The 115,343-nt window shown below is 63.8% G+C and carries 96 protein-coding genes, 2 pseudogenes and 1 riboswitch; of the genes and pseudogenes, 47 read left to right on the top strand and 51 right to left on the bottom strand.

Going from position 1 to position 115,343, the window contains the following annotated elements:
- Positions 1-23: 23 nt before the first annotated feature.
- From AC6H0R_RS07590 to AC6H0R_RS07565, 6 genes are all read right to left on the bottom strand, one after another.
- Positions 24-2,000, bottom strand: coding sequence for a TonB-dependent receptor domain-containing protein (locus AC6H0R_RS07590; protein ID WP_497580752.1), 1,977 nt, complete (start codon positions 1,998-2,000; stop codon positions 24-26).
- Between the two features lie 199 nt (positions 2,001-2,199).
- Positions 2,200-2,595, bottom strand: coding sequence for a hypothetical protein (locus AC6H0R_RS07585; RefSeq protein WP_497580751.1), 396 nt, complete (start codon positions 2,593-2,595; stop codon positions 2,200-2,202).
- A gap of 19 nt (positions 2,596-2,614) precedes the next feature.
- Complete coding sequence (locus AC6H0R_RS07580) at positions 2,615-3,019, bottom strand: hypothetical protein (RefSeq protein WP_497580750.1); 405 nt, start codon at positions 3,017-3,019, stop codon at positions 2,615-2,617.
- Between the two features lie 123 nt (positions 3,020-3,142).
- Complete coding sequence (locus tag AC6H0R_RS07575) at positions 3,143-3,910, bottom strand: GntR family transcriptional regulator (protein ID WP_497580749.1); 768 nt, start codon at positions 3,908-3,910, stop codon at positions 3,143-3,145.
- A 50-nt stretch (positions 3,911-3,960) separates the two neighbouring features.
- On the bottom strand, positions 3,961-4,905 hold the full coding sequence (locus AC6H0R_RS07570) for a polysaccharide deacetylase family protein (RefSeq protein WP_497580748.1): 945 nt from the start codon (positions 4,903-4,905) through the stop codon (positions 3,961-3,963).
- A 10-nt stretch (positions 4,906-4,915) separates the two neighbouring features.
- Positions 4,916-5,266 (bottom strand): nuclear transport factor 2-like protein, encoded by a 351-nt coding sequence (locus AC6H0R_RS07565; RefSeq protein ID WP_497580747.1) that lies wholly within the window; start codon positions 5,264-5,266, stop codon positions 4,916-4,918.
- 294 nt (positions 5,267-5,560) lie between these two features.
- On the opposite strand from AC6H0R_RS07565, the gene AC6H0R_RS07560 reads away from it, so the two are divergent.
- Genes AC6H0R_RS07560 through AC6H0R_RS07550 form a run of 3 tightly spaced genes read left to right on the top strand, consistent with a single transcriptional unit; the run spans position 5,561 to position 10,185 of the window.
- Positions 5,561-6,742, top strand: a complete 1,182-nt coding sequence (locus AC6H0R_RS07560) for an ABC transporter substrate-binding protein (RefSeq protein WP_497580746.1) — start codon at positions 5,561-5,563, stop codon at positions 6,740-6,742.
- A 60-nt stretch (positions 6,743-6,802) separates the two neighbouring features.
- Positions 6,803-7,678 carry a branched-chain amino acid ABC transporter permease gene (locus tag AC6H0R_RS07555; RefSeq protein ID WP_497580745.1) on the top strand — a complete coding sequence of 292 codons (876 nt, stop codon included), beginning with the start codon at positions 6,803-6,805 and terminating at the stop codon, positions 7,676-7,678.
- Positions 7,675-10,185 (top strand): branched-chain amino acid ABC transporter ATP-binding protein/permease, encoded by a 2,511-nt coding sequence (locus AC6H0R_RS07550; RefSeq protein ID WP_497580744.1) that lies wholly within the window; start codon positions 7,675-7,677, stop codon positions 10,183-10,185. The genes AC6H0R_RS07555 and AC6H0R_RS07550 overlap by 4 nt, the downstream gene beginning before the upstream one ends.
- A 44-nt stretch (positions 10,186-10,229) precedes the next feature.
- Here the strand turns inward: AC6H0R_RS07550 and AC6H0R_RS07545 are convergent, their stop codons facing one another.
- The 5 genes from AC6H0R_RS07545 to AC6H0R_RS07525 form a co-directional block, all read right to left on the bottom strand.
- Positions 10,230-10,817, bottom strand: a complete 588-nt coding sequence (locus AC6H0R_RS07545; RefSeq protein ID WP_497580743.1) for a mechanosensitive ion channel domain-containing protein — start codon at positions 10,815-10,817, stop codon at positions 10,230-10,232.
- 366 nt (positions 10,818-11,183) lie between these two features.
- Positions 11,184-11,870 (bottom strand): extensin-like domain-containing protein, encoded by a 687-nt coding sequence (locus AC6H0R_RS07540; RefSeq protein WP_497580742.1) that lies wholly within the window; start codon positions 11,868-11,870, stop codon positions 11,184-11,186.
- Between the two features lie 273 nt (positions 11,871-12,143).
- Positions 12,144-12,731, bottom strand: a complete 588-nt coding sequence (locus tag AC6H0R_RS07535; protein WP_497580741.1) for an exopolysaccharide biosynthesis protein — start codon at positions 12,729-12,731, stop codon at positions 12,144-12,146.
- Positions 12,732-13,152: 421 nt separating this feature from the next.
- The gene (locus AC6H0R_RS07530) at positions 13,153-15,036 is read right to left on the bottom strand and encodes a secretin GspD/PilQ domain-containing protein (RefSeq protein WP_497580740.1); all 1,884 of its coding nucleotides are present in this window, start codon (positions 15,034-15,036) and stop codon (positions 13,153-13,155) included.
- Between the two features lie 76 nt (positions 15,037-15,112).
- Positions 15,113-15,388 (bottom strand): BON domain-containing protein, encoded by a 276-nt coding sequence (locus AC6H0R_RS07525; protein WP_497580739.1) that lies wholly within the window; start codon positions 15,386-15,388, stop codon positions 15,113-15,115.
- Positions 15,389-15,916: 528 nt separating this feature from the next.
- Here AC6H0R_RS07525 and AC6H0R_RS07520 point away from each other — a divergent pair.
- The gene (locus AC6H0R_RS07520; RefSeq protein WP_497580738.1) at positions 15,917-16,942 is read left to right on the top strand and encodes a hypothetical protein; all 1,026 of its coding nucleotides are present in this window, start codon (positions 15,917-15,919) and stop codon (positions 16,940-16,942) included.
- 183 nt (positions 16,943-17,125) lie between these two features.
- On the opposite strand, the gene AC6H0R_RS07515 is transcribed toward AC6H0R_RS07520, so the two are convergent.
- On the bottom strand, positions 17,126-17,347 hold the full coding sequence (locus AC6H0R_RS07515; protein ID WP_497580737.1) for a hypothetical protein: 222 nt from the start codon (positions 17,345-17,347) through the stop codon (positions 17,126-17,128).
- Between the two features lie 450 nt (positions 17,348-17,797).
- Here AC6H0R_RS07515 and AC6H0R_RS07510 point away from each other — a divergent pair, with 450 nt between their 5' ends.
- Positions 17,798-18,718: a hypothetical protein gene (locus AC6H0R_RS07510; RefSeq protein WP_497580736.1), complete on the top strand. Its 921-nt coding sequence runs from the start codon at positions 17,798-17,800 to the stop codon at positions 18,716-18,718.
- 296 nt (positions 18,719-19,014) lie between these two features.
- On the opposite strand, the gene glmS is transcribed toward AC6H0R_RS07510, so the two are convergent.
- Positions 19,015-20,835 (bottom strand): glutamine--fructose-6-phosphate transaminase (isomerizing), encoded by a 1,821-nt coding sequence (gene glmS, locus AC6H0R_RS07505; protein WP_497580735.1) that lies wholly within the window; start codon positions 20,833-20,835, stop codon positions 19,015-19,017.
- 16 nt (positions 20,836-20,851) lie between these two features.
- The gene (gene glmU, locus AC6H0R_RS07500; protein WP_497580734.1) at positions 20,852-22,210 is read right to left on the bottom strand and encodes a bifunctional UDP-N-acetylglucosamine diphosphorylase/glucosamine-1-phosphate N-acetyltransferase GlmU; all 1,359 of its coding nucleotides are present in this window, start codon (positions 22,208-22,210) and stop codon (positions 20,852-20,854) included.
- Positions 22,211-22,379: 169 nt separating this feature from the next.
- Here glmU and AC6H0R_RS07495 point away from each other — a divergent pair, with 169 nt between their 5' ends.
- The 7 genes from AC6H0R_RS07495 to AC6H0R_RS07465 all read left to right on the top strand — a co-directional run bounded on the left by AC6H0R_RS07495 (position 22,380) and on the right by AC6H0R_RS07465 (position 31,863).
- Entirely contained in the window at positions 22,380-23,795 is a 1,416-nt protein-coding gene (locus AC6H0R_RS07495; RefSeq protein ID WP_497580733.1) for a bifunctional enoyl-CoA hydratase/phosphate acetyltransferase, read from the top strand.
- Positions 23,792-24,964: an acetate/propionate family kinase gene (locus AC6H0R_RS07490; RefSeq protein WP_497580732.1), complete on the top strand. Its 1,173-nt coding sequence runs from the start codon at positions 23,792-23,794 to the stop codon at positions 24,962-24,964. Before AC6H0R_RS07495 ends, AC6H0R_RS07490 begins: the two co-directional genes overlap by 4 nt.
- Before the next feature lie 102 nt (positions 24,965-25,066).
- Positions 25,067-26,098, top strand: coding sequence for a type I glyceraldehyde-3-phosphate dehydrogenase (locus AC6H0R_RS07485; RefSeq protein WP_497580731.1), 1,032 nt, complete (start codon positions 25,067-25,069; stop codon positions 26,096-26,098).
- A gap of 60 nt (positions 26,099-26,158) precedes the next feature.
- Positions 26,159-27,034, top strand: coding sequence for a glutathione-dependent disulfide-bond oxidoreductase (gene yghU / locus AC6H0R_RS07480; protein WP_497580730.1), 876 nt, complete (start codon positions 26,159-26,161; stop codon positions 27,032-27,034).
- 93 nt (positions 27,035-27,127) lie between these two features.
- Positions 27,128-29,278: a hypothetical protein gene (locus AC6H0R_RS07475; protein WP_497580729.1), complete on the top strand. Its 2,151-nt coding sequence runs from the start codon at positions 27,128-27,130 to the stop codon at positions 29,276-29,278.
- Between the two features lie 145 nt (positions 29,279-29,423).
- A complete protein-coding gene (locus AC6H0R_RS07470) occupies positions 29,424-31,409 on the top strand; it encodes an alkaline phosphatase D family protein (protein ID WP_497580728.1) in 1,986 nt (661 codons plus the stop codon).
- 70 nt (positions 31,410-31,479) lie between these two features.
- Positions 31,480-31,863: a hypothetical protein gene (locus tag AC6H0R_RS07465; protein ID WP_497580727.1), complete on the top strand. Its 384-nt coding sequence runs from the start codon at positions 31,480-31,482 to the stop codon at positions 31,861-31,863.
- Positions 31,864-31,906: 43 nt separating this feature from the next.
- Here AC6H0R_RS07465 and AC6H0R_RS07460 read toward each other — a convergent pair whose 3' ends face one another.
- The 4 genes from AC6H0R_RS07460 to AC6H0R_RS07445 all read right to left on the bottom strand — a co-directional run bounded on the left by AC6H0R_RS07460 (position 31,907) and on the right by AC6H0R_RS07445 (position 35,748).
- Entirely contained in the window at positions 31,907-32,422 is a 516-nt protein-coding gene (locus AC6H0R_RS07460) for an ureidoglycolate lyase (protein WP_497580726.1), read from the bottom strand.
- Positions 32,419-33,387, bottom strand: a complete 969-nt coding sequence (gene puuE, locus AC6H0R_RS07455) for an allantoinase PuuE (protein WP_497580725.1) — start codon at positions 33,385-33,387, stop codon at positions 32,419-32,421. Before puuE ends, AC6H0R_RS07460 begins: the two co-directional genes overlap by 4 nt.
- Positions 33,388-33,450: 63 nt before the next feature.
- Positions 33,451-34,815, bottom strand: a complete 1,365-nt coding sequence (locus AC6H0R_RS07450; protein WP_497580724.1) for an NCS1 family transporter — start codon at positions 34,813-34,815, stop codon at positions 33,451-33,453.
- Between the two features lie 195 nt (positions 34,816-35,010).
- Positions 35,011-35,748 carry an aspartate/glutamate racemase family protein gene (locus AC6H0R_RS07445; RefSeq protein WP_497580723.1) on the bottom strand — a complete coding sequence of 246 codons (738 nt, stop codon included), beginning with the start codon at positions 35,746-35,748 and terminating at the stop codon, positions 35,011-35,013.
- A 209-nt stretch (positions 35,749-35,957) separates the two neighbouring features.
- Here AC6H0R_RS07445 and alc point away from each other — a divergent pair, with 209 nt between their 5' ends.
- Together alc and AC6H0R_RS07435 are read left to right on the top strand one after the other, a co-directional pair.
- Positions 35,958-37,007, top strand: coding sequence for an allantoicase (gene alc / locus AC6H0R_RS07440; RefSeq protein WP_497580722.1), 1,050 nt, complete (start codon positions 35,958-35,960; stop codon positions 37,005-37,007).
- 194 nt (positions 37,008-37,201) lie between these two features.
- On the top strand, positions 37,202-37,939 hold the full coding sequence (locus AC6H0R_RS07435) for a GntR family transcriptional regulator (protein WP_497580721.1): 738 nt from the start codon (positions 37,202-37,204) through the stop codon (positions 37,937-37,939).
- Between the two features lie 153 nt (positions 37,940-38,092).
- Here AC6H0R_RS07435 and cynS read toward each other — a convergent pair whose 3' ends face one another.
- The 5 genes from cynS to AC6H0R_RS07410 are packed head-to-tail and all read right to left on the bottom strand — an operon-like array spanning position 38,093 to position 42,434.
- On the bottom strand, positions 38,093-38,572 hold the full coding sequence (gene cynS / locus AC6H0R_RS07430; protein WP_497580720.1) for a cyanase: 480 nt from the start codon (positions 38,570-38,572) through the stop codon (positions 38,093-38,095).
- Positions 38,573-38,599: 27 nt separating this feature from the next.
- Positions 38,600-39,505 carry an ABC transporter ATP-binding protein gene (locus AC6H0R_RS07425; RefSeq protein ID WP_497580719.1) on the bottom strand — a complete coding sequence of 302 codons (906 nt, stop codon included), beginning with the start codon at positions 39,503-39,505 and terminating at the stop codon, positions 38,600-38,602.
- 4 nt (positions 39,506-39,509) lie between these two features.
- Positions 39,510-40,349 (bottom strand): nitrate ABC transporter permease, encoded by an 840-nt coding sequence (ntrB, locus tag AC6H0R_RS07420; protein WP_497580718.1) that lies wholly within the window; start codon positions 40,347-40,349, stop codon positions 39,510-39,512.
- A gap of 3 nt (positions 40,350-40,352) precedes the next feature.
- A complete protein-coding gene (locus AC6H0R_RS07415; protein WP_497580717.1) occupies positions 40,353-41,717 on the bottom strand; it encodes a CmpA/NrtA family ABC transporter substrate-binding protein in 1,365 nt (454 codons plus the stop codon).
- Positions 41,718-41,750: 33 nt separating this feature from the next.
- Positions 41,751-42,434, bottom strand: a complete 684-nt coding sequence (locus tag AC6H0R_RS07410; RefSeq protein WP_497580716.1) for a DJ-1/PfpI family protein — start codon at positions 42,432-42,434, stop codon at positions 41,751-41,753.
- A 202-nt stretch (positions 42,435-42,636) separates the two neighbouring features.
- Here AC6H0R_RS07410 and AC6H0R_RS07405 point away from each other — a divergent pair, with 202 nt between their 5' ends.
- From AC6H0R_RS07405 to AC6H0R_RS07355, 11 genes are all read left to right on the top strand, one after another.
- A complete protein-coding gene (locus AC6H0R_RS07405) occupies positions 42,637-44,136 on the top strand; it encodes an AMP nucleosidase (protein WP_497580715.1) in 1,500 nt (499 codons plus the stop codon).
- A gap of 94 nt (positions 44,137-44,230) precedes the next feature.
- A complete protein-coding gene (locus AC6H0R_RS07400) occupies positions 44,231-45,244 on the top strand; it encodes a patatin-like phospholipase family protein (protein ID WP_497580714.1) in 1,014 nt (337 codons plus the stop codon).
- Positions 45,245-45,378: 134 nt separating this feature from the next.
- Positions 45,379-46,071: a DsbA family oxidoreductase gene (locus tag AC6H0R_RS07395; protein WP_497580713.1), complete on the top strand. Its 693-nt coding sequence runs from the start codon at positions 45,379-45,381 to the stop codon at positions 46,069-46,071.
- Between the two features lie 335 nt (positions 46,072-46,406).
- Positions 46,407-48,395: an autotransporter domain-containing protein gene (locus tag AC6H0R_RS07390; protein ID WP_497580712.1), complete on the top strand. Its 1,989-nt coding sequence runs from the start codon at positions 46,407-46,409 to the stop codon at positions 48,393-48,395.
- 191 nt (positions 48,396-48,586) lie between these two features.
- Positions 48,587-49,366, top strand: a complete 780-nt coding sequence (locus AC6H0R_RS07385; RefSeq protein WP_497580711.1) for a sterol desaturase family protein — start codon at positions 48,587-48,589, stop codon at positions 49,364-49,366.
- On the top strand, positions 49,341-50,264 hold the full coding sequence (locus AC6H0R_RS07380) for a fatty acid desaturase (RefSeq protein WP_497580710.1): 924 nt from the start codon (positions 49,341-49,343) through the stop codon (positions 50,262-50,264). Before AC6H0R_RS07385 ends, AC6H0R_RS07380 begins: the two co-directional genes overlap by 26 nt.
- The gene (locus tag AC6H0R_RS07375; RefSeq protein WP_497580709.1) at positions 50,248-52,131 is read left to right on the top strand and encodes an iron-containing redox enzyme family protein; all 1,884 of its coding nucleotides are present in this window, start codon (positions 50,248-50,250) and stop codon (positions 52,129-52,131) included. The genes AC6H0R_RS07380 and AC6H0R_RS07375 overlap by 17 nt, the downstream gene beginning before the upstream one ends.
- Positions 52,128-53,006 (top strand): DUF6999 family protein, encoded by an 879-nt coding sequence (locus tag AC6H0R_RS07370; protein ID WP_497580708.1) that lies wholly within the window; start codon positions 52,128-52,130, stop codon positions 53,004-53,006. Before AC6H0R_RS07375 ends, AC6H0R_RS07370 begins: the two co-directional genes overlap by 4 nt.
- Before the next feature lie 67 nt (positions 53,007-53,073).
- Positions 53,074-54,687: an AAA family ATPase gene (locus tag AC6H0R_RS07365; protein WP_497572664.1), complete on the top strand. Its 1,614-nt coding sequence runs from the start codon at positions 53,074-53,076 to the stop codon at positions 54,685-54,687.
- Between the two features lie 153 nt (positions 54,688-54,840).
- On the top strand, positions 54,841-56,172 hold the full coding sequence (locus AC6H0R_RS07360) for an NAD(P)H-dependent oxidoreductase (RefSeq protein WP_497580707.1): 1,332 nt from the start codon (positions 54,841-54,843) through the stop codon (positions 56,170-56,172).
- Between the two features lie 11 nt (positions 56,173-56,183).
- The gene (locus AC6H0R_RS07355) at positions 56,184-56,654 is read left to right on the top strand and encodes a PH domain-containing protein (protein WP_497580706.1); all 471 of its coding nucleotides are present in this window, start codon (positions 56,184-56,186) and stop codon (positions 56,652-56,654) included.
- 9 nt (positions 56,655-56,663) lie between these two features.
- Here AC6H0R_RS07355 and AC6H0R_RS07350 read toward each other — a convergent pair whose 3' ends face one another.
- The 3 genes from AC6H0R_RS07350 to AC6H0R_RS07340 are packed head-to-tail and all read right to left on the bottom strand — an operon-like array spanning position 56,664 to position 60,560.
- The gene (locus AC6H0R_RS07350; protein WP_497580705.1) at positions 56,664-58,034 is read right to left on the bottom strand and encodes an NAD-dependent succinate-semialdehyde dehydrogenase; all 1,371 of its coding nucleotides are present in this window, start codon (positions 58,032-58,034) and stop codon (positions 56,664-56,666) included.
- A 1-nt stretch (position 58,035) separates the two neighbouring features.
- On the bottom strand, positions 58,036-59,271 hold the full coding sequence (gene doeA, locus AC6H0R_RS07345) for an ectoine hydrolase (RefSeq protein ID WP_497580704.1): 1,236 nt from the start codon (positions 59,269-59,271) through the stop codon (positions 58,036-58,038).
- The gene (locus AC6H0R_RS07340) at positions 59,268-60,560 is read right to left on the bottom strand and encodes an aspartate aminotransferase family protein (RefSeq protein WP_497580703.1); all 1,293 of its coding nucleotides are present in this window, start codon (positions 60,558-60,560) and stop codon (positions 59,268-59,270) included. Before AC6H0R_RS07340 ends, doeA begins: the two co-directional genes overlap by 4 nt.
- A 549-nt stretch (positions 60,561-61,109) precedes the next feature.
- On the opposite strand from AC6H0R_RS07340, the gene AC6H0R_RS07335 reads away from it, so the two are divergent.
- Positions 61,110-61,811 carry an alpha/beta hydrolase gene (locus AC6H0R_RS07335; protein ID WP_497580702.1) on the top strand — a complete coding sequence of 234 codons (702 nt, stop codon included), beginning with the start codon at positions 61,110-61,112 and terminating at the stop codon, positions 61,809-61,811.
- Positions 61,812-61,874: 63 nt separating this feature from the next.
- On the opposite strand, the gene AC6H0R_RS07330 is transcribed toward AC6H0R_RS07335, so the two are convergent.
- From AC6H0R_RS07330 to AC6H0R_RS07310, 5 genes are all read right to left on the bottom strand, one after another.
- Positions 61,875-62,510 (bottom strand): response regulator, encoded by a 636-nt coding sequence (locus AC6H0R_RS07330; protein WP_497580701.1) that lies wholly within the window; start codon positions 62,508-62,510, stop codon positions 61,875-61,877.
- Positions 62,507-63,685 carry a PAS domain-containing sensor histidine kinase gene (locus AC6H0R_RS07325; RefSeq protein ID WP_497580700.1) on the bottom strand — a complete coding sequence of 393 codons (1,179 nt, stop codon included), beginning with the start codon at positions 63,683-63,685 and terminating at the stop codon, positions 62,507-62,509. The genes AC6H0R_RS07330 and AC6H0R_RS07325 overlap by 4 nt, the downstream gene beginning before the upstream one ends.
- 172 nt (positions 63,686-63,857) lie before the next feature.
- Positions 63,858-65,117 (bottom strand): HD-GYP domain-containing protein, encoded by a 1,260-nt coding sequence (locus tag AC6H0R_RS07320; RefSeq protein WP_497580699.1) that lies wholly within the window; start codon positions 65,115-65,117, stop codon positions 63,858-63,860.
- Positions 65,118-65,156: 39 nt separating this feature from the next.
- Complete coding sequence (locus tag AC6H0R_RS07315; protein WP_497580698.1) at positions 65,157-65,672, bottom strand: retropepsin-like aspartic protease family protein; 516 nt, start codon at positions 65,670-65,672, stop codon at positions 65,157-65,159.
- 101 nt (positions 65,673-65,773) lie between these two features.
- Complete coding sequence (locus AC6H0R_RS07310) at positions 65,774-67,378, bottom strand: peptide chain release factor 3 (protein WP_497580697.1); 1,605 nt, start codon at positions 67,376-67,378, stop codon at positions 65,774-65,776.
- Positions 67,379-67,716: 338 nt separating this feature from the next.
- Here AC6H0R_RS07310 and AC6H0R_RS07305 point away from each other — a divergent pair, with 338 nt between their 5' ends.
- The 4 genes from AC6H0R_RS07305 (at position 67,717) to AC6H0R_RS07290 (ending at position 72,470) form a co-directional block, all read left to right on the top strand.
- Entirely contained in the window at positions 67,717-69,876 is a 2,160-nt protein-coding gene (locus AC6H0R_RS07305) for a KAP family P-loop NTPase fold protein (RefSeq protein WP_497580696.1), read from the top strand.
- Positions 69,877-69,954: 78 nt separating this feature from the next.
- Positions 69,955-70,686 (top strand): 5-oxoprolinase subunit PxpB, encoded by a 732-nt coding sequence (gene pxpB / locus AC6H0R_RS07300; RefSeq protein WP_497580695.1) that lies wholly within the window; start codon positions 69,955-69,957, stop codon positions 70,684-70,686.
- On the top strand, positions 70,683-71,672 hold the full coding sequence (locus AC6H0R_RS07295; protein WP_497580694.1) for a 5-oxoprolinase subunit C family protein: 990 nt from the start codon (positions 70,683-70,685) through the stop codon (positions 71,670-71,672). The genes pxpB and AC6H0R_RS07295 overlap by 4 nt, the downstream gene beginning before the upstream one ends.
- Before the next feature lie 24 nt (positions 71,673-71,696).
- Positions 71,697-72,470 carry a LamB/YcsF family protein gene (locus tag AC6H0R_RS07290; protein WP_497580693.1) on the top strand — a complete coding sequence of 258 codons (774 nt, stop codon included), beginning with the start codon at positions 71,697-71,699 and terminating at the stop codon, positions 72,468-72,470.
- A 73-nt stretch (positions 72,471-72,543) separates the two neighbouring features.
- On the opposite strand, the gene AC6H0R_RS07285 is transcribed toward AC6H0R_RS07290, so the two are convergent.
- Complete coding sequence (locus tag AC6H0R_RS07285; protein WP_497580692.1) at positions 72,544-72,843, bottom strand: YMGG-like glycine zipper-containing protein; 300 nt, start codon at positions 72,841-72,843, stop codon at positions 72,544-72,546.
- A 61-nt stretch (positions 72,844-72,904) separates the two neighbouring features.
- On the opposite strand from AC6H0R_RS07285, the gene AC6H0R_RS07280 reads away from it, so the two are divergent.
- Positions 72,905-74,116 carry an exo-beta-N-acetylmuramidase NamZ family protein gene (locus AC6H0R_RS07280; protein WP_497580691.1) on the top strand — a complete coding sequence of 404 codons (1,212 nt, stop codon included), beginning with the start codon at positions 72,905-72,907 and terminating at the stop codon, positions 74,114-74,116.
- A 3-nt stretch (positions 74,117-74,119) separates the two neighbouring features.
- Here AC6H0R_RS07280 and AC6H0R_RS07275 read toward each other — a convergent pair whose 3' ends face one another.
- The gene (locus AC6H0R_RS07275) at positions 74,120-74,869 is read right to left on the bottom strand and encodes an SDR family NAD(P)-dependent oxidoreductase (protein ID WP_497580690.1); all 750 of its coding nucleotides are present in this window, start codon (positions 74,867-74,869) and stop codon (positions 74,120-74,122) included.
- Positions 74,870-75,068: 199 nt separating this feature from the next.
- Here AC6H0R_RS07275 and gshA point away from each other — a divergent pair, with 199 nt between their 5' ends.
- The 3 genes from gshA to AC6H0R_RS07260 are packed head-to-tail and all read left to right on the top strand — an operon-like array spanning position 75,069 to position 78,374.
- Positions 75,069-76,364 carry a glutamate--cysteine ligase gene (gshA, locus tag AC6H0R_RS07270; RefSeq protein ID WP_497580689.1) on the top strand — a complete coding sequence of 432 codons (1,296 nt, stop codon included), beginning with the start codon at positions 75,069-75,071 and terminating at the stop codon, positions 76,362-76,364.
- Between the two features lies 1 nt (position 76,365).
- Positions 76,366-77,313, top strand: coding sequence for a glutathione synthase (gshB, locus tag AC6H0R_RS07265; RefSeq protein WP_497580688.1), 948 nt, complete (start codon positions 76,366-76,368; stop codon positions 77,311-77,313).
- Positions 77,310-78,374, top strand: a complete 1,065-nt coding sequence (locus AC6H0R_RS07260) for an FAD:protein FMN transferase (protein ID WP_497580687.1) — start codon at positions 77,310-77,312, stop codon at positions 78,372-78,374. The genes gshB and AC6H0R_RS07260 overlap by 4 nt, the downstream gene beginning before the upstream one ends.
- 33 nt (positions 78,375-78,407) lie before the next feature.
- On the opposite strand, the gene AC6H0R_RS07255 is transcribed toward AC6H0R_RS07260, so the two are convergent.
- The gene (locus tag AC6H0R_RS07255; protein WP_497580686.1) at positions 78,408-79,793 is read right to left on the bottom strand and encodes a hypothetical protein; all 1,386 of its coding nucleotides are present in this window, start codon (positions 79,791-79,793) and stop codon (positions 78,408-78,410) included.
- 110 nt (positions 79,794-79,903) lie between these two features.
- On the opposite strand from AC6H0R_RS07255, the gene AC6H0R_RS07250 reads away from it, so the two are divergent.
- The 3 genes from AC6H0R_RS07250 to thrH all read left to right on the top strand — a co-directional run bounded on the left by AC6H0R_RS07250 (position 79,904) and on the right by thrH (position 83,857).
- Positions 79,904-81,835 (top strand): ATP-binding cassette domain-containing protein, encoded by a 1,932-nt coding sequence (locus tag AC6H0R_RS07250; RefSeq protein ID WP_497580685.1) that lies wholly within the window; start codon positions 79,904-79,906, stop codon positions 81,833-81,835.
- Between the two features lie 69 nt (positions 81,836-81,904).
- A complete protein-coding gene (locus AC6H0R_RS07245) occupies positions 81,905-83,185 on the top strand; it encodes a DUF2254 domain-containing protein (RefSeq protein WP_497580684.1) in 1,281 nt (426 codons plus the stop codon).
- A 60-nt stretch (positions 83,186-83,245) separates the two neighbouring features.
- Entirely contained in the window at positions 83,246-83,857 is a 612-nt protein-coding gene (thrH, locus tag AC6H0R_RS07240) for a bifunctional phosphoserine phosphatase/homoserine phosphotransferase ThrH (protein ID WP_497580683.1), read from the top strand.
- Positions 83,858-84,001: 144 nt separating this feature from the next.
- Here thrH and AC6H0R_RS07235 read toward each other — a convergent pair whose 3' ends face one another.
- From AC6H0R_RS07235 to glnK, 3 genes are all read right to left on the bottom strand, one after another.
- Positions 84,002-84,724 carry a TorF family putative porin gene (locus AC6H0R_RS07235; protein ID WP_497580682.1) on the bottom strand — a complete coding sequence of 241 codons (723 nt, stop codon included), beginning with the start codon at positions 84,722-84,724 and terminating at the stop codon, positions 84,002-84,004.
- 282 nt (positions 84,725-85,006) lie between these two features.
- Positions 85,007-86,365: an ammonium transporter gene (locus AC6H0R_RS07230; protein ID WP_497580681.1), complete on the bottom strand. Its 1,359-nt coding sequence runs from the start codon at positions 86,363-86,365 to the stop codon at positions 85,007-85,009.
- A 16-nt stretch (positions 86,366-86,381) separates the two neighbouring features.
- A complete protein-coding gene (gene glnK, locus AC6H0R_RS07225; RefSeq protein WP_497580972.1) occupies positions 86,382-86,720 on the bottom strand; it encodes a P-II family nitrogen regulator in 339 nt (112 codons plus the stop codon).
- A 302-nt stretch (positions 86,721-87,022) separates the two neighbouring features.
- On the opposite strand from glnK, the gene AC6H0R_RS07220 reads away from it, so the two are divergent.
- Together AC6H0R_RS07220 and AC6H0R_RS07215 are read left to right on the top strand one after the other, a co-directional pair.
- Positions 87,023-87,280: an accessory factor UbiK family protein gene (locus AC6H0R_RS07220; RefSeq protein ID WP_497580680.1), complete on the top strand. Its 258-nt coding sequence runs from the start codon at positions 87,023-87,025 to the stop codon at positions 87,278-87,280.
- A 106-nt stretch (positions 87,281-87,386) separates the two neighbouring features.
- Positions 87,387-87,845 (top strand): DsrE family protein, encoded by a 459-nt coding sequence (locus AC6H0R_RS07215; protein ID WP_497580679.1) that lies wholly within the window; start codon positions 87,387-87,389, stop codon positions 87,843-87,845.
- Positions 87,846-87,865: 20 nt separating this feature from the next.
- Here AC6H0R_RS07215 and AC6H0R_RS07210 read toward each other — a convergent pair whose 3' ends face one another.
- The 7 genes from AC6H0R_RS07210 to AC6H0R_RS07180 form a co-directional block, all read right to left on the bottom strand.
- Entirely contained in the window at positions 87,866-88,546 is a 681-nt protein-coding gene (locus AC6H0R_RS07210) for a TetR family transcriptional regulator (RefSeq protein WP_497580678.1), read from the bottom strand.
- Between the two features lie 34 nt (positions 88,547-88,580).
- Complete coding sequence (locus AC6H0R_RS07205) at positions 88,581-90,191, bottom strand: gamma-glutamyltransferase family protein (RefSeq protein WP_497580677.1); 1,611 nt, start codon at positions 90,189-90,191, stop codon at positions 88,581-88,583.
- A 28-nt stretch (positions 90,192-90,219) separates the two neighbouring features.
- Positions 90,220-91,500 (bottom strand): TRAP transporter large permease, encoded by a 1,281-nt coding sequence (locus AC6H0R_RS07200; protein ID WP_497580676.1) that lies wholly within the window; start codon positions 91,498-91,500, stop codon positions 90,220-90,222.
- Between the two features lie 4 nt (positions 91,501-91,504).
- On the bottom strand, positions 91,505-92,008 hold the full coding sequence (locus AC6H0R_RS07195; protein ID WP_497580675.1) for a TRAP transporter small permease: 504 nt from the start codon (positions 92,006-92,008) through the stop codon (positions 91,505-91,507).
- A gap of 64 nt (positions 92,009-92,072) precedes the next feature.
- Entirely contained in the window at positions 92,073-93,083 is a 1,011-nt protein-coding gene (locus AC6H0R_RS07190; RefSeq protein ID WP_497580674.1) for a TRAP transporter substrate-binding protein, read from the bottom strand.
- A 151-nt stretch (positions 93,084-93,234) separates the two neighbouring features.
- A complete protein-coding gene (locus tag AC6H0R_RS07185; protein ID WP_497580673.1) occupies positions 93,235-94,251 on the bottom strand; it encodes a M48 family metallopeptidase in 1,017 nt (338 codons plus the stop codon).
- Entirely contained in the window at positions 94,251-95,594 is a 1,344-nt protein-coding gene (locus tag AC6H0R_RS07180; protein ID WP_497580672.1) for a YjgN family protein, read from the bottom strand. The genes AC6H0R_RS07185 and AC6H0R_RS07180 overlap by 1 nt, the downstream gene beginning before the upstream one ends.
- Before the next feature lie 162 nt (positions 95,595-95,756).
- On the opposite strand from AC6H0R_RS07180, the pseudogene AC6H0R_RS07175 reads away from it, so the two are divergent.
- A pseudogene (locus tag AC6H0R_RS07175) lies at positions 95,757-96,398 on the top strand (magnesium chelatase domain-containing protein); the annotation flags it as partial.
- A 93-nt stretch (positions 96,399-96,491) separates the two neighbouring features.
- Here the strand turns inward: AC6H0R_RS07175 and AC6H0R_RS07170 are convergent.
- The gene (locus AC6H0R_RS07170) at positions 96,492-97,349 is read right to left on the bottom strand and encodes a Cfr10I/Bse634I family restriction endonuclease (RefSeq protein ID WP_497580671.1); all 858 of its coding nucleotides are present in this window, start codon (positions 97,347-97,349) and stop codon (positions 96,492-96,494) included.
- A gap of 149 nt (positions 97,350-97,498) precedes the next feature.
- On the bottom strand, positions 97,499-97,735 hold the full coding sequence (locus AC6H0R_RS07165; RefSeq protein WP_497580670.1) for a helix-turn-helix domain-containing protein: 237 nt from the start codon (positions 97,733-97,735) through the stop codon (positions 97,499-97,501).
- A gap of 152 nt (positions 97,736-97,887) precedes the next feature.
- Here AC6H0R_RS07165 and AC6H0R_RS07160 point away from each other — a divergent pair, with 152 nt between their 5' ends.
- Together AC6H0R_RS07160 and AC6H0R_RS07155 are read left to right on the top strand one after the other, a co-directional pair.
- Positions 97,888-99,138, top strand: a complete 1,251-nt coding sequence (locus AC6H0R_RS07160) for a DNA cytosine methyltransferase (RefSeq protein ID WP_497580669.1) — start codon at positions 97,888-97,890, stop codon at positions 99,136-99,138.
- A gap of 757 nt (positions 99,139-99,895) precedes the next feature.
- On the top strand, positions 99,896-100,468 hold the full coding sequence (locus tag AC6H0R_RS07155; RefSeq protein WP_497580668.1) for a recombinase family protein: 573 nt from the start codon (positions 99,896-99,898) through the stop codon (positions 100,466-100,468).
- An 887-nt stretch (positions 100,469-101,355) separates the two neighbouring features.
- Here AC6H0R_RS07155 and AC6H0R_RS07150 read toward each other — a convergent pair.
- Positions 101,356-102,903, bottom strand: coding sequence for a recombinase family protein (locus AC6H0R_RS07150; RefSeq protein ID WP_497580667.1), 1,548 nt, complete (start codon positions 102,901-102,903; stop codon positions 101,356-101,358).
- A gap of 32 nt (positions 102,904-102,935) precedes the next feature.
- Here AC6H0R_RS07150 and AC6H0R_RS07145 point away from each other — a divergent pair.
- Positions 102,936-103,805: pseudogene (locus tag AC6H0R_RS07145) on the top strand (YifB family Mg chelatase-like AAA ATPase); the annotation flags it as partial.
- A 144-nt stretch (positions 103,806-103,949) separates the two neighbouring features.
- The gene (locus AC6H0R_RS07140) at positions 103,950-105,134 is read left to right on the top strand and encodes a multidrug effflux MFS transporter (protein ID WP_497580666.1); all 1,185 of its coding nucleotides are present in this window, start codon (positions 103,950-103,952) and stop codon (positions 105,132-105,134) included.
- A gap of 9 nt (positions 105,135-105,143) precedes the next feature.
- Here AC6H0R_RS07140 and AC6H0R_RS07135 read toward each other — a convergent pair whose 3' ends face one another.
- From AC6H0R_RS07135 to phnD, 4 genes are all read right to left on the bottom strand, one after another.
- The gene (locus AC6H0R_RS07135) at positions 105,144-105,536 is read right to left on the bottom strand and encodes a rhodanese-like domain-containing protein (RefSeq protein ID WP_497580665.1); all 393 of its coding nucleotides are present in this window, start codon (positions 105,534-105,536) and stop codon (positions 105,144-105,146) included.
- Between the two features lie 79 nt (positions 105,537-105,615).
- Positions 105,616-107,412 (bottom strand): PhnE/PtxC family ABC transporter permease, encoded by a 1,797-nt coding sequence (locus AC6H0R_RS07130; RefSeq protein ID WP_497580664.1) that lies wholly within the window; start codon positions 107,410-107,412, stop codon positions 105,616-105,618.
- On the bottom strand, positions 107,409-108,203 hold the full coding sequence (locus AC6H0R_RS07125) for a phosphonate ABC transporter ATP-binding protein (protein WP_497580663.1): 795 nt from the start codon (positions 108,201-108,203) through the stop codon (positions 107,409-107,411). Before AC6H0R_RS07125 ends, AC6H0R_RS07130 begins: the two co-directional genes overlap by 4 nt.
- A gap of 130 nt (positions 108,204-108,333) precedes the next feature.
- Positions 108,334-109,248, bottom strand: coding sequence for a phosphate/phosphite/phosphonate ABC transporter substrate-binding protein (phnD, locus tag AC6H0R_RS07120; RefSeq protein WP_497580662.1), 915 nt, complete (start codon positions 109,246-109,248; stop codon positions 108,334-108,336).
- Between the two features lie 267 nt (positions 109,249-109,515).
- Between phnD and pdxH the strand changes: the two genes are divergently transcribed.
- From pdxH to metH, 3 genes are all read left to right on the top strand, one after another.
- Complete coding sequence (gene pdxH / locus AC6H0R_RS07115) at positions 109,516-110,160, top strand: pyridoxamine 5'-phosphate oxidase (protein ID WP_497580661.1); 645 nt, start codon at positions 109,516-109,518, stop codon at positions 110,158-110,160.
- A 51-nt stretch (positions 110,161-110,211) separates the two neighbouring features.
- Complete coding sequence (locus AC6H0R_RS07110) at positions 110,212-110,823, top strand: hypothetical protein (protein ID WP_497580660.1); 612 nt, start codon at positions 110,212-110,214, stop codon at positions 110,821-110,823.
- A gap of 44 nt (positions 110,824-110,867) precedes the next feature.
- A riboswitch (S-adenosyl-L-homocysteine riboswitch) is annotated at positions 110,868-110,952 on the top strand.
- A gap of 76 nt (positions 110,953-111,028) precedes the next feature.
- Entirely contained in the window at positions 111,029-114,730 is a 3,702-nt protein-coding gene (gene metH / locus AC6H0R_RS07105) for a methionine synthase (protein WP_497580659.1), read from the top strand.
- Positions 114,731-115,343: the final 613 nt, after the last annotated feature.

Below are 115,343 nucleotides of genomic sequence, written 5' to 3'. Positions count from 1 at the left end.
GACGGCGCCCGGCCCGGTGCCGATCAGAAGTCGGCCGTCACGCCGACGTAGAGGCGGCGTCCGTCCAGCGTCTTGCCGTAGTCCTCGGTCGTCACGTCCTTGTCGAACAGGTTGTACAGCCCGGCGAAGACCTTCAGGTTCTTCTGGATGCGGTAGGATCCACCGATGTCCACCAGGGTGTAGGCGGGCAGCTGTGAGGTGCCGTCCTCAAGCGTCTTGCTCTTGTAGCGCGCCTTGGCCCACACGTCGCTGCGATCCGTCACCTGCCAATCCACGCCCAGATTGATCATGTGCTTGGGCAGGTTGTTGAGTGGCTGCCCCTTGTCGGGGCCACTGGTGATCTCGCTGTCCGACCAGGTGTAGTTGGCGTTAAAGCGTGCGCCATGCCCAAAAGGCATGCTGAAAGACACTTCCATGCCCTTCAGGTCAGCTTCGTCAACGTTGGTGTACTGGTTGATGCGGTTACGGAAGGTGCCATCCGGCCCCTCGCATTCCTGCGCCGTCGACGTTGAGCTCTCGCAGATCAGCGTGCGGTCGATCTTGTCCTCGAAGTTGGTCTTGTAGAAGGTCACACCGGCGTTGAAGCGCTTCGGATCGGTCCAGTTCATGCCGATCTCGTAGTTGGTGCTGCGTTCCGGCTTGAGGTTGGGGTTGCCGACGTCCCACGCCGCACCGCGCGCGGCGTTCTCGACGATGTTGTCGTCGGTCTGCTTCAGCGTCGGGGTCTTGTAGCCACCGCTCACGCCACCCTTCACCACCAGCTTCGGATTGACGTGATAGACCGCGTACAGGCGCGGCGTGGTTTCGCTGCCGAAACGCTGGTTGCGGTCAAAGCGCAGGCCGCCGGTGATAGCCAAGTCATCGGTCAGGTAATACTCGTCCTCGACGAAGAGCGCGGTCTGCCAGCGTGACAGCTTGAGCGAGGTCGAACCCGGGAAGCGGTCGGCGTCATGATCCACCTCCTCTTCCTTGTACTCCGCGCCAATGGTGATCATCTGGCGATCCAGGCCGATCACGGTCTTGCTGTTGGCCGTGGTGGCGCGATAGGCCGAGAAGTTGGTGCTGTTCTCGATGTCGACCTCTTCGCGCAGCACGAAGGACTTGGTGTTCACGCGAGCACTCCACGCGATGTCGTGCATCACGCTGTAGTGGCGACGCTCGTTGGCCATGTCGCCGGGCGCACCGGTTCTGGCCGTGCGGTCGTTGTCGTGTTCGGCAACACCGGTCTCGAACTCCAGACTCTGACGCTCGCTGATCTTCCAGCGCAGCTTGCCGGTCAGGTCCTCACGCACCTTGCGTGCATAGCCGCCGGTGAAATCGTCTTCATTGCGCTTGTACTTCGAGCCGTACAGCACCAGCGCGAGCTTGTCGTCGATCAGCGGGCCATTGAGGTAGAAGCGCCCCTGATGAGCCGCGCCCGCGTCGCTGTCTTCCTGGATCACGGTATCCAGCGTGACGCTGCCGCCCCAACGGTCTGCGACTTTCTTGGTGATGACGTTGATGACGCCACCCAATGCGCTCGACCCGTACAGCGACGACATCGGTCCGCGCACAACCTCGATACGTTCGATGGCCGACACCGGTGGCAGCCAGCCCACCTGGGCGCCACCGCCGAAGCCGTTGTAATAGGCTTCGGAAGACGCACCCAGCGGCTTGCCATCGACCAGGAAGAGCACGTAGTTCTCGTTCAAACCGCGGATGTTGACCGAGGTGCTCTCGATCTTGCCGCCAGCGCCGCCTTCGATGCTCACGCCGGGGATGTCCTGCAACGCATCCGTGATGTCGCGGTAGTACTTGCCCTCCAGCTGCTCGGAAGTGATGACGGTGATCGTGGCCGGCGCATCGGCAACGGCCTGCTCGAAACCGGAGGCCGTCACGACGACTTCCGACAACTGTTGCTCGGCCACCCCGACCTGCTGAGCGCCAACCGCACCTGACGCAAGTGCGAACAATGCCACCGCGACTGCCTGATGGCAGCGCGTGGTGTGGAACAAATCCATGGAAACTCCCTGATCGACTGCGGCGTGACGTCACGCCGGCTCAGCCGGCGGATCCGCGCGGGTCACGCCGGATTATCCTATAAATGCGAATCATAATCATTTTGTTGCAGCTTCCTGATCGGAAGCTGACGTGACGATCACATTTATAGGATCTGCAGTACCGGGGAGAACAGGGGGCAGGCGGCTAGGTAACCGCCTGTCAGACCGAAACGTTGATCACCGTACCGGTGACCTCGCCTTGGGCGTTGACCACCGGCCGCGGGGCCGGCATGTCAGCAACGGGTGTCGCGGGCGCGACAGCCGGTGAAGGGTTGATTTGCTCACGCAATTCGCCGATCTGCACATCGACCTGCTGCAGAGCACTACTTGCCGCCAAGCCGCTGCGCGCGCGGCCGGCTTCTTCGGTGGCTTGATCGGTTTTGACTTCGAGGGTGCGTGCGCGCTCCTGCGCGCGGTCGGCCTCGGCGTTGGCCTGGCGGGTTTCGGCCTGCAGGCTCCGGGCGCGTTGCTCGGCCTGCTCGGCGCTGCGCTCGGCCTGCTGGCGCTGCAACTGCGCAAACGCCGCCGAAGTGGGCCCCGCAGTGTTCGAAATCATGGCCTGCGCCCCGGGGGCCTCAGTTTCTCAGGAAACTGTTCGGCGACTGATCGTCGAAGGCACGGCCGTTCTGGCCGGACGCGGCAGCGCCATTCGACGGCTCGGCCGGCGGGTTGGCCGCCGGATCATCGCCCCGCTCCGGCGGCGCGGCGTCATTGCGCGGCGGCGGGCTGGCGTTGTTCGCCGGATTCTCCTGCGGCCGGTTGCCTGGGTCGTTGGCCGCGTTCTGTTCCTGCTGCGCGAGTTGCTGCGCCTGCGGGCTGATGCTGGTGATGGTGCTCGGACCTTCGTTCACACGCGGCGCTTCCTGCGGCGGCGGAGCCGGCGGGGTGAGCGGATTCTGCTCGTCCGGGTTGCGGGTCTGCGTCGTGCGATCGTTGGTGAGCAGCGTCGCAGGACTGCTCGTCGGATTCACGCCTTCCATCTTGATGACCTCCCGTATCGGGGTGCATGCCTCGGCCCCGTGTCACCCGGCAAGGACTGAAACGTTCCGGGTCAAGTACTTGAAAACATACGCTCGCTTGCACGGCAGAGCAAGGCCGGACGCTCAGGCCTCGTTGAGCCCGAGCAGGCTGGCCAGCGTCGGGGCCTCTTCACGGCGGTCAAAGCAGATGCTGCGTTCGAGCGCTTCAAGGTGCTCGTGCATCAGCGCGATGGCGGCAGGGGCGTCACCACGTTCGATGCAATCGACAATGTGTTCGTGCTCGTCGTGCTCGCAACTGGCGTTGCCGGGCGGCTCGTACAGCGACACCACCAGCGCGCAACGCGACAGCAGCTCGCTCAGGTAGCCCTCGAGCACGGGATTGCGGGCCAGCGTCGCGACCTGGCGATGAAAGGAACTCGCCAGTCGGGCCCAGGCGGGTTGGTCGAAGCGATGCATGGCCTCGTGCTCGCTGCGCAGATGGGTGCGCAGACGGGCGATGTCGGCCGCGCTGGCGCGTTCGGCGGCTAGTGCCACGAGCGCGGCCTCGACGGCGCGGCGGGCCTCGAACACGGCGCGGATCTCATCCGGCGTGGGCACTGCCACGACCGCACTCTGATTGGGACGCAGGCTCACGACATGGTCGTTGGCCAATGCCTGCAAGACCTTGCGCACCACCGCGCGGCTGACCTTGTAGAGCTTGGCCAGCGCGGCCTCGGGCAGCCGCGTGCCGGGCACCAGACGGCGGTCCATCACCGCGTCGAAGATGGAACCGTAGATACGCCGCTCGACTTCGCCCTTGCCGCGCGAACTGGTCGAAGTGGCGGCGCGCGCCACCGCGCGGCGGGGCGCGGCGGTCGGTTTTACAGCGGGAAGACGTGGCGTGCGTGGCATGGTCGGTCGCGGTGATGATGTAGAAGGCATACGACAAGCCCCGAATCTTATCAATCCGGCCGGGTCTCGGCTTGCGTCTGAACGTCCGCCTCGATGCCGAGGGCGTCGACGTGCCCGCAGATCGCACCGGGCGTGGTCATCCAGATACGGCCGGCATCTCGCAACGCCGCCAGACGTTCGAGCGCGCGACGCATGTGGCGCAGGCGGTGCGGCTGGCCGACAAGATAGGGATGCAGCGCGATTCCCATTACCAGCGGTTGTGCGCGGGACTGGTCGAGCATCTCGTCGAGGTTGTCGAGCACCATGTCGAAGAAAGCCGGCGCCTCCATCTGACGTGCCACCAGCATCGGGATGTCGTTGAGCTCCTGCGGGTAGGGAATCGACCAGATCGATCCGCCGTCGCGGGTGGCCATGCGCACCGGCTGGTCGTCGTGGCACCAGTTGAGGGTGTAGCGGTAGCCGGTCTCGGCAAGCAGGTCGGGCGTGACGCGGCTCTCCGAAATCCACGGCGACAGCCAGCCCTCGGGCGCACAACCGCTCTCGCCCGCGATGCGTTCACGGCAGGCGGCGAGCAAGGCCCGCTCACGCGCCTCGTCGAAATCTCCCTGCCGCTCGGCATTGGTGTGGCCGTGGCCGACCAGTTCGTCCCCGCGCGCGGCAAAGGCCGCCACCAGTTCCGGGCAGTGGTCGTACAGCGCCGTATTGAGGATGGTCGCAGTAGGCAGGCCGAGCGTGTCGAACTGCTCCAGACAGCGCCACGCGCCGACCCGGTTGCCGTACTCGCGCCAGGCGTAATTGAGCACATCGGGCTCGGGCATGGCCGGGCCGATCTTGGCGCCCATGCCCTCGCCGAAAGCGAAGTGCTCGATGTTGAAGCCGAGGTACACGGCCAGCCGCGCACCACCCGGCCAGTCGTACTGCGGCCGGTCGCCAATGGCACGGTAAGGGAATCGCCCGTGCCCCGGCACCGGGGCCAGAACATGCTGCTTGCTCATCTGACGCCCCTCAGGCCTGGATGCCGGCGCGCGTCAGGATCCATTCCGCGCTGTCGTTCCAGACGTCCATCTGCACGATCTTGCCGTCGCGCAGCACGTAGCGGTCGACATAGCGGTTGCCTTCGAAGGGCGTGCCGTCAGGCCATTCACCGAACAAGGTGCCGAGCGAATACACGATGGCTTCCTCCGGGCTCGCACCGGCGACCACCTCATAGCGCTCGTACTTCTTCTGCACCTTGGTGTAGCGCCCCTTGTTGAAGGCCGTGCACTCGGTCGGATCCTTCATCTCGCGGCCGCCGGTGAAGCGGATGCGCATGTCGGGAGAAACGAAGGCGCGTGCCCCGACGGGGTCCGGAATCATGATCGTTCGCAGATAAGTGTCGACAATTTCAACCATCTCTTTTGCGTAATCTGTATCCGCAATGATCGTTAGTGGTGCATTATTCATGGCGATTTCCTCGGTTATGCACTGTTGTGGTGCCGCTTTTGGCCTGGCTAGGATACGCTACACGCTGATGCAAGGAACGCGCCAATGTGTAGACACCTTTAATTTAGCAGTGTTGACACTGAATCGGCAGCCCGGCCAAGCGGCTGGCACGCCGCTTGCAAGAAACGCAGAGCCCGTTGTCCCCCAACTGCAAGGAGCGAAGCGATCATGAAATTCACCCGACGTAGCTTTATCGCCGCAACCGCCGTGGCAGCCAGCCTCGGCATGCTGCCCGCCGCCCACGCCGCCGAGCCGATCCAGATCGGCCTCGTGGCCGCCCTGTCCGGCCAGTCCGCGCTGTCCGGCGAAGCCATCACGCGTGGCATCAGCATCGCCATCGACGAAATCAACGCCGCCGGCGGCCTGCTCGGCGGACGCAAGCTCGAACTGGTGCGCCGTGACGACGAATCCAACCCGGCCAAAGGCGTGATCGCAGCCCGCGAGCTGATCTACCGCCAGAAGGTGGCCGTGATGTTCGGCGGGCTGGATACGCCGGTGTCGCTGGCCATCGTGCCGCTCGCCAACGAACAGAAGGTTCCCTTCATCGGCGCCTGGGCGGCCGGCACGCCGATCACCAAGAACGGCGCCGACCCCAACTTCGTATTCCGCGTCTCGGCGGTGGATGAGATCGTCGACCAGGCCATGCTCGACTACGCGCAGAAGACCTTCGGCGCGAGCAAGTTCGGCATGATCCTGATCAACAACCCGTGGGGCGAATCGAACGAGAAGGGCCTGCGTGCAGCGCTTGAAGCCAAGGGCATGCAGCCGGTTGGCGTCGAGAAGTTCGAGAGCAACGATGTGGACGTCGTGCCGCAACTCACCCGCCTGCGCGACGCCGGCGCCGACGCGCTGTTCATGGTCGGCAACGTCGGCCCCTCGGCGCAGGTCGTGAAGTCGCTCGACCGCATGGGCTGGAAGGTGCCCATCGCCTCGCACTGGGGCCCGGCCGGCGGCCGCTTCACCGAGCTCGCAGGCCCGAGCGCCAAGAACGTGCACTTCGTGCAGACCTACAGCTTCTTCGGCAAGCAGTCGCCGGTGGGTGAGCGCGTGATCGCGGCGATGAAAGCCAAGTACTCCGACGTGAAAGGCCCGGAGAACATCACGCCGGCGGTTGGCGTGGCCAACGCCTACGACGCCATGCACCTCACCGCGCGCGCCATCGCCATTGCCGGCTCCACCGACGGTGACGCGATCCGCCAGGCCTTCTACAAGATCGACAAGCACGAAGGCCTGATCAAGACCTACGAGATGCCGTTCAAGCCCGGCGTGCATGACGCCATCACCAAGGACGACTACGTCTGGGCACAGTTCATCGACAACCGCATCCTGCCGGTCGGCATGGAGCAATAAGCTCCACCCCCTCGCCCGGCGCCACGTGCGCCGGGCTTCACCTGTTTTTCGGAGAACGCCATGCTCACGGCGGCCCTGATCAGCGGCATCGGACTTGGCAGCATGTACGGTCTGATGGCGCTCGGCTTTTATCTGACCTATGCGGTGTCCGGCACCGTCAACTTCGCCCAGGGCAGCTCGATGATGCTCGGCGCGGTGCTCACCTTCACCTTCGCACAGACCTTCGGCTGGCCCATGCTGTCGGCCATCGTGCTGGCGCTGGTGCTGTGTGCGCTGTACGGCCTGGTGGTGGAGTTCGTCGCGGTGCGGCCGTTCGCAAGCCGCGGGTCGGATGCCTGGCTGATGGCCACCGTGGCGCTGGGTATCGTGCTCGACAACCTGGTGATGTTCACCTTCGGCAAGGAGCCGCGCAGCTTGGCTTCGCCGCTGGCCATGACACCGCTGGAAGTCGGCGGCAGCGGCCTGGGCGTGTATCCGCTGCAGGTGCTGATCCCGATCATCGGGCTGGCGCTGGCCGCCCTGCTGCACTTCATTTCACGCCGCACGCGCTGGGGCACCGCCATGCTGGCGGTGACGCAGAACCGCGACGCGGCCCGCCTGATGGGCATTCCGATCCGCCGCACCATTGCGGTGGCCTTCGCGCTGTCCACGCTGCTGGCGGGTATTGCCGGCATCCTGATTGCGCCGCTCTTCAACGTGCATTCCGACATGGGCACGCTGTTCGGCCTGAAGGCCTTTGCGGTGGCGATTCTGGGCGGCATCACCAGCGCCTGGGGTGTCATGATCGCCGGCCTGCTGTTCGGCATCGGTGAGGCACTGATCACCTCCACGCTGGGGTCGAGCTTCACCTACATCATCCTGTTCGGGCTGGTCATCGTGGTCCTTGCCATCCGACCCAACGGCCTGTTCGGCCGCGCCCAGGTGAGGAAGGTATGAAGGCACGCGCACTGCTACCGGGTTCGCCGGCCGCGCTTGCCGCAGTGCTCGCACTGCTGGCTTTCGGTGTGTATCTGGCGCTGACGGTGAATGGCTATTACGTCTTCGTACTGGCCACCGTGGCGCTGCTGGCCATTGTCGGCATCGGGCTCAACGTGTTGCTCGGCCTGTCGGGCCAGATCTCCTTCGGCCATGTCGGCTTCTACGCGCTGGGCGCCTACACCGTGGCCATCCTGACCAGCGCCTCGGGCTGGAGCTTCTGGCTGGCGTGGCCGCTTGGCGCGCTGGTCGCCGCAGTGGTCGGGGGGCTCGTGGCAATGCCGGCCCTGCGAGTGAAGGGCCCGTATCTGGCGATGCTGACGATTGCCTTCGGCTTCATCGTCGAACATTCCATCGTCGAACTACGCGACTTCACCGGCGGGCAAAACGGCATCATGGGCATCGGCTCGCCGTCACTCGGCTTTGCCGACGGCGAACGCGCCGTGGCAGTCATCGCCATCGTCATGGTCGGCCTGCTGATGTGGGTATCCGCGCTGATCTCGCGCGGCACCTGGGGTGCGGCCATGCGCGCGGTGCGCGACAACGAGATTGCCGCCGAATCGGTCGGCATCAACCCGGTCATGGTAAAGACCGCCGCCTTCGTGTTCTCGGCCGCGCTGGCCGGGCTGGCCGGCGGACTGTTCTCGCCGCTGTCAGGCTTCGTCACGCCGCACACCTTCAACTTCTCGATGTCGATCCTGTTCGTGCTGGCCGTGATGATCGGCGGCTCGGGCACCGTCATCGGCCCGGTCATCGGCGCCATCGTGGTCGGCCTGCTGCCCGAATTCCTGTCCAGCCTTGAGGAATACCGCTTGTTGTTCTTCGGCGGCCTGTTGCTGGTGGTGTTGTGGGTTGCCCCCACCGGCGCCGTCGGCATGGCCCGGCAGCTGTGGCAGCGCTTGCGCCCGCACACGGTCACCGCCGCCAGCGACGACTCGCCGCGCGACACGGCCGGCCTCGGCCAGCGCGAACGCGCACCGCTGCAGGCCGACAGCCTGACCATGGTGTTCGGTGGCCTGCGCGCAGCGTCCGGCATCAGCCTGACCGTGCGCCCCGGCGTGCTGACCAGCCTGATCGGCCCCAACGGCGCAGGCAAATCGACCGTCATCAACATGCTCACGGGCTTCTACCGCCCCACCGAGGGCGAGGTCCGCCTAAAGGACGGCCTGCTCAACGGCGCGCCGGCCTGGCGTGTGGCGCGCTCGGGCGTGGCCCGCACCTACCAGACCTCGCTGCTGTTCGGCTCGCTCGGCGTGCTCGACAACGTCGCGCTGGCGATCACCGGCGGCCATCTCGGCGGCTTCCTCGGCGCAAGCCACAACCGACCGGATGCGCGCGCCCGTGCACGGGCGCTGCTCGACTACTGCGGCTACCGCGGCGCCCCGGACACCCCGGCGGCAGACCTGCCGCACGTCGACCGCCGTCTGGTCGAGATCGCCCGCGCACTCGCCACCGACCCGGACGTGCTGCTGCTTGATGAACCGGCCGCGGGCCTGTCGCGCGAAGACAAGGCCCTGCTCGCCACCCTGCTCACCCGCATCGCGCAGGCCGGCATCGGCGTGCTGGTGGTGGAACACGACATGCCGCTGGTGATGGGCATCTCGGATCACATCGTGGTCATCGACGCCGGCCAGCCGCTGGCCGAAGGCACCCCGGCCGAAGTGCAGGCCAACCCGGCCGTGCGCCAGGCCTATCTGGGTGAAGGCGCCGGCTTTGCTGCGCGCAGCGAACCCCGCCAGAGCGATACCGACGGCACCGACGAGCGCCTGGGCATCAACGCGCTGACCACCGGCTACGGCGCCGCGCCGGTACTGCACGGCGTTGATATTCAGGTCCGCCGTGGCGAGCTGGTAGCGCTGCTCGGCGCAAACGGCGCCGGCAAGTCGACGCTGATGCGCGCCCTGGCCGGCCTGCACCGCCCGGTGTCCGGCGGAATCCACCTCGACGGCAATGAACTGGTGAGTTTCAACGCCGAGCGCGTGGTGCAGCGCGGCCTAATCCTGGTGCCCGAAGGCCGGCAGGTGTTCCCCGAACTGTCGGTGCTCGACAACATCCGGCTGGGAGCCTTCCGCTGTCCCGAAGGACGCGAGGCGCGCGTGGAGGAAATGCTCGACCGCTTCCCGCGCCTGCGCGAACGCGCCCACCAGCGTGCCGGCCTGCTGTCCGGCGGTGAGCAGCAGATGCTCGCCATCGCACGCGGCCTGATGGCCAAACCCGAAGTGCTGCTGCTCGATGAACCCTCGCTGGGCCTCGCGCCCAAGGTCATCGAAGACCTGTTCGAAGCCCTCGACCGCCTGCGCCGCGAGAACATGACCATCCTGCTGGTCGACCAGATGGCCTCACTCGCGCTGGCGCTGGCCGACCGCGCCTACGTACTCGAAGGTGGCCGTGTGGTCGCCAGCGGCACAGCTTCGGAGATCGCCGGCAACGGCGCGCTGGCCGAGGCTTACCTGGGCGGGCACGGCTGACGGGGACGGCGGGGGCACGGTTGCGCGCCCCACGTCGTCCCCGACTAGATGCGCGATTCGTCCTCGTTGGTGTCCGGCGCCACCGGCTCGCCACGCCAGCGCCGCACCGCGCGCTGGAAGAACAGACTGTTCGGAATCTGCAGCACGGTGTCGCTGCCGTCCGGCAGCTTCTCCTGCAGCGTGGTGTGGATCAGGTTGATATCCACCACCTTGCCCTTGAGGCCGGGCTTCTCACCGTTCTCCAGCAACTCGATGTGGTCGTACAGGCGGAACGGTCGCGTGGTGAGGATGAGCAGGGTGCAGAAGATGTTCGACAACACGCTCCAAGCCGCAAAGAAAGCCACCGCCGCCACCGCCGCAAAACCCGTGAACGCCGTCCACAACACGGTGCCCGACACCCCGAAGCGGTCGAGCAGCAGCAAAAGCGCAACCGAATAGATGACAAAACCGAACAACCGCCTCGCCACGATCAGCAGCTCGGACGGCAGCTTGTAGTGCTGACCGATGCGGCGCACCAGACGACGCATCAACATGCTCAACACCCATGCGCCGAGCACGATGCCGACGACCTGCAGGCCGAGGGTGATGGATTCGATCCAGGGATGGAATGCTTCCGGCAGATAGAGTTTCATGCGTGCTTGCGGTCCTGACTGGGCATGCGAAGGATTCGCACGCCGTGACTCTAGCACCGGGCGCGCGCGACCTGCCTGCGGCCATCAGTAGCGCCTCGCCCGAAAACTCAATGCGGCAAGTTCCAGCTCAAAGCCGGTGTCGAGCACGCGATTGCTAGAGCCCCGCCAATCCAATCGGAAACGACCTGGCTACGCGCTCAAGCGGCATACGTCAGCTTGTCGTACATGACGGCAATCGACTCCATCGAATCCATCGACTCTCTCTCGGGAAATTGACGGTACGGCATCGCCGCCTTCAGTGGCTCTGAGTCACTCAAGGGCCGCAAGTAGAAGACGGGAGCGCATTCCATTTTCATCATCCGCGACTCAGCGGCAGATACGGTAGGGCCCGCGGTCCAGATGCAGATGGTCGGCATGTGCAAGGTTGTACTCGGGCCCCATCACGCCATTGAAGAAGCGGCAGGCGCCCTCGTGAATGGTGCGCAGAAACTCTGCTTCGGCGTCTTCGTCAGACCAGTCGCGCGCCACCGTGATGCGTCGCCCGTCGGCCAGCACAAACCCTGCAATGTCGAGTGCGTTGGCGGTCGCATGCTGGCTGCGCCGCCCCTCCTCACGTCCATAAACGTTGCGACAGGCATAACTCCCGTAATGCTCGAGCCTCTCCACCGGCGAACCCAGCAAGCGTCGGGCTTCGGGCATGAGCACGTGCTGCTCCCACAGCGCCAGCGACACGGCAGCGCTGCAAGTCAGCGAGAACGGCGCACCGATGTGCACCTGCGTGCGGCTGACGTGCACCGCATTACTGAGGCCACAGCCAGGCCCGCTCGCGCGGTCCGTTAGCGCCTCATAGCGCATCTCGGCCGTGGCCAGCACCGCCTGACAGCGATCCGGCGCCTCGGCGAGCCGCGACAGTTTGAGTCGCGTCAGCCAGCCGGGCGTCTCGTCAATCACCAGCGGCGCCCAGGGGTTGTGACGGCCGGGCAACTGCCAGTGCTCACCATGGCTCCATACCAGCAGAGCCAGCGCAATGAGCAGTCCGGTGAGGACTTTCACCGTGCGTCGCCCGGCAAGGTCGGAACCGGATCTGGGTGGTCAGGAAGCAGAAATATCTGGGACCGGCAGAGAAAGGGCATCACGATCATGTCTCGAACGGAAGAACCGGTTCGAGACATGTCCCCTTCGCAAGTTCAAGCTTTCAACCTCCTCCTCGCGATCCGGCAGCAGATGCTCAGAAAAAGGTGCAGCACAGGAATGATCGGGAAAAAGAGCCGGAAGGGCTGGCAAGTCGGGGGCTTGCCGCGCGAAGACTCCAGAACAGCTTGAATCCTATCCAAGCACCTTCGTACCAAGAAACGTGAAGGTCGCACCAAATACGGCAAGCGCAAACAGCACCAGCAACCCATCGCGCACCACCAGGGCAACCCCAAGCGCCAAGAGCGCCAACCCGGCCGCTGACGAAGTAAATGGCACCAATTCCAGAAAGGGCATACACAGCCCGACCGCCACGCATAAGCCGGCAATGGCGTAACTGCCACCCCTCTTCACCAGAATGGTCAGCCGCGGCTTGAGCAGCTTGTCGATGCCTCGCGCCGGCTTCTCAAGCCAGCTCAACGCCTTCTGCAGTTTGGAGCGCTCGACCGAACGGTCAAGAATGAAATGCGGCAACCAGAAATGGTTTCGCCCCATCAACATCTGCCCCGCAACAAGCAAGACAAACGCGGCCATAAAAAACGACATGCCGGGCACACCGCTCAGCGGCGAAAACAAGGTCATGCCGATGAGCATCAACATCGGCCCAAAAGACCGACTTCCGATCGACTCGACAACCATTGCGACCGAAACCCGCTCGTTGTCACGAGCCAGCTCGCTGATTCGATCAATCAACTGGGCAAGATTTTGCAACGGCCCGCTCATCGAAGACTCCCTCGAATCGCGCAGGCTACCTTTGGTGACATCTGTTCTGGCCAAAAAAAGTTGGAAACTGTCGGACAACGCTCGCGCTAGACTCCGTACTGATCGGGCCGCCCCTCCACCGATGCGAAGTTGAAAACTGCGCGCCGCTGCGGATCAAGTCTCCCGACGAAACGCAAATACAGTCGAGAACCCGACAGTTGCCTGCTGCCGGTGCGGTCTACACGAACCTAAACTTTTTAGATCCCCATGCTTGCCTGCTAGTAAAACTGAGTCGCTCTGAGTTTTGAGAGGACTCCAACTCTTGAGAAGATGGAGCGACGCGACGAGGGCAGCGTGCCGCACTACACGTCGCAAGCGGCCCGTGCGTACAAGCTCGATCCGTTCGACTATCTTCAAGTGACCTGCGCCTGCGCTTGAACTCTCAATAATAGAGAAACCCCAGTGCGTCCTTCAGCCGGTCGGCGGTGGTGCGCATGCGGTCCCAGCGCTCCATGGACACATCGCCCTGACGGAACTCCCTGAAAAAATCGTTGGCCTGCAACTGCGTCATGACGGCGTCGAGATTTGGGGGCGTGCTGTCAGCGAAGCCAAACCGCTCGCGCAGCTGCTTCATGCGCACAGCCATGGGCTCGGCTTCGCCCACGGTGGCTTCTGAGATCATCATGGGCGACCTGGGAGTGACGAGAATGAGCACCGAGCGCTGCAGCTCATTGGTCCGCTTGTTCGAGAACAGATACTGTAGCCCCGGCACGTCCTGCAAACCCGGTACGCCGTCGCGGGTGCTTGAAAAGGACTTTTCACTCAAGCCGCTGAGTACCAGCGTCTCGCCGAGGTTCATGACCACATTGGCGTTCGCCGTGGTCTCTCCGATCTCGATCTGGTAAGCCACCCGCGGGTTGTCCGAGCTGGCATTCAAGGCGGTGCGCTGAGCTTCCACCTGGAGCTGCACCCGACCCTGCGGCAGGAAGGTGGGGGTCACGGCAAGCTTGATGCCGAAGCGTTTCTCCAGTGGCACGATGGTGGTGCCACCCTGCTCGCTGGTCGAGACCACGCCCGCACTCAGGTTGGTACCCGAAAAAAACTCGGAGGGCTGGCCTTCAATGGCGGCGAGGGTCGGGCGTGCCAGCACTTCGTTGAGCGAGCTGTTGGCGTTGGCGATGTTGAGCGAGTACGACAATGCCGGGATGGTCACGGCGCGGGTGATGGTCGTGGTCGAAGCCGCTCCCGGTAAGCGTTCAGTGACGCGGGAGTAGGCCGGAAGGTTGGCCGACAACGAGCCGAGCTGCAACGTCAGGGCGCTGAGCAGGTTGACGCCCTTGGAAGTCGCCATCAATTCCTGGGTCGAGAGCAGCACCACGTCCACCAGCAGCATCTGCGGGCCGGCGTCGACGGCTTCGGCCGAAGGCATCCCGGCCGTGTTGGCCGTGTTGTCCTCTCCTGCCAACGCGGACGCATCGAAATCCTCCGAGCCGTCGTCGGCCTGCGCAAACATCATGGGACGCGCATTGCCCGGCACTGGGTTCAGGCTTGTCTTGAGCGCGCTGGCTTGCTTCTGGTCGCTGTAATAAGCCTTCCACTGAGCCAGGCGTCGATCAATGCGCTCGACCTCGACTCCGTCACCCTGATGCTGGACCAGCGCGGCGCGCACCCAGTCGGCCCGGGCAAACTGCCCGCAGGACGCGTACACCGAAATACTCGAGCGCATGAACCCCGGGTCGGGTCTGGCCGACACCTTCAGGAACTCATCGGCCATGGCACAGGCCGTCTTCGCGTCGCCCGTCAAGTAGGAGGCCACCATCAGGCCGTAGATTGAGCGCGCGCTGTCCGGCGTCAGCAACAGCACCTCGGAGAACGCCAGCTTGGCGCTGTCGAACCGCTTGAGGTCCATGTAGGCCAGGGCCAGAAACTCCTGAGCGATCCAGTTGCTCCGGTCGATGCGCAGCGCCTGCTGGTAGCCCTCTACCGCCAGTTCCCCTTTCTGCGTGTCACCCTGACGCGCCTGCAGGTGGTAGACGAAACCATTGAGGAAATGAAGATGCGAGTTGCGCGGATCGAGCTGCAGCGCTTCGTTGACCGCCGACTGGGCCCGGGGCAGGTCCATGCGTTTGATGAAACCGACGGCTGCCGTGACCTTGGCCAGCATCTCCGAGTCGTGAGTACCGGCGGGGATCAGCGCGACATTCTCCACCATCTGCGCGAAGGACCTGGAGGCCTCGTCTGCCCATGCGCTGGGCAGGGTACAGAACACCAGCGCCATGGCTGCCGCGACCCCGCATCGACGCAGGGAGTGAGTGAGTACTTTCATTCGGATCATCCTGTGGAAGAGGGGACGTCGTGGTTCTGGCAAGCGGCACGGTCAGCCAGCTTGCTGGCCGGCGAGATCAGGGGCTGACAAGGACCTCGTTGTGTACGGCCCTGACACCAGCCACTTGCCCCGCGAGGTTCTGGGCCGCAAGTTTTTCCTGTGGGCTCTTGGCGACTCCGGACAGGAGCACAACGCCATACAGCGTCTCGACCGAGATGCCGGTCAAGGCGCGCTCGGCATGACGAGCCTTGATCGCCGAAGTGATGGCTTTGTCCTCGACGATAGTGGCGCTGGCGGCCTCCGGGCCGGACGTGATGGCACAACCGGTAGCGGTCAGCACGAAAAAAACCATGCCAACTGCGATGACGCTTTCTCGCATAATCATTGAAACTCTCTAGGAGTACACGAAGGAATGCAGCGGCGCTTCAGTGCGCCGCCTTCTCCGTTTTGCGGCATGACCGTCCACTTAAGCGCACAAGGAAAAGCTTGCAGATTCTGTGCGAACAAACCGTATCCGTCCTTATTGTGGCATAAGCAGCTTGATCGCCAGCGGGACGACTTACAGCGGACCCCTATCTTTTGACCGGCCGAAGCTGCATATGTGGTGCTTCTCCAACACTGTGATAATCAGCCTTCGGCGCAGATAGACTAGGCCTGCGTTTGCGTCGGGAAGTGAATTGCTGACGGCCTCATAAGTGCTTTACATCTCGCTGCACTCATGAGATGGCATGCCAAGTGCATTAACTTTCCGGCTTTCCGGAATTGGCTATTCATGAGATCGGGGAGTGATGAAAAGCATTGGACTATTCTCCCAGTCTAACTTCATATATAAAAATATGACCTGCTCAACGTAAATTTATTATTACCCATAGGAGGATGCATGCGCTCACTCTTTCAGATTCATGTTGTTCTGGTATTTGGATTACTTAGCTTTGCCCCTTTTCACGCTTTCGGCCAGACGGCGTCGCCATCCACAGATCTGGGAACTTTGCAGGCTAAAGTTGACAGTTACATCTCCGCTGGCGCGATGAGCGAAGTCGACAGCTTGCTGAGTAGTTTTAACGGCTTGAAGATCGGAAATACCTATTCACTAGCCTCCCCCACCCTTGGTCCAGAAAAGGATGGCAATGCGGACGCAACGTGGACGAGGATGACCTATAACAATAAGAGCGCATCCCAGATGATTGGCTACGCCAGCGACATGTGCGCCAGTCATGTGGTCTATGAACAGCTCGTCGCCAAAGGAGTGAAAGTCGATCAGGGCAAGTTCAACGCTGCTCATGACAAGTTCTGTAGGCTTGTCAAGGCGGCGGCTGAGCTCAAGCACCGTTATGACAAGTACCAGGCGATCAAGAAAGACGGCGTGGTCCTTGTGAAGAGAGCTAAGAGCCAGAAGCATGATTTCCACGGTCGCGAGCGGACCTTTGGCGGCGGCATGAGTCTCGTGTACAAACCTGATCTCGCAAAGACGATTTCAAGCGGCGTCCATCCCGACGAGACATTCGAATACCAAAGCTGGATCAAATGGAGCGACAATAATCCGACGCCCTTGAACATCATCAAGAAGATTCGCGAAATGAGGAACGGTCAGGCGACCAATTGCGAAGGGTTCCGATTCCAGGTTATCTATGGGAAGGAAGTCGATGCATGGCTGTACCTGGATGTCGTCGATGTGAGTTCGTCCAAAGTGACAATTCGAAATTGTGTCAAGGTCAAATACAACGGAATAAACAAAGGGCATGCGTTCCCAGAAATTACTATGGAGGCTCCCTTCGGGTACCTTTACGAGCTCGAACAGATGAAGGATAGCGCCAGGGTCCAGTTGATGAACAAAATCAAAGACAAAGTGGCCTCAATGATCGGCGCCAACCAGCAGATGATCGAACTGCTAAAGACGCTTAAGTAAGAGCAACTCTCGTCCGGGGGATTTCGGTCAGAAACCGACGTCCCCCGTCTTCAGTAGCGCCCAGCTTTGGAGTCCGGGGTAATGTTGGCCCTGCCCCAGGATTCCGTGCCGTTCAAAAGTAGAGAAATTCGGCATGATTAACCGCCCCTCATAGGGGAGGTCTTGCCGTGAAGAAGTCGAGATTTACCGAAGAATAGATTGACCTGCCCTGGGATTTTCAGCACGCGCCCCGACCGAGACGCCGGTCAAGGCGCGCTCGGCATGACGAGCATGGATCGCCGAGGTGATGGCCTTGTCCTCGACGTCGGCGCTGCCCCTTTCCGGGCCGGGCGTGGTGGCGCAGCCGGTGCTGGCCAGTACGACAAAAGCCATGCCGACCATGATGGCGCGTGGTCGCATGTTCATTGAAACTCTCTGAAATTGGGCGGAGGGAGCTTGGCTTGCCCGACGCCATTGTGGCATGGCCCGCGCGATCATCCGGCCTTCCGAGCACAGCGGCCATTGTTTCTTCTTCGCAGCGCGCCATATGTGGTGCTTCCCCAACACTGCGGGACGCGGCCCTTGGCCCGGATACACTGCATTCGCGCCGACCGGTGATTTGCCGAGCATTTCCATCAGTGCCTCACGTCGTGCGCATGCATGGACGAATGGCGGAGCTGATCTTCCATTCGTTTTTCCATCCTGTCCATTCATGAGGCATCAGGGCAGAGCGGCGCCTTTTGGGCTTTGTCCTCATTCTCGTATTTACTCACCTTCAAAAGGCTATATATGCGCCCATCAACTCCGACCAAGCTGTTTCTGGCATTAGGATTCTTCGCTCTAGCTCAAGGTTCTGCACAAGCGGAATCGGCAGACTTGGCCAATTTGCAGGCGCAAGTCGACAGCTATGTTTCTGCCAGCGTGACGAGCGAAGCCGACAGCCTGCTCAGCAGTTACAGCGCCATGAAAATCGGCCAGACCTATTCGACGGATTCACCGGTTCCTCCCGCGGGCGACAATGCCGATGCGACGTGGAAAAAGGTGACGTACTCCAATGCGAGCGCGTCCCAGCTGATCGGTTATGCGGGGGACCAGTGCGCTGCGCATACGGCGTACGACCAGCTCGTCGCCAAAGGCGTGAAGGTTGACAAGGCCAAGTTTGATAGCACCAGCGACAAGTTCTGCAAGCTCGTACACGCGGCTGCTGAACTCAAGCACCGCTACGACAAGTATCAGGCCATCAAGACCAACGGCATCGTCCTGCTCAAGCGCTCAAAGAGCCAGGGGCATGATTTCAAGGGTCGCCATCGAACCTTCGGTGGCGGACTTGACCTTGTTTATAAGCCCGATATCGCTGGCACGGTCGAGAACGGCCTGCATCTGGACGAGACCTTGATCTACAACAGCTGGATCAAGTGGAGCGACGACAAGCCGACGCCGCTGAATGTGATCAAGCGAATCCGCGAGATGCAGAACAGCGACGCGGGCCGGTGCGAAGGCATTTCATTGCCGATCATCCCCAGCGGCTCGGTGAGAGCCTATATGTACCTGAACGTCGTTAACGTCAGTTCCAGCAAAATCACCATTCAGAACTGCCTGAAGGCCGTTTATAACGGAACCCACAAGACTCACGCGTTCCCGTCCGTCTCGATGGAAGCGCCGTTCGGTTATCTGTATGAGCTTGAGCAAATGAAGGACAGCGCCAAGGCAAAATTGAAGGACAACATCAAGAATAAAGTTGTCTCGATGGTGGGTGCCAACGAGCAGATGATTACCCTGCTCAAGAAGCTCAACTGAGCGTTTGGTCTTTGCAGATTGCAATCGTTCTGGGCAGGTAATCGAGTCGCCTCCACTGGACAGCGATTGACCCACGATCAATCCCTGCAGACCAAGCCCTAACACAACACCGGCCTTGCGCCGGTGTTTTTTTGCTTTCAGGGTGTCGTCGCGACAGGTGAATCGCCCCTGGTTTTTCTAGACGGCTGCGTTCCTAACTCTTGCTCGAGTTGTCGACTTTATTGCGGCGTTTCCGACTTTAATGGACAGTTTTCCACTTTATTTGGTCCGAACACCTCAAGTCCCCCGCCGAACGCTTACTCGACCGTCACGCTCTTGGCGAGGTTCCTCGGCTTGTCCACGTCCGTGCCCTTCACCAGCGCCGCGTGATACGACAGCAATTGCAGCGGGATGACGTGCAGCACCGGCGACAACATGCCGTAGTGCTCGGGCATGTGCAGGATGTGCACGCCTTCGGATTCGGGGATTTCGCTGCCGGCGTCGGCGAAGACGTAGAGCTCGCCGCCGCGCGCGCGGACTTCCTGCAGGTTGGACTTGAGTTTTTCGAGCAGTTCGTCGGCCGGAGCGACGGCGATGACCGGCATGTCCTTGTCGACCAGCGCCAGCGGACCGTGCTTGAGTTCGCCGGCGGCGTAGGCTTCGGCGTGGATGTAGGAGATTTCCTTGAGCTTGAGCGCACCTTCCATGGCGATGGGCCAGTGGCGGCCGCGGCCGAGGAAGAGCGCGTGCTGCTTCATGGCGAAGTTTCTCGCCCACAGCGCGATCTGTGGTTCGAGTTCGAGCACTTTCTGCACGGCCACCGGCAGGTGGCGCAGGCCGGCCAGATGCAGGTTCTCGACTTCTTCCGCAAGCCGCCCGGCCATGCGCGCCAGCGTGAGCGTGAGCAGCGCCAGCGCGGCGAGCTGGGTGGTGAAGGCCTTGGTGGAGGCCACGCCGATTTCGGGGCCTGCGCGGGTGATGAAGCGCAGGGCAGCTTCGCGCACGATGGCGGATTCGGGCACATTGCAGATGGCCAGCGTGCGCGTCATGCCGAGCAGCGTGGCGTGCTTGAGCGCAGCCAACGTGTCGGCAGTCTCACCGGATTGCGAGATGGCGATGACCAGCGTGGCCGGGTCCGGCACCGAACTGCGGTAGCGGTATTCGCTGGCGATCTCGACGGTGCAGGGAATGCCGGCGATGGATTCGAGCCAGTAGCGTGCGACGAGCCCCGAGTGGTAGCTGGTGCCACAGGCCAGGATCAGCACCTGATGCACGCCGCCGAGTATGGCCGGGCCGTCGGCGCCGAACAGTTGCGGGCTGGGCAGGCCGCCGCCGCCGATGATCTCCAGCGTGTTGGCCAGCGCCTGCGGCTGCTCGAAGATTTCCTTCTGCATGTAGTGGCGGTAGATGCCCAGCTCCACCGCGTCAGCGGACAGGCTGGAAACATGCGTGGCCCGTTGGACCGGCTGGCCGGCGCTGTCGATGATGCGCACGGCATCACGCGTGAGTTCGGCCAGATCGCCGTCTTCGAGGTAGATGATGTTGCGCGTCACCTGCAGCAGGGCCGCGGTGTCCGAGGCGGCATACATGCCGTCTTCGCCCTGCCCCAGCAGCAGCGGCGAGCCGCGCCGGGCCACCACGGCGCAGTCCGGTTCGGATTCGCACAGCACGCCGATGGCGTAGGCACCGACCAGCTCGGCCGTAGCCAGACGCACGGCTTCGAGCAGGCTGCCGGCGCTCTTGAGCTTGCTGTGCACGAGGTGGGCGATGGCTTCGGTGTCGGTCTCCGACTCGAACACGTAGCCGGCGGCGCTGAGGCGTTCGCGGATGGATTCGAAGTTCTCGATGATGCCGTTGTGCACCACCGCCAGCCCGCCGGAAACGTGCGGGTGGGCGTTGCGTTCGGACGGCGCGCCGTGCGTGGCCCAGCGCGTGTGGGCAATGCCCACCGGCGCGGCTACGCTTTGCGCGGCCTCGGCCAGTTCGGCCACACGGCCGGTGGAGCGCACGCGGCGCAGGCCACCATTGAGCACGGCCAGCCCGGCGGAGTCGTAGCCCCGGTATTCGAGCTTGCGCAGCCCCTCGATGAGGACGGGAACGACGTCGCGGCGGGCGACGGCGGTAACGATGCCACACATGGGGGCGATCTCCGGATCAGGTGGTTTTCTTGACGGGGCGTTTCCAGCGCACGCTGGTCTGCTTGACGCGCGACACGGTGAGCTGGTCGGGCGGCGCATCACGCGTGAGCGTGGTGCCGGCACCGACGGTGGCGCCGCGGCCCACGCGCACCGGTGCCACGAGTTGCACATCGGAGCCGACGAAGGCCTCGTCCTCGATGACGGTGCGGTGCTTGTTGGCACCGTCGTAGTTGCAGGTGATCACGCCGGCGCCGATGTTCACGCCGGCGCCCACGTCGGCATCGCCCACGTAGGCCAGGTGGTTGGCCTTGCTGCCGGCGGCGATGTGGCTGTTCTTGACCTCGACGAAGTTGCCCAGATGCACGTCATCTGCCAGCACCGTGCCGGGACGGGTACGGGCGTAGGGGCCGATGACGCAGGCTTCGCCGGTGGTGGTGGATTCGATGTGCGAGAACGGCGCGATACGCGTACCGGCCCCGATCACGGCGTCACGCAGCACGCAGTTCGCGCCGACCTTGACGCCATCACCCAACACCACGCGGCCTTCAAACACGCAATTGACGTCGATCTCGACATCCGCCCCGCAGCTCAGACGGCCACGCACATCAATGCGCGCCGGGTCGATCAGCGTCACACCGGCGTCGAGCAGGGTGTTGGCGACATTGGCCTGCAGCGTGCGCTCCAGCGCGGCGAGCTGACGACGGTCGTTCACGCCCAGCGTCTCCCACTCGACGGTGGGCGAAGCGGTGACGACTTCCACGCTGTCGGCCACCGCCAACCCGACGATGTCGGTGAGGTAATACTCACCCTGCGCGTTGTCGTTGCCGATGCGGTCCAGCCAGTCGCACAGCCGCACGGTCGGGGCAGCGAGGATGCCGGTGTTGACCTCGTGGATGTTGTGCTCAAGCTCGGTCGCGTCCTTGTGCTCGACGATGCGCTGCACGCGGCCCAGCGCATCGCGCACGATGCGGCCATAGCCGGTCGGGTCCTGCATGGTCTGGGTCAGCAGCGCAAGGCGGTCGTCGTTGGCGGCGTCGATCAGGCGGGCCAGCGTAGCGCGCGTGATGAGCGGCACGTCGCCATACAGCACCAGCGCCACGCCATCCGGTGACAGCTCGGGCAGCGCCTGCTGTACCGCGTGGCCGGTGCCCAGTTGCGGACTCTGCAGCACCCAGCGCAGACCGGGCCCATCCAGCGCAGCGCGCACGTCGTCCGCGCCGTGCCCCACCACCACGCAGATGCGCGCAGCATCCAGCGCGCGAGCGGTGTCGAGCACGTGCGACAACAGCGGACGACCAGCCAGCGGCTGCAGCACCTTGGGACGGCTCGAGCGCATGCGCGTGCCTTTGCCCGCAGCGAGAATCACGACATCCATGAACACTCCGAAATGCCCGGAAACGGCGGGAATTCTAGCATGCGGGGCGGATGCGGCCGGCACGGCGCAAGGGTAACGAATTCGCTCGGGAGGCCGATCTTGCGCTGCATCAAAAATGACGGCGTCCGCGCACGTACAATCGTGACGAGCCTCCCAAGGACGCCAGCCCATGCACACCCCCGCTCCGCGCCTCATCGAGAACCGCACTTTCGACGAAATCAGTATCGGCGACCACGCCGAGTTGTCGCGCACGCTGCGCCCGCAGGACATCCAGCTCTTCGCAGTGATGTCGGGCGATGTGAACCCCACCCATGTCGACGCCGAGTACGCGCGCTCGGGTCAGTTCCGCGAAATCATCGGCCACAGCATGTGGGGCAGCTCGCTGATCTCGGCCGTGCTCGGCACCGAATTCCCCGGCCCCGGCACGGTGTATATCGCGCAGAACCTGCGCTTCGTGCATCCGGTGGTGATTGGCGACACGCTGACCGTGCATGTGGTGTGCCGCGAGAAGTTTCCGCGCACCCATCACATCGTGTTCGACTGCCGGGCAGTCAATCAGGACGGCAGCGTGGTCATCGAGGGCGACGTGGAAGTCGCCGCGCCGACCGAGAAGATCCGCCGCACGCGCGTCGACCTGCCTGAAGTCAGCTTCTCGTCCGACCGCGACACGCGCTACCGCCACCTGCTGGCCATCACCGAAGGCCTGGCGCCGGTCACGCTGGCCGTTGCCCACCCGTGCGACGCCGAATCACTCGGCGGCGCGATGCTGGCCCTGCAGTCCGGCATTGCCGTACCGACCCTGGTGGGGCCGGAGTGGCGCATCCGTGCCGTCGCCGAGGAGAACGGCATCGATCTGGACGGCGTCGAGATCGTCGACGTCGAGCACAGCCACGCGGCCGCAGAGAAGGCCGTCGAACTGTGCCGCGAGGGCCGCTGCGAGGCCATGATGAAGGGCTCTCTGCACACCGACGAACTGCTCGGCGCGGTCGTCGACAAGGCCACGGGCCTGCGCACCGGGCGGCGCATCAGCCACGTTTTTGTGGCCGACGTACCGACCTATCCGCATCCGCTGATGATCACCGACGCTGCGATCAACATCGAACCCACGCTGGAGGAAAAGGCCGACATCGTGCAGAACGCCATCGATCTCGCCCACGCCATGGGGCTGGCGCAGCCCAAGGTGGCCATCCTGTCGGCGGTCGAGACGGTCACGCCCAAGCTCAAGTCCACCATTGATGCTGCCTGCCTGTGCAAGATGGCTGAGCGCGGCCAGATCACCGGCGGCCTGCTCGACGGGCCGCTGGCCTTCGACAACGCCGTGTCGCTGGTGGCGGCCAAGACCAAGGGCATCATCTCGGCGGTCGCCGGCCGGGCTGACATTCTGGTGGTGCCCGACATCGAATCCGGCAACATGGTCGCCAAGCAGCTCGAATACCTCGCCAACGCGCTGCTGTCCGGCATCGTGCTCGGCGCGCGCGTACCCATCGTGCTCACCAGCCGCGCCGACGACGCCCAGGCCCGCACCGCCTCGTGCGCCATCGCGCAGTTGCTGGCGCATCGCAAGCGCAGTGCAATCAAGCCGTGAAGGCACTGCTCGTCCTCAATGCCGGCTCCAGCAGTCTGAAGTTCGGCGTCTTCCCGGCCGAAGCTGCGGGCGCGCCGCTGCTGTCCGGCCAGATCGACGCCATCGGCAGCACACCGCGGCTGCATGCGCGGCGCGGTGACACGCGCTTCGACGAAGCCCTGCCTGCCGTTGCCGGCAGCGCCTGTGCGCACGAAGACGCCCTTGCGTGGCTGATCGACTGGCTCAGCGATCACCTGGCGGCACTCGAACTGATCGCCGCCGGCCACCGCGTGGTACATGGCGGCAGCCATTTCTCGGCGCCGGTGCGTATTGATGACGCAGTGCTGCGTGAGCTCGAAGCACTGATTCCGCTCGCCCCGCTGCACCAGCCGCACAACCTGCGCGGCATGCATGCGCTGGCCGCGCAACTGCCCGACCTGCCGCAGGTGGCGTGCTTCGACACCGCCTTCCACCACACGCAGGACGCCCGCGCCGCGGCCTTTGCGCTGCCACGCGCACTGAGCGACGAAGGCCTGCGCCGCTACGGTTTTCATGGCCTGTCGTATGACTACGTTGCCACGCAACTGCCGGCCGTACTCGGCGAGCGCGCCGAGGGTCGCGTAATCGTCGCGCATCTGGGTGCCGGTGCCTCGCTGTGCGGCATGATCGGGCGGCGCAGCGTGGCCACCACCATGGGCTTCACCGCACTCGACGGGCTGATGATGGCCACCCGCCCGGGCAGTCTCGACCCCGGCGTGCTGCTGTACCTGATGGATCACAAGGGCATGGACGCAGCGGCGCTCAACACGCTGCTCTATCGCCAGTCCGGGCTGCTCGGCGTATCAGGCGTATCGGCCGACATGCGCGCGCTGCTGACCAGCGACGCGCCGGCCGCAGCCGAGGCCGTGGAGCTGTTCTGCTACCGCGCCGCACGCGAGATCGGCTCGATGATGAGCGCGCTGGGCGGGCTCGACGCCATCGTGTTCACGGCTGGCATCGGCGAACACTCGGCGCCGGTAAGGGCACGCATCGGTGAGCTGCTGGGCTGGACGGGCGTCGCGCTGGATGCAGCGCGCAACGAGGCGCACACCGGCCGCATCGAGGCGGACGATTCAGCCGTGGCCGTGGCCGTGGTAGCGACCGACGAGGAAGGCATGATTGCGCGTTACACGCGGGACTTGCTCGCGTAAGCGATCCACCGGACGTGTTGTGCCCTGCGAAAGTCCGCGACATCCAACGCATGCGGGGCGCACCCGTTACAATCACGCCTTGCACTGCACAACGAGCACGCCGTGACCACTCCCGCCTCCCGCCCCCTTCGACTTGCCATCAACGGCTACGGCCGTATCGGCCGCTGCTTTCTGCGCGCGCTGGTCGAGGCCGGGCTGAAGGACGAGCTGCAGGTGGTGGCCATCAACGAGCCGGCGGACTTCCGCGGCATCGTCTATCTGACCCGCTTCGATTCCACGCACGGCCGCTTTCCGGGCAAGGTGGATGCCGGCGACGGCACGCTGGTCATCGACGGCTGCGACATCGCGGTCACGCATGCCTCCGCGCCCGAGGAGGTGGACTGGCGCAACATCGACCTGCTGGTGGAGTGCTCCGGCCAGTACGGCAGCCGCACCCAGCTCACGCGCTTTCTCGATGCCGGCTGCACCCGCGTGCTGGTCTCGCACCCGGCCAACAGCGCCGAAGACGTGGATGCCACCATCGTCTACGGCTGCAACGAGGACGTGCTCTCCGGCAGCGAACGCATCGTGTCCAACGCCTCGTGCACCACCAACGCGGTGGTGCCGGTGCTCGATATCGTGCAGCGCGCACTGGGCGTCGAGCAGGTGCTGCTGACCACGCTGCATGCGGCCATGAACGACCAGCCTCTGATCGACGGCTACCACCACAGCGACCTGCGCCGCACGCGCTCGGCCATGCAGTCGATCATTCCGGTATCAACCGGGCTGGCGCGCGGCGTCGAGCGTCTGCTGCCGGCGCTGTCGGGCCGCGTGCAGGCCAAGGCCATCCGCGTGCCCACGCACAACGTCTCGGCCATCGATCTGGTCATCGAAACCGAGCGCAGCGTCAGCGTGGAAGAGATCAACGCGCTGCTGCGCGCTGCCGCAGAAGGCGTGCAGGCCGGACGCATGGCGTACTCCGAAGACCCGCACGCCTCGATCGACTTCAACCACGACGGCCATTCGGCCATCGTCGACGGCAGCCAGACGCGCGTCATGGGCGGGCGCATGGTCAATCTGCTGGTGTGGTTCGACAACGAATGGGGCTTTGCCAACCGCATGGTCGACGTCGCCCGCCACTGGCTGGCGCGCTGACGGGAACACACAGCGCCGGGCGCCGTCGAAGCGAGCTCTCTTCACAGCACGGAAACCCGCATGAGCGACAAGACCTGGACCCCGCCGAAAGTCTGGAAATGGGAAGCCCCCAGCGGCGGCGCCTTCGCCAACATCAATCGCCCGGTGGCCGGTGCCACGCACGAACAGGCGCTGCCGGTGGGCAAGCATCCGCTGCAGCTGTATTCGCTGGCCACGCCCAACGGCGTCAAGGTCACGGTGATGCTGGAGGAACTGCTCGCGCGCGGACACGCCGGCGCCGAGTACGACGCACATCTGATCCGCATCACCAAGGGTGACCAGTTCGGCAGCGGCTTCGTCGAACTCAACCCCAACTCCAAGATCCCGGTGCTGCTCGACCGCAGCATGGACCCGCCGCTGCGCGTGTTCGAATCGGGCGCGATCCTGCTGTATCTGGCGGACAAGTTCGGGGAATTCATACCGAAAGACGTCGCCGCCCGCACAGAATGCCTGTCCTGGCTGTTCTGGCAGATGGGTAGCGCGCCCATTCTCGGCGGCGGTTTCGGCCACTTCTTCGCCTATGCGCCGGAAAAGTACGAGTACCCGATCAACCGCTACACCATGGAAGTGAAGCGCCAGCTCGACGTGCTCGACCGCCGTCTGGCCGAGAGCGAATACGTCGCCGGCGCCGACTACACCATCGCAGACATGGCGATCTGGCCGTGGTACGGCGCCGTGGTGCGCGACGAAGTCTATGACGGGGCAGCCGAATTCCTGGACGCGGCCAGCTACCGCAACGTGCAACGCTGGAGCGATGCCATTGCACAGCGCCCGGCCGTGCAACGCGGCCGGATGGTCAATCGCTCCTGGGGCGCGCCGGAGCAGCAGCTGCCAGAGCGCCACGACGCCAGCGACTTTGAACTGCGCACCGGCGACAAGCTGCCGCCGCGCGACTGAAGCCCCGCCCGGAGACGGCTGCGCGCCTCCGGCGCACCGCAGCGCCCGCGCTCGGGCTAAGATCGCGCATCCCCACCCCGCGAGGAGCGCGCCATGAGCGACCCCACCCCGTCCGCCCCCCATCGCTGGCGCTTCTTCCGCGTCGGCGGTTTCGATCAGGTCCGTATCGACAGCGCCGACGACCTGCGCAATCTCGCCGCGCTGGACCAGAAGCTGTGGTCCGCGCTGGCCTGCCCGACCTCCGATCTGGAATTCGACACGCGCACGCTGTCGCTGATCGATCTGGACGACGACGGCCAGATCCGCCAGCCCGAAATCCTCGCTGCCGTGGCCTGGGTCTGCCGCGTACTGAAGACACCCGACATCGTCTTCGAGCGCGGCGACAGCGTGCCGCTGGCCGCACTCGACGAGACCGACGAGGAAGGCGCAAAGCTGCTCGCCGCCGCACGCGACGTGCTGGCCATTCTCGGCAAGCCCGAAGCCGATGCCATTTCACTCGAAGACGTCGCCGACAAGACGCGGCTCTTCTCGGCAGGGCATTTCAACGGGGACGGCGTGGTGCCGGCTGCGTTGGCGGGCGACGAACATCTGGCCGCAGCGATCCGGCTCATCCTCGACACCGTCGGCGGCGGCACCGATCACAGCGGCGAGGCGGGCATCGATGCCACCAGCCTCGCGGCCTTCTTCGAGCAGGCGCAGCAGGTTTCCGACTGGCGCAAGGCCGCCGAAGACAACGCCGCCGAGGTCTTGCCGCTGGGCGAGGCCACGCAGGCTGCCGCAGAGTTGTTCGACGCCGTACGCGCCAAGATCGACGACTACTTCACGCGCTGCCGTCTGGCGGCCTTCGACGAGCGCGCCACGACGGCCCTGAACCCGGCCGACGCCTTCTACAACGAGCTTGGTGCACACGCCCTGAGCGCCGGCAATGTCGAAATCGCGACCCTGCCGCTGGCGCTCTCGGCCGCCGACAAACCGCTGTCGCTGACCGGCGGTCTGAACCCGGCCTGGTCCGCACGCATCGCCGAGCTGCGCGACAGCGTCATCACGCCCGTATTGGGCGCACGCGAGGCGCTGTCGGAAAGCGACTGGGCAGACCTCTCGGCACGTTTCGCGGCCTACCGCGGCTGGCTGGCCGGCAAGCCGGATTCGCCGCTGGCCGTGGTCGATGTTGCGCAACTGCGCGCGTTGCTGGCTGACGACACGCAAGCGCGTCTGGCGCAGCTGATCGCGGACGATCTGGCCGCCGACGCGGCCGCCGGCCCCATCGACGCACTCGAACGCCTCACGCGCTACCGCCGCGATCTGGTCACGCTGCTGCGCAACTTCGTGAACCTCGCCGATTTCTACGACGGGCAGAAGAAAGCCATTTTCCAGGCCGGCACGCTGTATCTGGATCAACGCAGTTGCGAGCTGGTGCTGTCGGTACGCGACATGGCCAAACACGCCAAACTCGCGCCGCTGTCCAATGCCTATCTGGTGTATTGCACTTGCACACGCAAGGGCGAGGCGCCGATCAGCATTGCGGCGGCCATGACCGGCGGCGATGCCGACGAGATGATGGTGCCAGGCCGCAACGGCGTGTTCTACGACCGCGAAGGGCGCGACTGGAGTGCCAGCGTGGTGAAGGTGGTGGAAGCGCCGATCAGCGTACGCCAGGCCTTCTGGTCACCGTACAAGCGCGTCGCACGCATGATCAGCCAGCAGCTTGAGAAATTCGCCGCCTCACGCGACAAGGCCGTGGATTCGAAAGCCCAGGCCGGCATCGCCGACTCCGCCGCCAAGGCCGAAGCCGGCACAGCACCGGCCGCGACACAGGCTTTCGACATTGCCAAGTTCGCCGGCATCTTTGCCGCCATCGGTCTGGCCGTCGGCGCCATCGGCACCGCGCTGGCAGCGGTGGTCAGCGGCCTGCTGTCGCTGCCGCTGTGGCAGCTGCCGGTGGTCATTGCCGCCGTGATGCTGCTGATCTCCGGTCCGTCGATGATGCTCGCCGCGCTCAAGCTGCGTAAGCGCAATCTCGGCCCGCTGCTCGACGCCAACGGCTGGGCCGTGAATGCGCGGGCGCGCATCAACATCCCGTTCGGCGGTTCGCTCACCGGCATCCCGCAACTGCCGGCCGGCGCCACACGCTCGCTCGACGATCCCTTTGCCGACAAGCCGCGCACATGGCCCTGGTGGCTGACGCTGATCCTGCTCGGCATCGCCGTCGTCACGCTGTGGCAAAAGGGACTACTCAGCCTCTGACCTTGTGGCGGGGCGCGCCGGACACTGACGCCCCGCCGGCACAGGCTCGCAGCACGGACGGAAACAATTTGCGGGCACACAGTCTCATCAACGCTCGCCAGACCCTGTACGGTAAGCGCACCCGACTCACGCTGCGGAAGCCCCTTTGACCTCGAGCAATACCGCACTCCCCCTTGTACTGGCCGGCCCGATCCTGCGTCGGCTCGAAGCGCGGCGCGTCGTACTGTGGCTGGTATGCAGCCAGCTGGCACGCGTGCGCATCACCCTGGATCACGGCAACGGCCCGCAGGAGTATCTGCTCGAGCCGGGCTCGCCGGCCTGCCGCCACCTCCAGGCCGGCGAGCGCCTGCACTATCTGATGCTCAAGCTGACGCTGGACGAAGACTTGCCGGCCCATGAATGGATTTCGTGGAGCCCCGCGCTGCAGCCACTCGGAGTCGAGGATGCCGCCTGGAGCGACTGGCGCGAGTGGGCGCCCGACCTGTGCTATCCGGGGCGCGAAACGCCCGGCTTCGTGTTCGCACCGCAGGTCGGTGCCCTGCTGCACGGCTCCTGCCGCAAGCCGCATTTCGACGGCGACGATGGCCTGGCCGAAGCTGACCGGCTGCTCGCACGCCACCTGGCGGCCGGCGCACCATTCGATCGCCGCGACGCCGATTTGCCGGCGTGGCCCTCGGCACTGGTGCTGAGCGGCGACCAGATCTACGCCGACGACGTCGCCGGCCCGATGCTGCGTGCCATCCACGCGCTGCTCGCGCGTCTCGATCTGCCGGTGGAAACGCTGGAAGGCACCGAGGAATGCGGCGTCGCCGACTCGGAACAGCTGTACGCCCACCCGGCCGGCTACTACCGGCGCGAAACGCTGCTGCCACGCCGCGAGAAGGGCAATCTGAAACTGGTCGAGGTCCTGTTCGGCGGGGTCGAAAAGCCGGTGTTCACCACCGACAGCGCACACAACCACCTGATCACGCTGGGCGAAGTGCTGGCCATGTATCTGCTGGCGTGGTCGCCCGCCTGCTGGGACGGGCTGGACCTCACACCGCCGGACACGCTGGATGCCGAGTCACTCGCGCTGTTTGAACACGAGCGCCGCCACATCGATAACTTCGTCGCCTCACTGCCTGCGGTGCGCCGACTGCTCGCACACCTGCCGGTGGCGATGATCTTTGACGACCACGACATCACCGACGACTGGAACCTGTCGCGCGAGTGGGAGGAGGTCGCCTACGGACACCCCTTCTCGCGGCGCGTGGTCGGCAACGCCGTGATCGGCTACCTGATCAACCAGGCCTGGGGCAACCGTCCCGAGGCCTTTGACGAGGAGTTGTTCGGCGTCGTCAGCACCACCCTCGCACAGCCCGGCAGTGCCGAGCATGAGGACTGCATCCGACGCCTGCTGGCCTTCCGCGAATGGCATTACGTGTGGCCGACCACCCCGCCATTGGTGGTGATCGACACGCGCACCCATCGCTGGCGTTCGGAGTCCCACGCACGCAAACCGTCCGGCCTGATGGACTGGGAGGCGCTGACCGATCTGCAGCACACCCTGCGCGACCTGCCGGCCGTGCTGCTGGTGTCACCCGCGCCGATGTTCGGCGTGAAACTGATCGAGGCCCTGCAGCGCATCGTCACCTGGTTCGGCCACCCGCTCACGGTCGATGCAGAGAACTGGATGGCACACCGCGGCGCGGCCCACACCATGCTCAACATCTTCCGCCACCCCAAGACACCGCAACACTTCGTGGTGCTGTCGGGCGACGTGCATTACTCCTTCGTCTACGACGTGGAGTTGCGCGGGCGCGAACGGGGCCCGGACATCTGGCAGATCTGCAGCAGCGGCCTGCGCAACACCTTTCCCGAGAAACTGCTCGACACGCTGGACCGCAGCAATCGCTGGCTGTATTCGCCGCGCTCGCCGCTGAACTGGTTCACGCGGCGCCGCCGCATGCGCGTGATTCCGCGCAAGCCGGAAGGCACCCCGTCCGGCCGGCGGCTGCTCAACGGTGCCGGCGTGGGGCTGGTGGAACTGGACGAAGAAGGCGTGCCGTGGCGCATCCGCCAGCTGCTGACCGATGGTCGGGCGGTGGAATTCACGCGGCGCGAGAAGGAATCACACTGGAGCACGCCCTGACGCGTAGATGCGCCTTGCTCTGCCTATACTCCATGCATCGGGCGCTTCGCCCGACCGCTGGAGACGGCACATGGCGCTGGCGCAAGGCATCCGCAAACACGGCTTTCGCAAGTGGCATGAGCGCCAGCTGCTGATCGGACATGGCTGGCTGGCCGTCACATTGCTCGCCGCCGTGATGGCCTTTGCCTCGCTCGAATCCATGATCAACGCGGAGTCGCTGACTCACCGTCTGGCCAACCTCGCGGCCTTCGCCATTCTCGGCGGCATCACCATCATCAGCCTGCAGCGCTTCCTCACGCATCTGATCCGCGCCCAGCGCGCCGGCACTCAGGCCCGCTGCACGCGCTGCGACACCTTCGGCCGCCTCGAAGCACTCACGGAAGACCCGCAGGGCAAATGGGTACGTGTGCGCTGCCGGCAATGCGGGCACGAGTGGCCGATGGATGAGCCCTGAGGCGGCTCACCAAGTTGCCCAGCATTGATTGCAGCGGGGGACTTCAGCCCAGCGGCAGGATCACCGCTTCGCGGTCCAGCGTCAGCTCGTCGCAGTTGTGCCCCGGACCGGCGCGATCGACGATCAGGAAGTCACTCACGCCTTCAAGCGCCAGCAGCGGGTGATGCCACACGCCCGGAGCGTAGTTCACCCCCTGCGCGGCGGTGGCCAGAAAGGTCTGCAGTTCGGCCGCTTTTGGTGCGTCGGACGGCGGCGCAACCACCACCAGATACGGCCGGCCCGACATCGGCACAAAGGCCTGCGAGCCCAGCGGGTGGCGCTCCATCATGGTGATGCGGAACGGCAGCTCACGCGGCTCGCCGCGAAAGATGCTGATGATGGCGCGGCCCTCGGGCCCGGTGTCGACCTTGGCAAGATCGTGATAACGCTCGGTGTTGCCGGCGTTGATCGGGTAATGCATCACGTCATCACTGACCTCGATGACGTCGCCGAACGGCGCAAAAGCCTCGCGCGTAAGCGGGCGAACGGTGAGGGTCAGCGGCTGTTCGGCTGCGGTCATCGGGCAATTCCGGAAAACGGGGTAGATTCGGAGGCGCTAGCTTGCCATGGATGGCGTTCGATCCAGTGGCGAGCTATGTCGATGCGGCGGCTGATCCAAACGCGGTCGTGGCCCTCGATGTGGTCGAGGAATCGCTGCAGCGCACGGAAGCGGCCGGGGCGGCCGATCAAGCGGCAGTGCAGCCCCACGCTCATCATTGCCGGCCGTTCATCGCCCTCGGCGTACAGCACGTCGAAGGCATCGCGCAGGTATTCGAAGAACTCATCACCATGCGAGAAACCCTGCGGCATCGCAAAGCGCATGTCGTTGGCGTCGAGCGTGTAGGGCACGATCAGATGCGGCACAACGCTGCCGTCGCTTTTGGTCACCGTGGTCCACAACGGCAAGTCGTCGCCGTAGTAATCGGAGTCGTACAGAAAGCCGCCATGCTCGGCGACCAGACGCCGCGTGTTGGGAGAATCACGGCCGGTGTACCAGCCAAGCGGCGCGGTGCCGGTCGTGCGCTGGATGGCTTCGATAGCCAGCCGCATGTGTTCACGCTCAACATCCTCCGGCACATTCTGGTAGAGGATCCAACGCCAGCCGTGGCTCGCAATCTCATGCCCGAGTTCAGCAAATGCGGCGGCCACTTCGGGATGGCGCTGCAAGGCCATGCCGACGCCGAACACCGTCAGCGGCAGACCGCGTTTTTCGAACTCGCGCAGGACGCGCCACACACCGGCACGCGAGCCGTATTCGTAGATCGACTCCATGGTCAGATGCCGCTCGGGAAACGCCGGCGGATTGAACAGCTCGGACAGGAACTGCTCGCTGCCGGCATCGCCGTGCAACACGCAGTTCTCGCCCCCTTCCTCGTAGTTGAGCACGAACTGCACCGCCACCCGCGCGCCGCCCGGCCAGTCGGCATGCGGCGGATTGCGGCCGTAGCCGACGAGGTCACGGGGGTAGGTCTTGGTGTTGTTCATGTTGATCGTTCCGGAGTTACAGACGTCCGCCCCTGCAACACCGGGGCGGACAGGACGCGATGTTCAGTTGTCGAGAAAACGCTTGCTCACGGACCAGTGGTTCATCAGCAGATAGTAGATCAGGCCGGCGGGGATCAGGCTCGCATACCACGACACCGCAGAGAAGCTCAGGGCCACGACGGCGCCGATCAGCGAGGCGATGATACCGGCGTAGTTCACGCCCCGGTACGGCCCGTTCTCGTCGTACAGCTTCGACAGTGAGAGCGTGCGGCGACGGATGATGTAGTAGTCCACCACCAGCACCGCGAAGATCGGCCCGAGGAAGGCGGAATAGGTCTGCACGAAGATCTGCAGCCCGGCCGCGGATTCGTCCTTGACCAGTTCCCACGGGAAGGTGCCGAACGCCAGCAGACCAACAATGACCGCCGCCCAGCGGAACGGCAGCTTGAAGACATCCATCAGGATGTAGGTCGGCGGCACGACGTTGTTCAGCACGTTGGTGGTGACCTGGGCGAAGGCGATGAACAACAGCGTGATCACGAGCAGCGGCGTGTTGTCGACCGCGCTGGCAAACACCTTGATCGGATCGGCAACACCTGTCGCACCCGACACCATCAGCCCGATCAGGCCCATGAACAGCGTGCAGGGCAGGATGGACATGGCATAGATCGTGGTCAGCACCCGCGGGCGGACGCCGTGGTGCAGTTCGCGCGAGTAGTCGCTGACGTTGAGCATCATGGTGCTGTAGATGCCGAGGAACAACATGGTCGCGCCCCAGAACGGCAGGCCCCAGGTGCCTTCGATGTTGACGAGGTTGGTGGTGATCTCGTCGCCGTACTTGTTGATCACGCTGAAGAACATGTAGGTCAGCGCCAGCAGGATGAAGCCGCTCCCGATGTTCTCGAGCCACTTGATGCCCTGGAAGCCGAGCACCGACAGCGCAATCTGCACGAACTGGAACACGACGAAATAGAAGATCAGGTTGTCGAAACCGAACAGCGTTGCAGACACCGCATTCAGTGCGCCGGCGCCGATCCAGCTCTGGAAGCCGTACCAGACGATCGCCGGCACCGCACGCACCAGGCCGGGAAAGCGCGTCCCGGCGAAACCGAACGCGCTGCGCGCCTGGACCATGAAGGGGATGCCGTATTTGTGGCCGGCCGCACCGTTGATCGCCAGCGCGATGCCGATGACAAAGCAGCCGATCGCAATCGCCACGGTTGCCTGGAGGAGATTGAGCGTACCGACGATGCTCGAACCCATCGCGAAAGTGCCGATGGAAACGCAGCCGCCAAACCACGCCAGCAGGTACGACCACTTGCCCATGATGCGGACCTGCTGCGGTTCAAGCGACTCCTCGCCGATTGCCTTGCCGTGGCTGACCTCGCCGGTCGCCCCCTGATCCACTGCCTGATTGACGCTGCTCATGACGTGATTCCTCCGCTGATCGGGCCGAATCGCCCGGTGGTTACGTGCTTCCCGTTATGCCTTCTCCATACGTTGCTGTACGGCCCCTGTCCCGAGTCAAAGGCCCCATCCGTTCAAGTCACTTCGCCATCCAGAGCGCTGCCTCCGCCTCATTCGTGGCCCACGGCAGCGCATCACATCCGATCGGCATCCTTCCTACGTAGCGCTGCCCCAATGCCCGAACTTGCCGGTAAACGTCTTTGCCCGGGGAAAGGCCAGGTCGCCGTGCTTGCTGGTGTTCAGGCGCAAGCTGACGAGGGATTCCGCGAGCTTGACCGCCGCGGTCACGCCTTCAACCACCGGCAGGCCGACCGCGTCGGAGATCCGCTCTGTCAGGTCGGCCATGCCACCGCAACCGAGAACGATCGCGCCGATGCCGTCCTCGGCTTTGGCACGCTGGCACTCCTCGACGATCCGCTGGAACGCGGCATCGCCGTCTTCCTCGAGATCGAGCACGGGAATTTCAGCCGCGCGCACCTTGCGGCAGTGATGCGCGAAACCGTAGGACTGCAGCAGATGCTCGGCGATGATGACGGTGCGCCCCAGCGTGGTGACCACGGAGAAGCGCGTACTGATCAGCGTGGCGAGATGAAAAGCCGCCTCGGCGATGCCGATCACCGGCGCGGCGGTCAGTTCGCGCGCCGCCAGCAGCCCGGGATCGCCAAAGCAGGCGATGATGTACGCGTCGACACCCTCCTGCTCGCCACGCCGAATCTCTTCAAGCACACCCACCGCCGCGATGGCCTCGTCAAAATGCCCCTCGATCGACACCGGCCCGGATTCCGGCTGGCTTGCGCTGATCCGCGTTCCGGGGGCGGCAACGCGTGCGGCTGACGCCGCCATCGTTTCGGTCATGGACGCCGTGGTGTTGGGGTTGATTACACGGATATGCATATTCCTCACCAGATCTTTGATAACCGATTAATTAATTTCTATACACAACTGTAGACAACCTTAATACACAATCAACCAAAAAATCATCAATAACATTCCCTACAATGATAGAAACCAGTAAAAAACGTTGATTCACACTGAAATTACTGGACATTTTTCGTATACGATTTACACATACATCGCACACAACACTCCGAGGAGAAACATTCATGGCCAGCACAATCCCCGGCGCACCCGTCTTCGCCCCGCCTGCCGACCTGCCCGACTGGGCCGCCCGATCGACCGACCTGGCCAACCTGCGCCTCGGCGCCCGGGTGCTGTGGACCTCGGACGAATACTTCGGCGCAGCCGAACGCATGCTCGCCCCGACCCCGGCGCAATTCGTGCCCGGAAAGTTCGACGAACACGGCAAGTGGATGGACGGCTGGGAGACGCGCCGCAAGCGCGTCGCCGGGCACGATCAGGCCCTGCTGCGGCTGGGCGTCGCAGGCGAAATCCGCGGCTTTGACGTCGATACCAGCCACTTCCGGGGCAACCACCCGCAAGCGGTTTCGATCGATGCCTGCGTCTGCGACAGCGACGATGTGGCGGCGCTGCAGGCCGCAGAGTGGACCGAGATCCTTCCCGCCGCGCCCCTCGAACAGAACCGCCACCACCTGATCGAATGCACGAGCGGCGGCACATGGACCCACCTGCGCGTCCACATCTACCCGGACGGCGGCGTTGCGCGTCTGCGTGTGTATGGCCGCCCGCGCACGAAGCTCGACCTTTCAGCCGCCTCCAGCACCCCCGTCGACCTGATCGCCCTGCAGAACGGCGGCCGCCCGGTAGCCTGGAACGACGCCAGCTTCGGCTCCTCGGTTTCCGCCCTGCTGCTGCCCGGGCGCGGCGAGAACATGGGCGACGGCTGGGAAACCCGTCGCCGCCGCGAGCCCGGCAACGACTGGTGCGTGATCGAACTGGGCGCTCCGGGCACGATCGAGCGGATCGAGGTGGATACCGCCTTCTTCACGGGCAACTTCCCGGACCGTTGCTCCATTCAGGCGGCCTTCGCCCACGGCGGCACCGACCAGTCGATCACCACCCAGTCGATCTTCTGGCAAACCCTGCTGCCCGAGCAGAAGCTGACCGCGAACGCCATCCACACATTCAGCAGCGAGATTGCGTCGCTCGGCGCGATCTCCCACATCCGCTTCAACATCTATCCGGACGGGGGCGTTTCCCGCTTGCGCCTGTGGGGTCGTCCGGCAGCGCGCTGAACAAGACATGCGGGCGGCGCTACGCGGCGCCCGCATGTGTACAACGGGTGCGACGTAACAGCGATTTGCGGGCCTGCATGGCGAGTTGACCGAGACGCAGCAGACAACAGTGTCGACAATCTCTTGCCCATCCCGTTTACAGCGATTCGTCCGACCGCGACAATACAGACAGTCCACTTCGCTTCACGATCACCATGCCCGCTACCCGCACGGCCAAAAAAGCAGCCAGCCCGAAGTCCGCCTCCACGCGGCCGGTGATCGACAACCAGCGCATCTACGACCTCACCTTCGATGCCATTGCGCATCGCAAGCTGCCACCCGGCACCAAGCTGTCGGAAGAGCGTCTGTGCCGCGTTTTCGGGGTCAGCCGCACGCGCTTGCGCGAAGTCTTCTGCCGCCTCGCGCAAGACCGCATCATCACGCTCAAGCCCAACCACGGCGCCTACGTTGCCAGCCCCAGTGCGCGCGAAACCAGTGAAGTTTTTGCCGCGCGGCGCGCCATCGAAACCGCCATCGTCGAGCAGCTCGCACGTGGCACGACGAGCGACGCCCTCAAGCGCCTCGACGACCACCTCAAGCTCGAAACGCGCGCCCGCGCCGAAAATGACCAGGACGCCCTGACCCGTCTCACCGGCGACTTCCACCTGCTGCTCGCCGAGCTCACCGGCAACAGCCTGTTCTACGACATTACGCGCCGTCTGGTCGCTCTGAGCAGCCTCATCATCTGGCTGTACGACTCGCCCGACGCCAAGGCCTGCAAGGATCACGAACACCACGACATCGTCGAATGCATCCGCAACGGTGACGTCAGTGGCGCCCGCGAACAGCTCGTGCATCACCTGCAGCATGTCGAGCAATCACTGAAACTCAATGGTGATGAAGGCGAGCATTTCGACATCGAATCGGTGTTCGAAGCCATGCTGCAGGGCTGAGGCAAGCCCCTTCGCGCGCATGCACGGTGCAGCTGCACGACGCGCAGCCCGCACTGCAACCGACATCTTGAGCGCCAAACGACAACGGCCGCGGAGTTTCCCCCGCGGCCGTTCTTCCATGCAGCCGCCCCGACGGCAGCTGACTTCAGGAAATCAGTACTGCTTGTAGGCCAGGTACTTGCCCGACATCACGATCTGCACGCGATCACCGTTGGGATCAGGCAGACGCGACAGATCCATCTTGAAGTCGATGGCGGACATGATGCCGTCGCCGAATTCTTCGTGGATCAGCTCCTTGAAGGTCGTGCCGTACACGCTGACCAGCTCGTAGAAGCGGTAGATCAGCGGGTCGGTCGGCACGGCGGTGGGCAGCGAGCCCTTGTAGGGCACGACGCACAGCAGCGCGACGGCGGCGTCCGGCAGGTCGAGGATCTCGGCCGCCTTCTTGGCCTGCTCTTCGCTCATCTGCATCTGGCCGAGCAGGGCGGCGGTGGTCCATTCCTTGGACTGGCCGATGGCCTCGGCGATTTCGGCCCAGGTCAGCTTCTTCTGGATGCGTTGGGCGACGACCATTTCGGTGACGTCGTTGCGGGTCATGTACTTGGTGCTGGTGGGGATGTCGCTCAGGTTCATGATGGTTCTCCTTGCGGGGTCAGTGGGTCAGACTGCGCGGGCTTTTTCGGCCGGTGCGCGGGAAAAATGGGTGGGCAGTTCGACGACTTCGGCGCTCTGGTCGAGGCCGGGACGCACGACGGGCGGGTTCTTCGGGTCGTGGGCAACCAGTGCGTCGCCGGCGTAGTCCTTGGAACGATTCACCAGGAAATCGACGAGGTGGTTGCGGATGCGGTAGTACTGCGGGTCGTGGTGCATGGTGCTGCGCGAGCGGTCCCGCGGCATCGTGACTTCGACCACTTCAGCGATGCGTGCGAACGGGCCGTTGCTCATCAGCAGGATCTTGTCGGCGAGCAGGATGGCCTCGTCGACGTCGTGCGTGATCATGAACACCGTCTGCTTAGTGGCCTGCACGATGGAGAGCAGCTCGTCCTGGATGGTCCCGCGCGTGAGCGCATCGAGCGCACCGAAGGGCTCGTCGAGCAGCAGCATCTTGGGCTGGATGGCAAAGGCCCGCGCGATGCCCACACGCTGCTTCATACCGCCGGAAAGCTCGGCCGGCTTCTTGTGCAGGGCGCCACCGAGACCGACCATTTCGAGGTACTTGGTGCTGTGCTCAGTGACCTGCTTGGCACTCCAGCCCGGCCAGCGCGAACGCACGCCGAACTCGACGTTCTTCAGCGTGGAGAGCCACGGCAGCAGGGCATGGCCCTGGAACACCACGCCGCGGTCGAGTGACGGGCCGGAAATCTCCTTGCCGTCCATGATGACCACGCCGTCGCTGGCCTGATCGAGGCCAGCCAGCACGTTGAGGATGGTGGTCTTGCCGCAGCCCGAGTGGCCGATGATGCAGGCGAACTCGCCCTTTTCGATGCCGAAGTGGATGTTCTCGAACACGGTCACGCCGGGAAACTGCTTGGCGAGACCTTCAACCTTGAGAAATGCTTGGCTCATATGCTTACTCCCTGTACGTAACGGCGCGAGCCAGACGCGCCAGCGTGAGGTCGAGCAACATGCCGATCAGGCCGATGAAGAGAATGGCGCTGATGATGTTGGCGATGGAGAGGTTGTTCCACTCGTTCCACACGAAGTAGCCGATGCCGGTGCCGCCGACGAGCATTTCCGCCGCGACGATGACCAGCCAGGCAATGCCGACCGAGATGCGCATGCCGGTCATGATGGTCGGCGCGGCGGCCGGCAGGATCACCTGGAAGGCAGTGCGCATGCGGCTCACTTCCAGCGTGCGGGCCACGTTGACCCAGTCCTTGCGCACCGAGGCCACGCCAAAGGCGGTGTTGATCAGCATCGGCCACAGCGAACACACGAAGATCACGAAGATCGCCGAGATGTCCGAATCCTTGATGGTGTAGAGCGCCAGCGGCATCCAGGCCAACGGCGAGATCGGCTTGAGGATCTGGATGAAGGGATCGAGCGCCTTGTACACCAGCGGCGACATGCCGATGACAAAGCCCAGCGGCACGGCCAGCAACGCCGCCAGCCCAAAGCCGATGGCCACCCGCGCGACCGAATGCGCGAGCTGGATGCCGATGCCCTTGTCGTTGGTGCCGTTGTCGTAGAACGGGTCGGAGATGTGACCCCACATCTTTGCCGCGACATCGCCCGGCCCCGGCATGGCCGACTGGCCACCGGTTGCCGCCGCCGCACCGATCAGCGCGGCGTACTCGGGATCGACAATCACTTCGCCGGCCGTCTTCATCGTGGCCAGATGCCACAGGCCGAGGAAGATGCTGAGAAACACCACCGACAGAAATGGCGCGAGCCAGGGACGGGCTTTCATTGCTCAGCTCCTCTTGATGGCGAAGGAATCCACGTATTCCTTCGGCTTGCTCGGGTCGAAGGGCTTACCCATCACCGAGAACAGCTTGGAGGTAGAAGCCGGCGCTTCCATGCCGACTTCCTTCATCAGCTTGGTGGCGTCGGTGGCGAGGAAGACTTCCTTGGCGACCTTGGCGTAGTCGACGTCGCCCTTGATCTGGCCCCAGCGCTTCATCTGCGTGAGGATCCACACCGCGAAGGACTCGTACGGGAAGGGGTCGAAGTCGATGCGGTTGGGGTCCTTGATGACGTTGCCCAGGCCATCGGCGTAGGTACCGGTGAGCACCTGCTCGACCACCGTCACCGGCTGGTTGAGGTAGTTGGTCGGCGCAATCGCAGCGGCGATTTCCTTGCGGTTCTCTGCCTTGCGGGCGTAGGCGGTGGCGTCGATGATGGCTTTGAGCAGCGCCTGATAGGTGTTGGGCATTTCGGTGACGAACTTCTTGCTGGCAGCAAACGCGCAGCACGGATGACCGTCCCAGATCTCTTTCGACAGCAAATGGATGAAGCCCACGCCGTCATACACCGCACGCTGGTTGACCGGGTCCGGCGCGAGGAAGCCGTCGATGTTGCCGGCGCGCAGGTTGGCCACCATTTCCGGCGGCGGGACGGAGCGGATGGATACATCCTTGTCCGGGTCGATGCCGTGCTCGGCGAGGTAGTAGCGCAGCAGGTAGTTGTGCATCGAATAGTCGAACGGCACGGCAAAGCGGAAACCCTTCCAGTCCTTCGGGTCGCGCTTGTCCTTGTGCGCCATCGACAATGTGATGGCCTGACCGTTGATGTTCTCGACGGCCGGCATGGTGTAGGGAATGGCGTTGGAGCCCACGCCCATCGAGATCGCCAACGGCATCGGCGAGAGCATGTGGGCCGCGTCGTATTCCTTGGCCAGCGCCTTGTCGCGCACCACCGCCCAGCCGGCGGTCTTGACCACTTCCACGTCCAGGCCGTACTTGGCGTAGTAGCCGAGCGGGTGGGCCATGATGATGGGCGTGGCGCAGGTGATGGGAATGAAGCCGACCGACAGCTTCTTCTTCTCCAGCGGACCGCCGGCGGACGCAAAAGCCTCCTTGGCCATGGCCATCGGGAAGATGCTGGAAACCGCCGCCAGCGCCGTACCGCTACCCACCGCACGCAGGAACTTGCGACGCAATTCGTCCTGCGGGAACAGCGCCTGCATCACGGCGGTTTCGACCACGCGCTCCTGCATCTCGCGCGCCTCGATGGCGACAGCGTGGTCGTGCTCGGACTGGCTGTTGTGGCGGCCGCAGCTGCAGCCGCCGCGCTGCAGGCGGACATTCGGGTCAAACGGATTGCGGTAGGCGGACATGGCTGACTCCTTCGTTGGTTTCAGGCGGATGTTTCAGGCGGACGCAAGACGCGCCGACGTTGGCGGCGTCGCGTATTCGATGTCGTGTTCGTACAGCTCGTAGGCGCGGTGGTATTCCATGATTCGCGCCACGTCGTGAATGAAGACGTCGTCGTATCCGGCACGGCGCAGCAGGTGAAAACCCATCTCCATGCCTGAGCAGATGCCGCCGCCGGTGACGATGCGGCCAGCGTCCACGACCCGCGCCCGGCTGATGCGGCAAGCCGGTGCGATCTCGGCCAGGCGGTCAATCGGGGTCTTGCCCATGTGCGAGGCTTCGAGCCGGTCCGGCTCCTTGCGGTTGGTGGCGGGCAGGCCGTCGAGCAGACCCATCGCGCCGTAGATCCAGGAGCCGGTGCACACGCTGGTGATCAGGCAGTGCTCGGGCAGCGCGCGCACGAAGTCATGCAGGTTGGTGTTGTGCATTTCCTGACGCGTACCGAAGCCGCCGGGGATCAGGAAGGCGTCCATCGCCGGCTTGTCGGCGAAGGAATAGTTGGGAATGACCGTGAAACCGGCCTGGGTCTGCACCGGCCGCATGCTCTCGGCAATCAGGAACACGTCCAGCTCGGGATCGAGCCTGCGAGCCACCGAGAACACACCGCAGGGCGCGGCGTAGTCGACGACCTCGGCGTCCTTGAAGACATACACCCCGAGTCGGAATCCGGCTTTCTTCATTGCGGCGCCCCATGCGGCTTGGTTGACGCCTTGCATCATCCGCATCGGGGCCGGGGGCCGGTATCGCGCGTGTAGTGATTGTCGTGTAGTGCTGGCACTACACCGAACGGCATAACCGACGCCTTTCGCAGCGCAGACCAAGCGCGCCAGCGTGCCGGATCACACAGGTAAGATGACCGCATCACATACACGATCCGCCGCCATGCACACCGAACCGCCCTACATTGCCCCCGCCCGTTTCGACGACCCCGACGCCGCGCTGACGCGCGTGCAGGAGATCTACGCCGCCAGCACGGAATGGCTGCGTGAATCGCTGCGTCTTTTCGTGGCGGGCGAAAACTTCGACCGGCGCCTGCGCGCCTGCTACCCGTTTGCCCGCGTGCGGGTCGACACCGTTGCGCGGCCGGATTCGCGCCTGGCCTATGGCTTTGTGGCGGGTCACGGCACCTTCGAAACCACGCTCACGCGGCCGGACCTCTTCGCCAACTACTACCGCGAACAGTTCCAGTTGTTGATCGAGAATCACAAGGTGGACATCGAGATCGGCACCAGCACGCAGCCGATTCCGATCCACTTTGCGCTGGCCGGCATGGACCACTTCGAGGGCCGGCTCGATGCCGAACGGCGCCGCCGCCTGCGCGACCTCTTCGACCTGCCCGATCTGGCCGCAATGGACGACGGCATTGCCAACGGCACCTATGAACCGCCGCCGGGCCATCCGCAGCCGCTGGCGCTGTTCACCGCGCCGCGCGTGGATTACTCGCTGCAGCGCCTGCGCCATTACGCGGGCAGCGACCCCGAGCATTTCCAGAACTTCGTGCTGTTCACCAACTACCAGTTCTACATCGACCAGTTCATCGCGCTCGGTCACGAACTGATGGCGGACGAAACCGGCGCGCATGGCTACGAAGCCTTCGTGCAACCCGGCAACGTCATCACCCGCCGCGCCGGGCTGCCCGCCCAGCCTGGCGACGAGCGCGGCGCCCCGCCCCCGCGCATGCCCCAGATGCCGGCCTACCATCTGACGCGCGGCGACAGCGCCGGCATCACCATGGTCAACATCGGCGTAGGCCCGTCCAACGCCAAGACCATTTCCGACCACATCGCGGTGCTGCGCCCGCACGCCTGGATCATGCTCGGCCACTGCGCCGGCCTGCGCACCACGCAGCAGCTGGGCGACTACGTGCTGGCCCACGGCTATGTGCGCGAAGACCACGTGCTCGACGAAGAGCTGCCGCCGTGGGTGCCGATTCCGCCGCTGGCCGAGATCCAGCTGGCGCTGGAGGCCGCCGTGGCCGAAGTGACCAGGCTCTCCGGCTACGAACTCAAACGCATCATGCGCACCGGCACCGTCGCCAGCACCGACAACCGCAACTGGGAGCTGCTGCCTTCGCACGGCAACGCGTCCGCGCCGGAGCGCCGCTTCAGCCAGAGCCGCGCCGTGGCGCTGGACATGGAATCCGCCACCGTCGCCGCCAACGGCTTCCGCTTCCGCGTGCCCTACGGCACCTTGCTGTGCGTCAGTGACAAACCGCTGCACGGCGAGATCAAGCTGCCCGGCATGGCCGACACCTTCTACCGCCAGCGCGTCGACCAGCACCTGCGCATCGGCCTGCGCACCATCGAGCTGCTGCGCGAACAGGGCATCGACCGCCTGCACAGCCGCAAGCTCAGGAGCTTTGCCGAGGTCGCCTTCCAGTAGATTTTTGCACCGCAACGTAACAATTGAATAATTTCACTTAACTCTAATACAGTGCTAGCCTGAACGAATGTTGCATAGCAGCATAAGGTGGCACATGCGATTGACTTCCCCGAAGAATCCGCGCATCAGTCTGGCCCTGCAGGGCGGGGGCGCCCACGGCGCTTTCACCTGGGGCGTACTGGACGCACTGCTCGAAGACGAGCGGATTGACTTCGAAGGCATCAGCGGCACCAGCGCAGGCGCCATCAACGCCGTCGTGCTCGCCCACGGGCTGCTCGAAGACGGTCGCGAGGGCGCCCGTGCGGCCCTTAACACGTTCTGGGAAGGTGTCGGCAGCAAGTCTCCGCCGGGGTTTCCCTCCGGCGGCCAGAGCGACGCGGGACGCGTTGCACCGGCCACCCGCATGCTGCTGCACTGGTCGCGCTATTTCTCGCCAGCGCAGATGAACCCCTTCGATATCAATCCGCTGCGTGACCTGCTCAGCTCGCAGATCGACTTCGAGCGGCTGCGCGCGCAGTCCCCGCTCAAGCTCTTTGTCGCCGCCACCCACGCCAACAGCGGCAAGCTGCGCCTGTTCGAAACGCATGAACTGAGTGCCGACACCGTGCTCGCCTCGGCTTGCCTGCCGACCATCTCACGCGCCATCGAAATCGACGGCGAGCCCTACTGGGACGGCGGCTTCTCGGCCAATCCGGCGGTCTTCCCGCTGCTCTACGAGTGCGAATCCCGCGACATCCTGCTGGTGCTGCTCGCCCCCTTGCTGCATGCGACCACGCCGCACAGCGCCGAGGACATCCGCAACCGCACGCTGGAACTGGCCTTCAACGCCACATTCCTGCGCGAGATGCGCCGCTACGCCCGCGCCGGCTCGGCGCGCTCGCTGCTGTCCGGGCGCCTCGAACGGCGGCTGCAACACACCCGCTTCCATGTCCTCGAGTCCGATGCGCACACCGGCGACCTCGCGGCGGAAACACGCCTGCTGCCCAACCCGCCGCTGCTGCGCATGCTGCGTGACCGTGGTCGCGAGATGGCGACCGAGTGGCTGGACCGGCATCGCGACAACTTCGGAAAACGTTCCAGCTCCGACATCCGCGAGATGTTCATCTGAGCAGCCCATCCGCACCGGATTTCGTCTTGTAAGTTTTTTGTAAGCTTCGCGTGATTCAGGGGAACCAAATCGGCGATAATGCCCTCCACCCACCGCCGATCCACAACCCGCGGGCGCACAACGCCTGCCGCATCATGCCCAGAATTACCCTCGACGTCTGGAGCGACTTCGTCTGCCCCTTCTGCTATCTCGAAGCCCCCGTGCTCGACGCCCTGCGCGCCGAATTCGGCGGTGAGCTTGAGATCCGCTGGCGCGCCTTCGAACTGCGCCCCGAGCCGGCCCCCACCCTTGATCCGCGCGGCAACTACCTGCGCGAGGCCTGGCAGGATCACGTCTACCCCATGGCCGAAGAGCGCGGCATGCGCCTGCGCCTGCCGCCGGTGCAACCGCGCAGCCGCCTGGCCTTCGAGGCCGAGCTGTTCGCACGCGAGCACGGACTGGGCGACAAGATGCGCCTGTCGCTGTTCCAGGCCTTCTTCGAGCACGGCCGCGACATCGGCAAGATCAGCGTGCTGACCAGCATCGGACGCGCCATCGGCCTGAACGCCGCCCGCCTCAAGTTCGCGCTGCAGAACGGCGACTTCACCGCAGCGGTGCAGGCCGACCGACGCGAAGCAGAGCGGCTCGGCATCCGCGGCGTCCCCGCCATGCGCCTGCGCTCGGCCTCCGGCCGCCAGCGCCTGATTACCGGCGCACAAGCACTCGACACGCTGCGCGAACAGATCGCAGCCATGCAGGGCGACGAGCCGGATGACACCGCCTTCGGTAGTGACCCGAATTCCGCCTGCCGGCAGCGGCCCGAAGCGGTGCTCCTGCAACACGCCTGAGCACATCACATCTGACGCTTTCAAAGAAATGGCAGCTTGCGCTGCCATTCCTTTTGGCTGCCTTCAGACCATTCCCGTTCACGAACGCTCCGGTTCGTGGCTGGGAGACAACACAAGCGTGCCGCTCAAGAGAAAGTTGCCGAAATTGAAGCCAGTCTTCAGAGCCCCTTCCGGACACATGAGACTATCCAGTCGGTCCAGCCTAACGAACAGAACAAGCCGGATGCCCATACCCAACCGAGAATGCATCCGCGATGACCGCTACCCCCTGTGCTGGACCTGCCCTGAAACCCAGCGGCATTGCTACGGCACTGCGCCACGCCCTTACGATACCCATGCTGTTTGTGCCACTGACGGTTCTGGCGCAAGTCGAGAACGGCATTGAGGACCTGGGCAAGCTCGGCGGATATGCGAGCAGCGCCACCGGCGTGTCGGCAGACGGCTCGGTTGTCATCGGCTGGATCTCGGCGGACGGCGGCTACAGGGGGGTCAGCTCGTACCGTAGGACCAGCGCTACGGGCAATTTGAGTATCGAGGCGCTCGGCGGAGGCTCAAAAATCTATGCCTACGGGGTTTCCGGAGACGGCAACGTAATCGTTGGGGAAGCAGAGACGAGGGGCAGCAAGAGCAAGCGCGCCTTTCGATGGACTGCTGACGCGGGCACGGTCGACCTCGGGACCCTAGGTGGTGCGGGGGCAGTCGCACGAGGCATTTCTGCGGATGGCGCAGTCGTGGTCGGCGAGGCCGAAACGACGGGCAACGCTGCATGGCGCGCTTTCCGCTGGACCAGTGAGGACGGCATGACCGAGCTGGGCACACTGGGCGGCACGGCCTCCTACGCGTCGGGCGCATCTGCAGACGGCGCGACCATCGTCGGGCGCGCCCAGAACGCGGACAACCAGTTCCGGGCATTCCGCTGGACAAGCGGGGGCGGGATGGCCGATCTGGGTACGCTGCTGGGCGGCACTGCCTCCCGCAGCAGCGCCACATCGGCTGACGGCACCGTAGTCGTCGGATACTCCGCCACCGCTGGCAGTACCACGTTTCAGGCATTCCGCTGGACCGAAGACAGCGGCATGGTCAGCCTCGGCACTTTGGGCGGCGACGAGTCGTTCGCGTATGGCACCTCCTCAGACGGCAAGGTGGTGGTGGGGAGCGCAGACGACCCGAACGATCCGTACCAGCTCTCTCGTGCCGTCCGCTGGACGCAGGCAGACGGCATGCAGACGGTCGAAGACTGGCTGCAGGCCAACGACGTCAGCGTTGCGAGCGATCTCACCTTCAGCGCGACCGCCACGAACAGCGACGGCAGCGTGGTCGTCGGACGACTTTCAAACAACGGCAGCTTCATCGCCCGCGTGGCGGCTGCCGACGAGGACGGTGACAGCGGCAGCGGCCTCATCGCACTCGAAGACGTACAGCAAAGCCTGGCTTTCAGCGGGAGCTCCGCAAACATGGCCTTGACGTCCGCCGGCACCGCCATCCATGGCGCCCACAGCCGGCCGCTGATGCGCCTGGTCGAGCCCGGCCGCAATGCCTTCTGGCTGGCGGGCGACTGGGGGCGCGACGACCACGGCGGACGCAGCGGCACCATCGGGCTGGCTGAAGTCGGTTTCGGTCGCAATTTCGGATCTGCACAACTCAACGTCTCGATCGGCCAGACCTGGGCGCGGCAGAACCAGACGCTGGGCGGCGAGGCCAGGACCTACGGTACGTATGTCCTGGCCGAAGCACTGATCCCGCTCGGTGGCACCTTGTGGGCCACCCTGGGTGGCTATGCCAACTGGGGCAAAGCCGATCTGCGCCGCGGCTATCTCAATGCGGGCATGCCCGACACCTCGCGCGGCAAGACCGATCTCGACAGCTGGAGCCTGCGTGCCCGGCTGGACTGGCTCGACGTGTGGCGTGCGGGTTCGACCGACCTGACGCCCTACATCGACCTGAGCCACGGCAAGGCACAACTGGACGGATACACCGAAACCGGCGGCGGCTTCCCGGTCCGCTTCGACCAGCGCACCGACAAGACTACCGAACTGCGTGTCGGCCTCAACGCAGCACACCCGCTCACCAACGGCTGGAAACTGCACGGCACACTGGAAGCCGCGCACCGCTCGCAGCGCAAGGGCGCGCGCACCTCCGGCGAAGTGGTCGGTTTGTTCGGCTTCGATCTGGACGGCGTAGAGAATGACCGCAACTGGCTGCGCGCCGGCGTGGGCGTGGACGGCGCGCTGGCTGGTGGCACGGCATCGGTCATGCTGAATGCGACGACCAAGGGCGAAGCAGCCAGTTCATGGATTGCCGTGGGCTGGCAGCGGGCGTTCTGATCACGGGGACGGCCGACGCGCAACGGTCCCCGCTTGAATTCGCCCAAGGCTGAATGGCGCACATGCGGAAATGGGCAGCTTCGGCTGCAATTTGCGCATGCGCGAGGTGCTTCAGACGCCGCGACGTATGGCCCGCCCAGCCGCCATCGCATACACTTCCCATCCCATCGACATGCTCGCCGCCCACGACCATGCAAGCCTTCGTGCTCGAATCGCGCTGGTACGAAATCATCCTCGCGGGGTGGCTGTTCTTCGGCGGCATCTATCTTTTCTTCGGCACGCTGACCACGGTGCTCACGCGGCATCTGCTGCCAGCCATCGGCTACGGCAGGCTGCTTGATCCGCGCCCGCTCGCGCCAGGGCAGCTGCGACGCGAGCTGCTCCAATCAGCCTCCTCCGTGCTGCTGTTCGGCGCCGGGCTGGTGTTGCCGTGGGGCTTGCTGCAATTGGGCTGGGCGAGGCTCGCGGTCGATCCGTCGTGGTGGCAGATCGCCATCGAGATGCTGGTACTGGTGGTGTGGAACGAAGTGCACTTCTACGCCAACCACTGGCTGCTGCACACGCGCTGGTTGCGCCGCTTCCATCTGCCGCACCACCGCTCGGTGGTGACCACGCCGTGGGCCACTTACAGCTTCCACCCGGTCGAGGCGGCGATGCTCGGCAACGTCCTGATCCTGCCGATGCTGGTACACGATTTCAGCTTCGCCGCGCTGCTGGCACTGCCGATCTTCAGCCTCACCTTCAACTCCGTCGGCCACTCCAACTACGACTTCCTGCCGGATTTCGACCGCGACCGCTGGTGGCTCAACGGCGCACGCCGGCATCACCTGCATCACGCCTGTTTTCACGGCAACTACAGCTTCATGTTCCCGTTCATGGACCGCCTGTGCGGCACCGCGCTGCCGCCCGACGCTGCCAAAGAGCGCATCGCGCTCGACCTCGCACGTGAAGCGAAACGGCATGCTGCATAACCGGCGCGACCTGCAGAGCCTGGCGTATCTGCTGTTGCTGCCGGTGCTGGTGGCCTGGCAGTGGCAGTACGGCATCTCGCTGCCGCTGTACGCTGCTACGCTGTTCCTGACGCTCGGCACCGGCGTAATCCACCACAATCACGCGCACCGCCGGATGTGGCGCAACAGGCATCTCAACCGCGCCACCGACCTGTGGCTGAGCATGCTGCAGGGCCACCCCACCTTCGTGTTTTACCCGGCGCATGTCGCCAACCACCACCGCTACAAGCACGGCCCGCTGGACGTGGCGCGCACCTACCGCTTCGGCGGCGACACCAACCACCTGTGGGGCTATCTGCTGCACCCCTTTCAGGCCGCGACCGTGCTCTACCCGCTGTTCCTGCGCTGGCTGCACAAGCAGCGCGGCAGTGCCGTATGGCGACACGCCCTACTGCAATACGCCGCCGTGGCGCTGCTGTGGGCGACCCTGGCCATGATCGACACCGAGAAATGGCTGCTGCTGGTACTGCTGCCGCAACTGCACGGCCTGCACTGGCTGCTCGCCACCAACTACCTGCAGCACGCGCATGCCGACGGCCGGTCGCGCTTCAACTACGCGCGCAATTTCGAAGGCTGGGTGAACCCCTTGCTGTTCAACATCGGCCTGCACACCGCCCACCACGAGCACCCGCGTGCGCACTGGAGCGAACTGCCGGCACTGCACGCACGCTACCGCCCGCAGGTCGACCCGCGCCTGAACGCCGGTGGGCTGGCCGCCTACATGTTCCGCAGCTTCGTGCTCGGCCTGTTTTCCGAACGCTGGCGCGGCCGCAGCCTGATAGCCGAATCCGCCACGGCACGGCACGCACCACCCGACACCTCATCCTCAGGGAGCCCTCCGGATGCCCACCCGCTTTGACCACGTCTATGTAGAGTCCGCCGGCTATCACTTGCCCGGCCCGGCCATCGACAACGCCGGCATGGACGCCTGCATTGCGCCGCTCAACCGTCTGTCGGGCCGCCTCAAGGCGCGCATCCTGGCCGAGAACGGCATCACGCAGCGGCATTACGCGCTGGACGCCAACGGCAACACCACGATGTCGCATGCCGCGCTGGCCGCGGCGGCCATCCGCGACTGCGCGGCACGTGCCGATTTCGCGCTGGGCGACGCGGGACTGCTGTCGGTCGGTTCCAGCGGGGGCGACGCGATCATGCCTGGCTTTGCCAGCATGATTCACGGCGAGCTCGGCGCGCCGCCGATGGAGACGCTGTCCAGTCAGGGCGTATGCGCGGCTGGCGTGCTGGCCATCAAGCACGCCGCGCAGGCCATCGAGCTGGGCGAGCATCGGCATGCCATCGCCGCCGCAGCCGAAATGCCGTCGCGCATCTTCAAGAAGAGCCGCTTCGCGCCGCGCGGCTACGACGCCGACTTTGACGCCCACTTCCTGCGCTGGATGCTGTCCGACGGGGCCGGTGCGCTGCTGCTCACGCGCACACCGAGCGGGCGCAACGGGCTGCGCCTGAAATTGAACTGGGTGCACCAGAAGAGCTTTGCCGGCGACTACCCGGTGTGCATGCAGCTCGGCCTGTCAGCCGACCGCAGACGCTCGTACCTGGATTTCGCGTCGGCCAGCGAGGCCGAGGCCGATGGTGCCCTGTCGCTGCGCCAGGACATCCGGCTGCTGCCGCATCTGTTCGACGTGTCGATCCACGAGTACGTCGGACTGGTGCGTGAGGGCTGGGTGGATTCGGCGGACATCGATCACTTCCTGTGCCATTACTCGTCGGCGCGCTTCATCCCGGTGGTCGAAGACCTGCTCGACAAGGCCGGGCTGACGATTCCGCGCGAGCGCTGGTACAGCAACCTTGCCACGCGCGGCAACACCGGCGCTGCGTCGATCTACATCATGCTGGCCGAATTTCTGGACACGCACGAACTGCGGCCAGGCGAGAAGATCTTCTGCTTCGTCCCCGAATCGGGGCGCATCAGCGCGGCCTACATGCTGTTCGAGGTAGAGGCCGCGGATACGCCTCCGATGGTCGCGGCCCCACGCAGGGCACGTGCAGAAATCGCTGACGAGCTGCCCGCACCGCCACATGACCCGGCCGGCGCGCCCGAACACCTGCGTCAGTTACTGACGCGGCTGGCCGGCATCTGGCACGACTACCGCTCCGAGGTGTGGCGCACGCCGGTGGTGCACAAGCTGGTGTCAGGGCGCTTCGATGTCGCCGACTACCGCAACTGGACGGCCCAATGGGTGCCGCAGGTGCGCGAGGGCAGCAAGTGGATGCGCGAAGCGGTGGCGTCGATGGACGGCACCTTCGCCGCGCTCGGTGACCTGGTCGAGACCCATGCCGGCGAAGAGCAGTTCGATTTCCGCATCCTGTACGAGGATTACCGCGCAGCCGGCGGCACGGCAGAACTCGACGCGCTGCGCCGCAACCCCGGCGGCGAAGCGCTCAACGCCTATCTGCACGCGCTGGCCGCCACGCCCAACCCCATCGGCCTGCTCGGCGCGATCTACATCATCGAAGGCACCGGCCAGCGCATCGTTCCGGCGCTGCTGCCGCTGCTGCGCAAACAGGTCGCGCTGCCGCCGTCGGCCTTCCGCTTTCTGGAGTATCACGGCGAGAACGATCTGCACCATCTGCAGCGCTGGCTGCAGGCCGTCGAACTCGCGCTGCTGGTCGACCCGGCCGCCGCCCGCAGTATTCTGGATACCGCCACGCACACCGCACGGCTATACCTGATGCAGTTCCGCCACATCCTGGACGAAGACGCATGAGCCCCCTGCCCGACTTCCTGCCCGCCGAACACGACCCGCTCGACCCCAATCCCTGGCATGCGCTGTATCTGGACCGCAGCACGCCGCTGCCCGACGACGTAAAGGCCGCCTGGCTGAGGGATTCCAGCTCGCGCTCACGTCAGTACCTGCTGCCCTTCGTGCGCCCACTGGCACGCGCCTTCATCATCCTGATCCAGATCGTCAAGATCGTGATGCCGCGCAACTGGGCCGCTTCGCGCCTGCTCCACCGCCTGCTTGCCCAAGGGCTCAAGCGCTTCGTCTCGCCGGAGGCCAACTGGCTGATCCTGCGGCATTTCGCGCTTGGCTCGCAGATTCTCGAGTTCATCGGGCGCAATGCTCCGGTGCCGGTGGAAACCTCGCCGCTCACCCCCGTCACCATCGACGAGCTGGAAGACGAGCTCTTCCTCAAGCACGACCTCAACCTGTTCAATTTCGTCATCCGCCTCAACCAGGGCCTGCGTGACCAGAACATCACGCTGGGGCTCGCTGAGCACCCCGACTTCGGCATGATCGAACCACCCGCCGTGCGCCTCGAAGACATGCCCCGCGGGCGCTTCAACCTGATCGACCTGCAGACCGCCATCGAATGCTTCACGCCGATCTATCAGTTCTTCCTCACCGACAACGACTTCTGGCGCGCCACCAACTCGCTGCAGCTCGACGAGACCATCGGCATCTACGCCGCCACGCTGCTGGGCCGACCCGAACACCTGATCCTGCTCAACAACAAGCACCCGCTGGTGCCGATGAGCACGCTGCGCGCCGGCTACCGGCTGGTGCTGCACGGCCTGTCCACCGAGATGCTGCACGCGCTGCTGACGCAAGCCAAAGCCGAACAGGCTGCCAGCGCCTGACCCACGGTTGGGCCGGTGTATTTCAACGCTCTCAAACTTTTCGCTAACACTACGAGATATTCAGATTATGTCTTTTGAATTCACGATCCCTGAGCCGAATGGCTCTTCTTTAGAAGTTGGGCTCGATATTGGTCAATGCCTTTTCATCCTTGGAGCAAACGGAACTGGAAAGTCGAGTCTGATGCAAAAGCTCTATAGTGCGCATCACGGAAAGTCCCAACGGATTTCCGCACATCGACAAACTTGGTTTTCATCAAGTTCGATATCGTTGTCGCCGGCAGAAAAGAGAAGTATGGAAACTAATATTTCTACTAGTGATACGCGCGTACAGTCGCGCTGGAAGGATGACTATGCCTCGCATAGAGCCAACATGGCGATCTACGATCTAATTGACGCCGAAAACATTCGGGCTCGAAATATTGCTGGCGCCGTAGACAGCGGCAACATTGATTTGGCAAAGACGTTATCAAAGAAAGATGCACCTATAAAAATAATCAACGAATTGCTTCGCCTGTCAAACATACCAATTGAGATATCGGTAAAGGAAAATGAGCAAGTCCTTGCAAGCAAGTCCGGCAGTGCTCCGTATAGCGTTGCGGAACTCTCTGACGGAGAACGGAATGCCCTATTAATTGCTGCAAGTGTTCTCACAGTTGTCCCCGGAACGTTGCTACTCATTGACGAACCAGAGCGCCATCTTCACAGATCGATCATTTCTCCCTTGCTGACGCTTCTGTTTGCTAAGCGTATGGACTGCGCATTCGTTGTCTCTACTCACGACGTAATGCTCCCTCTTGATAATCCTAGTGCGCGCACCATGCTTATTCGCGGCTGCACCTACCACGGAACAACAGTCACTTCATGGGATGCCGACGTAGTTCCTGCGCAATCCAGCATCGACGAGGAGATAAAGAAGGACATTCTTGGGGCGCGGCGAACATTACTATTCATTGAGGGAGATGAGCGGAGTCTGGATAAGCCACTCTATAGTCTTGTTTTTCCAAATGTAACCATCATTTCGAAGGCAAGCTGCCGTGAAGTCGATCATGCTGTCTCGGGTATTCGAAGCGCAACAGAGTTTGCTTGGCTACGCGCTTTTGGAATTGTGGATAACGACCGCCGGACGCCAGACGACATTTCACGGCTCAAAGAGAAAGGCGTCTATGCCGTAGACGTGTATTCTGTTGAATCGATCTACTATCACCCTGAAATTCAAAGAAAGCTAGCTATACGCCATGCATCCGTGACCGGTGAAGATGCGAACGCTCTCGTTGATTCAGCGAGATCTGCTGCTCTTGTAGCGGTTGCGACACACGTGCGACGCCTCAGCGAACGCGCCGTCGAGAAGACGTTACGAGACGAACTTGATAAACACTGGCCAAAGCAAGCGGAGATATCTGCGGGCATTCCAATACGCATCGAAATCGACGTAGCTGCCGCAGTGAACAATGAAATTTCCTTTTTCAATCAATCTATAGCCGAAAAAAATCTTGAAAGAATAATTGTTCGATATCCGGTACGAGAGACGCCAATGCTTACCGAAATTACGCGGAAACTTGGTTTCCAGAGCCGCGATCAGTACGAGAGTGCTGTGAGAAGGCTGCTAATGGATGACATAGCGTCACTTGATTTTGTGATGTCACTGTTTGGAACGCTTGCATCCGATGTCGCCCATGCATGATTGGCCCAACCCAAGGGAGGATAGGGACGGCCTGCAAGCGCAGCTTGCAGGCCGTCCCTATCCTCCACGATATCCCGCACGCCCGCGCTTCACCCCGCCGCTAGAATCATTCGCGCACCGGCCGCTGCGCCGGCATCTGCTCACGGAGGTTGCATGTCCCTGCATCGCCAGCTCCAGCAACGCGCGGCAGAAGGCCGCCCGATCCGCGTCGGCCTGATCGGCGCCGGCAAGTTCGGCGCCATGTACGTTGCGCAGATTCCGCGCACGCCCGGCGTGCATCTGGCCGGCATCGCCGACCTCAACGTGCCCGGCGCGCGCAACAACCTGCAGCGCGTAGGCTGGCCGGAGGAGCAGTATTCCGCCGCGTCGCTCGACGCCGCGCTGCAGCACGGCACCACCCACATCGCGGAAGACTGGCAGGCGCTGGTGCGTCACCCGGCCATCGATGTCATCGTCGAATGCACCGGCCACCCCATTTCTGCGGTCGATCACTGCCTGGCCGCCTTCGCCCACGGCAAGCACGTGGTCAACGTCACCGTCGAAGCCGATGCCTTCTGCGGCCCGGCACTGGCGCAGCGTGCACAGGCCGCCGGCGTGGTGTATTCGCTGGCCTTCGGCGACCAGCCGGCACTGATCTGCGATCTGGTGGATTGGGCGCGCACCTGCGGCTTCCCGGTGGTGGCTGCCGGGCGCGGTCACAAATGGCTGCCGCACTTCGCACAATCCACGCCCGACACGGTGTGGGGCTACTACGGCCTCACGCCCGAGCAGGCCACGCGCGGCGGCCTCAATCCCAAGATGTTCAACAGCTTCCTCGACGGCTCCAAACCCGCCATCGAATCCACCGCCGTCTCCAACGCCACGGGCCTGACCGTGCCCAGCGACGGCCTGCTCTACCCGCCCGCCAGCGTCGCCGACATCCCCCGCGTCACCCGCCCCCGTGAGGAAGGCGGCCACCTCGAACGCAAGGGCATGGTCGAGGTCATCTCCAGCCTGGAGACCGACGGCCGCGTCATCCCCTACGACATCCGCATGGGCGTGTGGGTGACCGTGGAGGGCGAAACCGAATACGTGCGCAACTGCTTCGAGGAATACAACGCCCACACCGACCCCTCGGGCCGCTACTTCACGCTGTACAAGCGCTGGCACCTGATCGGACTGGAAGTGGGCATGTCGGTGGCCAGCGTCGCGCTGCGCGGCGAAGCCACCGGCGTGGCGACTTGCTGGAACGCCGACGTGATCGCGCAGGCCAAGAAGGATCTCGCCCCCGGCGAAGTCCTCGACGGAGAAGGCGGCTACACCGTGGTCGGCAAGCTGTTGCCCGCCGAAAAATCCCGCGCCATCGGCGGCCTGCCGCTGGGGCTGGCGCACGACATCAAGGTACTGCGGCCGGTGAAGCAGGGTGAATGCCTGAGCTGGGACGACGTGCAGGTGGATGACACGACCAAGGCGTATGCGCTGCGGCGGGAGATGGAACATCGCTGAACGGGTGCGCCATGAACACCGATGCCGTCTTCCGCGCAGCCTCTACCCGCCACCTGCTGGGCCTCGCCGGCTCGGCTGTGGTGCTGCTCATCGGCGTGTTCCTGCCCGATCCGTTTGCGCGCTGGCTGTGCGTGTTTCTCGGAATCATCGGGCTGCTGATGGGGGCAGCCAAGTACGCGCTAACGCCGCGCCGCCTCACGCTGGATGACGACGGTCTGACCGTGGAAACGCCGCTTCGCAGCACGCGCATCCGCTGGCGCCACGTCAAGGCGCTGCGCCTGCACAGGGTGCAGCAGAACAAGCTGATCATCGTGAACTGCACGGGCCGCTGGCAGGGCGGACGGCCGTTCAAGGCTTCGCAGGCGCACTGGGTGGAGCGCGACTACTTCGTGCCGAACATCTTCGATGCGCCGCTGGAGGATATCCAGGCGCAGATGGTGGCCCGCCACGAGGCGTCGGAGGACGGGGCGGACCACCGTTGAAACGAAGCCTCACTCCACTTTCGGCCCCACCCACACCTGTTTGGCATTGACGAACTCACGGATGCCGTGCGGGCCGAGTTCGCGGCCGAAACCAGAACATTTGATGCCGCCGCTGGGCAAGCGAGGATCGGTCTTGACGATGCCGTTGACGGCGACCTGGCCGGCTTCGAGCCGGGCGGCGATGGCTTCGCCGCGGGCCGCGGTGGTCCATACGCTGGCGGCCAGGCCGTAGCGGGTGTCGTTGGCGATGCGCACGGCCTCTTCCTCGTCAGCCACGCGCATCAGCACGGCAACCGGGCCAAAGGTTTCCTCGCACGCTGCGGGCATGTCGTTGGTGACGTCGGCCAGCAGCGTGACCGGATAGAAGTAGCCCGGTCCGTCAGGCACCTCGCCGCCGAGCAGGCAGCGTGCGCCGGCCGCGACGGTTTCGCTGACCTGCCGGTGCAGGTTCTCGCGCAAGTCGGGGCGGGCGATGGGGCCGACGTCGGTGCCGTCTTCGCGCGGGTCGCCGAGCTTGAGCCGCGCAAGGCGCTCGTGCAGCAGCCCGGTGAAGCGTTCGTACACGGCCTCCTCGACGATGATGCGTTTTGCGGCAATGCAGCTCTGGCCGGCGTTGATGATGCGCGACAGGGTCAACACGTCGGCGGCCTCTTCCAGATTGGCGTCGGCCAGCACGATGGCAGGGTCCGAGCCGCCGAGCTCGAGTACCGAGTGCTTGATTTCGGAAGCCGCGGCAGACGCCACGGCGGCGCCCCCTTTCTCCGAACCCGTGAAGGACACGGCCTGGATGCGCGGATCACGGATCACGGCTTCGGCGCGCGGGGTTTCCAGCAGCAGATTGGCAAACACGCCGGCCGGTGCGCCGGCGCGCTCGAACAGCTCGACGATGGCCGCCGCACAGCCGGGCACGTGCGAATCGTGCTTCATCACGCAGGTGTTGCCGGCCATCAGCGTCGGCGCCGCGAAGCGGAAAGCCAGCCAGAACGGCGCGTTCCACGGCAGGATGCCGAGAATGGCGCCCAGCGGCTCGTAGCGCACGTAGCTGGTAGCTGCGTCGGAGGCGATCTTCTGCGTGGCGAGATAGCTCTGTGCATGCTCGGCATAGTGTTCGGCGGCCCAGGCCGACTTGTTGACCTCGCCGACGGCTTCCTTTCGTGGCTTGCCCATTTCCTCGGTCATCAGCAGGGCGAGGCGGTCGACATCCTCGCGCATGAGCTGCGCAACCTTGCGCAGCACGCGGGCGCGAGCGTCGAAGCCGGCGTCGCGCCAGTCGCGCCACGCGGCTTCCGCCGCGGCGAGCGTGTGCTCCACCTCCTGCGGCGTGGCCGGCGTGACCGAGCGGAGAACGTGGCCGGTGGTGGGGTCGATGGCTTGCAGCATGTCAGGCTCCCTTGCGTTTCTGCTTGTTCGGTTCCTCGGCGATCAGCGCCACGATCGGCTCCTTGGAACGGACGTCGGGCTTGACCACGAAATCCTCGTCCAGCGTGAAGAAGCTCTCGCAGCCGCGGTCGGTGATGTAGAGGGTGTCGCTGATGCCCACGGTCTTGTCGCCATCCACGCCCCACATCCACGGGATGATGTGAAAGGTCATGCCCTTCTCCAGCACGCGATGATTGCCGTGCTTGAGGCTGACGATGTAGCCCTCGTCCCAGCTGGGCGGGAAGGCGATGCCGATGGAGTATCCGGAGCGTGTGATGAGCTGCGCACCCACTTCGTTGTCGCTGATGATGTTGCGCACCAGGTTGTCGGCATCCGACACCGTCACGCCGGGGCGCAGCAGCGCCTTGACCTCGCACAGCGCGCGCCTCATGCGGTCCTGCGCCTTGCGCATCGAGTCCGACAGTTCGCCCAGCACCACGGTGCGCATCATCGCGGTGTGATAGCGCCGGTAGCAGCCACCCACTTCGATGAAGACGTGCTCACCCGGCTGCACCTCGCGGCCCTCCCAGGTGGCGTGGCCGATCATGGTGCGTGGGCCGGACGTGACGTACGGCATCACCGCAGGCGGCTCGCCACCGGCGCGGAACATCGCAGACGAGATGGCCGCGCCGATGTCGTTCTCGGTCACGCCCGCAGCGCAGACCTCGATACCGGCCTGCATGCCGGCCTCGGTCGCCACCGCGGCGCGGCGCATGACCTCGATCTCGACCTCCGACTTGCAGACGCGCCCCTCCTCGACGATGCCAAAGCAGTCGAGCAACTGGCCGCCGATGAACGAGGTGCGGATGGTGTCCTGGTGATAGGCCGGAAAGAAGTAGCTGTTGCGCTCGTAGCCCACGCTCTTGCCCGACAGGCCAAACTCGCGCAGCGACTCCACCAGCATCTGGATGGCGTCACCGGTGTCCGGGTAAGGCCGCGTGATCTCGACCCAGGTGCGCGCATGCACGTTGGATTCTTCCAGCCGCCGCGTGATCATGAACGGCTCCTGCTCCAGAGGCACCACCAGCGCCTGGAAGAAGGAGTAGCCGGTGGTCTGGTAATCCGTCAGGTACATCAGATTCTCGGGGTCCGAGATCACCACCGCGTCGAGCAGGCGCTTCTGCATGCGTGCGCGCAGCTCGTCGATGCGGCGCATGTACTCCGCAAACGGAAAGGTCATGTCATCGCGCTGTCTCATGCCGGCACCTTTTCCAGCTTTTCGGCGGCCTCATGCACCGACTTCGACAGCAGCGCCAGCCCTTCGGCCAGGTCGTCATCCGGGATGGTCAACGGCGGGATCAGCTTGAGCACCTTGCCGCCACTACCGCAGGCGCCGATGATCAGCCCGTTGGCAAAACAGCGGGCCGAAACCTCCTTGGCCAATGCGCCATCACCCAGATCGATCGCCTGCATCATGCCCTTGCCACGCACCTGCATGCGCCGCTGCGGGAATTCGCTCGACAGCGCAATCAGATGCTTGCGCATCAATTCGCCCTTGCGGCGCACCTCGCGCATCAGCTTGTCGTCATCGAAGTACTTCAGCGCCTCTGTGCCGGCCACAAAGGACAGACCCTGGCCACGGAAGGTGCCGGTGTGTTCGCCCGGCGACCAGTGCTTGTCGTGCTCGGGCTTGACCAGGTTCATCGCCAGCGGCGTGCCGAAGCCGCCGATACCCTTGGCCAGACAGACGATGTCCGGATCAAGTCCCATGCCGTCGAAGCTGAAGAAACTGCCGGTGCGCCCGCAAGCGGCCTGGATGTCGTCGAGGATGAACAGCGCACCCAGATCCTGTGCGAGTTGCTGCACCGCCAGCAGCCACTCCTTCGACGCCACATGCACGCCGCCCTCGGCCTGCAGCGGCTCGACCAGAAATGCTGCCGGTGGCGGCAGGCCGCCCGAGGGGTCTTCGAACTGCGCGCGCAGCCGCTCCACCGCCGCCACACCACAGCCGGCATCACAACCTTCGCACGGCGTCTCGCAGCCGAAGGGCTGACGGATCACGTGATCCAGCGGCACGCCGGCCGCGTTGCGGAAATAGCTGTTGGCCGTGCACGCCAGGGAACCCAGCGTCATGCCGTGAAAACCGAAGGAGCACGCTACGACGGTCTGCCGACCGGTGACACGGCGCGCGAGCTTCAGCGCAGCTTCCACGGCATTGGTGCCGGTCGGCCCGGTGAACTGCATGCGGTGATTCATGCCGCGCGGCTTGAGGATGGTCTCGGCAAACTTCTGCACGAAGGTGCGCTTGGGCACGGTGTACATATCCAGGCTGTGTGCCGGGCCGTCGGCCTCGATGAACTCGATCAGTGCCTTCTTCATGCGCGGGTTGTTGTGGCCGAAGTTCAGCACCCCGGCCCCGGCGAAGAAATCCACGAAGGACCGACCCGACTCGTCCACCTGCCGCGCGTTGGACGCCGACGCGAAGACCGTCGGATAAAGGCGGCAATAGCCACGGACTTCGGATTCCCACTGTTCGAATACCTGCATGTCGGTTCCTCCTTGTGTTTCGGTTCAAGAGCCGGGCCATCAATGCCCGGTCGCTGGCATGCGCTCTCCTACGCAAAGTGATGGACGCAAGACGCCCGTCTGCGACGCATTCGTCGCAAACAGGAATTCGGATTCGGAAAATGGCGCGGACAGCGCCAGGAAAAAGCGAGCGGGCGCAGGGGATCGTGAGCCCGACAGCCATGCGCAGAACACCGCGCACGCTTGCACCGAACCGCCCCGCCCGTAACACCCGCACCGCTTCGCGCGGCGTCGTGTCCCGGCATCGATGGCTTCGCTCCGGATCGCTTTCATCAAAACCAATCAATCCGCAGCCCGATCAACAGACCACTCGCGCAACATGCCCAGTGCGAGTCCCGCTGCTCGGGTTGGTTCCGCCGACGAAACATTCCGTCACGGAACAGGCGCTGTGATGCGCCCCGGCTCCATGCTGCGCTTCCGGATCGGGCAAACGCAAGAGAGAAGGTTCAAGTGCCCCCGGCGCGGCAGTCGACTGTCCCGCCCCACGTCACCCGCGCTAGAATCGGGACCATGTTCGATCTATCCCTTTTCGGCCGTCTCAAGTTCGCCCACGCGAAGCCCACTCAGCCGCCGTTCGGCCCCGGCAGGCATTACCTCGGTCTTTCCGAAGAGCGCGACTATCTGCTCTATGTACCGGAGAGCCTGGATCTCACGCAGCCGGTGAAACTGTGGACGTTGTTCCACGGCGCAGGCGGCTTCCCCGAGAAGATCCTGAAGTTCTTCGTCGAGCACGCCGAGCGCGAGGGCTTCGTCATCCTTGCGCCGCACTCATTGCTGATCACCTGGGATCTGGTGATAGGCGGCAGCGGGCCGGACATCGAGCGTCTGGACAAGGCGCTGGCCATCGTCGCCGACCACTTCGAGCTCGACCCAAAACACTTTGCTTTCGGCGGCTTCTCGGACGGCTGCAGCTATTCGCTGTTCATCGGCGTCACCAATGGCGACCTCGCCAGCCACGTCATCGCCATGTCGGGCGGCTTCCTGACGCTGTTCATGCAGCACGGCGCGCCGAAGATCTTCCTCTCGCACGGCTATCAGGACGAACAGCTACCCTTTGCGACCGCCGGCGAGGCCAAGGCCGCCAAGCTCATCGAGGCCGGCTACGACGTGCGCTTCGTGCCGTTTGAGGGCACGCACAAGCTCATCCCCGAAATCGCGCAGCAGGCGGTGGATTTCTTCCTCGACCGGGACGCGAAACCCGCCTCGGCCTGAGCCGAAAGTCACACATCCAGGCGGCCCGGGCAGAATTTCAGCCGGGCCGCGCGGCACGCAACGCTATTTCGGCAGCATGTCGTGACGCGCCGCGTAGGTCAGCAGTTCGGCCAGACTGTGCACGTCGAGCTTGTCAAAGATGCGCGCGCGATAGGTCGAGATGGTGTTGCCCGACAGACACAGTTGCTGCGCGATGTCGGACACCGAACGCCCCTGCGCAAACAACGTCAGCACCTGGAATTCGCGGTCCGAGAGCAGCTCGTGCGGCGGTTTGCCTTCGCCCTCACGCACGCTGCGCGCGAGCAGTTCGGCAATTGCCGGGGTGATGTACACGCCGCCGTCGGCCACCTTGTGCAGGGCCGCGAGCAGTTCGTCCGGCGAGCACCCCTTGTTCAGATAGGCGCCCGCGCCGCCACGGATGGCGCGCACAGCGAACTGCGATTCCGGATACACCGAAAGCATGACCACGCCCACCTGCGGAAACTCGCTGCGCAGGGTCTTGAGCACGTCCAGCCCGTCACGGTCACCCAGCGCCACGTCCAGCAGAACCACCTGCGGCGCGCGCTGGCGCAAGGCACGCAGCGCGGCGGGTCCGTCGCCGGCCTCGCGGATGTCGCCGATGCGCGCTGCGCCGGTAAGTATTTGGATCAGACCGCGGCGGATGATCATGTGGTCATCGACAATGAGCAGATCGATCATCGCGGCTGCCCCCGCGCGAGCGCACCGGCCAGTCGCAGGCGTACGGTGGCGCCACGCCCCGGCGCGCTGTCGATGGACAGCGCGCCGCCAATCGAATGCGCACGCTCACGCATGCCGAGCAGGCCGAAACTGGTGGGCGCCGCCGGTAGCGTCATGCCGCGTCCGTCGTCCGCTACCTCGATCAGCAGATCACGCCCCTCGGCATGCACCGTCATTGCCACGCGTTGGGCGGCGGCGTGGCGCTGCACGTTGGTGAGCACTTCCTGCACGATGCGGTAGATGGCAATTTCCGCATCACGCCCCAGACGCACGCGCTCGACCTCTTCCGGACAGACAAAGCTGCAGTTCAGCCCCGCGCGCGCCTGCATCTCGTCCATCAGACATTCGAGTGCGGCCCACAGGCCGAGGTGATCAAGCACGCCGGGGCGCAGATCGTTGAGGATGCGACGCACCGAATCGATGGCGTTCTTGCCGATATCGAGCGCCGCATCCACATTCGCCCGCAGCGCCTCGTTGTCGCCAAGGCGGCTGCGCAGGAAATTGAGTTCGAGCTGGATGGCGGTGAGCGAGGCCCCCAGATCGTCGTGAATATCGCGCGCGATGTGCGCGCGTTCGCTCTCGCGCACACTGTTCATGTGGGCCGACAGACGACGCAGGTTCTCGTGCGTCTGCTTGAGCTCGCGGTTGGCGGCCGACAGCTCGGCCGTGCGCTCGGCCACGCGCCGCTCCAGCTCGGCCTGCGCGGCGTGCAGTGCGGCCTCGGTGCGTTTGCGCGCGGTGATGTCGTTGAAGGTGACTACCGCGCCGACCACGCGCTCACCGTCGCGGATCGGGTAGGACGCGTATTCGGCGGGAAAGGAGGTGCCGTCGCGCCGCCACAGCACCTCGTCCTCCACGCGCACGCCTTCACCCTGCTGGAACGCCCGGAAGATGCGGCAGTCGTGCACCGGCATGTGCTGACTGTCGGCGTGCGAATGGTGGATCAGGTAGTGCATGTTGCGGCCCAGCACCTCGTCCGGCGTGTAGCCCAGCAGTTCGGCCCCCGCACCGTTGATGAAGATGCAGCGGCCGTTCAGGTCGATGCCGTAAATACCCTCGCCGGCCGATTCCAGCAGCAGTTCAAGCTGGCGGCGCCAGGCGGCGTGGTGCGAGAGGTGGTGGAGGTCTGCGAACATCGGCCTGCAAATCGTCGTGATGCAGACGCTTTAGCAAGAACGGTTCCCGTCGCAGCCGCAGCGTGTGAACGCGCTACCGAGGCCGCTGCCCGGGTTTCTGGACACGATGTGAAAGTCAGCCTTGCGGCTCAAACAGGCACATCCGCACCGAATTGGTGCGTAGATGCATCGCTTACTTGGCGGACTCTTTGGTCGCGGCCAGCCACAGATCGTCCAGGTCGTCGAACTGCCAGTTTGCCGAGTCTTCACTGCCGGCAATCTTCTCCTTGCAGTGACGACTGGATAGATCAACCGTCTCCGGGAGAATGCGGCTGTTCGAGCGGGTGGAGTAGAACACCCGGACACGGGGTGTCAGCAAGGAAGCGGCATTCGTCTCGAGGACGATACCGAGACGGCCGGAGCTGAGACGCACCAGCGAGCCAGGAGGATAAATTCCGACACAGCGCACAAACGCGTGCAACAGCCGGTCGTCGAAATGCCCTTTCCACTCGAACATGCGCTGGATCGACTGCGCGGGATCCCAACCCGCCTTATAGGGGCGGTTGGAGGTGACCGCGTCATACACGTCGCAGATTGCGCCCATGCGTGCGTATTCGCTGATGTCGCCCTCGCGGAGACGGTGCGGGTAACCGGTGCCATCGACACGTTCGTGGTGGTGCAGGCACACATCGAGTACCAACTCGTCGACTTCACCTGCCTCACGCAGCAGCTCGAAGCCGCGCTGGGGATGTTCGCGCATGACGGCATACTCCGCGTCGCTCAGCTTGCCGGGCTTGTTGAGCACCTCAAGCGGCATGACGGCCTTGCCGAGATCGTGCAGCAAACCAGCACGTCCGGCGCGCGTCACCTCTTCTTCCGGCAACCCCAACTCACGGCTCAGCCCGATCATCAGCGCGCATACCGCCACGGAATGCATGTAGGAATACTCGTCCTGCTTCTTGAGACGAACCAGGGTGATCAATGCTCCGCGGTGTCGCAGCACGGAGTCGGAAATGTCATTCACGAGACTATCGACTGCCTCGGTATCCACCGCCTTGCCCATACGCGCCTCGGCGAACATCGCCAGCACGACCTTCTTGGCGCGGGAACATACGAGCGCCGCGTTGGCCATTTCGTCCCCAAGCTCAACGCTCGCCGACACGACCGGCGGCTGAACGCCAGGCACGTGCCCTCGCTCGATATCGTCGAACTCATCCGGAACAATCACCTCTGCAGCTTGCGGGGCCACGTCCTTGCCACGCGAGGTATCGATCCATACCTCGGCGATGCCGTGCTCGCGCAGCTTGCCGAGATCGTCACTCCGTTCGAGCAGAAAGGACTTTCGCCAGAAGGGATGTGCCGACCAGTGAGCGCAGATCTCGTGGATATACATGCCGACCTCAAGATGCGCGATCGGGATGCGTTTCAGATGAGGAGGGCGGCGCGCGCTCATGGAAGAATCAGAAAGTGCTAATGCTTTAGTCTAACGCGCCTACTGGGTAAAAGGTTTGAGAATCAAGGTCTCGCCGCGCTGCGTGAACTCCAGATGTTTGAGCGCGCTCATGCCGAGCAGGATTTCATCGCCGTCAAAGCCGGGGTTGAGGTGTCCGGCCACCTGGCGCATGCGGAAGGGCCCCAGGCCCAGTTCGTCGATGACGGTGGTGCGCACCGTGACCGATCCGTTGGCCGTCACCACCCGCGCCGCGCCGCCCGGCGTGAGCCCCAGGGCATCCGCCAGATGTGCGGGCACCGACACCTGCGTGGCGCCGGTATCGAGCAGGAACGTCACACGCTGGCCGTTGATGGTGCCGGGTGCAACGTAGTGGCCGGCGCGGTTGCGCTGCAGCACCAGTTCGTTCTGACTGGACTGCACGGAGAGGTTGCGGTTGGGGTTCCAGCTGCGCTGCAGATAGGCGTCGAACGCCATCCACAGCACGCCCAGCAGCGCCAGGCTGGCCAGCCACATCATGCCGCGACCGAGGCGGCGGGTGGAGCGGGGATCGTCCATGCGGGTCAGACCGACGAGGGATGGCGGGCGTTCATGCTCAGCGAGGCAGTGGCCTCAACGCAAGCGTCATGACAACGCCGCCCGCGGGCGGCGTTGTCGCTTCAAAGCACCTCGCCGTGTTCGCGTGTGGCGTGGAAAGATACCTTCGGCCACTTCTCCCGCGTCACGTCGAGGTTGTAACGGGTGCTGGCCAGATACACCGGGTTGCCGTCGATGTCCTTGCCCAGACGCGCGATCTGCTCGCGCTCGAAGTTGCGGCGCGTGACCTCGTCCGGAAAAGTCAGCCAGCGCGCGGTGTAAATCTCGGCCGATTCGAAGATGGCGTCGACCTTGTACTCGTCCTTCAGGCGCTGCTCGACCACCTCGAACTGCAGCTGGCCGACCGCGCCGAGCAGCAGGTTGCCGCCTTCCTGCTCGAAGACCTGGATGGCGCCTTCCTCGCCCAGCTCCTTGAGGCCCTTTTCGAGCTGCTTGGACTTGAGCGGATCGCGCAGCCGCGCCACGCGGAACATCTCCGGCGAGAAGTACGGAATGCCGCGGAAGCCGATGTTCTCGCCTTCAGTCAGCGTGTCGCCGATCTGCAGCTGGCCGTGGTTGTGGATGCCGATGATGTCGCCAGCCACGCCGTCTTCCTTGTGCACGCGCTCGTTGGCCATGAAGGTCAGCGCGTTGGCGAGCTTCATCTCGCGCCCTGCGCGCACATGCTTGACCTTCATGCCCGAGCTGTAGCGCCCCGAGCAGATACGGAAGAAGGCAATGCGGTCGCGGTGGCGCGGGTCCATGTTGGCCTGGATCTTGAACACGAAGCCCGAGAACGGCGCCTCGGCCGGCTCGACCATGCGCGCGCCGGCATCACGCGGCTGCGGCGGCGGCGCCCAGTCGAGCAGCGCCTGCAGGATCTCCTGCACACCGAAGTTGTTGATACCGGAGCCGAAGAACACCGGCGTCTGCTTGCCGGCCAGAAAGTCCTCCAGCGAGAACGGGTTGGACGCGCCCTGCAGCAGGTCGACGTCGTCGCGCAACTGGCCGACTTCATTCGGAAATTCGGCATCCAGACGCGGGTTGTCGAGACCTTCAATCACTTCTGCCTCGGTGCGTTTTTCTTCGCCCGGCACGAAGCGCAGCAGCTTGTTGGTCAGCAGGTGATACACGCCGCCGAAGCGCTTGCCCATGCCCAGCGGCCAGGTGATCGGCGCGCACTCGATATTGAGCACTTCCTCGATCTCGGACAGCAGATCGAAGGGCTCCTTCACTTCGCGGTCGAGCTTATTGATGAAGGTGATGATCGGCGTATTGCGCAGCCGGCACACCTCCAGCAGCTTGATGGTCTGCGCCTCCACGCCGTTACCGGCGTCGATCACCATCACCGCCGCATCCACGGCCGTCAGCACGCGGTAGGTGTCTTCCGAGAAGTCCTGGTGGCCCGGTGTGTCGAGCAGGTTGATGGTGTGGCCGGCGTACTCGAACTGCATCACCGAGCTGGTCACCGAAATGCCGCGCTGCTTCTCCACCTCCATCCAGTCGGAGGTGGCGTGGCGTGCGCTCTTGCGCGCCTTGACCGTGCCGGCGAGCTGGATCGCACCACCGAACAGCAGCAGCTTCTCGGTCAGCGTGGTCTTGCCCGCGTCAGGGTGGGAAATGATGCCGAAGGTGCGACGCTTCTTGACGTCTTCGACGAGCTCGGGCGGAAAAGGAGTGGCGGACATGCGGACCTGCACAAAAAGTGAGCCGCCCGGGAAAAGCCAGCTACGAGGCCTCGGGCGGCGAAGGCGCAATTCTATCAAGCAATTGCAGACGACTCACGCAGGTCTGTGCAGGACTACAGCGCGTTGCGCGAAAGCGACCAATGATGTCGTGTATGTTTTAGGCTCTTTGCGGATCGCGATTTGGAAATCGCGTTCAGCAATACCAATCCCACCGCCTAGATAACGCCAGATCTTGCACCGCCGCAGAACCAGAGTCTGGATGCTGCGACTACATCTGCAAGGAACAGCCAGCCCAGTAGCTTTTCTTGGTACGTACATCAAGTAGCGAGGCCTAAGAGATGACTCAAGTAGAAGACGTAAATAACCTCCGGCTGGACCGCCCACTTAGACCGGGGATGGCACTTAAAGCTGATTCGCTTGATCGAAGCGAGTTCGCTTGTCGAGTAGCTGATGTTTTGCAACGCATTTCTCCAGAAGCCGGTCTCGTGGTGTCGGTGGAAGGAGCATGGGGTAGCGGCAAAACATCAATGTTGGCGATGATCGAGGATTTGCTAAACACCAAGCCCGCGAACGAGCGCCCGGTGGTTGTCCACTTCAATCCATGGTTAATCGGTAACCGAGACGCTTTGCTGAGGCAGTTTCTGGCGAGTATCGCGAAGGCAGTCAAGCTTACGGACTACGGAAAAGAGGGAAGGCGAGTCGCCAAGGAGCTCAAAACCTATTCGAAGGCATTCGATGTTTTGAAGCTCATTCCAGGCGCCGAGCCCTGGGCCAGCATTGTCAAAGCCGTGGTCGAGTCGGTTGGCAATGCTGGCGAGGCTGTCTTTAACTACAAGACACCCGACATCGAAGCAAGAAAAGACGCGCTGGAGGGGGCTCTGCGAAAATTCCCCCAACGCATCGTTGTGTTGCTTGATGACCTTGATCGCCTGTACCCAACCGAAGCCTATGAGATGGTCCGCATAGTCAAGACCGTGGGTGACCTTCCGAACGTCGGCTACGTATTGGCCTGGGACGAGAAATATGTCAGCGCCGCATTAGAAAATTTGAGTGTGCCTTTTGCAACGAATTATCTTGATAAGTTAGTCCAGGTGAGACTACCAGTTCCTCCGCTCTCATTCCCACAGCGTGTCGCGCTCATGAACAGCGCACTGGGAAGGCTGGCAAAGGAGGCACGGGACGCCCATTTCAGTGAGGGAGATGAGCGCCTTGGGTCGCTATTCCATCATGGGTTAAGTGAATTAATTGAGCAGCCACGCGATGTTATTCGACTGTTCGATGTCGTCAGCTCAATCGAACCGGGACTACGGGGTGAAATCCACTTGGCTGACATTCTTGGTTTAGCGAGCCTGATGATCAAGGCGCCCCCTGTTTTCGAGTTCCTCAGTCAAACGCCACAGGCGTTTGTCGGCCGGCGACCTGGATCACGTATAGAGATTCATGACTCCAAGGAGGTAGTCCAGAAGTACGCAAAGAAACGAGATGCCGCCATAGACCGATGTGCGAATGCAAAGTCTGTCCGAGATGTGGTGCATTGGCTTTTCCCGCAGACTGCCCAAGCAGACAGAGCTTTCACCCTAAATCGCATCAAATTTGGCGAAGGGCATCTAGCGCATCCTGACCGGTTGCTTGTGGCGCTGCAACTCAGTGTCCGGCCCGACGATGTAAGTTTAGTTCTTGTGAGCCGGTACCTCTTTGACCCGAGCAAGCGGGAAGACGTTGCAGCGACTCTTAGGCCAGATAACTGCACCGACTTCGTCAGTCAGTTGGGCAGCATGGCAGAGAGGATAACGAGCGATGTCACTATCGACGTTGAAGATTTGGCAATAGCTGTCGCTCGCATAGTGGAGGAAGAACCTTTTGCATTTCGGTCAAAAGAGCGTGAGGATATTTTCGCTCTGCGATCTGAGTATATTGCCGCGCATACAATCGGAAAAATCGCCAAACGCGTAGATGAAGAAGCTTCACAGCGCTTGACGGAATGTATCGTAAGCGACGAAGTGGCTTTGTCGGTAGCGGCACAGATATTGGCCCTGAACTCCCCTACGGAGGATCATGAAGACGATCTCCCGCTCAAAGTTTCAGAAGACAGTCGTAAGCGAGTCCTTGCTGCATTCGCCAAGAACGTCGAACGCGCGGCTACGAATAGCGAACTCTTCGAAAAGCTCTCCCCTCACCTTGTTCTGTGGGTTTTGTCGCGGCTAGCGCCTTCGCATTGCGAGGCTGTGTTTCAGGCAATTCAGCGCGTCGATCCAACCTTGGACCAGTTTGTTGAGACCATGCTCAAAGCAGTCTTCGACAGCCACAAGGGACAAAGCTATCGGTTACCGGAGGAGCGTCAGATGCTGGAGAACTTTGTTCCTATTGCCGTATTGAAGGAGCACGCTGTGAAGCGCTTGGCAGATAACGCTATGTGTTATCCCGTCAAGGCAGCCTGGCGCGCAGTAGTCGAGGAACGGTGCATTTACGGCAAGGATGGCTCTATCTATCGTCAGTGACTTCCCAAGTCAGCTACCGCGTCCGAACAACTAGCGTTCCCTAATGCGCGAACTCAAGCCCTTTCATACAATCAGCCGATGAGTGAACCCCGCATTCTCGATCTCGGCGACCGCGCGATCACGATCGAATTCGGCAACGCCATTGATCCGGTGCTGCTGGCGAGGGTGGCGGCGCTTGACCACGCGTGTGCAGCGGCGGGACTGCCGGGAATAGTGGAGACGGTGCCGAGCTTTCGTTCGCTGACCATCATCTTCGACCCCCTAGCGACTTCGCGAGCCGAGCTGCTGCCAGCACTTGAGACGCTGCTGGCACAGGACATTGCAAGCAACGCAGCGCCGGCCCGCCGCTGGCGACTGCCGGCCTGCTACGAGGGTGACTTTGCACCCGACCTGTCCGATGTAACGCGGCGCTGCGGCCTCGGTGCTGATGCGGTGATCGAGGCGCACGCGGGGCGTGAATACGTGGTGTACATGCTCGGCTTTCTGCCGGGCTTTCCGTTCATGGGGGATGTGACCGAAGCCCTACGCCTGCCGCGCCGGGCCGAGCCGCGCGTGGCGGTGCCGGCCGGGAGTGTGGCGATTGCCAACGGACTGACCGCCATCTACCCGTGGCAGAGCCCGGGCGGCTGGCATCTGTTGGGGCATTGCCCGGTGCCGTTGTTCGATGCGGGGCGTGCGTCACCGGCCCTGCTCGTGGCGGGCGACCGAGTGCGTTTCGAGGTGGTCGATGCGGCCGAGCACGCACGCATTACACAAGCGCTGGCGGCGGGTGAGCTCTCGCCGGATGCGTTTCTGGACTCCGCCACATGAGCGCGGGGCTGATCATCACGGCCACCGGCACAGCGGCGTCCATCCAGGACCTGGGCCGCTTCGGCCATCGGCGCATCGGCGTGCCATGGTCCGGCACGCTGGCGCCAGACCTGCTGGCAATTGCCAACCGGCTGGTCGGCAATGCCGACGGAGCGCCGGGCATCGAGTGCTTTTCCGGCGGGCAGGCGTTCACGGCGGGCGATGACGCGGTGCGCGTGGCGGTGGCCGGAGATGCGGAGCTGGTCATCGAAGCGGGCGGCATGACGCGGCACGCCCCTGCGTGGCAGAGCCTCCGTCTGCTGCAAGGCGAGACCTTGCGCGTGCGCGCGATCCACGACGGTCGCGTGGCGCTGCTCGCAGTGGCCGGCATCACCGTGCCGAGCGTGCTCGGCAGTGCGTCGGCACACACGCGCTCGGGGCTGGGCGGAAACTGGCTTGCGGCCGGCGCGCGCATCGAGTGTGCAGCGGCGGCGATGCAGCCGGAGTGGCGGCTGGATGACGCACCGGCCCCGGACGACACCCCCATCCGCGTCGTCGCCGGGCCGCAGTCGGATCACTTCACGGCTGAGGCGTGGCAGACCTTTCTCGCCGCCGAGTACCGCATCGGCCTGGCCGCTGACCGCATGGGCATGCGGCTGGAAGGGCCGGCGCTGCAACACCGTGACGCGGCCAGCCACGACATCGTGTCGGACGCGGTGGTGCCCGGCACGATCCAGGTACCGGGCCACGGCCAGCCGATCGTGCTGCTGGCCGATGCGCAGACCGCCGGCGGTTATCCGAAGATCGCCACCGTGATTTCGGCCGACCTGCAACGGCTGGCCACGCGCAAGCCGGGTGAGACGGTGCGTTTTGCGTGCGTCGACGCCGCCACGGGCGAGACCGCCGCGCGGGCGGCGCACGCGGCGCTACAGGTACGGCTGGCGAAGCTACGTCGGCTCACCGCCGAGGGGATCGACCTCGCCGCGCTATATCCGGAAAATGACTGACACCACGACGCAGCAGGACGCCCCATGCAACTGAACCTCAACGCAGACCTTGGTGAATCCTTCGGTGCCTGGAAGATGGGTGACGACGCGACGATGCTCACCATCGTAAAGAGCGCCAGCATTGCCTGCGGCTTTCATGCGGGCGACCCGCAAATCATGCGGCGCACGCTGCACGCGGCGCGGCGCAACAACGTCAGCATCGGCGCCCATCCATCCTTCCCCGACCTGCAGGGCTTCGGGCGGCGGCGTATGAACATTCCGTCCGACGAGCTGCAGGCCATCATCCTGTACCAGCTCGGCGCGCTGGCCGGCATGGCGCGCGTCGAGGGGCTGGCGATGACGCACGTCAAACCGCATGGCGCGATGAGCAACATGGCCAGCGAAGACGCAGGGATGGCGCTGAACGTGGTCAAGGCGGTGAAGGCTTTCGACCCGGCGCTGATCCTCCTCGCGCCGGCCGGCTCGCAGCTCGACATCGCCGGTCGCAACGTCGGCCTGCGCGTGGCGGGCGAGATCTTCGCGGACCGCGCCTACACCGACCAGGGCCATCTGGTGCCGCGCAGCCAGCCCGGCGCGGTGCTGACCGACAAGGCTGCCTGCGTGGCCCACGTGTTGCGCATGCTCGATGCCGGCGGCGTAGTGTCCATCACCGGACGCAAGCTGGAGGTGCCGTTTCACAGCATCTGCGTGCATGGTGACAACGTGCACGGCGTAGAGGTGGCGCATGCCGTGCGCGACGCGCTGGAGCGGGCCGGCTGCGAACTGGTGGCCCTGCCTGAGCTGAAAGCCCTCGGCTGAAAAAAACGCGGCCCGAAGGCCGCGTTGCAACTGACACCCGAAGGTGCAAGGGAGGAGACTGCCTGAGGGGAGACTATTTCTTTCCGGCCTGGTCACCGACGACACCGCCAATCGCAGCGCCACCGATGGTGCCGAGCACGCCGCCGTTAGTCAGCACCGCGCCAGCCACGCCGCCGACGCCGGCACCCACCGCCGCGCTTTTTTCGCGCTTGGACATGCCATCCCATGTTGAACAGCCGGTCGCCATAAGGACTGCGGCGAACAGGGGAATCAGGGCTTTTGCTTTCATGGTGATTTCCTTGGTGCGAACACAGCTTGATCCTAGGCGCGGGGGCGCGGCGATTTGCAACCCTTCGGTATGAATGTGTTTCAAGCCATGGCCGCCTGCGCCTCGGGCTAAGATGCCGGCTTTCGTCCGCCACTACGCGAACCCGATGAATCACAGCTTCCAGACCGGTCTCGACCGCCTTCTCGCCAGCCCCGACTTGCGCCGCCCGCTGGCCGGCCGGCGCGTCGCGCTGCTCGCCCACCCGGCCTCGGTCACACCCGATCTGACGCACGCGCTGGACGCGCTGGCGGCGCTGCCGGAGATTCGCCTGAGCGCCGCCTTCGGCCCGCAGCACGGCCTGCGCGGTGACAAGCAGGACAACATGGTGGAGTCAGGCGACTTCATCGACCCGCGTCTGGGCATCCCCGTGTTCAGCCTGTATGGCGAAGTGCGCCGCCCGACCGCGCGCATGATGGACAGCTTCGATGTGCTGCTGGTCGATTTGCAGGACCTGGGCTGCCGCATCTACACCTTCATCACCACGCTGCGCTATGTGCTGGAGGAGGCCGCCAGACTCGGCAAGAGCGTATGGGTGCTGGACCGCCCCAACCCGGCCGGCCGGCCGGTGGAAGGTCTGACGCTGCGCGAAGGCTGGGAGAGCTTCGTCGGCGCCGGGCCCATGCCGATGCGCCACGGCCTGACCATGGGCGAGCTGGCGCGCTGGTTCGTCGCGCAGCTCAAGCTCGATGTTGATTTGCAGGTGATCACCATGCAGGGTTGGCAGCCCGAAGCCGCGCCAGGCTTCGGCTGGCCGCAGGAGCGGAGCTGGATCAACCCCAGCCCCAACGCGCCTAACCTGTCGATGGCACGCTGTTATGCCGGCACCGTCATGCTGGAAGGCACGACGCTGTCCGAAGGCCGCGGCACCACGCGCCCGCTGGAACTGTTCGGCGCACCGGACATCGACGCGGAAGCCATCATCGCCACCATGCACAGCCTCGCTCCGCACTGGCTGGCCGGCTGTGTGCTGCGCCCCTGCTGGTTCGAACCCACCTTCCACAAGCACGCCGGAAAATTGTGCAGTGGCGTGCAGATTCACGTCGACCTGCCCGCCTACGACCACAGCGCTTTCCGCCCGTGGCGGCTGCAGGCATTGGCCTTCAAGGCCGTGCGCCGGCTCGCGCCGGACTACCCGCTGTGGCGCGACTTTCCCTACGAATACGAGCACGACAGGCTCGCCATCGACCTCATCAACGGCAGCCCGCTGCTGCGCGAGTGGGTGGATGACCCGGCGTCACGCGCGGAGGATCTGGACGCGATCACCGTGCGCGACGAACAGGCCTGGCGCGAAACGCGACGCCCCTTCCTGCTGTACTGAGCGTCAGCGCTGCCACAGCCGCGCGAGATCCGCATCGCGGACATCGCGCTCGGCGCCCGAAAACTGCTCGGCATCGGCGTCGAGCAGCATCCACGCCAGAAAGCGCGCCACGGTCTCCGGCGGCAACAGCGCGCCGTCGGACTTGAGCCGGCGGAAGGATTCGACGTCGGGGAACGCATCGGGCGCCAGCGCGCGGATGCCCGCCTGCATCGGCGTATCCACCACGCCTGGCCGTGCGCTGCCGACCAGTACGCCGCACGCCTTCAGCTCGGCATTCCAGCACTGCGTGAGCATGTGCAGCGCAGCCTTGGACATGCAGTACGGCCCCCATCCGTTGAGCGCGTGATGGGCGGCACCGGACGAGATGTGCAGCACGCGCGCGCCATGCGCCAGACGCGGCAACAGTGCCTGCGTGAGGAACAGTGGCGCGGCAAGATTGGTTTCGAGATGCGCGCTGAACGCCGCGCGATCGAGTTGGGCCAGCGGCCCGGCCGGCTCCAGCGTGGCGGCGTTGTGCACCACGAAAGCCGGGGCACGCTCACCGAGCGTATCGAGCACACGCTGCGGCGCATCGGCCGCAGCCACATCCAGCGGCAGCACCGTGACGCGGCCGGGGTGTTCGGCGGCGAGCGATTCGAGCGGTGCGGCGCGGCGGCCGACAGCCAGCACGTCGCAGCCACGCTCGATCAGGGTCAATGCAAGCGCACGGCCGATGCCGGTGCCGGCGCCAGTAACGAGGGCAAGCGGGTTCATGGAGGTCCTCACGGGTTCGAGCTGCACATCTTAGGGCCTGATCAGCGTTGGCCAAGCGCAACCACCATGGCAGATGTGGGCAGGCCCTGAGCGTGCGGGTTCCCCCGGACTACCGGCCGGGGTGCGTGTTGTACAATCCGCCCACCCCCCGTGGCGGACCATACGGCCCGCCCGCGACACCTACGCAGAGAGCTCCCCCATGGTTCCTCACCTCACCACCGCGCTGACCGGCCCCCTGCTGGAGCTGGAGTCACGCTTCCTCGATCACGCCACCGAGATCGAACAATGGATGCGCGTGCAGTGGCGGGACCATGCGCCGCCGTTCTACGCCTCGACCGACCTGCGCAACTCCGGCTTCAAGCTGGCGCCGGTGGATCTGAACCTCTTCCCGGGTGGCTTCAACAACCTGAACGAAGCCTTTCTGCCACTGTGCGTGCAGGCCACGCAGTCGGCCGTCGAGCGCATCTGCTGCGACGCCAAGAATCTGCTGCTGATCCCCGAGAACCACACGCGCAACCAGTTCTACCTGCAGAACGTCGCACGGCTGGTGTCGATTCTCGCGCTGGCGGGACTGAACGTGCGCTTGGGCACGCTGCTGCCCGAGATCACCGAGCCGACCGTGATCGAGCTCACCAACGGCGCACGGCTCACACTCGAACCGCTGGAGCGCCGCGGCAGCCGTCTCGGCCTGGCCGGCTTCGACCCCTGCGCGATCCTGCTCAACAATGACCTCTCGGCCGGCGTACCGGATGTGCTCAAGGGCATCGACGAGCAGTGGCTGATTCCGCCGCTGCACGCCGGCTGGCATTCGCGCCGCAAGTCGATTCACGCGGCGGCCTACGACCGCGTGGCGCGCGAGTTCGCGGACGTCATCGGCCTCGACCCGTGGCGCATCAACCCCGAGTTCCGCACCTGCGGCCAGATCAACTTCCAGGAACGCACCGGCGAGGAGTGCCTGGCCACGCAGGTGGATGAACTGCTCACCCGCATTCGCGCCAAGTACAAGGAATACGGCGTGGACGAGACCCCCTTCGTGGTCGTCAAGGCCGACGCCGGCACCTACGGCATGGGCGTGATGACGGTCAAGGACGCCTCCGAGGTGGTCGGCCTGAACCGCCGCCAGCGCAACAAGATGTCGGTCATCAAGGAAGGCATGCAAGTGCACGAGGTCATCATCCAGGAAGGCGTGCACACCTTCGAAACGCTGGGCAACGCGGTTGCCGAGCCGGTGGTGTACATGATGGATCACTACGTCGTGGGCGGTTTCTACCGCGTGCACACCGAGCGTGGCCGCGACGAGAACCTCAACGCGCCAGGCATGCACTTCGAGCCGCTGGCCTTCGAGACCAGCTGCACCGTGCCGGACGCAGATCAGGCGCCGGACGCCGCTCCGAACCGCTTCTACGCCTACGGCGTGGTGGCGCGCCTGGCACTGCTGGCGGCCTCGGTCGAAATCGAGGAAACCGAGCCGGCCGACGAAGCCGAGGCAGCCTGACATGGCGCTGAAGATTGCCTTCATTCTCGACCCGCTGGAGCTGCTCAAGCCGTACAAGGATTCGAGCATTGCGATGATGCGCGAGGCCGCAAGGCGCGGCCACGCGGTGTACGCCATCCGGCGTGAAGCGCTGATGTGGTGTGACGGCGCGGTGGTGGCACGCGCCACGGCCTTGAAGGTGAGTGATGACAACGCGCAGTGGTACGTGCCCAGCGCCGAAGGCGTGCAGCCGCTGACCGACTTCGACGCCGTGATCATGCGGCAGGACCCGCCCTTCGACTTCGAATACGTCACCGCCACCTGGCTGCTCGAACGCGCCCAGGCCGCCGGGGCGCGCATCTTCAACGACCCGCGCGCGATCCGCGACCACTCCGAGAAAGTCGCCATCACCGAATTCCCGCAGTTCGTCGCGACCACGCTGGTGGCGCGCGACCCGCGCGACGTGCAGGCCTTCATCGACGAGCTGGGCGATGTCATCCTCAAACCGCTCGACGGCATGGGCGGCAGCCAGATCTTCCGCGTGCGCGCGGACGATCCCAACCGCAACGTGATCCTCGAAACGCTCACGCACGAGGGCACGCGCACCATCATGGCGCAGCGCTATCTGCCGCAGATCGCGGACGGCGACAAGCGTGTGCTGATCATCGGCGGCGAAGTCGTGCCGTTCTCGCTGGCGCGCATTCCCAAGGCCGGCGAAACGCGCGGCAACCTCGCCGCCGGCGGACGCGGCGTGGCCATGCCGCTGACCGCGCGCGAGCGCGAGATCGCCGAATATCTTGCCCCCATCCTGTGGCAGCGCGGTCTGCTGGTGGTCGGGCTGGATGTCATCGGTGGGCACCTCACCGAGATCAACGTCACCAGCCCCACCTGCTTCGTCGAGATCGCCGAGCAGGCCGGCTTTTCGGTGGCCGGACTGTTCATGGACCGTCTCGAACAGGTCTGCGCATGAAGCTGCGTCCGCGTTTCGATGCGCGGGCGTCCGCCCGCAAGGCGGCACTGTGTCTGCTGCTGGCTGCCACGCTGGTGGCCTGCAGCCGGCCCGAGCTGCACCATCAGGAAGCCTATGTCTTCGGCACACGCGTCGATCTGACCGTATACGGCGACTCGCGCGAAGAGGCCAGCGAAGCCATGGCTGCCGTGCTGCGCGAGTTCGACCGCCTGCACCATGCGCTGCACGCCTGGAAGCCGTCCGAGGTCACGCGCCTGAACGAAGGCCTGGCGCGCGGCGAAACGGTCGAGGTGTCGGACGAGCTGGCCGGGCTGCTGCGCGACGCACAGAAGATTGCCGAGGCCGGCGACGAGCTGTTCGATCCCGCACTGGGCAAGCTCATCGCGCTGTGGGGCTTTCACGACGACGAGTTCGAGCCGGTGCTGCCGGACGCCGACGCGCTGGCGGAGATTCTCGCAACGCGCCCGCGCATGGCCGATCTGAGCATCGACGGCAATCGCGTGTCCTCGTCCAACCCCATGGTGCAGATCGATCTGGGCGGCTACGCCAAGGGCTACGCGCTCGACCGTGCAGCGGCGATCCTGCGCGACATGGGCGTGGACAACGCACTGATCAATATCGGCGGCAACGTCATGGCGCTCGGTTCCAAGGGCAAGACGCCCTGGCGGCTGGGCATCCAGCACCCGCGCGAGCCACGCCCGCTGGCGACCCTGCCGCTGTACGACGGCGAAGCCATCGGCACCTCAGGCGATTACCAGCGCTTCTTCGAGATCGACGGAAAACGCTACTCCCACCTGCTGGACCCGCGCAGCGGTTATCCGGCCGAAGGCACGCAGTCGTTATCGGTGCTGGCCATGCCGGGCGAACATGCCGGCACCTGGTCGGATGCGGCCAGCAAGTCCCCCTTCATCGCCGGCGACGACTGGCTCAAGTACACCCGTGCCTACGGCATCGACCACGCGATACGCGTGGCTGACGACGGCCGCATCGAGGTCACGCGCGGACTGCGCGCACGCCTGCAGATCCCGTCCGGCATCGGCCCGGTGAAGGTGGTCGACTAAACGTGAAACGGGGCGCCTGAGCGCCCCGTTTGCTTACTGCGGCGGCTTGTACGGCTCAAGTGGTGCGAGCGGCTGCAGCTCTTCTGCCGGAATATCCGACAGATCCGTCAGCGGAATCACTTCAGCACGAAGACGTCCATTGGCCGGCGCGCCCGGCAACACCGGCGGGTTCTTGGTTTCAGGCAGCAACTCATAGGTGCCGCTGGTATTGCGCGGCGGATCAAGGACGACCGGAACCTCCACGGCGGGAGCGCTCTCCGGTGCCGGCGCAGCTTCGGGCTGCGGGGCGGGCTCGGGTGCCGGAGCGGACTCGGGTGCCGGTGCAGGCTCGGGTACCTGTACAGGCTCGGGTACCTGTACAGGCTCTGATGCAGGTGCCGCTTCAGGTGCAGGTGCCGCTTCGGACGCTGGCGCAGAGGCCGGTTCGGGCACCACCGGCACCGGCGCAGGCGCAGGCACTTCCTCACCACGCAATCGGGCGCGTTCGGCATCCCGGCGGGCACGCTCCTCGGCGGCGCGCTCTTCAGCTTCACGCGCAGCCGCTTCGCGTTCGATACGAATGCGCGCAGCCTCTTCGTCGCTCACGGCACCCGGAGCCACCGGCTCTTCCACCACCGGCGGCGGAGGCGCTTGCTCGCGGCGTTGCCGTTCCAGCTCGGCTTCTTCCAGGGCGCGCTCCTTGGCAGCGCGTTCCTCGGCGGCACGTTCTTCGGCTTCACGCGCGGCGGCTTCACGCTCGGCACGGACCCGCTCGGCTTCCTCGGCCGGAATGCCCGGCGGGGGCGGCGCTTCCTTCGCGGCGGCTTCGGCTTCACGCGCTGCCTGCTCACGCTCCTCCCGAATACGCGCGGCTTCTTCCTCGCTCAGCGGCTTGGGCGCGGCTTCGACCGGCGGAGCGGGCGGCTTCGGCTGGATGACCGCACGTGTTGCCGCAGCGCCCTGCTCCTGAATCTCGCGCACGCGACGCTCAAGGCGCTCGGCCAGCTCGCGGGCATAGATGGCCTCGCGCTCGGCAGCAGGGAGCTTGGCCAGTTCGGCTTCACGGGCCTTTTGCTCGTCGGGCGTGAGCGCGCCAGGAGCCGGCGCCAGCCGTCCGGCGCGCATGTCGATGGGCGACTGGCGCTCGGTGGCCAGACGCATGCGCTCGGCGAGCTCCATGCGCTTGCCACCCTGTTCGAGCTCACGTGCGGCCTGGATGTCGGCGGTGCGGGCACGACGCGCACGATCCAGGCAGCGATTGACGAAAAAAGTGTTGTAACAGTCGGCTTCAGCCGCGCTGAAACGGGTTTCAGCCGCTTCGCGCATGCGCTCTCCCTGCTCGATCATGGTGCGCGCGCGATCGAGAACATCGTCTGACTCGCTTGCGTGAGCGAACAGGGCCTGAGACAGAAGTACGGCAAGAATAAGGCGTTTGGGCATCATGGATCCGTCATGCAGTAGGGCCAAGGTGCTCAAAAGGCACCCGGGACGGGGTTACGAACGTCCAAGCCGATAGAATACCGCCTTTGTAACGAAATGAATGCCGCCAAGTGATCCAGTTACGTAACTTACGCCTCGCTCGAGGTGCCAGAGTCCTGTTCGAGAACGCCTCCCTGCAGATTCATCCGGGCTGGCGTGTGGGCCTGACCGGCGCCAACGGCAGCGGCAAATCGAGCCTGTTTGCAATGCTGCGCGGCGAGCTGCATCAGGACCAGGGCGACCTGGAAATTCCGGCCGCCTGGGTGGTGGCCCACGTCGCGCAGGAAACGCCCGCGCTGGCGCGCTCGGCGCTCGACTACGCGCTCGACGGTGATGCCGAACTGCGCAGCATCGAGGCCGCGCTGACCGAAGCAGAAGACGCCCACAACGGTGAGCGTATCGGCGAACTCCATGCACGCCTGGGCGAGATCGACGGCTATGCCGCGCCGGCGCGTGCCGCGGCACTGCTCGACGGCCTCGGCTTCACGCAGGGTGATCTGGCGCGCCCGGTGTCGGATTTCTCGGGCGGCTGGCGCATGCGCCTGAACCTGGCCCAGGCGCTGATGTGTCGTTCCGACCTGCTGCTGCTCGACGAGCCGACCAACCACCTCGACCTCGATGCCGTGATCTGGCTGGAGCAGTGGCTGGCGGCCTATCCCGGCACGCTGGTGCTGATCTCGCACGATCGGGATTTCCTCGACGCCTGCGTCAGCCACGTGCTGCACATCGAGCAGCAGCGCGTCACGCTCTACACCGGCGGCTACTCGGATTTCGAACGCCAGCGAGCCGAGCGTCTTTCGCAGCAGCAGTCGATGTTCGAGCGCCAGCAGCGCGAGATCGCGCACATGGAAGACTACGTGCGCCGCTTCCGCGCCAAGGCCACCAAGGCGCGGCAGGCGCAGAGCCGCATCAAGGCGCTGGAACGCATGGAACGCATCGCCGCAGCCCACGTTGATTCGCCCTTCACCTTCTCCTTCCGTGACGCTCCGCCGGCGCCCGACCCGCTGCTGCAGATCGAGGACGGCGCGGCCGGCTATGGCGACAAGACGGTGCTGTCTGGGCTGAAGCTGCAATTGCGCCCCGGCGAGCGCGTCGGCCTGCTCGGCCGGAATGGCGCGGGCAAATCGACGCTGATCAAGCTGCTCGCCAACCAGCTCACACTGGCTGACGGCACGCGCAGCGAAGGCAAGGGGCTGGTCACCGGCTACTTCGCCCAGCATCAGCTCGAAACCCTGCGGCCGGATGAATCGCCGCTGCAGCACATGCTGCGGCTCGACCCGAGCGTGCGTGAGCAGGATCTGCGTGACTACCTCGGCGGTTTCGACTTCCGCGGCGACGGCGTGGGCGGCACCTCGACGCCGGCCACCGCGCCTTGCGCTCCCTTCTCCGGCGGGGAGAAGACGCGGCTGGCGCTGGCCATCCTGATCTGGGGCCGACCCAACCTGCTGCTGCTCGACGAGCCGACCAACCACCTCGACCTCGAAATGCGTCATGCCCTGACGCTGGCGCTGCAGGATTTCGACGGCGCGATGGTGCTGGTGTCGCACGACCGCGCGCTGCTGCGGGCTACCTGCGACCGCTTCGTGCTGGTCGATGGCGGCGTGGCGCAGGAGTTTGATGGCGATCTGGACGACTACCGCGACTGGCTGGCGGTGCGCCGTGCGGAATCGATCGCAGCCGAGAAATGCCCGGATCAGGCCGCCGACAAGGCCAGCCGCAAGGCGGACCGGGCGCAGGCGGCGGCCGACCGTCAGACACGCCTGGCCGAACGTCGTCCGCTGGTGAAGGAGCGCGACCAGCTCGACCGCAAGCTCGAAGCCTGGAACCGCGAGAAGGCACAGCTCGACGAACGGCTGGCCGATCCGGCGCTGTACGCGGACGCCGATGCGGCCCTGCTGCAAGACCTGCACCGGCGTCAGACCGAACTCGGCTCCCGCATCGAAGAGGCCGAACTGCGCTGGCTGGAGATCGAGGAGCGGCTGGAAGCCATTCCGGCGGATTGACGCCAATGATTGTGTCCCGGCCCCGGATCGCGAAGAATCAGCCCTTCGGCGACACGCTGGAGTGATGCAATGACTTCTCGCTGGGAATGGTTGTGGATGCAGTTCTCGCGCCGGCTGTGGGTGCGTGCGGCACTGATCTCGCTACTGGCCGTCGCCGCCGTCGCGTCAGCCGGCCTGCTGCGCGATTACATCTCCGAGGACTTCGCGGCGCTCATCGGTGCCGGTTCGGTCGACAGCATCCTGTCGATTCTGGCCAGCAGCATGCTGGCCGTCACCACCTTTTCGCTCACCACGATGGTGTCCGCCTACGCCGCTGCGACCAGTCAGGTCACCCCGCGTGCGACCCGGCTGCTGCGCGAGGACACCACGACGCAGAACGTGCTGGCGACCTTCATCGGCAGCTTCCTGTTCTCGCTGCTGGGCATTGTTGCGCTGGCTACGGGGCTGTACGGCGAACAGGGCCGGGTCACGCTGTTCATTTTCACGCTCGGCGTCATCGCGCTCATCGTCGTCACGCTGCTGCGCTGGATCGAGCATCTGTCGGCGTTCGGACGCGTCGACGACACCACACGGCGCGTCGAGTTGGCAGCCACCGAGGCCCTCACCAACTGGGTGAGCACACCCTGCCATGGCGCGCATCTGCTCGAAAGCACGGATGACATTCCGGCGCATGCCCAGCCGCTGCACGACGAGCGCATCGGCTACGTGCAGCACATCGACGTCGGCCTGCTGCAGGCCTGGGCAGAGGAACACGACGGCCAGGTGTTCGTGGTGGCGTTGCCCGGCAGCTACATCGAGCCCACACGCCCCGTAGCCTGGGCGCTGGGCGACGAAGCGCCGAACGGGCTGATCGAAGAAGCCTTCATCATCAGCAACGACCGCTCCTTCTACCAGGACCCGCGCTTCGGCCTCTCCGTACTGGCCGAAATTGCCTCGCGCGCACTCTCCCCGGCGGTGAATGATCCGGCCACGGCCATCGACGTGATCGGCCGTGCCGTGCGCGTCCTGTCCGAGTGCGCCGGCACGGATGGCCGGCCTTGCGGTGAGCCGCAATGTCCGCGCGTGTATCTGCCGACACTGGCAATCGATGATTTTTTCAGCGACGTGTTCGACCCGATCGCGCGCGACGGGGCCTCCCTGATCGAGGTACACATGCGCCTGCAAAAGGCCCTGGCGATGCTGGCCCGCATGGGCGACGAACTGCGCGCGCCGGCGCGGCGCCACGCGGCACTGGCCCTGGCGCACGCCGAAGCCGCGCTGGCACTTGAGCAGGACAAGGAAATCCTGCGGAAGCTCTGCGCACAGGTCGGCGCCGAGCACCCCCACCCTGCGGGCAGGGTGCGAGACTGAGCGGCGGCAGCGCGGTGCTACAATCGCGCGCTGTTTTTGCCCACCACAAAAGGCCTTGCCGTGAAAATCGTCTGTCTCGACCTCGAAGGCGTGCTCGTCCCCGAAATCTGGATCGAATTCGCCGAGCGCACCGGCATCCCGGCGCTGCGCCGTACCACGCGCGACGAGCCGAACTACGACACGCTGATGAAGTACCGCCTCGACATCCTCGCGGAACACGAGCTGGGCCTGCCGCAGATCCAGGAAGTCATCGCTTCCATGGGCCCGATGGACGGCGCGCGCGCCTTCCTCGACCAACTGCGCGAGGACTATCAGGTGGTGATCCTGTCCGACACCTTTTACGAGTTCGCACACCCGCTGATGCGTCAGCTCGGCTGGCCGACGCTGTTCTGCCACAGCCTGGAAGCCGACGACACGGGTCGTCTGGTGAACTACCACCTGCGCATGCCGGACCAGAAGCGCGAAGCGGTGCGTCGCTTCAAGGAGCTGAATTTCACCGTGGTCGCAGCCGGGGATTCCTACAACGACACCGCGATGCTGGGCGAAGCCCACGGCGGCATCCTGTTTCACCCGCCGGAGAACGTCATCCGCGAGTTTCCGCAGTATCCGGTGACCAACACCTACGCTGAACTGCGTGCGGAGATCGACAAGGCTTTCGCGCGCGTCGCCTGATCACGGCGTTGCGGGCGTTCAGGACGGCGGGCGATGCCCGCCGTTTTCTTTTGTAGCGCGCATAAAAAACGGGCACCCGAAGGTGCCCGTAGAGCCGGACTGGCGAGGAGGGGTCCAGTCCGACAGCGCTGTGTGCTGCGTGAATCAGAAGCTCTTGCTGACCGACAGGATGAAGCGGCCATCGGCGGTGCGATTGTCCTTGATGTCGGTATCGGTGTAGTGCAGACCGAAATCGACGCCACCGTAGGACTTGGTCACGCCCAGTTTCCAGTCCTTGTAGTTGTCCTGGCCGGTGATGTTGGAGTAGCCGTAGTGGGCATCCACCGTCAGGCCGTCCATGACTTCGTAGGAGGCCGCCAGGTTGTAGTACTTGGAGTTCTTCGAATCTTCGAAACCGAACAGGTTGGTGAAGGAGTGCGAGTACGTGAAGGTCAGGAACTCCCAGGACAGGCCGATGTAGCCTTCGAGGGTGTGCGGATCATCATTGCCGGCGGACTTGTAGGCATTGCCGTAGTCACCCGGGTAGTAGTACTGCAGCAGGCCGACGTCGATGCCGATCGGACCAATCGAGGTCGCGTAACCACCATACAGGTTGGTTTCGAGGCTGTTGTTGGTGCCCAGATCCAGGTCGTTCAGCCAGGACACGTTAGAGGCCCAGAAGCCGAGGTAGAAGCCGCTGTCGTGTTCCCAGTCGAGACCGCCCTGAATGGCCGGACGCTGATCGGTCTGGCTGATACCGCGGAAGGCGTAGTCAGACACGATGCTGAGGTTGGCCGAAATCGGCAGCTCACCTTCGGCCATGGCGACGTTGGCACCGACGAACGGGGTTGCGGCCAGAACAGCAGCTGCGATGAGAGTTTTCTTCATGTGTACTTCTCCTGTTAAAAGGTGGGGCGTTCTGCAATGACTAGCTAGCAGGTAGCGTGCCAGATTCAAAAAATCGTAATAAAAGCTTTAAAAACGGCTATTTGCAGCAGCAACCTGTTTCGCCTGAACACGTCGCTCGCAAAGGGCTGACGTTTCCGGTGCTGAAGCCGGCACCAACGCACCAATAATGTGCATTGACGTTCATTCCGTGCCGCTCAGACCTGTCGCGTGCAAGAAAAAGAGGCGCCCGCAGGCGCCTCCGTACTCGCGCGGCTTACGCGCTTACTTGCTGACAAACTCGGGGTAGGCTTCCTGGCCGCACTCGGCGAGGTCGACCCCTTCGTACTCTTCTTCTTCGGTGACGCGGATGCCCATCACTGCCTTGAGCACGCCCCACACGATCAGGCTGCAACCGAAGACCCACACGAAGATGGTCAGGGCGCCGACGATTTGACCGAAGAAGGTCACGTCGCCGTTGGTGACCGGCACCAGCAGCAGGCCGAGCAGGCCGCACACACCGTGCACCGAGATCGCACCGACCGGATCGTCGATCTTGAAGACGCGGTCCAGCGTGGTGATCGAGAGCACAACCAGCACACCACCGGCAGCGCCGAACAGCGTGGCGAGCAGCGGGGTCGGGGTGGAGGGTTCAGCCGTGATGGTGACCAGACCAGCCAGTGCGCCGTTGAGCAGCATGGTCAAGTCAGCTTTGCCGAACATCATCTTGGACACGATGATCGCGGCAATCGCGCCACCGGCAGCGGCCGTGTTGGTGTTCAGGAACACCATCGCAACAGCGTTGGCACTGCTGATGTCGCCAAGCTTGAGCACCGAACCACCGTTGAAGCCGAACCAGCCCATCCACAGGATCAGCGTGCCGAGCGTGGCGAGCGGCAGGTTGGCACCCGGAATCGCGCGCGGTTCGCCGTTCGGGCCGTACTTGCCCTTACGTGCGCCGAGCAGGATCACACCCGCCAGGGCAGCCGCTGCGCCAGCCATGTGGACGATGCCGGAGCCGGCGAAGTCGGAGAAGCCGAGGTCACCCAGGTTGTACATGCCGAACACGTCGTCGCCGTTCCACGTCCAGGCGCCTTCCATCGGGTAGATGAAGCCGGTCATGACCACTGCGAAGGCCAGGAAGGCCCACAGCTTCATGCGCTCGGCCACCGCACCGGAAACGATGGACATGGCGGTTGCCACGAACACGACCTGGAAGAAGAAGTCCGAAGCGCCGGAATAGACCGAGTCGCCGGTGAAGTCGGCCTGCTCGACCATCGCGCCCAGCGCGTCCTCGACCAGCGTTTCACCGCCTTCGATGCCGGACAGGAAGATGCCGCCGCCGTACATGATGGCGTAGCCGCAGACGAGGTACATGACGCAGCTGATGGAGAACAGCGCGACGTTCTTGGTCAGGATCTCGGCGGTGTTCTTGCCGCGCACCAGACCGGCTTCGAGCATCGAAAAGCCGGCGGCCATCCACATCACCAGCGCGCCGCACACCAGGAAGTAGAAGGTGTCCATTGCGTACTGCAGGTGGAAGACGTTGGTCATCACGTCCGCCATGGTCGGCTCCTGGGCCAGCGCGGGGGCGGCGACGCCGGCCGCGGCAAGCGCGAGAAGGGTTTTGAACGATGTTTTCATGTGTAGGCTCCCTTGCTTACAGTGCGTCGGTGCCGGTTTCGCCGGTCCGGATACGAATGACTTGTTCGACGTCGAACACGAAGATCTTTCCGTCGCCGATCTTGCCGGTGGCGGCGGACTTCTCGATGGTCTCGATCACCTGCTCGGCCATGTCCGAACGGATGGCGACATCGATCTTCACTTTCGGGAGGAAATCCACCACGTACTCAGCGCCGCGGTAGAGTTCGGTATGGCCCTTCTGGCGGCCGAAGCCTTTGACTTCGGTCACGGTAATGCCCTGTACGCCGATGGCGGAGAGGGCTTCGCGCACTTCGTCGAGCTTGAAGGGCTTGATGATTGCTGTGATGAACTTCATGGTCATGGGAATCTCCTGTCATCGGGTGCTGCGAGTGTTGTCGGGGCTTGCATGTCACTTCCTCACGCAGTCGTTAGCTGGCAGAAGGCCATTTGCACGTTCCATGCCAGATTTTGAAACATGATATTTTTCAGCGGCTTGAACCAATCCAAACGCACCACTCCGGAATTCCCTGTGCATTAGCGATGCACAAAAGCAGTGAGTCGCACGGTTTTGGTGCATCCGCCCGCTTCCGGCGCCCGGCGGGGTGTCGGAGCCGGTGCTAAACTGGCTACCTGAATTGAAACCACGCGGAGTACGACATGAACCAGCCCCCACGCTTTCTGGACGAAATCGGTGCGAAGCTGGCCGAGCTGGCCGCCCACAGCCCGGTCGGTGACATCGAGAAGAATGCGCGCGCCCTGCTCGGCAGCGCCTTCAACAAACTCGATCTGGTGACACGCGAGGAATTCGATATCCAGCGCGACGTGCTGGCGCAGACACGTCAGCGCCTGGCCGATCTGGAACACCGTGTTGCCGAGCTGGAAGCGGCGCGCAAGGTCGTGGACCCGGATGCCTGACGCGCAGCCCGGTACCTTCGGGAAGAAGAACATCCGCCCGCAATAGGGGTGCGATGGGCCAGTCCGCCGTCTGCGCGGGGCTCATGCACCCCCACAGGAGCGCTTCATGAACTGGATCAAATCAGGATTGGCCGCAGCCTGCATCGTCCTCGCAGGCCTTGCCGGCGCAGCCGACAAGCACAAGGTCGTGTATCACATCAACGGCGGCGAAGCCGGTCAGCAATATGCGGCACTGGGCAATGTGCTGAACCACATCAACGCGGTCGGTGACGGTAACGTTGAGGTCAAGGTGGTCATGCACGGCGACGGTCTGTCGCTGCTGCTGTATCCGGAGGATCGTGAGCGGACCAAGATGAAGAGCGCCAATGCCGACGAGAAGATGCAGGCGCGCATCGCCGGTCTCAAGCAGAAAGGCGTGCAGTTCCAGGTCTGCGCAAACACGCTCAAGGGTCGCGAGATCGAGCTCGAGAACCTGTACGACGTGCGCCAGGAGGATGTGATCCCGTCCGGCGTAGCGCAACTGAGCATTCTGCAAACGCAGGGCTTCACCTACATCAAGCCCTGACGTCTCCCGTAGTGCTCGTCTCAGCCGGCCTCTTGCGAGGCCGGTTTGCTTTGCAGGTAGGCAAGCATCACGTCGACTGCGTGCTGTCGCCGCTCCGCCAGCCAGACCGGATCGGCCAGATCCTTCTCAAAGATGGTCGACAGCGTGTAGCGGTTCGAAATGTGGGTGAGCGCCAGCGACAGGATCGACACATACAGCTGCAGCGGGTCGACGTCCGAACGAAACAGGCCGGCCCGCTCGCCGCGCTCCAGCGTCTCGCGGATCATGCCGACCAGCGGCGTGCTTTGCTGCGCGACCTTGCCCGACTTCTTCAGCATGCGACCGCCAAGCAGATTCTCGTTGCGCACCAGCGCGATGAATTCCGGGTGGTTCGCCATGTGGTCGAACGTGAATTCGACCAGCGCACGCATGCCGGCAACCGGCTCCAGATGCGTGAAATTGAGCTCGCGCTCCTTCGAGCGCAGATCTTCGTAGATGTGCTCGAGCACCGTCAGGTACAGACCTTCCTTGTCGCCGAAGTAGTGATAGGCCATGCGGATGTTGCAGCCGGCGCTGCGCACGATGCGCTCCATTCGCGCGCCGTCGTAACCGCGTTCGCAGAACTCCTCGGTGGCGGCCTGCAGCAGGCGCTCACGCGTCTCGCCGGCATTGCGGCGCGCGCGCGGGGCCGGCTTGCGGGGCTTGGCGGAGGTTTCAGTCATCTGCGCTTCCTGTAGGTGCCCGGATTCTAGCGGCTCACAGCCCCAGTGCGATGCCGTCGCTGCGCGGATCGTGCGCACCGCTGAAACCGTCCGGTTCGATGCGGATGACGCCGGGGTGACCAGCCAGCGGGCTCTGTGCCGGCAGCGGGCTGATCTCATGGCCACGGTGGGCCAGCTCGTCGAACACCGCGGCACCGGCATCCTCTTCCAGCTTGAGCGTGTCGCGGCTGTCAGAGAAGGTACGCCCGAGCAGGAAGCGCGGGCGCGCCAGCGCGCTCAAGGGGTCGAGCCCGTAATCGATCAGGCGCGTCAGGATAGCCGCCAGCGTCTGCGGCTGCCCGTCCGCACCCTGCGTGCCATAGAGCAGGCGCGGGCGGCCGTTCTCCAGATACATGCCGGGGTTGAGCGTGTGGAAGGGTCGCTTGCCGGGCGCCAGCACGTTCGGATGCGCCGGGTCGAGGCTGAAAGCCGCGCCGCGGTTGTGCCACAACATGCCGGTGTCGCCCACCATGACGCCGCTGCCCCAGTCGTAATACACCGTCTGCAGCATCGACACGGCGTTGCCGAAACGGTCCGCGGCGGCGAGAAAAACCGTGTCGCCATGGCGGAACGCATGCGGCCAGGCGCGCGCGCGCGCCGGATCGATGGACGCAGCCGAGGCCGCAAGATGCCCGGCGGACAGCAGACGTTCTGTCGGTACGTCGTGAAAGTCCGGATCGGCCAGGTGCAGGTTGCGGTCGATGAAGGCCAGCTTCACCGCCTCGACCAGCAGGTGATAGTGATCGGCACTGCCCTCGGCGACCGCCGCGAGATCGAAGCGGTCGAGGATGCCCATGATCTCCAGCGTGGTCATGCCCTGTGTGGGCGGGCGGTGCGCAATCAGCTCCCCGCCGCGGTAGGGCACGCGCAGCGGGGTCTCCAGGCGTGCTGAGGTCGCAGCCAGATCGTCAGCGTCGAGCGGTGAGCCGGCGGCCGCCAGCCCGGCCGCGATCCGCGCGGCAAGGTGCCCTTCGTAGAAGTCACGGTGGCCGTGCTCGGCGATCAGGCCCAGCGACGCGGCCAGCTCGGGCTGGCGCACAAGGGTGCCAGCATCCGGCACAGCGCCATCGCGCAGAAACCGCGTGGCAACGCCACTCAGCACATCCATCTCGGCCGCGCGGAAGTCGAGCCAGAAACGTTGTGACGGCGTGATCGGGAAGCCATCGCGCGCGAGACGGATCGCCGGCTCCAGCAGCGCGCCCCACTCCATGCTTCCGCCGCAATCGTCGCGCGACAGGGCATGAGCCTTGCCCCAGGTGTCGACGGTGGCCGCGCTGGTGAGCATCGACGCAGGGCCGCGTACCGGGATGGTCCCGTCGTAGGCCGGAAACCGGCGCGCGGCCTGACCGATGCCGGACAGAGTGCGCACGCGCCCGGATGCATCCGAGATGATCATGAAGGCGTCACCGCCGAGACCGGTGAAGTGCGGATAGGTCACGGTCAGACAGGCGCCCATTGCGATGGCCGCCTCGATGGCATTGCCGCCATCGCGCAGCACGGCCAGCCCCGCCTCGGTCGCCAGCGTATGCGGGCTGGTAACCATGCCTGCGTGCGAGCGCGCCAGCACGCCGCGCCCCGCGGCTTCGGTCGTAGTCGTCGGTTTCAAGTACCTCTCCTCGTTTGGCCTGCGCAGCTCATCCGCCATACACGGTGTTGGGCAGCCACATGCTGATGGCGGGCAGATAGGTGAGCAGGATCAGCGCAACAATTGCGATGCCGATGAACGGCAGCGACCCTCGCACCGCCTGCAGATAAGTCACCCCGCCCAGCGAACTGGCCACGAACAGGTTCAGGCCGAAGGGCGGCGTGAACATGCCGATCGCCCCATTGACGGTCAGCACCGCGCCCAGGTGCACCGGATCGATGCCGACCTGGATGCCGATGGTGTAGAACAGCGGCGCAAGAATCACCATGATCGAAGCGGCATCGAGGAACATGCCGACGATCAGCACCGTGACGTTAATCAACAGGAAGATGTGATACGGGTTCTCGGACAGCGACAACACGGCGTTGGCCACCGCGACGGCCAGTCCGTTGCTGGTCAGGAACCACGCCAGCACGGATGCCGCAGCGAGGATGATCATCACCTGTGCGGTGGTCGTGGCCGAGTCGATCATCGTGCGGAACAGCTCGCCGAGCGACTTCTCGCGGTAGATCAGGGCCGACACCAGCAGCGCATACACCACCGACACGGCCGCAGCCTCGGTCGGTGTGAACACACCGCCATAGATGCCGCCGAGCACGACCACCGGTACGCCCAGGCCCCAGGCTGCATCCTTCAGGCCCAGCCACAACTCGCGCAGCGTCGGCGGTGTCATCGGTTTGACGCCGTCGCGTTTGGCGCGCCATACGCAGTAGGGCAGAAAGCATGCGGCGTAGAGCAGGCCCGCACCGATGCCTGCCATGAACAGCGCGCCCACCGACACGCCGGTGACTGCGGCATAGACGATCATGACAATCGACGGCGGAATGATGATGCCCAGCGAACCTGAGGCGATGATCACGCCGATCGAGAACGGGCCGGAGTAGCCGTCGCGACGCATGGCCGGATACAACAGGCCACCGACCGCCACTACCGTCGCCGGGCTGGAACCCGAGATGGCGCCGAAGAACATGCTCGACGACACCGCGGTGATGCTCAGGCCGCCGGTGAAGCGCCCGACCAGCAGATTGGCAAAATGCACGATGCGTTGTGACAGCCCGCCGACACTCATCAGACTGCCGGTGAGGATGAAGAACGGAATCGCCATCAGCGAAAACTTGTCGAGACCCGCGAACAGGCGCTCGATGACGATGGCCAGCGGCACATGGCTGCCGGTACCCATGGCGGTCATGACCGAACCGGACAGGGCGATGAAGATCGGCGCGCCCAGGATCAGCAGCACGACGAGAAGAATCAGGAAAGTCGTGACCATGGCATCACCCGATCTGTTCGAGGTGGGCCGCTTCCTGCTCGCGACCGAGCAGACTGCGGAAGAATTGCTGCGTGAAACGCACACCCATCAGGGTGGCGCCGACCGGGATCGCGAGTTGTACCAGCCACATCGGCATCTGCAGCGCCGGGCTGACCTGACCGAAGGCGCGCGTCTGCGTGACCAGCTCAACGCCGTAGAACACCAGAAAACCGCAGAAGGCCACGGCAATCACATGAATCAGCAGGTCGATGGCCTTGGCGATGCCGGGCGGACTGAACTTGATCAGCAGGTCCACCCCGATATGGATGCCCTGCCGCGCCGCGACACTGGCGCCCAGGAAAACCATCCATACGATCTGGTAACGCACCAGTTCTTCAGCCCAGGCAAAGCCGGCATTGAAGGCATAGCGTGCAACGACGTTCGAAAAGAGGATCACCGAGGCGGTCAGGATGAGCACGCCGATCAGCACTTCCTCGGAACGCGACACGAGAAGGTCGAGTTTCCGCATTGGAAGACTCCGGTAGAAGATCAGGAAGGTGCGGGGCCAGCAGTGCGCCAGCCCCGCGGAAGGATCAGCGCGCAGCCGTGATGGATTGCTTGAAGGCATCCATCAGATCGGTCCCGATCTGAGCGGCAAACTTGTCATGCACCGGCGCGGTAGCCTCGCGGAAAGCCGCCAGTTGCTTGTCGTCGAGCGCGCTCACACGCGTACCGCTCTTCTTGATGGTATCGACGTAACCAGCCTCGCGGCGGGCGGTCTCTTCACGCTGGAAGGCGGTCATCTCGCGTGCGGCATCCATCAGCAGCTTCTGGTGCTCGGGCTTCTGCGCATCGAACCAGCGCTTGCTGAACAGGAAGGCGTAGGCCAGATAGGCGTGGTTGCTGATCACCACATCCGACTGCACCTCGTAGAACTTCATCTTGGTAATCGACACCAGCGGGTTCTCCTGGCAGTCGACAACCCCCTGCTGCAGCGCGTTGTAGGTCTCGCCAAAGGCGATTGGCACCGGGTTGGCCCCCATGGCGCGGAACTGCTCCATGATGATCGGGCTTTGCATCACGCGCACCTTGCGGCCCTTGAAGTCATCCGGACCGGACACTTCGCGGTCACACGTGAATTGCTTGAAACCGCTCTCCCAGAAGGTCGCACCCTTGAGCCCGACCTTCTCTACCGTGGCAAGCAAGCGGTCGCCTGCTGCGCCATCGAGCACCTTGTGCGCGATGGCCGGAGACGGAAACAGGAAAGGCAGGTCGACGATCTGCATCGCCGGCACGAAGTTCGACAGCTTGGCGGTCGGGATAATGGCCGACTCCAGCGCGCCGAACTGCATCTGCTGGGTCGCCTCAACGTCATCGCCGAGCGCGTTGTTCGGGAACAGCTTGACCGTGATCGCGCCGCCGCTGCGCTCTTCCACCGCAGCCTTGAACTTCTCGGCGGCGAGGTGTTGCGCGCTGTCTTCGGGCAGGTCATGGTGGAACTTCATCGAAACCTGCGCCATGGCACCACCGGCATGAACCAGCGCGGCGAGCGCAAGACCGCCGACAAGTGCCTTGAGTTTGCTGTGTTCGAACTGCTTGCTCATCTTCATCTCCTGGACGAATGGTTGGGATCAGGATGCCTGTTACGGTCTTGCAATGTTTGCAAGTAATAGATTACTTACCATTCTGGCGAAGTCAACGAACACGTGTTGCGGGACAGCCGGAGAGGGTTCCAGACAGGCTACTGAAGGTGGTTCAGCGGGGAGCGTGACGCTCGATCAGCTCGATTCGCTCGGGGGTCGGCGGATGAGTGGACAGATAACTGCTGCTGCCGTGCTCCGGATCGAGGCGCGACAGGATGTCGCCCAGGCGTTGGGGCGCAATGCCGCTGTCGCTCAGCACACGCACCGCATACAGATCCGCCTCGCGCTCGAAATCACGCGAGTAGCCCATCTCGGTGAGGATCACCGGAATTGACGCCGCCAGCGCCGGCACCGACGAGACATCACCAAAGACCAGCAGGGTCAGCAAGGAAAGCGCCGAGGCCTGCACCGCGCGCCGCAGCGCGTGGCGCCCCGCGACGTGCCCTATCTCGTGGGCCAGGATGGCGACGAGTTCCTCGTCGTGCTGCGCCATCGCCACCAACTGATCGGTCATGATGACCGCGCCGCCCGGCAGCGCCAGCGCGTTGGCGCCGAAGCTGTTCTCGGCATCGCGGAAACTGACCTGAATGCCCAGATCTGGCGCGTGGCGTTCGATCAGCGGCGCAAAGACTGCCTGCAGACGATCCTGCTCGGCTGCCTCAAGACGACTGGGTTCAAAGGCACTGCGGTCAAGGACGTCCAGCGCCAGGCGCTGCGCTTCCTGCCCGACCGAGGCCGGCAACTGGAAAGCCACATGCCGAGCGGCCGCCGGCACGCCCCAGACGATGCTTCCGAACACCACCGCGACCGTCACGACCAGCGCCAGACACACGAACCGCCAATGCGATTCAAGGCGATTCACCCAGCCCTGCCCCGAACGAGCGCGCCGGCCCAGCAGGGCATCGACGCCGTCGTTGTCGTCCGTGGTGAAGCTGCCGCCGCCGGGAAAAACAAGATGACGCGGTGTGCGCCCGAGGCGGGCACTGACGCTCACATTGTCGGGCGCCACAGGCTCGACGAGCGCATGACCATCGGTGCTCACGACGAACAGGCGACCTTCTTCGAGTCTCAGTTGTACGGCATCTGCACGTGCCTGCCGGCCATCGCTGAAATGCCCGGAAACCTGCATCAGAAGCCGACTCCGATGTCGAACAGTTCGCCCATCTCGCCGCCGGTGGCATTCACGTCCGGATCCTGACTGGCGGCAAAGTCATCCAGGCTGCCGTCGGCGATCACACGGGTGTGTTCAGCCGCATAGCGTGCACTGCGCACCTTGGCCCACGGGTAGAACAAGCCCAGCGTGAACACCATGCCGAGCGTGTTGACCAGGACGAGCCGTGCATAGGAGCCAAACCGGTAGTCCGCCTCGAAACGATGCATGCCAAGGCGGCTGTTATTGAACCGATAGTTGGTCATCCAGGCAACAAACAGGACAAAGGCCAGAAAGTAGCCAAGCAACGGCGGCACCATGCCGAAGGCGGCCAACACCAGCCCCAGCATGCCGGGGTCGCTGCCAGCGCTCGTTCCGACCAGCGCCGGCGTCACCACACCGAGAAACAGCCCCGCGACAAAAGCGCCCACCAGCAATACGCCGAGACACGCGCCGAAAATCACGTAGATGCCTTTCACGCTGCCGTCGAAGCCGAAGCGGGTGTCGCCGAAACGGCTTCCCTCGATGGCATAGGTCACCTGCCTTCGCACCACGTAGGGCATCAGCAAGCCGAGCGTCAGTGCGCCGGCAATAGGCCACAGCAACCAGTTTCCATAGGCATCCCCGAGACTGCCGTCGAAGCCGAAACGCACACCGCGCCAGGCGCTGTTGTGGTTACGGAAGCGCAGGCTGCTGTGGATGATCCACGGCATCAAGGCCATCAGCACGACCACCGCCAGAATGCCCAGCAAGGGCGAAAACTGGTCGGACACCATGTACAGCACGAATAGCGCAAAGGCGATCAGTCGCCCCTTGAGAATGCGGATCGGGTCGGCCAGATATTCGAAGCTCGACCCCGCCAGACGGGTGTTGCCATAGAAATAACGCTCGGTGCGCACCTTGGCCCATGCCGAATAGATGCCGAGCGTCAGGATGCTCAACACGATGTTGACGATCCAGATGCGGAAGAACTCGCCTCCTGCGCCGTGGAACTCGAAGGGCACGATGCCGCCTGCGTCGTTGTCCGCTCCACTCGCCGCGGGTGCAGTCGGGGCTGCCGGCGGCGTGGCACGCGGCGGAGCCATGGCGTCTTCGATGCGCAAGGCCACGGCCATGCCGATGGCGTTGAGGCGGGCGCAGTAGCGCACAGCATCGTCCTCACTCAGCCCATGCCGCAACACGACGGACTGGCCGCTGAAGACACGCGCCCCCTGCTTGTCGTTGAGCCCGAGCAATTCGATGACACGTGCCTTGACGGCCTCCGCATCGAAGCCGTCTCGAATGCCTCCGTCGTAGGTAAGGCTGAAAGTCGATTGAGACATCGGCTTCTCCAGATGAATGCGATGCGGAATAGGGGTCAATGCCGGGCGCGGCAATTGCCTCGAATCATATCAGCAGCGCATCCCGCAGGAGCGCCAAATAAATCACCCTGTCATTGCAAAAGCGACCGCTACAATGCGCCGGTCAAGCGACGGGAGATCTGCATGTCTTTGGCATTGGTGAGGACGCGCGCGCTGTCCGGTCTGGAAGCGCCTGAAGTAACGGTGGAAGTGCATTTGGCCAATGGTCTGCCGGCCTTCAATCTGGTCGGCCTGCCTGACGCCGAAGTGCGTGAAGCGCGCGACCGCGTGCGCGCCGCGCTGACCGTATCGCAGTTCGAATTTCCGCAGCGTCGCATCACCGTGAACCTCGCTCCGGCCGATCTGCCCAAGGAGGGCGGATTGTTCGACCTGCCCATTGCCGTCGGCATTCTGGCGGCCTCCGGTCAGATCGATGCCGCTGCGTTGGAAGAACACGAGTTTGTCGGCGAGCTGTCGCTCAACGGAGCCCTCAGAGCGATACGCGGCGCGCTGGCCATTGCGCTGGCCACCATCGCAGACGGCCGGGCATTGGTCGTGCCATCGGCCAACGCCGACGAGGCCGCGCTGGCCGATGGCGTGCGGGTTCTGCCCGCAAGCAATCTGCTGGCCGTGTGCGCACATCTGAATGCCCATACGCCGATCGCCCCGCACCCGCGCACGCTCGTCAACACCCCGCCAGCCATCGCGGATCTGGCAGACGTCAAAGGGCAACTGCGCGCGCGGCGTGCGCTCGAAGTCGTCGCTGCGGGCGGACACTCAATGCTCACGTTGTAAACATAAGACCCAAATATCTTAGGAACTAGATAGGCTAGACCGCCGAGTCTGCTTCGGGCGTGATGAGGCCGGCTTACTGAGCCTCTAGACCGGGAACAGCGGTAGGTCGTCTAGCAACGACTGCGCGGAATCTCGGGGGTTTAACGCCAAGTAAAGCGCGTCGACGGCCTTGGTAGGAGTACCACCTCGAATTAAGGAGATTAGGGATGCCGCTCGATAGTGCCCCTCAACATCGGCCCCTTCGAAGGAGTTTAGGTGCGCGTAGAACCGGAAAGCGGCACCCCGGAGGACGACCTCGATCAGGTACTTGAGGATGTTCGCTTCGAAGAGGGGCTGGTAAAGGCGGTCACTTCGGGTCGTACGTTTAACGGCAACAGCGAACAGAAATCCCGCGCCGTCGATAGAGTTCTCTAGAAGGCGATGCGCCTCCTCCAGTAAGTTCAGATTGGGGCCGTTCAGGTTCTCAACATCACTCATGAATCGTTGAAGTTGCGGAGGCAGAGGGTGAGGGAGGCGGACACCCACGATATCCGGCGACGAGAGTCCAAGCTCCATGTCGCGCAGCTTCAGGGCATGTTCGAAAGCCTGAATGTTTCCCCTAACCTCCGCCTTAAAAAGGCGTGTGGCATCGTAGCCGCGAGGGAGCTTAACGATAGCGACCTTACGCGTTGGGGTTGCTACCGCGTCTAGTGGGCAACTGAACACGCTCGAATCCCAAAAACCCGAATCCATGAACCTGTTCCAGGCAGCCGCGGCGTTCCAAAAAGCGCCAGCCTCCAGTAGCTCAAAGACATCCCCCTCGACTTTAGCGATTGCTGCGCTCTTAACGTCGAAGTCGGCGCCGAACTCATGCCGTCCCGCAAGCTCTGCGTTAAGCCGAAACTGATCGAGATAGGCGGAGTACGGGCGAGAAGGGTCTGGATCATTGTCAGTCCCCGGCATGAACTCACCGAAACTACAGTTCATTGCTGCCTGTTGGCGAAAACGGAAGAGCGTCCGTCTGCCTCGGACTGGATTGCTCCTCCTGTCCTCAAAGCACTTACCGTGAGGGCACTGGCTACACAATTCCTCGTGCGCGAATTGAAACGGCATTAAGGCTCCTGTCGGGTCGCGACTTCACGAGCTGTTGCGAACACCACATCGAGATCAACCCCCAGACCACGAGCAATCCGTTGCATGACATCAAGCGTAGGGTTCCTAACCCCGCGCTCAACCCCGCTTATGTATGTCCGATCAATACCTGAGCGATCAGCTAGCTCCTCCTGACTGAGACGAAGAAGCTCCCTGTGCCGCCGTACCGCCGGACCGAAGTAGTCTGATAGGTCCATGGCAGAAAGCTAAATAGTTGATGACTATTGATCCACGGACGATGAGTCACAATTTGAGGAAACTGTAGAAGAAGAGTCACTATTGTTTGACTGGTTGAGAATCGTTCCGTAGACTCTAGTTGTCTAGTAGTCACGTCAATCCGCCGGTCCCTATGCCTACAAGCCGCTTACCCTCTGCTGTCTCGCTTTTCTCCGGGTGTGGGGGGTTCTGCGAGGGCATTGAGTCCTCCGGGATGGAGGTTCGCGCAGCCGTTGAGCTGGACAAGTTCGCCAGTCAGACGTATCGGCACAACTTCCCCCGAACGCCCCTCTTTGATCGCGATGTGCATGAGTTTCTTGCGGAGGACAGCGGGCACGAAGAGCTGTACCGCTTAGCTGACATTGACTTGGTATTTGGTGGGCCGCCGTGCCAAGGCTTTAGCCAAATCGGAACGCGGCGCCTAGATGATGAGCGGAACGAACTCTATAAACAGTACACGCGTGTTGTCTCAACCCTGCGGCCCCGGATGTTCTTCATGGAGAACGTCCCGAACTTAGCCTTAATGAATAAGGGGCACTTCAAGAATCTCATTCTTAAAGAGTTCGCGGCTATTGGCTACAGCAACACAGTGATGCTTCGTCTGCTGGCGTCTGACTACGGGGTTCCGCAAACGCGTCAGCGGGTTATCTTCGTCGGGACAAGGGATGAGGACGATTTTCCCTTTGACATGGCTCAATTTGCAGAAGAAGCATTGCAATGCCAAAGGGTAAAGCGGCCGGTGACCGTTCATGAGGCGCTTTGCGACCTCCCTTGCGATGTGGTGCATAGCGGCGAAACGTTGCCGTACCCTAAGGCGTCTAGGCCGAACGCGTTTCTTAAGGACATGAGGCTTGATTGCGACGGGGACCGCTACACCAAAGCCATGAAGAAACGGCGCGGTATCGCAGTGTCTGGGGAGCTACTCCACAATCACCATACGAAGGAAATCCAAGAGCGCCGGGCGCATCTCATTTCCATGCTTCGTCCGGGCATGAAGGCAGACAGCCTCCCGAAAGAGATTTGGAATAACAAGAGACCAGAGAAGTGGAGGCGCCTCCATCCAGACCTTCCCTCGCATACGATCTTGGCGCAGATGCATCGCGACCTCAGCGAATGGATTCATCCGAGCCTCAACCGATGGATCACTGTACGGGAGGCTGCAAGGCTGCAGTCGTTCCATGACGGCTTCGTCTTCGTAGGTAGCGAGTGGCAGCAGTTGAAGCAAATTGGCAACGCTGTCCCACCTGTACTCGCCTTTGCCCTCGGAAAGCTCGCGCAGAAAGTCCTGGGGGTCTTAGACCAGAAGAGCACTGGAGACGCGGAAGACGCCGGCCCCGCCAATGCCAGCAATCCGAGGCTCTTGGCGGAAGAATCCTCTCCTTAAAACGCCTGTTCCGCGCCACTTAGAAATTTTCACCGCAAATTTGCGAGCGACCTCTCTCGAAGGGGTTTACAGGCTGCTTCCCCCGCTGCCGCCCTTTGCGATGAGCTTTAAGTGTGACGGGGGCACCTCCTCCCTACCCCACCAACCTCGCGCCTCCTAGTCAGCAACTATGCCTGCACCTAAATCTCGGCAATCCAGAGGCCGTGCGCACGAAGTGATTGTGTACGCAGGATTTGGCTTCTTCATCGGCTTGATCTTGAACATGTTTGTTTCGGAGCTGATAGGCGAAGAACTCCGCTTCTCAATTGGGGTCTGCGCCGCTGCTTGCACAGGATACTTTGCGGTCTACTCCACATCTCCCGGCAGATGGGAGCTACCGACCACGGGAGAGAAAGGGGCTCGCTACACCATCGAGTCCGCCCATCGGGTGCCGCTTGCTGGTGATGCCGTCGTTCTCTTTGAAGTGACCGCTCCCGATACCACACGGAATACCCTCGCCGTTTCCCGTGCGCATCTAGACGACTCCCATGTGGCGTTGCTTCTGTCGAATGGGGACCAATACCTTGTTCGCATCAGTGACATACGCCATTAGCAATGGCTACGCTGACAGCTAGTCGATAGGATCAAAAGGTAACCCTTGTGGGCCATCCTCGGAGCCTACCCATCAGCATGGATCATTACTGTTGATTTTTACTGAGCCACCCTTCATGATGTGAGCCACAGTTAATGAGCCACACAATCAAGGGGAGGCAAGGCCATGTCAGCAACCGTCGCATACGTCCGCGTCAGCACAGACGATCAAACCACAGAGAATCAACGGAGAGCCATAGAGGCCCGCTACAAGGTCGCCAAGTGGTTTGTTGAGGATGGCGTATCAGGAGCCGTTCCAGCCGCTCAGAGGCCCGCTATGAAGGCGCTGCTTGAGTATGTCCGTGAAGGTGACGCACTCGTGGTGACTGCTGTTGATCGCCTCGGGAGGAACACCATTGATGTTCTGACAACTGTCGAGAGCCTTCAGCGCAAAGGCGTGTCTGTTGTGTCGATGCGCGAAGGGTTTGACCTGGGGACGCCGATTGGCAAGGCGATGCTGGCGATGCTAGCCGCTGTGGCTGAACTTGAGCGAGACAACATCAAAGTCCGCCAGCTAGCAGGGATCGAGCGCGCGAGGGCCGAAGGGAAGAACCTAGGGCGAGAGAAGACGATTGACGATGAAGCTGTGGTGACATGGAGACGTGATAACGAAGCCAGCATCAAGGCTACAGCGGAACACTTCGGTATCTCGACGGCTTCAGTCAAGCGTGCATGTCAGGCTGTGAAGGTGGCTGCATGAGGTTTCCAAGGCCACACGAGTTAGATAACGCCTTCGCCATCGTGTTCATCATCTTCAGCGCGGTGATGATAGTGTTGCACTGGTAAGAGATGGCTTTGTGGCTTGAATACAGCCTCGTGGTGACGATGTAATGGGTCAGGGCATACCGATGCCTACCTAAGACTCTTCAGACGCTCTACGAGGCTGAAATCGCTTCCTGCTAATCCTGACACTATTCGTAATCCTGACAAGGTAGAGGATCATCACCATCAGCCTGAATCCCCGACGCAGCAAGGCTTTCGAGATACCACACAGTTATGGGGTAGAGAGAAGATGAAGATAAGACTTCAGTTAAGACTTATCTTAAGACTTCAGATAAGACTTCTCTCTTGTAGTTATTAAGTAGTTATTAAGACTACATCCTTAGATGTCTTCAGAGACTTCAGATTGTCTTCAGTGAATCTAAGGTAGGTTGCAGGTGTTCAACCTCCTCCCATCCTCACCCCGTTAAAACCCGTAGGTCTTCACCCTGTGTAGCGTTGCTGCTCTCAGGGGCATGGTTATCCATGTCTGACCTGCGGGTTTTTTTGCTTGTTTCACGGAGTTGTTTCACGAGCGTATGAGGTGATCTGTATTTTCGATATTACTTCATATATTTCAATTAGCTATCCACTCCCGGAACAGTTGCACTGATCGGTCTTGTTTACGATCTAACTCTCTGTCAGGATCGCTCCTCCTTCAACTCAGGAGTACCTGTAATGACTTTCCAAGTCGGTGGTTTTGTTCTGGAAGTGGGTGTCTGGATGCTGTATGTCCGAGTCCCGGCTGTTGGTGAAGTGTGCTGGACGCCTCAGTTCGGACTGACTGCTGACAGAGCGTAGGCTTAAGGCTGGTTATGGTTGAGGGGGTCATCGACTACCCTCTTCCTCTGGCCACGCATACACAACGGACGTAAAGCTATCTGAGTGCTTCCACACAAGCTCAAGGGTTCCCGTTTTCCAGTTCACAATAATGCGGTCGAACACCTGACGTAGAAGTGCGTTTGCTCGGGGGCGGTCGATGGTCTCCGCCTTAAGAGCCTCGCCCATCTCATCTATCCTTTTTTCGACAAGGAGACTTGACGCAATCACATACCGCTCATGCAACTCCTTCTCCTCAAGCTTCAGGCTGTCCAGTGCAACTTCGTACTCTTTAAGCCTGTTAAGCAAGGCTGATGATGGGGAGGCAGAGATTGCATCTACGAGGTTAGCGATGTGATCCCGCAAGCCATCACTCTGAGCCTTCACGTCCGCCAGCTTTCCATCGAGGTCACTGGCACCCGATGGAGCAGTCCCCGTAATGAACGAGACATTAGAGATTAGCGCATCCTCTACGTCTTCCTGACGGATGGTGCGATAAGTGCAACCGGCACCGATCTTTGCACGAGAGCAAACCAAGAAGGGCTTACCGGCTTTCTTGACTGCCCCCTTTTGCACTCGGGTCATTGAGGCACCGCAACAGGGGCATCTACTAAGACCAGCAACCAGATTGGCAATTACTACTCCCCCTCGCGCTCTCGGCCCGCCCTTAATACTCCTCATCGCCTGAACCCGCTCGAACATCTCGGAATCAACAACTGCGGGATAGTAGTTCTCGATTGGGTCGAGGGGCTTCCTGACGTTCTTTCCGTCTTCATGCGTGCTTAGGTGAGGAACAAGAACACCTATTACGCTCGGATTCTGAAGTATCTTCTTGACGTAGCTGCGATGCCAAATAGAGGCCCGACCAAAGGGAGGAATACCTTCATTGTTAAAGGTGACTGCTATCCGTTCGTATCCAACCCCTGCTAAGGTCATATCGAATATTCGTTGAACCACAACATCTCGACCTTCGATTACTTGGAAAGAACCGGCCGCTTTATCTAGCCTCAGCCATGCGGGACAGACAGAAGTTAGTGGCCTCTCCCGGATGCTTGCTCGCTTTCCCTCCCATGCGGCCTTTAGACGACGGGCCTTCGTTGCACTCTCTTCGTTTGCCCTCATGAACAACATGATTGCCACCATCAAATCTATTGGGCGTTCATCGAGAGACTGTTCGGTGTAGGTCTTGCCGTCGTTCAAGGTAACGACCGTGATCCCTTCTTGAATGATGTCCTCTAGGACGCGCAAAGCCCTTCTTGGAACCAGTCGGCTCAGGCGGTCGAGAGCCTCAACTAGAAGGAATGATCCCCGCGGCACCGCGCCCGCCTGGACACCTTCGAGGAACTCGGAAAGCATCCCTGCCTCCGCGTTCTGTCCCCGAAATGCAGAGACCCCAAGATCGTGAAAGGTAAGCTGATCGTCTAGTTCAAGTCCATGCTTCGCGGCGTACTCCTCGGCCATGCTGGTCTGTCGGCGGAAGCTGTCGCCCCGCATCTGCTCGGGCGTGGAGAACCTTAGGTAGCTGAAGGCTTTGACCGATTTGTTAGGGGGTTTCATACGACTCTCTGAGGGGTTAGAGGTCTATTGTATATAACGTGCTGCTGTTCGGGCCGCCCGGCACCGGCAAGTCGATGCTTGCGCAGCGCCTGCCCGGTCTGTTGCCTCCACTGGACGAAGCGCAGGCCGTGGCCACCGCGGCCGTGCAGTCCATTGAGGGCAGCTTCGACCCGGCGCGCTGGCGCCAGCGCCCTTTTCGCGCTCCGCATCACTCGGCATCCGTGCCGGCACTGGTCGGCGGTGGCACCGTGCCGCGGCCGGGTGAAATCAGCCTCGCGCATCACGGCGTGCTGTTTCTCGACGAACTGCCCGAGTTCGACCGACGCGTGCTCGAAGCCCTGCGGGAACCGCTGGAGACCGGCGCCATCACGGTTTCGCGCGCACAGCGGCGGGCAGAATTCCCGGCGCGATTCCAGCTCGTGGCAGCCATGAACCCCTGCCCCTGCGGCCAGCGCGGCAGCCCCAGGACACGTTGCCGTTGCACGCCCGAACAGGTCGCACGCTACATCGGCAAGCTGTCCGGCCCGCTGCTCGACCGGATGGACGTCTTGATCGAGGTGCCGGCGCTGGATGTGGCCGAACTCGAAAACGCGTCGCCAGGCGAAGACAGCGCCACCGTGGCGGCCCGGGTGCTGGCCGCGCGTGAGCGCCAGAGTGCGCGGCAAGGCTGCACCAATGCCGAACTGGCCCCGGCCGGAATCGACGCCCACTGCACGCCCGACGCGGCCGGGCGCGCGCTGCTTGCACAGGCGGTGGAGCGCCTTGGGCTTTCCGCACGGGGCTACCACCGCGTGCTCAAGGTCGCTCGCAGCATTGCCGACCTGGCCGGCGCGCCGGACGTCAGCGCAGCCCACATCGCAGAAGCCGTGCACTACCGCCGGACGCTGGATACGCGCTCCTGAGGGCGGGCCTGCGCCGGGCGGCACGACCGCGTCGACGACGTACATGAGAACGCTCGCCGGGCCGGGAAACTATCGGGACGGACACAGGGTCATTATCCTGTCTCCCTGCGCCGGACCTGCCGCGGCGCATCTTCCGGAACTCGCATGACGCTCTCTCCCGCCGGTCTGGCCACGCTGCTTGCTGCGCTGGCCGCCATCGGCCCCTTCTCGATCGACACCTATCTGCCGGCCTTTCCCGCCATGGGCGCCGAGCTGGGCGCCACGCAGATCGAAGTCCAGCAAACGCTGACTGCCTACATGCTGACGTTTGCCGTCATGGCCTTGTGGCATGGCGCACTGTCGGACGCCTTCGGGCGACGCCGCGTGATCATCGTGTCGACCAGCCTGTTCGGACTGGCCTCCCTGCTGTGCGCGCTGGCAACTTCAATCGAAGGGCTGTGGGTCGGGCGCGCGCTGCAGGGCATGAGCGCCGGCGCCGGCATGGTGGTCGGCCGCGCGGTGATCCGTGACCTGTTCGACGGCGCCCGCGCGCAGCGGCTGATGTCGCGCGTGATGATGATTTTCGGCATCGCACCGGCCGTGGCGCCGATGGTGGGTGGCGTCTTGCTGCTGCTCGCAGGCTGGCGTTCGATCTTTCTGTTCCTTGCCGCCTTTGCCGGAATACTGGCCTGGCTGAGCTGGCGCTTCCTGCCCGAAACCCTCCCGCCCGAATTGCGCCAATCCATGCATCCGGGGCGTCTCGCGCGCGCCTACGGCACGGTGCTGGGCAGCGGCGCCTTCCTGCTACTGGCCTTTGCCCTGGCCTTCAACTTCAACGGCTTCTTCGTGTTCGTGCTGTCGGCACCGGTGTTCATCATGGATCACCTGGGCCTCGGCCCGGAATCCTTCGGCTGGCTGTTCGTGCCGGCGGTTGCCGGCATGATCGGTGGCGCCTGGCTATCTGGACGGGTGGCGGGACGCTGGAACTGGCAGCGCACCATTGGCACCGGCTTTGTCGTGATGATCGCCGCCGTGTCATTCAACGTCGCGCACGCTGCCCTGTTTGCGCCGTCGCTGCCGTGGTCGGTACTGCCCGTGGCGATCTACACCTTCGGCATGGCACTGGCGATGCCCAGTCTGACGCTGCTGGTGCTGGATCTCTTCCCGGCGCGGCGCGGCCTGGCTTCGAGCTGCCAGAGCTTCACTCAGGTCGGGGTCAATGCCGTAACGGCCGGGGTTTCAGCGCCGCTGCTGTGGGCCTCGCCGCTGTCGCTGGGCGCGGGTGCGAGCGTGTTCGTGGCGCTGGGATTGCTGTGCTTTGTGGTGTGGGCGAGCCGCAGCCGCCCGTAGATCAGCGACTCAGCACTGCTCCCACGGCAAGCCGTCGTAGCGCCAGCCGCTGACGCTGCCGCGGTGGTGCTGTTCGTCCAGCTCACCTTCGAAGCCGTGCAGCACGTTGTAGACGTTGTGAAATCCCGCCTCGACCAACGCTTCGCCAGCCGTCACCGAGCGATTGCCGCTGCGGCAGATCAGCACCACCGGACGGTCGGTGCCGTGACCGGCAAGCTTCTTCACCTCGCCGACGAAATGCGGATTCACTTCCCAGTCCGGGCCGTCATTCCAGGAAATATGCGTGGCCCCCTTCGGGTGACCGACAAACAGATATTCGATCTCGCTGCGCACATCGATGAGCAGCGCTTCGGGATTGTCGTTGAGGAAGGCGTATGCCTCTTTGGGCGTGAGGTGTTTCATGCCGAGGTCTCCATCGCAAGATCGGCATATTAGCGTATTTTGTGCATACGCCCGACGCGCCCATGTGTACAAGCCCGGTTCAGCGGGTAGCTCGACCGAGCTTGAGCAGGCGCGAAGCGCGGTCGATCAGCACGGTCAAACCGACCATCGCAAGCAGGTAAGTGCCGGCACGTTCGAAGCGGAACCACTCGAAATTGAACGAAAACTGGAAACCCAGTCCGCCGACGCCGATCAGGCCCAGCACCACGGCCGCGCGGACATTGCTCTCGAACTGGAAGAAGGCGTAAGTCATCCAGTCTCGCCAGGCCAGCGGCACCGCCACAGCGCCGTAGGTGACCAGTCTGGACGCGCCGCTCACCGGCTCGAAACGGCTCAAGGGCAGGTTGTCCACCGCCTCGCCAAAGACACGCCCGAGCACGCCCAGAGTGTGCAGCGCAATCGCCAGCGTGCCGGCCACCAGGCCCGGCCCGAAGAAGGCAATCAGCAGAAACGCCCACATCACCTCGGGCACGCCGCGCGCCACCATCGCAGTGGCGCGTGCCGCAGCGAGTTGCACGGCACGCAGCCCGCGCAACCACCACGATGGCGTTTCGCCGGTAAAGCGCGGGGCGTGTAGCTGGAAGCTGGCCGAGTGCCAACGCGTCAGCACGACGGCCCCGGCAACGCCAAGCGCCGTGCCCACCACGGCAATGGCGAGCGGAATCGCTGCGGATTCGATCACCCGCCAGACGAAGGCCGGCTCCAGCACCGGTGAGAGCAGACGCTCGAAGAAGCGCAGGTTCTCCCACGCCTGACCGGTGAACAGTTCCAGCGCCGGCTCCAGGTGATTGCGCGGCGTGCCGTCCGGCGCAGCGCGATTGCCCCAACCCATGAACCACAGCGACCACAGTGTGACCAGTCCGGCGAAGCCGGCCGCCCACCAGGCAGCGCGCGGCGCGCGGATGGCCACCGCCTTGTCATCCAGCGGCCCGGCAACGGCGCAGGAGACCGGCGCGGCACTGCGATTCGGATCGCCGCGCAACTGGCGGCGGATGTAGTTGCTGGCCAGATCAGCCGTGAGCGTCAGCAGCAGCGTGAACAGGATCAAGGTGCCGACCTTGTCCCAGGCGCCGAAGCGGATCTGATACCAGATCTCGGCGCCCAGCCCACCGCCGCCGACCGCGCCGATCACGGCCGCGTTGCGGATCGCGCATTCGGCGCGCATCAGCGTAAAGGACAACACATTGCGCGAGGCCAGCGGGCGGATGCCGTACAGGAACGTGGCGACGCGCCCGCCGCCCAGCCCGCGCACCTGCGCGTAGCGATCTTCGGGCACGCTGTCCCACAGTTCGCTATAGACCTTGGCGAGGATGCCGGTAATGTTCAGCGCCAGCGCCAATGCGCCGGTGAGCGGGCCGAGCCCGATCATGGCCACCAGGATGATGGCCCATACAAAGTCCGGCACCGCGCGCAGCACGTCCTGGATCAGCCGGCACAGTGCGCACAATGCGGCCGTCGGGGAACGCAAGGGAAAGTGGCGCCACAGCCCTCGCGCGTTCTCCTCGCCAACGCACACCGCCCGGCTCGCGCCCATCGCCAGTGGCCAGGCCAGTACCACCGCCAGCGCCGTGCCGAGAATGGCCGCGGACAGCGTCTGCAGCGTCAGCTCCCAGCTTTGCGCCAGAAACTCCGCCGACAGATCCGGCGACAACAAGGCGCCAAGCCATGCGCCCATACGTTCCGCTGCGGCGGCACGGCGTGCAGCGTCGGTCAGTGCCGCAAGATCCCATTCCGCCGCAGCAAACGAGGCGACGATGGCCAGCAACACCGCCACGATGGCGACGAAATGCCCCCACGGTCGCTTTTCCTGCGGGTGGAGATGCGCGAGGACGTTCATGCCGGCAGCGCGATCTCGTCCAGATGCAGCGCGCGGTACTCGGCGCCGTAGAGCTCGCGCAACAGCCCCTGGGTCAGCTCGTCCGGGCGGCCTTGCCAGAACAGCTTGCCTTCGCGCAGCGCAATCACACGGTCGAAATTGCCCTGCAGCAAATCCAGCGTGTGGAGATTGACCAGCAACGTCACGCCATCGCGCGTGGCCAGTTCGGTGAGCAGGCCGATGATCTCGCGGCCCAGACGCAGGTCGAGCGCGCTCACCGGCTCGTCGGCCAGCACCAGCTTCGGCTGCTGGACGATCAGGCGCGCCACCGCAACCCGCTGTTGCTGCCCGCCGGAGAGTTCATCGGGCAAGGACCACAGGCGCTCAGACAACTCCACCCGCGCCAGCGCGCTGCGCGCGAGATCGATCTGCTGCGGCCACAGCAGCGACAGCAGCGCGCGCGGCAACCACCAGTGACCGAGCCGCCCCATCAGCACGTTGTGCACCACGCGCAGCTGCGGGATCAGATTGTCCTGCTGCTGCAGAAAGCCCAGCTCACGGCGCAGGCTGTCGAGCGCGTGACCACTCAATTTCCGCGTGTCCCGGCCGAGCGTGAAGGCCTCTCCGCGAACGGGTTTCACCAGCCCGGCAATGAGTCGGAACAGCGTGGTCTTGCCGGCGCCCGACGGCCCGATGACCGCCACGCGCTCGCCCGCTGCGATGTCGAGCGTGATGCCGTCGAGCACGGTCTTGCCGGCATAGGCGACGGAAGCGTCGGCGAGGCGGGCCGGGGAGTCCGAGGGGGGGTTCATGAGCTGTCCGGGAATCGTCGGGTATTCGTAGGAGAGCCTCGTAGGACGGAACAAGCGAAGCGCATTGCGCCGAACATGCGGCGGATGAAGCTGCGCTAATCCGCCCTACGAGAGATCCTTCGAGGACGGCTTAGCCGCCGATGTCGATGCCCGACTGCAGCAGCTCGACGTAGCCCTGCCATTCCGAAATGTCGGCTTCGATGAACTTGCCGGCCTTCAGATACTTGAGCACCTTGGCGCCGTTCGGGTCTTTCGCGTCCAGATCCAGCAGCGCGCTGCGCAGCGCGGCCAGCAGTGCCGGGCCGAGATCGGAGCGGGCGGTCAGCGCGTAGTTGGTGTAGGGCGGCGTCTTGTAGACGATCGGAGCCTTGGCCTTGAGTTCGGCACTGGCCTTGTCCCACGACGCGTAGTTGAGCGCGCCGACCTGGTGCGTGCCGTCGGCCACCATGCGCATCGTGACGTCGTGGCTGCCCGAGTACGCCACCGTGCGGAACACCTTCTCCGGGGCCTGTCCGGCCTGATCGAGGAAGTACTTGCGCGGCATCATGTGGCCCGAAGTACTGCTCTTGCTGCCGAAGGTGAAGCTCCAGCCTTGGCCAGAGGCGGCCTTGGCGAGCTCGCCGAGGTCGTTCACCGGCGCCAGGCCGATGGCCGGGTTGGCGATGAAGTAGCTGACAAAGCCCTTGTCGATGTCGCGGCAGCCGAGGATGGTGATGCCGTCGCCCATCTGCATGCGCGCCTGCGCCGTGGTGACGGCGCCCAGCCAGGCGACGTGCGCACGACCGGTGGCCAGCGCGGTGACGCTGGCGGCGTAGTTCTCGACGTGCATGTACTCGACTTCAATGCCGGCTTTCTCGCCGAGATATTTGGCCAATGCGCCGAAGTTTTCGCGCATGCGGTCGGCGTCGCCGTCGTCCGGAATGGCGGTGATGATGAGTTTCTTGGGGGCGGCCGCGCTGACCGAAACCGAGCCGAAAGTGGCAAAGGCCGCCAACGCGATGGCGGACAGCATGAAGCCTCTGCGTGAGGCAGATTTTTGGTGCATGGAATTCTCCCGTTGTCGGATCGGACTGCGTCCGGTCCAGCCACTCCGGTGCGGGATGCGCCGGGTTTAATGCCCGCCGAAGCGGTTGGTTTGCGGGCGGAGTTCTCCGCCGCCGGGCAGCCGATACGCAGATCAGCCTGAATTGCCCGTGAGGACGCGATTGTTCCCGTTCGTGACCGCGGGGGCAAGCTGCCTGACTTATCATGCGAGGCACAGAACCGTCCTGCGGGCCGCCGTGTCGAAGCAGTCCGCGCCCAGGAGCACGCCATGAGTACCCCCCCGCTTTCCGATCTGCGCAAGAGCTACGAACAGGGCAGTCTCGAAGACCACGAAGCCCTTGCAGACCCCTTCATTCAGTTCGAGGAATGGTTTGCCGACGCCATGAAGCGTGATGTGCCGGAACCCAACGCGATGACCGTCGCAACCGTCGGCGCCGATGGCCGCCCCTCGACGCGCATCGTGCTGATCAAGGGTTTCGACCAGCGCGGCGTCGTCTGGTACACCAACTACAACAGCCGCAAGGGCCGCGAACTGGCCGCCAATCCGTTTGCCGCGCTGCAGTTCCACTGGGTGGAACTCGAACGCGTAGTGCGTATCGAAGGCAGGGTAGAGAAAGTATCGGAGGAAGAGTCCGACGCTTACTTCGAGAGCCGCCCGCTCACCCACCGCATCGGTGCCTGGGCGTCACACCAGAGCGAGGCCATTCCCGATCGCAGCGTGATCGTCGCACGGGCTGCCGAATACGGCCTGAAGTTCGGCCTCAAGCCTCCGCGTCCGCCGCACTGGGGCGGCTACCGGCTAGTACCGGAATACTGGGAGTTCTGGCAGGGCCGCTCATCGCGTCTGCACGACCGCTTTGCGTGGACACTGGGTGAAGACGGAAACTGGTCGCGCGCACGCCTGTCACCCTGACCGACAGCCCACTACTTTGATTTGAAGGCCCTCTGGCCAATGAGGTTCACCATGAAAACCAAACTTTCCATGTGGCTGCTGGTGCTGGTAGCGCTGTTCGGTCTGAGTGGCTGCATCAGCTTCCAGACCCGCTTTGATGCCGAGAGCGAGCTGCTCGCCAAGCGCGGCGCGCCAAGTCATGTCTGGAAGAACGAGGACGGCACACGCACGCTGGAATATTCCACCCAACCGATGGGCGAAACCTGCTGGATGTATACGGTCGACGCAACGGGCCGCGTGATCGAGCAATTCGACGCACTGGATCACCGTAACCACGGCCGCGTTAAAGCCGGCATGACGGTCGAACAGGTACAACGCACGCTTGGCGCACACCGCAGCATCGAGCGCTTCCCGCGCATGAATGAAGAAGTGTGGGACTGGAATGTCCCCAATCCTTATCCGGGCATCATGGCCACCTACCTCAACGTGCACTTCATTGAGGGTAAGGTAGATCGCACCAGCTACACCTACGTCTATTACAACGGCAACGACGGGTACAGCATGTTCGGGCCACGCTTCGGTTACGGTATCGGCATGGGCTTCGGCCACGGCCACGCCTATCCCTACGGCCACTTCGGCTACGGCTCACCGCGCTTCGGCTGGTTCGGGCATTACGGCTGGTAAGCGCTTGTTTTGCATGCCGGCGCGGCTCCCGGTAAACTGCGCGGCTTGCTGAGGAGCGCTGCGACCCGACGCTGACGAAATCACGTCGCCGGGCCAGGCTCAGCAACCGAACAACGGCGCTCGCAGACCCTTTCCCGGGGCTGTGGCGCCGTTTCCTTTTGCAGCGCGCCTCCCGGCCCATGATTTGCCCGAGGTAAGAAGACGCATGCAGCCCGACCGTACCGAAGAACTCCGCGCCTTGATGGCTGAACGCATCCTCGTGCTCGATGGCGGCACGGGCACGATGATTCAGCAATACAAGCTGAACGAGCGGCAGTACCGCGGCGAGGGCATCACCGACCGCTTCATGGCGCACCCGCGCGACCTCAAGGGCAACAACGACCTGCTGGTCATCACGCGGCCCGAGGTCATCACCGAGATTCACCGCGGCTACCTCGATGCCGGCGCCGACATCATCGAGACCAACACCTTCAACGGCACTCGCGTGTCGCAGGCCGAATACGGGCTCGAAGACCTCGCCTGGGAGATCAACTTCGAAGGCACGCGTCTGGCGCGCCAGATCGCCGACGAATACACCGCCAAGAATCCCGCCAAGCCGCGCTTCGTGGCCGCCGTGCTGGGCCCCACCTCGCGCACGCTGTCGATCTCGCCGGACGTGAACGACCCCGGTTTCCGCAACATCAGCTTTGAAGCGCTGCTCGACGATTACTACGACTCCGCCAAGGCGCTGGTCGAAGGCGGCGCGGACATCATCCTGATCGAGACGGTGTTCGACACGCTCAACGCCAAGGTCGCCATCTTTGCGGTGGAAAAGCTCTTCACCGACCTCGGCCAGCGCCTGCCGGTGATGATCTCCGGCACCATCACCGATGCCTCCGGCCGCACGCTGTCCGGCCAGACGGCCGAGGCTTTCTGGAACTCGCTGGCACACGCCAAGCCGATTTCCATGGGGCTGAACTGTGCGCTGGGCGCCAAGGAGCTGCGCCAGTACGTCGAAGAGCTCTCCAACATCTGCGACACCTATGTGTCGGCCCACCCCAACGCCGGCCTGCCCAATCCGCTGGCGCCCACCGGCTACGACGAAACGCCGGAAGAGCTTTCTGCCGCCATCCGCGAATGGGCTGAATCCGGCCTGCTCAACATCGTCGGCGGCTGCTGTGGCACCACGCCCGAGCACATCGCCGCCGTGGCCGAAGCGGTCAAGGGGCTGGCACCGCGCAAGGTGCCGGACATTGAGAAAAAATGCCGCCTGTCGGGCCTGGAGCCCTTCAACATCGCGGACGATTCGATGTTCGTGAACGTCGGCGAACGCACCAACGTCACCGGCTCGCGCGCCTTCGCCCGCATGATTCTCGAAGACCGCTTCGACGACGCGCTGGCCGTCGCCCGCCAGCAGGTCGAGAACGGCGCGCAGGTCATCGACATCAACATGGACGAGGCCATGCTCGACTCCAAGGCCGCGATGGAGCGCTTCCTCAAGCTCATCGCGACCGAGCCGGACATCTCGCGCGTGCCGATCATGATCGATTCGTCCAAGTGGGACGTGATCGAGGCCGGCCTCAAGTGCATCCAGGGCAAGGGCATCGTCAACTCCATCTCGATGAAAGAGGGCGAGGCCGAGTTCCTGCGCCAGGCGCGCCTGTGCCGCCAGTACGGCGCGGCCGTCATCGTCATGGCCTTCGACGAGCAGGGCCAGGCCGACACCTTCGCGCGCAAGACCGAGATCTGCGCGCGGGCCTACAAGCTGCTCACCGACATCGGCTTCCCGCCCGAAGACATCATCTTCGACCCCAACATCTTCGCCATCGCCACCGGTATCGAAGAGCACGACAACTACGCCGTCGACTTCATCCAGGCCGTGGCGTGGATTCGCCAGAACCTGCCGCACGCCAAGATCAGCGGTGGCGTGTCCAACGTCAGCTTCAGCTTCCGCGGCAACGAGCCGGTGCGCGAGGCCATCCACACCGTCTTCCTGTATCACGCCGTCAAAGCCGGCATGACCATGGGCATCGTCAACGCCGGCATGCTCGGCGTGTATGACGACCTCGACCCGGCGCTGCGCGAAGTGGTGGAAGACGTGGTGCTCAATCGCCGCCCCGGCGCGGGCGATGCGCTGGTGGACATCGCCCAGTCGGTCAAAGGCAAGGCCAAGGACAGCGGGCCGGATCTAACCTGGCGCGAAATGCCGGTCGAAAAGCGCCTGAGCCATGCGCTGGTGAAAGGCATCACCGAATACGTCGTGGCCGACACCGAAGAAGTGCGCGCCAAGCTGGAGGCCGAAGGCAAGCCGCCGCTGGCCGTCATCGAAGGCCCGCTGATGGACGGCATGAGCGTGGTCGGCGACCTTTTCGGCGCGGGCAAGATGTTCCTGCCGCAGGTGGTCAAATCCGCCCGCGTCATGAAAACCGCCGTGGCCCACCTGATCCCCTACATCGAGGCCGAAAAGCTGCGCACCGGCTCGCAAGCCAAGGGCCGCATCATCATGGCCACGGTCAAGGGCGACGTGCACGACATCGGCAAGAACATTGTCGGCGTGGTGCTGGGCTGTAACGGCTACGAGGTCATCGACCTCGGCGTGATGGTGCCGTGCGAGAAGATTCTCACCGCCGCCAAGGAACACGGCGCCCAGGCCATCGGCCTGTCCGGCCTCATCACCCCGTCGCTGGAAGAAATGAGCCACGTCGCGGCCGAGATGAAACGCCAGGGCTTCGACCTGCCGCTGCTCATCGGCGGCGCCACCACCAGCCGCGCCCACACCGCCATCAAGATCGCCCCGCACTACGACAACGCCGTGGTCTACGTGCCGGATGCTTCACGCGCCGTGGGCGTGGTCACCACCTTGCTGTCGCAAGGCCAGAGCGCGTCGTACAAGGCCGAGCTGGCCGCCGACTACGCCAAGATCCGCGAACAGCACGCCAACAAGAAAGGCCTCACGCTGGTCAAGCTCCAGGCCGCGCGCGACAACCGCTACCGCTGGAACAGTGTCGAAGGCTACGTGCCGCCCAAGCCCGCAAAACTCGGCATCCAGGCCATTGATGTGCCGCTTGAAGCGCTGGTGGACTACATCGACTGGGCGCCGTTCTTCCAGACCTGGGATCTGGCCGGCAGCTACCCCAAGATTCTCGACGACGAGGTCGTCGGCGAAACCGCCCGCAACGTGCTCAAAGACGGCAAAGCCTTGCTCGACCAGATCGTGCAGGGCAAATGGCTGCAGGCCCGCGCCGTGCTCGGCCTGTTCCCGGCCAACACCGTCGGCCATGACGACATCGAAATCTACGAGACCGAAGCGCGCGACAAACCGCTGATGACCTGGCACGGCCTGCGCCAGCAACACGAGCGCCCGGACAGCAAACCGCACTGGTGCCTGGCGGACTTCATCGCCGATAAAGACTCGGGCGTGCCCGACTACATCGGCGCCTTCGCCTGCACCGCCGGCATCGGCATCGAACCGCATCTGGAACGCTTCGAAGCCGAGCACGACGACTACCACGCCATCATGCTCAAAGCCATCGCCGACCGCCTCGCCGAAGCCTGCGCCGAATGGCTGCACGCCCGCGTCCGCAAAGAGCATTGGGCCTACGTCCCCGACGAAGCCCTGCCCAACGAAGACCTCATCAAAGAAGCCTACCGCGGCATCCGCCCGGCCCCCGGCTACCCCGCCTGCCCGGACCACACCGTGAAGGGCGATCTCTTCAAACTGCTGGACGCCCCGCACAACGCCGGCATGACGCTCACCGAGAGCTTCGCCATGCTGCCCACGGCCGCGGTGTCGGGCTTCTACTTTGCCCACCCCGAGAGCCACTACTTCGCCGTGCCGAAGATTGCGGGGGATCAGTTGGATGACTGGGCAGCGCGAACGGGGATGAGTGGGCAGGAAGCACAACGATGGTTGGCGCCGTTGCTGTAAGCCTCAGCACTAAACGCACGTAACGCCCCTCGCCGTCATTGCGAGGCGGAAGGCCGCGGCAGCCTCAACTCATTGAGGCTGCCGCGGCTTTTTTCTCGACTCATGATTATTGACTGTTGGTGTGGAGTCGCAGGCATGCCAACATTCAACTTCCCGAATACCGGCGGCAGTCAGGCATGCAGCATTCAGTGCAACACGTTTCGCCCTAAGCGAACTACGCGGCGTTTAGTCCCGCCATTACAACTTTGAGTATATTGGTGTAAGAATAAGGGGTTAACCTTATGGGTCTAAGTGCTAAGCTATTTTTTGACAACAGCGAGAACGAAACACTCTTTACGCGCATTTCGTTGACGCGTGGCCAACTGAAGGACGCAAGAGCGAAGAAAGATAATCTGCTTGAGCTAATTAAGCCTGAGCTTTCCACCTCACTAGAAGTTCCTGTCAAGCACTGGATTCAAGGGTCTTATAAGAATCACACTCTTATAAGACCAATACAAAAAGGCGATGTGACCTGCCCCCAGTTTTAGTACCGCTGCCTACTTAGTAGGCCCTGGGGTTGAGATGAGTGTTTCTTCCTTTTGTTGCTGCTTCCCGGCGCGCCAGTTGGCGGCAA

Source organism: Pseudazoarcus sp. NS36, from assembly GCF_059703705.1.
The sequence above is the reverse complement of the archived record's forward strand: the minus strand, read 5'-3'. Positions and strand labels throughout refer to the sequence as shown.

Coding starts and splice junctions, on each gene's coding strand:
- AC6H0R_RS07590 (WP_497580752.1), bottom strand. CDS start 2,000: ATGGATTTGTTCCACACCACGCGCTGCCATCAGGCAGTCGCGGTGGCA.
- AC6H0R_RS07585 (WP_497580751.1), bottom strand. CDS start 2,595: ATGATTTCGAACACTGCGGGGCCCACTTCGGCGGCGTTTGCGCAGTTG.
- AC6H0R_RS07580 (WP_497580750.1), bottom strand. CDS start 3,019: ATGGAAGGCGTGAATCCGACGAGCAGTCCTGCGACGCTGCTCACCAAC.
- AC6H0R_RS07575 (WP_497580749.1), bottom strand. CDS start 3,910: ATGCCACGCACGCCACGTCTTCCCGCTGTAAAACCGACCGCCGCGCCC.
- AC6H0R_RS07570 (WP_497580748.1), bottom strand. CDS start 4,905: ATGAGCAAGCAGCATGTTCTGGCCCCGGTGCCGGGGCACGGGCGATTC.
- AC6H0R_RS07565 (WP_497580747.1), bottom strand. CDS start 5,266: ATGATTCCGGACCCCGTCGGGGCACGCGCCTTCGTTTCTCCCGACATG.
- AC6H0R_RS07560 (WP_497580746.1), top strand. CDS start 5,561: ATGAAATTCACCCGACGTAGCTTTATCGCCGCAACCGCCGTGGCAGCC.
- AC6H0R_RS07555 (WP_497580745.1), top strand. CDS start 6,803: ATGCTCACGGCGGCCCTGATCAGCGGCATCGGACTTGGCAGCATGTAC.
- AC6H0R_RS07550 (WP_497580744.1), top strand. CDS start 7,675: ATGAAGGCACGCGCACTGCTACCGGGTTCGCCGGCCGCGCTTGCCGCA.
- AC6H0R_RS07545 (WP_497580743.1), bottom strand. CDS start 10,817: ATGAAACTCTATCTGCCGGAAGCATTCCATCCCTGGATCGAATCCATC.
- AC6H0R_RS07535 (WP_497580741.1), bottom strand. CDS start 12,731: ATGAGCGGGCCGTTGCAAAATCTTGCCCAGTTGATTGATCGAATCAGC.
- AC6H0R_RS07530 (WP_497580740.1), bottom strand. CDS start 15,036: ATGAAAGTACTCACTCACTCCCTGCGTCGATGCGGGGTCGCGGCAGCC.
- AC6H0R_RS07525 (WP_497580739.1), bottom strand. CDS start 15,388: ATGGTTTTTTTCGTGCTGACCGCTACCGGTTGTGCCATCACGTCCGGC.
- AC6H0R_RS07520 (WP_497580738.1), top strand. CDS start 15,917: ATGCGCTCACTCTTTCAGATTCATGTTGTTCTGGTATTTGGATTACTT.
- AC6H0R_RS07515 (WP_497580737.1), bottom strand. CDS start 17,347: ATGAACATGCGACCACGCGCCATCATGGTCGGCATGGCTTTTGTCGTA.
- glmS (WP_497580735.1), bottom strand. CDS start 20,835: ATGTGTGGCATCGTTACCGCCGTCGCCCGCCGCGACGTCGTTCCCGTC.
- glmU (WP_497580734.1), bottom strand. CDS start 22,210: ATGGATGTCGTGATTCTCGCTGCGGGCAAAGGCACGCGCATGCGCTCG.
- AC6H0R_RS07495 (WP_497580733.1), top strand. CDS start 22,380: ATGCACACCCCCGCTCCGCGCCTCATCGAGAACCGCACTTTCGACGAA.
- yghU (WP_497580730.1), top strand. CDS start 26,159: ATGAGCGACAAGACCTGGACCCCGCCGAAAGTCTGGAAATGGGAAGCC.
- AC6H0R_RS07475 (WP_497580729.1), top strand. CDS start 27,128: ATGAGCGACCCCACCCCGTCCGCCCCCCATCGCTGGCGCTTCTTCCGC.
- AC6H0R_RS07465 (WP_497580727.1), top strand. CDS start 31,480: ATGGCGCTGGCGCAAGGCATCCGCAAACACGGCTTTCGCAAGTGGCAT.
- AC6H0R_RS07460 (WP_497580726.1), bottom strand. CDS start 32,422: ATGACCGCAGCCGAACAGCCGCTGACCCTCACCGTTCGCCCGCTTACG.
- puuE (WP_497580725.1), bottom strand. CDS start 33,387: ATGAACAACACCAAGACCTACCCCCGTGACCTCGTCGGCTACGGCCGC.
- AC6H0R_RS07450 (WP_497580724.1), bottom strand. CDS start 34,815: ATGAGCAGCGTCAATCAGGCAGTGGATCAGGGGGCGACCGGCGAGGTC.
- AC6H0R_RS07445 (WP_497580723.1), bottom strand. CDS start 35,748: ATGCATATCCGTGTAATCAACCCCAACACCACGGCGTCCATGACCGAA.
- alc (WP_497580722.1), top strand. CDS start 35,958: ATGGCCAGCACAATCCCCGGCGCACCCGTCTTCGCCCCGCCTGCCGAC.
- AC6H0R_RS07435 (WP_497580721.1), top strand. CDS start 37,202: ATGCCCGCTACCCGCACGGCCAAAAAAGCAGCCAGCCCGAAGTCCGCC.
- cynS (WP_497580720.1), bottom strand. CDS start 38,572: ATGAACCTGAGCGACATCCCCACCAGCACCAAGTACATGACCCGCAAC.
- AC6H0R_RS07425 (WP_497580719.1), bottom strand. CDS start 39,505: ATGAGCCAAGCATTTCTCAAGGTTGAAGGTCTCGCCAAGCAGTTTCCC.
- ntrB (WP_497580718.1), bottom strand. CDS start 40,349: ATGAAAGCCCGTCCCTGGCTCGCGCCATTTCTGTCGGTGGTGTTTCTC.
- AC6H0R_RS07415 (WP_497580717.1), bottom strand. CDS start 41,717: ATGTCCGCCTACCGCAATCCGTTTGACCCGAATGTCCGCCTGCAGCGC.
- AC6H0R_RS07410 (WP_497580716.1), bottom strand. CDS start 42,434: ATGAAGAAAGCCGGATTCCGACTCGGGGTGTATGTCTTCAAGGACGCC.
- AC6H0R_RS07405 (WP_497580715.1), top strand. CDS start 42,637: ATGCACACCGAACCGCCCTACATTGCCCCCGCCCGTTTCGACGACCCC.
- AC6H0R_RS07400 (WP_497580714.1), top strand. CDS start 44,231: ATGCGATTGACTTCCCCGAAGAATCCGCGCATCAGTCTGGCCCTGCAG.
- AC6H0R_RS07395 (WP_497580713.1), top strand. CDS start 45,379: ATGCCCAGAATTACCCTCGACGTCTGGAGCGACTTCGTCTGCCCCTTC.
- AC6H0R_RS07390 (WP_497580712.1), top strand. CDS start 46,407: ATGCTGTTTGTGCCACTGACGGTTCTGGCGCAAGTCGAGAACGGCATT.
- AC6H0R_RS07385 (WP_497580711.1), top strand. CDS start 48,587: ATGCAAGCCTTCGTGCTCGAATCGCGCTGGTACGAAATCATCCTCGCG.
- AC6H0R_RS07375 (WP_497580709.1), top strand. CDS start 50,248: ATGCCCACCCGCTTTGACCACGTCTATGTAGAGTCCGCCGGCTATCAC.
- AC6H0R_RS07370 (WP_497580708.1), top strand. CDS start 52,128: ATGAGCCCCCTGCCCGACTTCCTGCCCGCCGAACACGACCCGCTCGAC.
- AC6H0R_RS07365 (WP_497572664.1), top strand. CDS start 53,074: ATGTCTTTTGAATTCACGATCCCTGAGCCGAATGGCTCTTCTTTAGAA.
- AC6H0R_RS07360 (WP_497580707.1), top strand. CDS start 54,841: ATGTCCCTGCATCGCCAGCTCCAGCAACGCGCGGCAGAAGGCCGCCCG.
- AC6H0R_RS07355 (WP_497580706.1), top strand. CDS start 56,184: ATGAACACCGATGCCGTCTTCCGCGCAGCCTCTACCCGCCACCTGCTG.
- AC6H0R_RS07350 (WP_497580705.1), bottom strand. CDS start 58,034: ATGCTGCAAGCCATCGACCCCACCACCGGCCACGTTCTCCGCTCGGTC.
- doeA (WP_497580704.1), bottom strand. CDS start 59,271: ATGAGACAGCGCGATGACATGACCTTTCCGTTTGCGGAGTACATGCGC.
- AC6H0R_RS07340 (WP_497580703.1), bottom strand. CDS start 60,560: ATGCAGGTATTCGAACAGTGGGAATCCGAAGTCCGTGGCTATTGCCGC.
- AC6H0R_RS07335 (WP_497580702.1), top strand. CDS start 61,110: ATGTTCGATCTATCCCTTTTCGGCCGTCTCAAGTTCGCCCACGCGAAG.
- AC6H0R_RS07330 (WP_497580701.1), bottom strand. CDS start 62,510: ATGATCGATCTGCTCATTGTCGATGACCACATGATCATCCGCCGCGGT.
- AC6H0R_RS07325 (WP_497580700.1), bottom strand. CDS start 63,685: ATGTTCGCAGACCTCCACCACCTCTCGCACCACGCCGCCTGGCGCCGC.
- AC6H0R_RS07320 (WP_497580699.1), bottom strand. CDS start 65,117: ATGAGCGCGCGCCGCCCTCCTCATCTGAAACGCATCCCGATCGCGCAT.
- AC6H0R_RS07315 (WP_497580698.1), bottom strand. CDS start 65,672: ATGGACGATCCCCGCTCCACCCGCCGCCTCGGTCGCGGCATGATGTGG.
- AC6H0R_RS07310 (WP_497580697.1), bottom strand. CDS start 67,378: ATGTCCGCCACTCCTTTTCCGCCCGAGCTCGTCGAAGACGTCAAGAAG.
- AC6H0R_RS07305 (WP_497580696.1), top strand. CDS start 67,717: ATGACTCAAGTAGAAGACGTAAATAACCTCCGGCTGGACCGCCCACTT.
- pxpB (WP_497580695.1), top strand. CDS start 69,955: ATGAGTGAACCCCGCATTCTCGATCTCGGCGACCGCGCGATCACGATC.
- AC6H0R_RS07295 (WP_497580694.1), top strand. CDS start 70,683: ATGAGCGCGGGGCTGATCATCACGGCCACCGGCACAGCGGCGTCCATC.
- AC6H0R_RS07290 (WP_497580693.1), top strand. CDS start 71,697: ATGCAACTGAACCTCAACGCAGACCTTGGTGAATCCTTCGGTGCCTGG.
- AC6H0R_RS07280 (WP_497580691.1), top strand. CDS start 72,905: ATGAATCACAGCTTCCAGACCGGTCTCGACCGCCTTCTCGCCAGCCCC.
- AC6H0R_RS07275 (WP_497580690.1), bottom strand. CDS start 74,869: ATGAACCCGCTTGCCCTCGTTACTGGCGCCGGCACCGGCATCGGCCGT.
- gshA (WP_497580689.1), top strand. CDS start 75,069: ATGGTTCCTCACCTCACCACCGCGCTGACCGGCCCCCTGCTGGAGCTG.
- gshB (WP_497580688.1), top strand. CDS start 76,366: ATGGCGCTGAAGATTGCCTTCATTCTCGACCCGCTGGAGCTGCTCAAG.
- AC6H0R_RS07260 (WP_497580687.1), top strand. CDS start 77,310: ATGAAGCTGCGTCCGCGTTTCGATGCGCGGGCGTCCGCCCGCAAGGCG.
- AC6H0R_RS07255 (WP_497580686.1), bottom strand. CDS start 79,793: ATGCCCAAACGCCTTATTCTTGCCGTACTTCTGTCTCAGGCCCTGTTC.
- AC6H0R_RS07245 (WP_497580684.1), top strand. CDS start 81,905: ATGACTTCTCGCTGGGAATGGTTGTGGATGCAGTTCTCGCGCCGGCTG.
- AC6H0R_RS07235 (WP_497580682.1), bottom strand. CDS start 84,724: ATGAAGAAAACTCTCATCGCAGCTGCTGTTCTGGCCGCAACCCCGTTC.
- AC6H0R_RS07230 (WP_497580681.1), bottom strand. CDS start 86,365: ATGAAAACATCGTTCAAAACCCTTCTCGCGCTTGCCGCGGCCGGCGTC.
- glnK (WP_497580972.1), bottom strand. CDS start 86,720: ATGAAGTTCATCACAGCAATCATCAAGCCCTTCAAGCTCGACGAAGTG.
- AC6H0R_RS07220 (WP_497580680.1), top strand. CDS start 87,023: ATGAACCAGCCCCCACGCTTTCTGGACGAAATCGGTGCGAAGCTGGCC.
- AC6H0R_RS07215 (WP_497580679.1), top strand. CDS start 87,387: ATGAACTGGATCAAATCAGGATTGGCCGCAGCCTGCATCGTCCTCGCA.
- AC6H0R_RS07210 (WP_497580678.1), bottom strand. CDS start 88,546: ATGACTGAAACCTCCGCCAAGCCCCGCAAGCCGGCCCCGCGCGCGCGC.
- AC6H0R_RS07200 (WP_497580676.1), bottom strand. CDS start 91,500: ATGGTCACGACTTTCCTGATTCTTCTCGTCGTGCTGCTGATCCTGGGC.
- AC6H0R_RS07195 (WP_497580675.1), bottom strand. CDS start 92,008: ATGCGGAAACTCGACCTTCTCGTGTCGCGTTCCGAGGAAGTGCTGATC.
- AC6H0R_RS07190 (WP_497580674.1), bottom strand. CDS start 93,083: ATGAGCAAGCAGTTCGAACACAGCAAACTCAAGGCACTTGTCGGCGGT.
- AC6H0R_RS07185 (WP_497580673.1), bottom strand. CDS start 94,251: ATGCAGGTTTCCGGGCATTTCAGCGATGGCCGGCAGGCACGTGCAGAT.
- AC6H0R_RS07180 (WP_497580672.1), bottom strand. CDS start 95,594: ATGTCTCAATCGACTTTCAGCCTTACCTACGACGGAGGCATTCGAGAC.
- AC6H0R_RS07170 (WP_497580671.1), bottom strand. CDS start 97,349: ATGCCGGGGACTGACAATGATCCAGACCCTTCTCGCCCGTACTCCGCC.
- AC6H0R_RS07165 (WP_497580670.1), bottom strand. CDS start 97,735: ATGGACCTATCAGACTACTTCGGTCCGGCGGTACGGCGGCACAGGGAG.
- AC6H0R_RS07160 (WP_497580669.1), top strand. CDS start 97,888: ATGCCTACAAGCCGCTTACCCTCTGCTGTCTCGCTTTTCTCCGGGTGT.
- AC6H0R_RS07155 (WP_497580668.1), top strand. CDS start 99,896: ATGTCAGCAACCGTCGCATACGTCCGCGTCAGCACAGACGATCAAACC.
- AC6H0R_RS07150 (WP_497580667.1), bottom strand. CDS start 102,903: ATGAAACCCCCTAACAAATCGGTCAAAGCCTTCAGCTACCTAAGGTTC.
- AC6H0R_RS07140 (WP_497580666.1), top strand. CDS start 103,950: ATGACGCTCTCTCCCGCCGGTCTGGCCACGCTGCTTGCTGCGCTGGCC.
- AC6H0R_RS07135 (WP_497580665.1), bottom strand. CDS start 105,536: ATGAAACACCTCACGCCCAAAGAGGCATACGCCTTCCTCAACGACAAT.
- AC6H0R_RS07130 (WP_497580664.1), bottom strand. CDS start 107,412: ATGAACGTCCTCGCGCATCTCCACCCGCAGGAAAAGCGACCGTGGGGG.
- AC6H0R_RS07125 (WP_497580663.1), bottom strand. CDS start 108,203: ATGAACCCCCCCTCGGACTCCCCGGCCCGCCTCGCCGACGCTTCCGTC.
- phnD (WP_497580662.1), bottom strand. CDS start 109,248: ATGCACCAAAAATCTGCCTCACGCAGAGGCTTCATGCTGTCCGCCATC.
- pdxH (WP_497580661.1), top strand. CDS start 109,516: ATGAGTACCCCCCCGCTTTCCGATCTGCGCAAGAGCTACGAACAGGGC.
- AC6H0R_RS07110 (WP_497580660.1), top strand. CDS start 110,212: ATGAAAACCAAACTTTCCATGTGGCTGCTGGTGCTGGTAGCGCTGTTC.
- metH (WP_497580659.1), top strand. CDS start 111,029: ATGCAGCCCGACCGTACCGAAGAACTCCGCGCCTTGATGGCTGAACGC.